This window comes from Kordiimonas sp. UBA4487, assembly GCF_002389025.1.
Lineage (GTDB): Bacteria > Pseudomonadota > Alphaproteobacteria > Sphingomonadales > Kordiimonadaceae > Kordiimonas > Kordiimonas lacus.
Map to the genome: position 1 here is coordinate 572862 of NZ_DGNR01000011.1, position 113549 is coordinate 686410.

Annotated in this window: 113 protein-coding genes and 1 tRNA gene (1 of these 114 only partly in view); 79 read left to right on the forward strand and 35 right to left on the reverse strand. The window is 55.5% G+C overall.

Annotated features, from left to right (window positions below):
• The 5 genes from B3Z17_RS08250 to B3Z17_RS08270 all read left to right on the forward strand — a co-directional run.
• A protein-coding gene (locus tag B3Z17_RS08250) for an SO2930 family diheme c-type cytochrome (RefSeq protein ID WP_414672766.1) crosses the window boundary here: on the forward strand, positions 1-243 show its 3' end. The gene continues 843 nt to the left of window position 1, outside the view; 243 of the gene's 1086 nt are visible here — the last part of the coding sequence; its start codon lies off the left edge, out of view; its stop codon occupies positions 241-243.
• Positions 244-434: 191 nt separating this feature from the next.
• Positions 435-3197, forward strand: coding sequence for a TonB-dependent receptor (locus B3Z17_RS08255; protein WP_286829369.1), 2763 nt, complete (start codon positions 435-437; stop codon positions 3195-3197).
• A 132-nt stretch (positions 3198-3329) separates the two neighbouring features.
• Positions 3330-4124: a 4-hydroxy-tetrahydrodipicolinate reductase gene (gene dapB / locus B3Z17_RS08260; RefSeq protein ID WP_068308755.1), complete on the forward strand. Its 795-nt coding sequence runs from the start codon at positions 3330-3332 to the stop codon at positions 4122-4124.
• Positions 4125-4145: 21 nt separating this feature from the next.
• A complete protein-coding gene (locus B3Z17_RS08265) occupies positions 4146-4559 on the forward strand; it encodes a DUF350 domain-containing protein (protein WP_068308757.1) in 414 nt (137 codons plus the stop codon).
• 12 nt (positions 4560-4571) lie between these two features.
• Positions 4572-5399, forward strand: a complete 828-nt coding sequence (locus tag B3Z17_RS08270) for a S1 family peptidase (RefSeq protein WP_286829370.1) — start codon at positions 4572-4574, stop codon at positions 5397-5399.
• Here B3Z17_RS08270 and B3Z17_RS08275 read toward each other — a convergent pair whose 3' ends face one another.
• Both B3Z17_RS08275 and B3Z17_RS08280 read right to left on the reverse strand, forming a co-directional pair.
• The gene (locus B3Z17_RS08275) at positions 5400-5909 is read right to left on the reverse strand and encodes a DUF2244 domain-containing protein (RefSeq protein WP_286829371.1); all 510 of its coding nucleotides are present in this window, start codon (positions 5907-5909) and stop codon (positions 5400-5402) included.
• Between the two features lie 39 nt (positions 5910-5948).
• Positions 5949-7169: a UbiH/UbiF/VisC/COQ6 family ubiquinone biosynthesis hydroxylase gene (locus tag B3Z17_RS08280; protein ID WP_286829372.1), complete on the reverse strand. Its 1221-nt coding sequence runs from the start codon at positions 7167-7169 to the stop codon at positions 5949-5951.
• 239 nt (positions 7170-7408) lie between these two features.
• Here B3Z17_RS08280 and B3Z17_RS08285 point away from each other — a divergent pair, with 239 nt between their 5' ends.
• The 5 genes from B3Z17_RS08285 (at position 7409) to B3Z17_RS08305 (ending at position 13012) form a co-directional block, all read left to right on the forward strand.
• Positions 7409-9838: an FtsK/SpoIIIE family DNA translocase gene (locus B3Z17_RS08285; RefSeq protein ID WP_286829373.1), complete on the forward strand. Its 2430-nt coding sequence runs from the start codon at positions 7409-7411 to the stop codon at positions 9836-9838.
• 8 nt (positions 9839-9846) lie between these two features.
• Entirely contained in the window at positions 9847-10527 is a 681-nt protein-coding gene (locus B3Z17_RS08290; protein ID WP_286829374.1) for a LolA family protein, read from the forward strand.
• A gap of 228 nt (positions 10528-10755) precedes the next feature.
• Complete coding sequence (locus B3Z17_RS08295; protein WP_286829375.1) at positions 10756-11343, forward strand: hypothetical protein; 588 nt, start codon at positions 10756-10758, stop codon at positions 11341-11343.
• Between the two features lie 29 nt (positions 11344-11372).
• Complete coding sequence (xth, locus tag B3Z17_RS08300; RefSeq protein ID WP_286829376.1) at positions 11373-12155, forward strand: exodeoxyribonuclease III; 783 nt, start codon at positions 11373-11375, stop codon at positions 12153-12155.
• A gap of 14 nt (positions 12156-12169) precedes the next feature.
• The gene (locus B3Z17_RS08305) at positions 12170-13012 is read left to right on the forward strand and encodes a GNAT family N-acetyltransferase (protein ID WP_286829377.1); all 843 of its coding nucleotides are present in this window, start codon (positions 12170-12172) and stop codon (positions 13010-13012) included.
• Here the strand turns inward: B3Z17_RS08305 and B3Z17_RS08310 are convergent.
• Positions 13009-13704 (reverse strand): response regulator transcription factor, encoded by a 696-nt coding sequence (locus B3Z17_RS08310; RefSeq protein WP_068308772.1) that lies wholly within the window; start codon positions 13702-13704, stop codon positions 13009-13011. The two genes, B3Z17_RS08305 and B3Z17_RS08310, sit on opposite strands and share 4 nt — an antisense overlap.
• A gap of 165 nt (positions 13705-13869) precedes the next feature.
• Between B3Z17_RS08310 and ribA the strand changes: the two genes are divergently transcribed.
• Entirely contained in the window at positions 13870-14964 is a 1095-nt protein-coding gene (gene ribA / locus B3Z17_RS08315; protein ID WP_286829378.1) for a GTP cyclohydrolase II, read from the forward strand.
• A complete protein-coding gene (locus tag B3Z17_RS08320) occupies positions 14964-15491 on the forward strand; it encodes a L,D-transpeptidase family protein (RefSeq protein WP_286829379.1) in 528 nt (175 codons plus the stop codon). Before ribA ends, B3Z17_RS08320 begins: the two co-directional genes overlap by 1 nt.
• Here B3Z17_RS08320 and B3Z17_RS08325 read toward each other — a convergent pair.
• A complete protein-coding gene (locus B3Z17_RS08325; RefSeq protein WP_286829380.1) occupies positions 15488-16159 on the reverse strand; it encodes a YggS family pyridoxal phosphate-dependent enzyme in 672 nt (223 codons plus the stop codon). The genes B3Z17_RS08320 and B3Z17_RS08325 overlap by 4 nt on opposite strands.
• Positions 16160-16215: 56 nt before the next feature.
• Between B3Z17_RS08325 and B3Z17_RS08330 the strand changes: the two genes are divergently transcribed.
• Positions 16216-16815, forward strand: a complete 600-nt coding sequence (locus B3Z17_RS08330) for a thiamine phosphate synthase (protein WP_286829381.1) — start codon at positions 16216-16218, stop codon at positions 16813-16815.
• A gap of 6 nt (positions 16816-16821) precedes the next feature.
• Here the strand turns inward: B3Z17_RS08330 and B3Z17_RS08335 are convergent, their stop codons facing one another.
• A complete protein-coding gene (locus B3Z17_RS08335) occupies positions 16822-17703 on the reverse strand; it encodes a hypothetical protein (RefSeq protein WP_139167387.1) in 882 nt (293 codons plus the stop codon).
• On the opposite strand from B3Z17_RS08335, the gene B3Z17_RS08340 reads away from it, so the two are divergent.
• From B3Z17_RS08340 to B3Z17_RS08365, 6 genes are all read left to right on the forward strand, one after another.
• Positions 17687-17899: a hypothetical protein gene (locus B3Z17_RS08340; RefSeq protein ID WP_139167386.1), complete on the forward strand. Its 213-nt coding sequence runs from the start codon at positions 17687-17689 to the stop codon at positions 17897-17899. The two genes, B3Z17_RS08335 and B3Z17_RS08340, sit on opposite strands and share 17 nt — an antisense overlap.
• A 46-nt stretch (positions 17900-17945) precedes the next feature.
• Entirely contained in the window at positions 17946-18377 is a 432-nt protein-coding gene (locus tag B3Z17_RS08345; RefSeq protein ID WP_068308784.1) for a DUF3576 domain-containing protein, read from the forward strand.
• Between the two features lie 124 nt (positions 18378-18501).
• Positions 18502-21066 carry a leucine--tRNA ligase gene (gene leuS, locus B3Z17_RS08350; protein ID WP_286829382.1) on the forward strand — a complete coding sequence of 855 codons (2565 nt, stop codon included), beginning with the start codon at positions 18502-18504 and terminating at the stop codon, positions 21064-21066.
• Entirely contained in the window at positions 21066-21563 is a 498-nt protein-coding gene (gene lptE / locus B3Z17_RS08355) for an LPS assembly lipoprotein LptE (protein ID WP_286829383.1), read from the forward strand. The genes leuS and lptE overlap by 1 nt, the downstream gene beginning before the upstream one ends.
• Complete coding sequence (gene holA, locus B3Z17_RS08360) at positions 21560-22579, forward strand: DNA polymerase III subunit delta (protein ID WP_286829384.1); 1020 nt, start codon at positions 21560-21562, stop codon at positions 22577-22579. The genes lptE and holA overlap by 4 nt, the downstream gene beginning before the upstream one ends.
• 2 nt (positions 22580-22581) lie before the next feature.
• Positions 22582-23151: a GDSL-type esterase/lipase family protein gene (locus tag B3Z17_RS08365; RefSeq protein ID WP_286829385.1), complete on the forward strand. Its 570-nt coding sequence runs from the start codon at positions 22582-22584 to the stop codon at positions 23149-23151.
• Positions 23152-23161: 10 nt separating this feature from the next.
• Here B3Z17_RS08365 and B3Z17_RS08370 read toward each other — a convergent pair whose 3' ends face one another.
• Positions 23162-23428: a DUF5676 family membrane protein gene (locus B3Z17_RS08370; RefSeq protein WP_286829386.1), complete on the reverse strand. Its 267-nt coding sequence runs from the start codon at positions 23426-23428 to the stop codon at positions 23162-23164.
• An 86-nt stretch (positions 23429-23514) separates the two neighbouring features.
• Positions 23515-24489: a GlxA family transcriptional regulator gene (locus B3Z17_RS08375; RefSeq protein ID WP_286829387.1), complete on the reverse strand. Its 975-nt coding sequence runs from the start codon at positions 24487-24489 to the stop codon at positions 23515-23517.
• Between the two features lie 107 nt (positions 24490-24596).
• On the opposite strand from B3Z17_RS08375, the gene B3Z17_RS08380 reads away from it, so the two are divergent.
• A complete protein-coding gene (locus B3Z17_RS08380; RefSeq protein WP_286829388.1) occupies positions 24597-25274 on the forward strand; it encodes a DJ-1/PfpI family protein in 678 nt (225 codons plus the stop codon).
• A gap of 69 nt (positions 25275-25343) precedes the next feature.
• Here B3Z17_RS08380 and secB read toward each other — a convergent pair whose 3' ends face one another.
• Positions 25344-25910 (reverse strand): protein-export chaperone SecB, encoded by a 567-nt coding sequence (gene secB, locus B3Z17_RS08385; protein WP_286829389.1) that lies wholly within the window; start codon positions 25908-25910, stop codon positions 25344-25346.
• Between the two features lie 128 nt (positions 25911-26038).
• Positions 26039-26515 (reverse strand): FxsA family protein, encoded by a 477-nt coding sequence (locus tag B3Z17_RS08390; RefSeq protein WP_286829390.1) that lies wholly within the window; start codon positions 26513-26515, stop codon positions 26039-26041.
• Between the two features lie 110 nt (positions 26516-26625).
• Here B3Z17_RS08390 and B3Z17_RS08395 point away from each other — a divergent pair, with 110 nt between their 5' ends.
• The 4 genes from B3Z17_RS08395 to B3Z17_RS08410 are packed head-to-tail and all read left to right on the forward strand — an operon-like array spanning position 26626 to position 29448.
• The gene (locus B3Z17_RS08395; RefSeq protein ID WP_286829391.1) at positions 26626-27282 is read left to right on the forward strand and encodes a Tim44/TimA family putative adaptor protein; all 657 of its coding nucleotides are present in this window, start codon (positions 26626-26628) and stop codon (positions 27280-27282) included.
• Positions 27283-27285: 3 nt separating this feature from the next.
• Positions 27286-28488, forward strand: a complete 1203-nt coding sequence (locus B3Z17_RS08400; RefSeq protein ID WP_286829392.1) for a murein transglycosylase A — start codon at positions 27286-27288, stop codon at positions 28486-28488.
• A 4-nt stretch (positions 28489-28492) separates the two neighbouring features.
• Positions 28493-29086 carry a Smr/MutS family protein gene (locus B3Z17_RS08405; RefSeq protein WP_286829393.1) on the forward strand — a complete coding sequence of 198 codons (594 nt, stop codon included), beginning with the start codon at positions 28493-28495 and terminating at the stop codon, positions 29084-29086.
• A complete protein-coding gene (locus tag B3Z17_RS08410) occupies positions 29083-29448 on the forward strand; it encodes a helix-turn-helix domain-containing protein (protein WP_286829394.1) in 366 nt (121 codons plus the stop codon). Before B3Z17_RS08405 ends, B3Z17_RS08410 begins: the two co-directional genes overlap by 4 nt.
• Before the next feature lie 33 nt (positions 29449-29481).
• Here the strand turns inward: B3Z17_RS08410 and B3Z17_RS08415 are convergent, their stop codons facing one another.
• Positions 29482-30666, reverse strand: coding sequence for a helix-turn-helix domain-containing protein (locus B3Z17_RS08415; protein ID WP_286829395.1), 1185 nt, complete (start codon positions 30664-30666; stop codon positions 29482-29484).
• 158 nt (positions 30667-30824) lie between these two features.
• Here B3Z17_RS08415 and B3Z17_RS08420 point away from each other — a divergent pair, with 158 nt between their 5' ends.
• The 4 genes from B3Z17_RS08420 (at position 30825) to B3Z17_RS08435 (ending at position 33792) form a co-directional block, all read left to right on the forward strand.
• The gene (locus B3Z17_RS08420; protein ID WP_286829396.1) at positions 30825-31487 is read left to right on the forward strand and encodes a DUF2306 domain-containing protein; all 663 of its coding nucleotides are present in this window, start codon (positions 30825-30827) and stop codon (positions 31485-31487) included.
• Positions 31488-31550: 63 nt separating this feature from the next.
• The gene (locus B3Z17_RS08425) at positions 31551-33086 is read left to right on the forward strand and encodes a YifB family Mg chelatase-like AAA ATPase (RefSeq protein ID WP_286829397.1); all 1536 of its coding nucleotides are present in this window, start codon (positions 31551-31553) and stop codon (positions 33084-33086) included.
• Positions 33087-33100: 14 nt separating this feature from the next.
• On the forward strand, positions 33101-33430 hold the full coding sequence (locus tag B3Z17_RS08430; protein WP_286829398.1) for a VOC family protein: 330 nt from the start codon (positions 33101-33103) through the stop codon (positions 33428-33430).
• Positions 33430-33792: a hypothetical protein gene (locus B3Z17_RS08435; RefSeq protein ID WP_286829399.1), complete on the forward strand. Its 363-nt coding sequence runs from the start codon at positions 33430-33432 to the stop codon at positions 33790-33792. Before B3Z17_RS08430 ends, B3Z17_RS08435 begins: the two co-directional genes overlap by 1 nt.
• Here the strand turns inward: B3Z17_RS08435 and B3Z17_RS08440 are convergent.
• Positions 33789-34913, reverse strand: a complete 1125-nt coding sequence (locus B3Z17_RS08440) for a M23 family metallopeptidase (RefSeq protein WP_286829400.1) — start codon at positions 34911-34913, stop codon at positions 33789-33791. The genes B3Z17_RS08435 and B3Z17_RS08440 overlap by 4 nt on opposite strands.
• A gap of 136 nt (positions 34914-35049) precedes the next feature.
• Here B3Z17_RS08440 and B3Z17_RS08445 point away from each other — a divergent pair, with 136 nt between their 5' ends.
• From B3Z17_RS08445 to B3Z17_RS08455, 3 genes are all read left to right on the forward strand, one after another.
• Entirely contained in the window at positions 35050-35814 is a 765-nt protein-coding gene (locus B3Z17_RS08445) for a sulfite exporter TauE/SafE family protein (protein ID WP_286829401.1), read from the forward strand.
• Between the two features lies 1 nt (position 35815).
• Positions 35816-36871, forward strand: a complete 1056-nt coding sequence (locus B3Z17_RS08450; protein ID WP_286829402.1) for a helix-turn-helix domain-containing protein — start codon at positions 35816-35818, stop codon at positions 36869-36871.
• A gap of 88 nt (positions 36872-36959) precedes the next feature.
• The gene (locus tag B3Z17_RS08455; protein WP_286829403.1) at positions 36960-37430 is read left to right on the forward strand and encodes a nuclear transport factor 2 family protein; all 471 of its coding nucleotides are present in this window, start codon (positions 36960-36962) and stop codon (positions 37428-37430) included.
• A gap of 31 nt (positions 37431-37461) precedes the next feature.
• Here the strand turns inward: B3Z17_RS08455 and B3Z17_RS08460 are convergent, their stop codons facing one another.
• Genes B3Z17_RS08460 through hisB form a run of 6 tightly spaced genes read right to left on the reverse strand, consistent with a single transcriptional unit; the run spans position 37462 to position 40873 of the window.
• The gene (locus B3Z17_RS08460; RefSeq protein WP_286829404.1) at positions 37462-37788 is read right to left on the reverse strand and encodes a phosphoribosyl-ATP diphosphatase; all 327 of its coding nucleotides are present in this window, start codon (positions 37786-37788) and stop codon (positions 37462-37464) included.
• Positions 37788-38552: an imidazole glycerol phosphate synthase subunit HisF gene (gene hisF / locus B3Z17_RS08465; protein ID WP_286829405.1), complete on the reverse strand. Its 765-nt coding sequence runs from the start codon at positions 38550-38552 to the stop codon at positions 37788-37790. The genes B3Z17_RS08460 and hisF overlap by 1 nt, the downstream gene beginning before the upstream one ends.
• Complete coding sequence (hisA, locus tag B3Z17_RS08470; RefSeq protein WP_349680312.1) at positions 38552-39277, reverse strand: 1-(5-phosphoribosyl)-5-[(5-phosphoribosylamino)methylideneamino]imidazole-4-carboxamide isomerase; 726 nt, start codon at positions 39275-39277, stop codon at positions 38552-38554. Before hisA ends, hisF begins: the two co-directional genes overlap by 1 nt.
• Positions 39277-39933 carry an imidazole glycerol phosphate synthase subunit HisH gene (gene hisH / locus B3Z17_RS08475; RefSeq protein WP_286829407.1) on the reverse strand — a complete coding sequence of 219 codons (657 nt, stop codon included), beginning with the start codon at positions 39931-39933 and terminating at the stop codon, positions 39277-39279. The genes hisA and hisH (B3Z17_RS08475) overlap by 1 nt, the downstream gene beginning before the upstream one ends.
• Positions 39930-40253 carry a DUF6966 domain-containing protein gene (locus B3Z17_RS08480; RefSeq protein WP_286829408.1) on the reverse strand — a complete coding sequence of 108 codons (324 nt, stop codon included), beginning with the start codon at positions 40251-40253 and terminating at the stop codon, positions 39930-39932. Before B3Z17_RS08480 ends, hisH (B3Z17_RS08475) begins: the two co-directional genes overlap by 4 nt.
• A 20-nt stretch (positions 40254-40273) precedes the next feature.
• Complete coding sequence (gene hisB, locus B3Z17_RS08485; RefSeq protein ID WP_286829409.1) at positions 40274-40873, reverse strand: imidazoleglycerol-phosphate dehydratase HisB; 600 nt, start codon at positions 40871-40873, stop codon at positions 40274-40276.
• Positions 40874-41086: 213 nt separating this feature from the next.
• Between hisB and B3Z17_RS08490 the strand changes: the two genes are divergently transcribed.
• The 7 genes from B3Z17_RS08490 to B3Z17_RS08520 all read left to right on the forward strand — a co-directional run bounded on the left by B3Z17_RS08490 (position 41087) and on the right by B3Z17_RS08520 (position 48688).
• Positions 41087-42478: a hypothetical protein gene (locus B3Z17_RS08490; RefSeq protein ID WP_286829410.1), complete on the forward strand. Its 1392-nt coding sequence runs from the start codon at positions 41087-41089 to the stop codon at positions 42476-42478.
• Positions 42479-42553: 75 nt separating this feature from the next.
• Positions 42554-43144, forward strand: a complete 591-nt coding sequence (gene hslV, locus B3Z17_RS08495) for an ATP-dependent protease subunit HslV (RefSeq protein WP_286829411.1) — start codon at positions 42554-42556, stop codon at positions 43142-43144.
• A 14-nt stretch (positions 43145-43158) separates the two neighbouring features.
• Positions 43159-44469 carry an ATP-dependent protease ATPase subunit HslU gene (gene hslU, locus B3Z17_RS08500; protein ID WP_286829412.1) on the forward strand — a complete coding sequence of 437 codons (1311 nt, stop codon included), beginning with the start codon at positions 43159-43161 and terminating at the stop codon, positions 44467-44469.
• A gap of 125 nt (positions 44470-44594) precedes the next feature.
• Positions 44595-44963, forward strand: a complete 369-nt coding sequence (locus B3Z17_RS08505; protein ID WP_286829413.1) for a histidine triad nucleotide-binding protein — start codon at positions 44595-44597, stop codon at positions 44961-44963.
• A gap of 3 nt (positions 44964-44966) precedes the next feature.
• Positions 44967-46454 carry an acyl-CoA synthetase gene (locus B3Z17_RS08510; protein ID WP_286829414.1) on the forward strand — a complete coding sequence of 496 codons (1488 nt, stop codon included), beginning with the start codon at positions 44967-44969 and terminating at the stop codon, positions 46452-46454.
• Positions 46455-46530: 76 nt separating this feature from the next.
• A complete protein-coding gene (locus tag B3Z17_RS08515; RefSeq protein WP_286829415.1) occupies positions 46531-47925 on the forward strand; it encodes an NfeD family protein in 1395 nt (464 codons plus the stop codon).
• The gene (locus B3Z17_RS08520) at positions 47918-48688 is read left to right on the forward strand and encodes a slipin family protein (RefSeq protein WP_286829416.1); all 771 of its coding nucleotides are present in this window, start codon (positions 47918-47920) and stop codon (positions 48686-48688) included. Before B3Z17_RS08515 ends, B3Z17_RS08520 begins: the two co-directional genes overlap by 8 nt.
• Positions 48689-48690: 2 nt before the next feature.
• Here B3Z17_RS08520 and B3Z17_RS08525 read toward each other — a convergent pair whose 3' ends face one another.
• The 4 genes from B3Z17_RS08525 to B3Z17_RS08540 form a co-directional block, all read right to left on the reverse strand.
• Positions 48691-48882, reverse strand: coding sequence for a Trm112 family protein (locus B3Z17_RS08525; RefSeq protein WP_286829417.1), 192 nt, complete (start codon positions 48880-48882; stop codon positions 48691-48693).
• Between the two features lie 19 nt (positions 48883-48901).
• The gene (locus B3Z17_RS08530) at positions 48902-49579 is read right to left on the reverse strand and encodes an LON peptidase substrate-binding domain-containing protein (protein ID WP_286829418.1); all 678 of its coding nucleotides are present in this window, start codon (positions 49577-49579) and stop codon (positions 48902-48904) included.
• Positions 49580-49589: 10 nt separating this feature from the next.
• Positions 49590-50540: a thioredoxin gene (gene trxA / locus B3Z17_RS08535; RefSeq protein ID WP_414672767.1), complete on the reverse strand. Its 951-nt coding sequence runs from the start codon at positions 50538-50540 to the stop codon at positions 49590-49592.
• A gap of 84 nt (positions 50541-50624) precedes the next feature.
• On the reverse strand, positions 50625-51167 hold the full coding sequence (locus tag B3Z17_RS08540) for a prolyl-tRNA synthetase associated domain-containing protein (RefSeq protein ID WP_286829420.1): 543 nt from the start codon (positions 51165-51167) through the stop codon (positions 50625-50627).
• A 195-nt stretch (positions 51168-51362) separates the two neighbouring features.
• On the opposite strand from B3Z17_RS08540, the gene B3Z17_RS08545 reads away from it, so the two are divergent.
• Positions 51363-51437, forward strand: a tRNA-Gly gene (locus B3Z17_RS08545).
• A 505-nt stretch (positions 51438-51942) separates the two neighbouring features.
• Here the strand turns inward: B3Z17_RS08545 and B3Z17_RS19615 are convergent.
• The gene (locus B3Z17_RS19615; protein WP_414672768.1) at positions 51943-52266 is read right to left on the reverse strand and encodes an FAD-dependent oxidoreductase; all 324 of its coding nucleotides are present in this window, start codon (positions 52264-52266) and stop codon (positions 51943-51945) included.
• Positions 52267-52401: 135 nt separating this feature from the next.
• Entirely contained in the window at positions 52402-52623 is a 222-nt protein-coding gene (locus B3Z17_RS19620; RefSeq protein WP_333697955.1) for an FAD-dependent oxidoreductase, read from the reverse strand.
• A gap of 188 nt (positions 52624-52811) precedes the next feature.
• Between B3Z17_RS19620 and B3Z17_RS08555 the strand changes: the two genes are divergently transcribed.
• From B3Z17_RS08555 to B3Z17_RS08675, 25 genes are all read left to right on the forward strand, one after another.
• Entirely contained in the window at positions 52812-54113 is a 1302-nt protein-coding gene (locus B3Z17_RS08555) for an O-antigen ligase family protein (RefSeq protein ID WP_286829421.1), read from the forward strand.
• A 432-nt stretch (positions 54114-54545) separates the two neighbouring features.
• Positions 54546-55547, forward strand: coding sequence for an NAD-dependent 4,6-dehydratase LegB (locus tag B3Z17_RS08560; protein WP_286829422.1), 1002 nt, complete (start codon positions 54546-54548; stop codon positions 55545-55547).
• A 7-nt stretch (positions 55548-55554) separates the two neighbouring features.
• Positions 55555-56739 (forward strand): LegC family aminotransferase, encoded by a 1185-nt coding sequence (locus tag B3Z17_RS08565; protein ID WP_286829423.1) that lies wholly within the window; start codon positions 55555-55557, stop codon positions 56737-56739.
• Positions 56736-57368 carry an acetyltransferase gene (locus tag B3Z17_RS08570; RefSeq protein ID WP_286829424.1) on the forward strand — a complete coding sequence of 211 codons (633 nt, stop codon included), beginning with the start codon at positions 56736-56738 and terminating at the stop codon, positions 57366-57368. The genes B3Z17_RS08565 and B3Z17_RS08570 overlap by 4 nt, the downstream gene beginning before the upstream one ends.
• Positions 57365-58378: an N-acetylneuraminate synthase gene (gene neuB, locus B3Z17_RS08575; RefSeq protein ID WP_286829425.1), complete on the forward strand. Its 1014-nt coding sequence runs from the start codon at positions 57365-57367 to the stop codon at positions 58376-58378. Before B3Z17_RS08570 ends, neuB begins: the two co-directional genes overlap by 4 nt.
• Entirely contained in the window at positions 58375-59544 is a 1170-nt protein-coding gene (neuC, locus tag B3Z17_RS08580) for a UDP-N-acetylglucosamine 2-epimerase (RefSeq protein WP_286829426.1), read from the forward strand. Before neuB ends, neuC begins: the two co-directional genes overlap by 4 nt.
• Before the next feature lie 53 nt (positions 59545-59597).
• Positions 59598-60671 (forward strand): nucleotidyltransferase family protein, encoded by a 1074-nt coding sequence (locus B3Z17_RS08585; RefSeq protein ID WP_349680299.1) that lies wholly within the window; start codon positions 59598-59600, stop codon positions 60669-60671.
• 4 nt (positions 60672-60675) lie between these two features.
• The gene (locus tag B3Z17_RS08590; protein ID WP_286829428.1) at positions 60676-61806 is read left to right on the forward strand and encodes an N-acetyl sugar amidotransferase; all 1131 of its coding nucleotides are present in this window, start codon (positions 60676-60678) and stop codon (positions 61804-61806) included.
• 2 nt (positions 61807-61808) lie between these two features.
• A complete protein-coding gene (gene hisH / locus B3Z17_RS08595; RefSeq protein ID WP_286829429.1) occupies positions 61809-62426 on the forward strand; it encodes an imidazole glycerol phosphate synthase subunit HisH in 618 nt (205 codons plus the stop codon).
• 4 nt (positions 62427-62430) lie between these two features.
• Positions 62431-63243, forward strand: coding sequence for an imidazole glycerol phosphate synthase cyclase subunit (locus B3Z17_RS08600; protein WP_286829430.1), 813 nt, complete (start codon positions 62431-62433; stop codon positions 63241-63243).
• Positions 63243-64253, forward strand: coding sequence for a Gfo/Idh/MocA family protein (locus tag B3Z17_RS08605; protein ID WP_286829431.1), 1011 nt, complete (start codon positions 63243-63245; stop codon positions 64251-64253). The genes B3Z17_RS08600 and B3Z17_RS08605 overlap by 1 nt, the downstream gene beginning before the upstream one ends.
• A complete protein-coding gene (locus tag B3Z17_RS08610; protein ID WP_286829432.1) occupies positions 64250-64954 on the forward strand; it encodes a cytidylyltransferase domain-containing protein in 705 nt (234 codons plus the stop codon). The genes B3Z17_RS08605 and B3Z17_RS08610 overlap by 4 nt, the downstream gene beginning before the upstream one ends.
• Positions 64951-65751, forward strand: a complete 801-nt coding sequence (locus B3Z17_RS08615) for an SDR family oxidoreductase (protein ID WP_286829433.1) — start codon at positions 64951-64953, stop codon at positions 65749-65751. Before B3Z17_RS08610 ends, B3Z17_RS08615 begins: the two co-directional genes overlap by 4 nt.
• Positions 65745-66743, forward strand: coding sequence for a hypothetical protein (locus B3Z17_RS08620; protein ID WP_286829434.1), 999 nt, complete (start codon positions 65745-65747; stop codon positions 66741-66743). Before B3Z17_RS08615 ends, B3Z17_RS08620 begins: the two co-directional genes overlap by 7 nt.
• Before the next feature lie 38 nt (positions 66744-66781).
• Complete coding sequence (asnB, locus tag B3Z17_RS08625) at positions 66782-68314, forward strand: asparagine synthase (glutamine-hydrolyzing) (protein WP_286829435.1); 1533 nt, start codon at positions 66782-66784, stop codon at positions 68312-68314.
• Position 68315: 1 nt separating this feature from the next.
• Positions 68316-68732, forward strand: coding sequence for an adenylyltransferase/cytidyltransferase family protein (locus B3Z17_RS08630; RefSeq protein ID WP_286829436.1), 417 nt, complete (start codon positions 68316-68318; stop codon positions 68730-68732).
• A gap of 93 nt (positions 68733-68825) precedes the next feature.
• Positions 68826-70058: a hypothetical protein gene (locus B3Z17_RS08635; protein ID WP_286829437.1), complete on the forward strand. Its 1233-nt coding sequence runs from the start codon at positions 68826-68828 to the stop codon at positions 70056-70058.
• Positions 70046-71812 carry an asparagine synthase (glutamine-hydrolyzing) gene (gene asnB / locus B3Z17_RS08640; protein WP_286829438.1) on the forward strand — a complete coding sequence of 589 codons (1767 nt, stop codon included), beginning with the start codon at positions 70046-70048 and terminating at the stop codon, positions 71810-71812. Before B3Z17_RS08635 ends, asnB (B3Z17_RS08640) begins: the two co-directional genes overlap by 13 nt.
• Positions 71800-72990 carry a hypothetical protein gene (locus B3Z17_RS08645; protein ID WP_286829439.1) on the forward strand — a complete coding sequence of 397 codons (1191 nt, stop codon included), beginning with the start codon at positions 71800-71802 and terminating at the stop codon, positions 72988-72990. The genes asnB (B3Z17_RS08640) and B3Z17_RS08645 overlap by 13 nt, the downstream gene beginning before the upstream one ends.
• Positions 72990-74219: a glycosyltransferase family 4 protein gene (locus B3Z17_RS08650; protein ID WP_286829440.1), complete on the forward strand. Its 1230-nt coding sequence runs from the start codon at positions 72990-72992 to the stop codon at positions 74217-74219. Before B3Z17_RS08645 ends, B3Z17_RS08650 begins: the two co-directional genes overlap by 1 nt.
• Before the next feature lie 5 nt (positions 74220-74224).
• Positions 74225-75673 (forward strand): O-antigen polysaccharide polymerase Wzy, encoded by a 1449-nt coding sequence (wzy, locus tag B3Z17_RS08655; protein ID WP_286829590.1) that lies wholly within the window; start codon positions 74225-74227, stop codon positions 75671-75673.
• 42 nt (positions 75674-75715) lie between these two features.
• Positions 75716-76837 carry a Gfo/Idh/MocA family protein gene (locus B3Z17_RS08660; RefSeq protein WP_286829441.1) on the forward strand — a complete coding sequence of 374 codons (1122 nt, stop codon included), beginning with the start codon at positions 75716-75718 and terminating at the stop codon, positions 76835-76837.
• A gap of 2 nt (positions 76838-76839) precedes the next feature.
• Entirely contained in the window at positions 76840-78978 is a 2139-nt protein-coding gene (locus B3Z17_RS08665) for a bi-domain-containing oxidoreductase (protein ID WP_286829442.1), read from the forward strand.
• A 93-nt stretch (positions 78979-79071) separates the two neighbouring features.
• Positions 79072-80646: a heparinase II/III family protein gene (locus B3Z17_RS08670; protein ID WP_286829443.1), complete on the forward strand. Its 1575-nt coding sequence runs from the start codon at positions 79072-79074 to the stop codon at positions 80644-80646.
• The gene (locus B3Z17_RS08675; RefSeq protein ID WP_286829444.1) at positions 80643-81866 is read left to right on the forward strand and encodes a glycosyltransferase family 4 protein; all 1224 of its coding nucleotides are present in this window, start codon (positions 80643-80645) and stop codon (positions 81864-81866) included. The genes B3Z17_RS08670 and B3Z17_RS08675 overlap by 4 nt, the downstream gene beginning before the upstream one ends.
• A 528-nt stretch (positions 81867-82394) precedes the next feature.
• On the opposite strand, the gene B3Z17_RS08680 is transcribed toward B3Z17_RS08675, so the two are convergent.
• The gene (locus B3Z17_RS08680) at positions 82395-83081 is read right to left on the reverse strand and encodes a hypothetical protein (RefSeq protein ID WP_286829445.1); all 687 of its coding nucleotides are present in this window, start codon (positions 83079-83081) and stop codon (positions 82395-82397) included.
• A 179-nt stretch (positions 83082-83260) separates the two neighbouring features.
• Between B3Z17_RS08680 and wecB the strand changes: the two genes are divergently transcribed.
• The 3 genes from wecB (at position 83261) to B3Z17_RS08695 (ending at position 86763) form a co-directional block, all read left to right on the forward strand.
• On the forward strand, positions 83261-84382 hold the full coding sequence (gene wecB, locus B3Z17_RS08685) for a non-hydrolyzing UDP-N-acetylglucosamine 2-epimerase (RefSeq protein WP_286829446.1): 1122 nt from the start codon (positions 83261-83263) through the stop codon (positions 84380-84382).
• The gene (gene wecC / locus B3Z17_RS08690; RefSeq protein WP_286829447.1) at positions 84369-85613 is read left to right on the forward strand and encodes a UDP-N-acetyl-D-mannosamine dehydrogenase; all 1245 of its coding nucleotides are present in this window, start codon (positions 84369-84371) and stop codon (positions 85611-85613) included. The genes wecB and wecC overlap by 14 nt, the downstream gene beginning before the upstream one ends.
• 115 nt (positions 85614-85728) lie before the next feature.
• Positions 85729-86763 (forward strand): glycosyltransferase family 4 protein, encoded by a 1035-nt coding sequence (locus B3Z17_RS08695; RefSeq protein ID WP_286829448.1) that lies wholly within the window; start codon positions 85729-85731, stop codon positions 86761-86763.
• A 177-nt stretch (positions 86764-86940) separates the two neighbouring features.
• On the opposite strand, the gene B3Z17_RS08700 is transcribed toward B3Z17_RS08695, so the two are convergent.
• Positions 86941-87174 carry a hypothetical protein gene (locus B3Z17_RS08700; RefSeq protein ID WP_286829449.1) on the reverse strand — a complete coding sequence of 78 codons (234 nt, stop codon included), beginning with the start codon at positions 87172-87174 and terminating at the stop codon, positions 86941-86943.
• Between the two features lie 304 nt (positions 87175-87478).
• On the reverse strand, positions 87479-89281 hold the full coding sequence (locus B3Z17_RS08705; RefSeq protein WP_286829450.1) for an AMP-dependent synthetase/ligase: 1803 nt from the start codon (positions 89279-89281) through the stop codon (positions 87479-87481).
• Positions 89282-89544: 263 nt separating this feature from the next.
• Here B3Z17_RS08705 and B3Z17_RS08710 point away from each other — a divergent pair, with 263 nt between their 5' ends.
• Together B3Z17_RS08710 and B3Z17_RS08715 are read left to right on the forward strand one after the other, a co-directional pair.
• The gene (locus B3Z17_RS08710) at positions 89545-90666 is read left to right on the forward strand and encodes a hypothetical protein (protein WP_286829451.1); all 1122 of its coding nucleotides are present in this window, start codon (positions 89545-89547) and stop codon (positions 90664-90666) included.
• 45 nt (positions 90667-90711) lie between these two features.
• A complete protein-coding gene (locus B3Z17_RS08715) occupies positions 90712-95523 on the forward strand; it encodes an NAD-glutamate dehydrogenase (RefSeq protein ID WP_286829452.1) in 4812 nt (1603 codons plus the stop codon).
• A 138-nt stretch (positions 95524-95661) separates the two neighbouring features.
• Here the strand turns inward: B3Z17_RS08715 and B3Z17_RS08720 are convergent, their stop codons facing one another.
• Together B3Z17_RS08720 and B3Z17_RS08725 are read right to left on the reverse strand one after the other, a co-directional pair.
• Positions 95662-96489 (reverse strand): pirin family protein, encoded by an 828-nt coding sequence (locus tag B3Z17_RS08720; RefSeq protein WP_286829453.1) that lies wholly within the window; start codon positions 96487-96489, stop codon positions 95662-95664.
• Between the two features lie 21 nt (positions 96490-96510).
• Positions 96511-97488 (reverse strand): glutathione S-transferase family protein, encoded by a 978-nt coding sequence (locus tag B3Z17_RS08725; RefSeq protein ID WP_286829454.1) that lies wholly within the window; start codon positions 97486-97488, stop codon positions 96511-96513.
• A 224-nt stretch (positions 97489-97712) separates the two neighbouring features.
• Between B3Z17_RS08725 and B3Z17_RS08730 the strand changes: the two genes are divergently transcribed.
• Positions 97713-98375: a substrate-binding periplasmic protein gene (locus tag B3Z17_RS08730; RefSeq protein ID WP_286829455.1), complete on the forward strand. Its 663-nt coding sequence runs from the start codon at positions 97713-97715 to the stop codon at positions 98373-98375.
• Here B3Z17_RS08730 and B3Z17_RS08735 read toward each other — a convergent pair.
• The 3 genes from B3Z17_RS08735 to B3Z17_RS08745 form a co-directional block, all read right to left on the reverse strand.
• A complete protein-coding gene (locus B3Z17_RS08735; RefSeq protein WP_286829456.1) occupies positions 98372-99277 on the reverse strand; it encodes a LysR family transcriptional regulator in 906 nt (301 codons plus the stop codon). The genes B3Z17_RS08730 and B3Z17_RS08735 overlap by 4 nt on opposite strands.
• Before the next feature lie 116 nt (positions 99278-99393).
• Complete coding sequence (locus B3Z17_RS08740; protein ID WP_286829457.1) at positions 99394-100209, reverse strand: helix-turn-helix domain-containing protein; 816 nt, start codon at positions 100207-100209, stop codon at positions 99394-99396.
• Between the two features lie 110 nt (positions 100210-100319).
• Positions 100320-101249, reverse strand: coding sequence for a LysR substrate-binding domain-containing protein (locus B3Z17_RS08745; RefSeq protein WP_286829458.1), 930 nt, complete (start codon positions 101247-101249; stop codon positions 100320-100322).
• A 158-nt stretch (positions 101250-101407) separates the two neighbouring features.
• On the opposite strand from B3Z17_RS08745, the gene B3Z17_RS08750 reads away from it, so the two are divergent.
• Entirely contained in the window at positions 101408-101947 is a 540-nt protein-coding gene (locus tag B3Z17_RS08750) for a VOC family protein (RefSeq protein ID WP_286829459.1), read from the forward strand.
• Positions 101948-101967: 20 nt separating this feature from the next.
• Positions 101968-102750 carry an SDR family NAD(P)-dependent oxidoreductase gene (locus B3Z17_RS08755; RefSeq protein ID WP_286829460.1) on the forward strand — a complete coding sequence of 261 codons (783 nt, stop codon included), beginning with the start codon at positions 101968-101970 and terminating at the stop codon, positions 102748-102750.
• Between the two features lie 59 nt (positions 102751-102809).
• Here the strand turns inward: B3Z17_RS08755 and infC are convergent, their stop codons facing one another.
• Entirely contained in the window at positions 102810-103298 is a 489-nt protein-coding gene (infC, locus tag B3Z17_RS08760) for a translation initiation factor IF-3 (protein WP_286829461.1), read from the reverse strand.
• A 176-nt stretch (positions 103299-103474) separates the two neighbouring features.
• The gene (gene thrS, locus B3Z17_RS08765) at positions 103475-105466 is read right to left on the reverse strand and encodes a threonine--tRNA ligase (protein WP_286829462.1); all 1992 of its coding nucleotides are present in this window, start codon (positions 105464-105466) and stop codon (positions 103475-103477) included.
• 159 nt (positions 105467-105625) lie between these two features.
• Here thrS and B3Z17_RS08770 point away from each other — a divergent pair, with 159 nt between their 5' ends.
• The 5 genes from B3Z17_RS08770 (at position 105626) to B3Z17_RS08790 (ending at position 110895) form a co-directional block, all read left to right on the forward strand.
• Entirely contained in the window at positions 105626-106384 is a 759-nt protein-coding gene (locus tag B3Z17_RS08770) for an alpha/beta fold hydrolase (RefSeq protein ID WP_286829463.1), read from the forward strand.
• A gap of 15 nt (positions 106385-106399) precedes the next feature.
• The gene (locus B3Z17_RS08775) at positions 106400-107287 is read left to right on the forward strand and encodes a LysR family transcriptional regulator (RefSeq protein ID WP_286829464.1); all 888 of its coding nucleotides are present in this window, start codon (positions 106400-106402) and stop codon (positions 107285-107287) included.
• A gap of 95 nt (positions 107288-107382) precedes the next feature.
• Positions 107383-108615, forward strand: coding sequence for an MFS transporter (locus tag B3Z17_RS08780; protein ID WP_286829465.1), 1233 nt, complete (start codon positions 107383-107385; stop codon positions 108613-108615).
• Between the two features lie 149 nt (positions 108616-108764).
• On the forward strand, positions 108765-109397 hold the full coding sequence (gene nth, locus B3Z17_RS08785; RefSeq protein ID WP_349680314.1) for an endonuclease III: 633 nt from the start codon (positions 108765-108767) through the stop codon (positions 109395-109397).
• Between the two features lie 28 nt (positions 109398-109425).
• The gene (locus B3Z17_RS08790; protein WP_286829467.1) at positions 109426-110895 is read left to right on the forward strand and encodes a M20/M25/M40 family metallo-hydrolase; all 1470 of its coding nucleotides are present in this window, start codon (positions 109426-109428) and stop codon (positions 110893-110895) included.
• Between the two features lie 388 nt (positions 110896-111283).
• On the opposite strand, the gene B3Z17_RS08795 is transcribed toward B3Z17_RS08790, so the two are convergent.
• On the reverse strand, positions 111284-111742 hold the full coding sequence (locus B3Z17_RS08795) for a GNAT family N-acetyltransferase (protein WP_286829468.1): 459 nt from the start codon (positions 111740-111742) through the stop codon (positions 111284-111286).
• Positions 111743-111779: 37 nt separating this feature from the next.
• Here B3Z17_RS08795 and B3Z17_RS08800 point away from each other — a divergent pair, with 37 nt between their 5' ends.
• Complete coding sequence (locus tag B3Z17_RS08800; RefSeq protein ID WP_286829469.1) at positions 111780-112187, forward strand: HIT domain-containing protein; 408 nt, start codon at positions 111780-111782, stop codon at positions 112185-112187.
• On the opposite strand, the gene B3Z17_RS08805 is transcribed toward B3Z17_RS08800, so the two are convergent.
• Entirely contained in the window at positions 112180-112980 is an 801-nt protein-coding gene (locus B3Z17_RS08805; RefSeq protein WP_286829470.1) for a class I SAM-dependent methyltransferase, read from the reverse strand. The genes B3Z17_RS08800 and B3Z17_RS08805 overlap by 8 nt on opposite strands.
• A gap of 148 nt (positions 112981-113128) precedes the next feature.
• On the opposite strand from B3Z17_RS08805, the gene B3Z17_RS08810 reads away from it, so the two are divergent.
• On the forward strand, positions 113129-113494 hold the full coding sequence (locus B3Z17_RS08810; protein ID WP_286829471.1) for a hypothetical protein: 366 nt from the start codon (positions 113129-113131) through the stop codon (positions 113492-113494).
• Positions 113495-113549 lie beyond the last annotated feature (55 nt).

Sequence of the window (113549 nt, forward strand, 5' to 3'; positions counted from 1 at the left end):
CTGTTCCTGACCTGGTGGGAGCAGAACAAGACAGCATGGGGCTATCTGAAGCGCCCGGTGGCGGCAGGCCGCGGGTCGGGCGGCTTCATGTTTGATATCGATCCCGGCAAGCCGGACCAATCGATCCTGATCCACCGCCTTAAATCAACCGATCCGGGCGTGATGATGCCTGAGGTCGGGCGGACAACCGTTCACACTGAAGGGGTGGAGCTTCTGAGGGAGTGGATAAAAACTATTGAGTAACAACGACATGTGTATCGGAGTAGAGAAGCTTGCTATGCTGGATTGCATGGCAGGCTGTTTGTGTTGTGGGATCGGCCTCAGGGAGATGGGAGGCGGTTTCATGAAAGCGGTCAGGCACCCATGCCAGTAACCTTGATAGGAGGTTAGCGGTGCCGGATCAGGTCAGTTAGAGAAATAAGGGGGGGAAGCCCATGTCTACGACCAAACTGTCAAGCGCCCTGATGTCGGGCGTCAGTATTGCCGCGTGTTTAAGTCTCGCGCCGGCGGTAAGTGCCCAGGATACTTCTGATAATACGCTGACACTCGAGGAAATTACCGTAACCGCGCAAAAGCGTGAGCAATCGGCCCAGGATGTGCCGATTGCGCTGAATGCCTTTTCCGGCAATTTCCTGGAGACGGTCGCGGCGGAAGACCTCCGCGATATCACGGCCTATACACCAGGCCTTGAAGTCTCAGGTGTAACCCAGCCACGCTTCAAGATTCGCGGTATTGAAACCAGTGATTTTGGCGTGGGCACCGACCCGGCTGTGGGCGTGTTCGTGGACGGGGTCTATGCATCCCGTTCGGGCGCCGGCATTGTGTTTTTCTCTGACCTTGAGCGGGTTGAGGTGCTGAAGGGCCCGCAGGGTACTCTTTTTGGCCGCAACACGGCGGCCGGCGCAATTTCCATCATCACCAACAAACCGGACATGGATGAGTTTTCCGCACGCGTGAACCTGCGCTATGGCCGCTTTGACAAGCAGCGGATTGACGCCATGATCAATGCGCCGCTCACGGACACGGTAGCCATGCGCGCCAACTTCCTGGTCAATGACCAGGACGGCTACGCCACTGATGCGCTGACGGGGGACGATTATGGTCGCGAACACAATGTCACCGGCCGGGTGCAGGTGCGGTGGGAACCAAGCGACCGCACGGCGCTTAATCTGGCGTTCGAGTTTGACCACACCAAGCAGGATGAAGACCAGCCTGTGGTGGGCGTCTCTGACGGCAGCCTGGATTTCGCACCGGGGGCAGAAACCCTCAATGACATGCCGGGCCATGTGGATTTCCTGCATGCGGTGCTGGGACCATCATTTGGCGGCCTGACGCGTGAGCAGTTCGGTGCCTTGCCGATTGCCGCGCTGACAGGCGGTGTGCCTTTGCAGGCCTTCTATGCCAACTTCACGCCAGCGGGCTATGTGCCTGCGTCAAGCGGGGACTGGTCCGTGTTCCGGGACGGTAACTCCATCGGCGGGGCTGACCCTTATGGGCCATTCTCATCGGACGTGAGGAACGGGGAAGAGAACCGTGACCTGGACGGTGTGACGCTGACCATCACCCATGATTTCGACTGGGCGACGCTGACGTCCATTTCCGCCTTCAAGCGCTTCACCTCCAACAACCTGGAGGAAGAAGACGGCACGGCGGACCCGGATTTCTATTTCGACAGTAACAACATCGAAGAGAATGAGCATATCTATCAGGAACTGCGGCTGAACGGCCAAAGCGGTGATCTGACCTGGACTATCGGCGGTAGCTATTATTGGGAAAACGCCAAGCAGAACACGGTGGTAAATGCCACCATGAATTCGATCGACACCGCGCTTTATAACCTCGGCGCCACGCCGGGCATCCTGGTGGCGAACGGCTTCAACCCGCTGGACGGCATCAATGGCTGTGAAAGCCTGTTCCTCGATACCATGAACTCGTTTGTTGGCCTGACAACCGTGCCGCTGGGCTGTATGGACCCGTCGGCCGTGGGCACGCCGCTTGAGGGCCTGTCGCTTGAGGATGTATCCAATATGGCGCTCCAGAGCTTCGATGGTCGCCTATGGACCGAGCATATGTACGGTGAAGGCACCTTCAAGGCGTTCGCCGCTTTTGCTGATGCCACCTATGCCGTGACCGACCGGCTGAACCTGACGGCGGGTATCCGTTACACCCACGACAAGAAAAGCTGGCTGTGGCGCACAGACCCGCGGGAGATTGAGGGATCTGACCTTCTTGAAATCCCGGGTGTCGGCAACCTGGCGGACATTCACCAAGCGATCCTGCAGGCGGTTGTCGGCGGGTCTGGCGACATTGTCTACAACCTGCCGATCTGCGCGGACGCCAGCACCCAGGTGTGTGAGGGTCGTGATTTTGAACGCAGCCAAAGCTGGAACAATGTCAGCCCCCGGGTGGCGGTGGATTACCGCGTCTCGGATGATGCCATGGTCTATGCCTCCTACGCGCGGGGCTACAAGGCGGGCGGCTTCAACAGCCAGGAAGTCAACAGCGAGTTCGATAACGAAAGCGTCTGGAACGTTGAAGTGGGCCTGAAGTCCCAGTGGTTCGATGACCGGGTGCGGTTCAACGCCTCTGTGTGGAAATATAAATATAACGACAAGCAGGCGATTCGCCTGGCGTCGTTCGAAAGCGGGTCTGTGCCACGCTATGTCACGGAAACGTCCGACACCGAAGGCAAGGGTGTGGATATTGAACTCTTGTGGGCGCCTGCGCCAGGCCTCCGCTTGTTCGCCAACGGCGGCTATCAGGATGTCACCTGCACCGAAAACTGCGGCATATCAGAGGTGGGCGAGCCCACCGGCGCACCAAAAGCGCGTGTTTCCTTCGGCGGTGACTATAGCTTTGGCCTCGGCGGCGATAACGGCTCCATCAACCTGCACCTGGACCACAGCTACACCAGCAAGGAACGGCTGAACGGCCAGTGCCTGTCTGAAGGCACATGCGGCACCATCGTGTGGGGCAACGGCAGCTGGGAGACCGGCAAGGCCCGGAATCTTACCAATGTGCGTATGGGCTGGACCAATGCGGATGAGGATCTGAGCATCTCGCTCTTTGTCACCAACCTGTTCGCCAACCGCTATCTTGGCGGTGCAACGGGCGTGACGGCGGAGACATTCGGCACGCCGATTTCCGAACGCGAGACGCCAAGCCTGTGGGGCATTGACCTGACAAAACGCTTCTAAGTCGTTGGCGGGCAGTGCTTTCTAAGCGCTTGCGCAAGAAAAAATAGAGATGGCCGGGTTCTGCCCGGCCTTTTCTTTTTCCCCGCCGACTGGTAGCAATTGATCAGGTTTCCAATTTTGGGGAAGACGCAGATGGCGGAAAATATTCAGATCGGGATTTTGGGCTGTATGGGCCGCATGGGGCAGGCGCTGACGGAAGAATTCCTGAAAACCGCAGGCATTACCATTGCCGCGGGGTCCGAAATTGCGTCCCATCCGGATATTGGTAAGCTCATTCCCGGCACAAATGTCCATCTTGCGGACACGGCCGAACATGTTTTCCATGAAGCCGATGTGGTGATCGATTTCACCCCGCCTGGCCAGACAGCCACCCACGCCGCGCTCGCGCGCTCGACGGAAACCGCGCTGGTTGTGGGCACCACCGGCATGACGGCAGCCGACCACGCGGCGCTCGACCGCGCGGCAGAGGCTGTGCCGATCATGCAGGCGGGCAATTATTCGCTGGGGGTCAACCTGATGATGGCGCTGGTGCGTGACGCCGCAAAGCGCCTGGGCACCGACTGGGACATCGAAGTGGTTGAAATGCATCACAGGCATAAGGTGGACGCGCCAAGTGGCACCGCCCTGATGCTCGGTGAAGCGGCGGCGGAAGGCCGCGGCCACCCGCTTGACGATTTGCGCACCAAGGCGCGCGAAGGCATCACCGGCGAGCGGAAGGAAGGCACCATTGGCTTCTCCGCAGTGCGCGGCGGCGCCGTGATTGGCGAACATGATGTTGTCTTTGCAAGCGATAGCGAGCGCCTGACCATCAGTCACCGGGCCGAAAACCGCGGTCTCTTTGCTGCGGGCGCCGTGAAAGCGGCGCTTTGGCTTGCAGGCAAGGGCGCAGGCCGCTATTCAATGACGGACGTGCTTGACCTCAAGTAGCGTCAATTAGGGGGAGATATCATGGAAGAAGCGCTGGTTTCACTCTGGAACGGCCTGCCGTTCTTCGTCATTCATTCGGCTACCAGCCTTGTGATGCTGCTTATCGGCATCTTCATCTATACCCGCATCACGCCCCATGATGAGCTGAAGCTGATCCGCGAAGGCAATGTGGCGGCGGCCACCACGCTCGGCGGTGCCATTGTCGGCCTGTCGCTGCCGGTGGCCTTCTCGATGGCGTCATCAATGAATGTCTGGGACATTGTGGTGTGGGGCGTGATTGCCCTCCTGTTCCAGCTCGCGGCTTTCCGCCTGGTGGACCTGTTCCTCAAGGGCCTGTCGCACCGGATTGAGAATGGCGAAATGGGCCCGGCGATCCTTCTGGTCTCATTCAAGCTGGCGACAGCCGCGATCAATTCGGCAGCCATTTCGGGCTAGGGGGGCGCCGGCATGCGCCGCACGGTCGAATTTCTTTTCTATATCATTGCGATCCTCTATTTCATCGCCCGCTACGCGGACGTGGATCTGGAGGACAAGAACCCACGCCGCCCGGTGCCGGGCGATCAGCCGCCTGCGGTCCTGACACCTGATGACGCGCCCTTGCCGCGTGCCGAGCTTGGCGATGTGGTCGTTGCGCTGGACCCACAGGCAAAAAACAGTGTGGGCACGGCCTTTGCGGTCGACAGCCGGGGTACGTTCGTGACCGCCCGCCATGTGGTGGATGGCTGCAAGCAGGTGTATCTGGTGGTTGGCCCGCGCCAGCTGGAGCCGGTCCTGTCCGCCGTTAGTGACACGCACCGTGATTTCGCCGTGCTGCGCGCCCGCGCGCTCAGGGCCCAGCCGTTTGCGCTGACGGACACAAGCCCGGGTCGCGGCACCAACGGTTTTATGATGGGGTTCCCGCAGGGCAAACCGGCGGACGTGCGCGCCACGGTCTTTGGCCGCACCTTCATGCGCTCGGAAGGGCGCTACAATGCCCGCGAAGCCGTGATCGCCTGGGTGGAGCGCGAGCGCAGACCGCTGTTTGACGGGTCGCTTGGCGGCATCTCCGGTGGGCCTGTCTTTGATGAACAGGGTTATGTGGTTGGCACCGTTGTCGCGGGCGCCCCGCGCCGGGGCCGGGTCTATACCACCCACCCACAGGTGTTTAGGAACGCCGGGCTGATCAGTGATGAGGGCAAGACCATCCCGGGCCTGCGCGCGCAGGATTTCGACAAATCCGGCAACGCCCTAAGGGCCTCCCGCTCCATCGCGCAGGTCTACTGCAAGGTGGAGTGATTACCCTTTTAACCGGGCTAACTCTGGCATCAGCGCGGCCCTCAGTTTGCGGCGGTCGGTGGGGGTCAGGAACGTGCCGAACACCAGGGTTTCACCGTGGGACGCGAGTGATAGCTGGTTGCGGTCTTCGTCGATGGTCTTGAGGTCCAGCTTCACCCAGTAAGGGTCAAAGCGCCAGCTTTCTACCCGCCCGCCCGGATGCACGCGGGTCAGGATCAGGTCTTTCTCCGATAGCTGCAGTGTCTCGTAAAGTCGTGCCGAACGATAACTGAAATGAAACGCCAGCCAGATGGCCAGAAGGTCGACCCCGAGGAAAATCACAACGGGCCAGGCGCCCACCATGATGAACCGCAGGCCCGCGAGCAGGCACACAGCGATCAGGAACCAGAACAGGCGGCGGAACTGGTGGGGCTTCAGGGACCGGTGCGGGTACAGCGTGGCATCAAACAACAGTTGGGTGCCATCACCCATGCACGCAGCCGTCTCGCCCGCACCTCCGCGCGCGATCATGTCATTGCTTCCCGTTTTCATGGGACCACTATAACAGGCCTAGAGGCGTTCGCCCCGTAACAGTTTCGGGAGGTCGCCGACTGTTCCCCGGGCATGCTGCATGAAGAAATTCTTCAGCGGCACCACTTGGTCCACCGCCGCCATGCCTACATCGCGCACCAGCTTGATGGGCGCAATATCGTTTGAAAACAGGCGGTTGAAGCCGTCCGTGATGGCGTAAACGCTGGCGTTATCTGTGGTGCGCCAGCGGCCATAATTTTCAAGCACGCTCAGTGCCCCGATATCCAGGCCCACACGCCGGGCGTCCACCAGCGTTTCAATCAGCGCCGCCACATCTTTCAGCCCCAGGTTCAGCCCCTGGCCGGAAATGGGGTGAATACCGTGCGCGGCGTCGCCGATCAGCGCCAGCCGGTCGGCCACATAGTCCTGCCCATACTGAAGCGTCAGCGGATAGGCCCAACGCCCGCCAATCACCTTAACCTCGCCGAGGAAATCGCCAATCCGGCGCCGGACCTCGCTTTCAAATGCGCGGTCACTAAGCCCCATGATGGTCTCGGTGAGGTGGCTTTTTTCGGTCCACACAAGCGACGAGCGGTTACCGCACAGCGGCAGGATCGCGAACGGCCCGCTTGGTAAGAAGCGTTCATGTGCGATACCGCAGTGGCTGAACTCGTGCTCAACCGAGCACACAATGCCGTGCTGCTTATAGTCAATCACCGAAACCGGGATGCCCGCGTGTTGGCGCACCAGGCTGCCGCGCCCGTCCGCGCCGATGATCAGGTCGGACTTGATCACGGTGCCGGAGGTCAGCGTGGTGGTGACGCCCTCTTTGGTGCGGTCGATTTCGGCGACGCGTTCGGGCGCCAGCAGTGTCACGCCCTTGATTTCCTTCAGGTGCTCAAAAAGCGCGATGCGGGTATGGCGGTTCTCGACCATATGGCCCAAGGGCCCATCACCCAGCGTTTCATGGTCGAAATGGAGCGACAGGAGCGATGGCCCGTCGGACACGCGGATCTCCAGGATCGGCTGGGCATAGGGTTCCATATGCTTCCAGATGCCAAGGGCTTCGAAAAGCTGGCAGGAGGCGAAGGCCAGTGCGCTCGCCCGGCCGTCATATCCGGCTGCCGTCAGGTCACCCTGGGGCGCCATATCCACCACGGCAACCTCGAAGCCGTGTTCGGCAAGGCCGATGGCCGCGGTCATGCCCGCAAGGCCGCCGCCGATGATGGTGATATCCGTTTCCAACTTTTTATCGCTCATAGTGCCTGTCCACTCACGGCAAAATCTCTCCCTTTCATGTAGGCCTCATTGGCCCCCCGTGTCCAGTGGCATGGTGCCGCAGTTGGGGTGCCGGGCAGCAGAAAGTGGCTGCCCATAAAATGCCGCACTTGTCCTCGAGCATTGATAAAGAGTAAAGTGACCGCGAACAGGACGAGAACATAGCCGCTGCGCGCCCAAGGGAGACAGGCGCGACGGGCGGTTCGGGGAGCAATTGTTACGTGTCGGCACGCAAGAAAACCGCAGCAACCAAACCAGTGAAACAGAAAAACGGCAGCGCGCCGCTGTTGCCGCCTGCCTTTGTGACTTTCATGAAAAGCACCGGCTGGCGCACGCTTGGTGTGATCCTGATGCTCATGGCCCTGGGCACCTATGTGGCGCTCTTCTCCTATAATCCGGCGGACCCGACCATCAATAATGTCGCGAGCGGCGCCACAAGCAACCTTTTGGGGCCCATTGGTGCCAACGTGGCGGATGTGTTGATGCAGACGCTGGCGATGGTGGCTTTCCTGTTGCCGGTTCCCCTCTTTCTGTGGGGCTTGAAGATCGCACGGCTCAAGTGGCTACCGCATTTCTGGATCAACCTGATCATGGTGCCCGTGAGCCTGATCCTCCTGGCGATTGCCGTCAGCGTGGTCTCGCCCGCGCCAGATTATGTCATCCAGCCGGGCTATGGCGGGGCCCTTGGCCAGCGGCTTTACCTGATGGTGATTGAGCTGTTCGCCAGCTTTGTGATCCCCGCCTGGGCATACGGTACGGCTTTCGCCGTGTTGGGCGTTCCGGCCTTTTTCTATAGCTTCGCCCTGAATAAGGACGAATGGCGCACGATCCTGCAGACCATCCGGTATGCGCTGATGACCATCCTGTCGTGGATTGTCTGGGGCCTGAGGATGATCGGCCACGGTATCATGGTGACGTTCCATGCGCTGTTCCGGCGCGACAAGGGCGAGGGCGGCGACCGGGTAGAGCCTGAGATGACGCGGCCTGAACGCAAGACGGTGGAAAAGCCAGAGCCCAAGGCCCCGGTAACGCCCGCCGCACCCAAGCGCGTGAAGGCACCGGCCAAGCCGAAGCGCGGCACGCGGGAAGTCAAGGAAGCCCAGAAAACCCTGGATTTTGGCGACGCCAACGGTTTCCTGTTGCCGCCGCTCCAATTGCTGGCACCGCCACCGCCGCCTGAGAAGGTCGGCCGTATCAGCGCCGAAGCGCTGGAGCAGAACGCCCGCATGCTGGAAAGCGTGCTGGACGACTTTGGCGTGCAGGGCGAAATCAAGGACGTTCGCCCCGGCCCTGTGGTCACCCTTTATGAGCTTGAGCCCGCGCGCGGCGTGAAATCCGCCCGGGTGATCGGCCTTGCTGACGACATCGCGCGGTCCATGAGCGCCATCTCCGCCCGTGTGGCGGTGGTGCCGGGCCGCAATGCCATTGGTATCGAGCTGCCGAACAGCGACCGCCAGACCGTCTTCCTGCGCGAGTTGCTGGCCAGTCGCGACTATGAAGCCACCAAGGCCCGCCTGCCGGTGGCGCTGGGGAAAGACATTGGCGGAGCGCCCGTGGTGGCCGATCTCGCGTCGATGCCGCATCTCTTGGTCGCGGGGACCACCGGTTCTGGTAAGTCCGTCGGCATCAACACCATGATCCTGTCGCTTCTCTATCGCCACAGCCCCGAGACGCTGCGCTTCATCATGGTTGACCCCAAGATGCTCGAGCTTTCTATCTATGACGGCATCCCGCATCTGCTCACGCCGGTTGTGACGGAACCCAAGAAGGCCGTTGTGGCACTGAAGTGGGCAGTACGCGAGATGGAAGAACGCTACCGCAATATGTCCAAATTGGGTGTGCGGAACCTGGCGGCTTTCAACAAGCGGGTTGAAGAGGCCAAAAAGAACGGCGAGCGCTTGACGCGCGAAGTTCAGACCGGCTTCGACAAGGAAACCGGCCAACCGATCATGGAAGAGCAGGAGTTCGACTTCCAGCCCCTGCCGTTCCTGGTGATCGTGATCGACGAGATGGCGGACCTGATGCTGGTGGCGGGCAAGGATGTGGAAGCCACCGTCCAGCGCCTGGCACAGATGGCGCGGGCTGCCGGCATCCACGTGGTGATGGCCACCCAGCGTCCGTCGGTGGACGTGATCACAGGTACCATCAAGGCGAACTTCCCGACGCGGATCAGCTTCCAGGTCACCTCCAAGATTGACAGCCGCACCATCCTGGGCGAGCAGGGCGCCGAACAGCTTCTGGGCATGGGCGATATGCTCTTCATGGCCGGGGGTGGCCGTATCACCCGTGTGCATGGTGCTTTTGTGTCTGATAATGAAGTGGAAGATGTGACAACCCACCTCAGGAAACAGGGCGCGCCGGATTATCTGTCTGAGGTGACGGAAGAACCTGAAGAAGGTTTCGACAGCCCGTTCATCCCCGGTCCATCTGGTTCGAGCGATGATGCCAACAACAGCCTCTATGATCAGGCGGTGGCGGTTGTGATCCGTGACAAGCGGGCGTCCACAAGCTATGTGCAGCGACGCCTCAAGATCGGCTACAACAAGGCCGCGTCGCTGATCGAGGAAATGGAAGAACAGGGCGTGATCAGTGCGCCGAACCATAAGGGCCAGCGCGAAGTGCTGGTGCCTGACCGGGAAGAAGAATTTTAGGAAGCGATATGCGGTCCCTACCCTTGTTTGGAGTTTATCTGGCCTTGTTGGCCCCGGCTGCTGTGGCCCAGGACACGGCCTTGCCGCCCCTTGAAGAGCAGACGGTCGAGGAAAACCAGAGCCTGAAGGCGCTCCGGCAGGTGCAGGACTATATGGACGGTGTCGAGACGCTCGAGGCCGAGTTTCGCCAGCACGCGCCGAACGGCAATATCGCCACCGGCCGCCTGTATCTCGAGCGCCCGGGCTATGTGCGCTTCGACTATACGGACGAAACGCCCTTCCTGATTGTGGCCGACGGCAAAACCCTGAATTTCGTTGATTATGAGATTGGCCAGGTGACCAAATGGCCGCTCAAGAAAACGCCCCTGCGTGCGCTTCTTGGCGGCTCAGTGGATCTTGCCAGCCTGCAGGCGCACATTGAGATGGGCCGCCCAGGCTTTGAAGACCTGATCCTTTTGTCTGCGCGCGATCCGGAAAACCCGGAGCAGGGCGAAATCACCCTGAACTTCATGCCGGACGACGGCATGCCCACAGGCCTCCGGCTTCTGGGCTGGCAGGTGGTGGACGCCAAGGGCGAAATCACCCAGCTGACGCTGACCGACCAAAAGGTGAATACAGCACTCGATGATGCGCTCTGGACGTTTGAAGACCCACGTGGCCTGACCAAACGTCGCCGCACCCGCCGTTAATTTTTTCGTCATTCGCCGGCTTGACCGGCGAATCCGTATATTTGGGCAAGCAGAAAAATTGTATGTGGACTCGCCGATCCTGTCGGCGAGTGACGATAACGAAAACCACGTCCGTTTGTGGCTTGCGAAATCACAAAACTTGCCTAAATGAGGGAAGCTTTGGCTTAGCGCTTGCGCTGACCCCGCGCAGCAGCTAGGGCTTGATCTGATCTGCGTTAAGGTGATGTGATGGATACCCAAGAAGACGATATTGACGAGGTTTTTGACGATCTGCCAAGCCTGAAGTCTGTGGCGCCCTTTGTGGCGTTGGCGGCAAACGTGCGCTGGTTCCGGACACTGGGTGAAGACCCCGATCGGGAAACGGTCGAGATCGCCCGCGCCTACGCTGAAGCGCTTGGTTTCCCCGACGCTGAACCCGGTTTCCTGGCGGACTGGGAAGAAGCCGCCGACGCAGCTGAGAACACCGAAGTCAACAGCCCGGCCTGGGAAGCGGAAGAACAGCTGCGCGCCGCCCTCACGGACGACGTGCTGGCATTCCTTGACGAGCAGACGCTTGAGATGGTCATGACGCATGTCACTGGCGCTGTTTCCGAAGCCATTGAGGAAAGCGCCACAGATGCCGCGCGGGACCTGCGGATTTTTGATGAGGAATTTGTACGCGCCACATCGGGTGCTGCCGTGCAGGCAACCTATCAGGCGGCGCTCGCGGCCATGACAGGCGCGGACGAGGACCATCCGTTTGCGCTCAGGTTCCAGCTGTTCGAGAAAGGCCGCTGGCCCATCGGCATCATCGGCAACAGTTTTCTGATTTTCTAGAACAAAAAAGACAGGTGAGGGAGCAGCACATGCGGCTGATTACATGGAACATCAACTCGGTGCGGGCGCGCCTTGATATTGTTGCACAGCTGGTGCGGGACTATCAGCCCGATGTGCTGTGTCTGCAGGAAACCAAGGTGCAGGACCATATGTTCCCAACCGGCTTTTTCGAGGAACTCGGCCTGCCCCACCTGGCGATCCATGGCCAGAAAAGCCACCATGGTGTCGCGACGGCTTCGAAGGCTGCGATCGATGAGCATTTCAAGATCGACTGGTGCGAAAAGGGTGACGCCCGCCATATTGCCGTCAAGCTGGATGGCATGCCGACGATCCATAATTTCTATGTGCCCGCAGGCGGGGATGAACCCGACCCGGTGATCAACGACAAGTTCGCCCACAAACTCAAGTTCCTGGATGAGATGACCAGCTGGTCGGCTGATCTTGACGGTGACCATATCCTGGTAGGGGACCTCAATATCGCGCCCTATGAGGACGATGTCTGGGACCACAAAAAGCTTTTGAAGGTCGTATCGCACACGCCGGTGGAGGTTGAGGCCATGCTGAAGCTGATCGAAGCGCATGGCTGGCAGGACATCATGCGCGATTTCGTGCCGAAGGATCAGAAGCTCTATAGCTGGTGGTCCTACCGGGCGCGCGACTGGTCGGCGGCGGACAAGGGCCGACGGCTAGACCACGTCTGGACCAGTCCAAGCCTGAAAGGCAAGGCGGTCCATATGGAAGTGATACGGGATGCGCGCGGTTGGGTAAAGCCATCCGACCACGCGCCGGTGCTGGTTGATTTCAACTTCTAACCCTGGAGCCCGTCATGGCGGACTATAAAATCGAGACCATGACGGCATCAGACGTGCGCACGGCGGTGAACTGGGCGGGGCGTGAGGGCTGGAACCCTGGCCTTCATGACGCCGAAACCTTCTTTGCGGCTGACCCGGCCGGCTTTTTCAAGGGGACTCTCGGCGGCGAGATTGTCGCCACCGGCAGCGCCGTGATCTATGACGATCATTATGCCTTCTGCGGGCTTTATATCGTCGCACCCGAACATCGCGGCAAGGGCTATGGCCTTGCGCTCACCAAAACGCGGCTGGCCCACTGTGGCGACAGGAACGTGGGTATCGACGGGGTTTTGGAGAATGTCCGCATTTATGAACGCATCGGCTATAAGCCCTTCTATGAAAACTGTCGGTTTGAGGGCGAAGCGAAAGCCGAAGCCCATGACGCGGGCGCGGTGCACGCAATCACAGCCGCTGACTTTGACGCCATCCGCGCCTACGACCGCCAGTGTTTCCCGGCGCACCGGGATGCCTTCCTGAAGGCCTGGCTGGGGCAGGGCGATGCACGGGCTGTCTGCTTCAAGGAGGACGGCGTGGTGAAGGGCTTTGCCGTTCGGCGCAAGTGTCTTGAAGGCCACAAGGTGGGGCCACTGTTTGCGGACGACGCCCATGTGGCGGAAACATTGTTTGGTGCCCTGCAGGCGGATATTGAAGGCGAAAAGATCATCCTCGATACGCCTGAATATAACCTGGAGGCAATCCGGCTGGCCACATTGCACGGCATGAAAAAGGTGTTCGCCACCGCGCGCATGTACCAAAAAGGCCTGCCCGACATTCGAACAGGCCAGATATTCGGCATCACCACATTCGAGCTGGGCTAGGCCGTAAAGCCCTGCAGGCTGTAGCCGCCGGGTTCGGTGACGAGAAGGCGCGCCATGCCGGGCTCGTTCTCGATCTTTTGCCGCAGGCGGTACACGTGGGTCTCAAGCGTGTGGGTGGTGACACCTGAATTATAGCCCCAAACCTCTGCCAGCAGCTCCTCGCGGCCCACGGCGTTGCCGCCGGCGCGGTAGAGATACTTGAGGATGGAGGTTTCCTTTTCCGTCAGGCGCACCTTCTTGCCACTGTCTTTCTCTTCCAGAATCTTGCCGGAAGGCCGGAAGTGATAGGGGCCGATATCGAAGGTGGCGTCTTCGCTTTGCTCATACTGGCGGAAGTGGGCGCGGATGCGCGCGAGCAGCACCGTAAAGCTGAAAGGTTTGGTGACATAATCGTTCGCGCCGGCATCAAGGCCGAGGACCGTATCGGCGTCCGACACATTGCCCGTCAGCATGATGATCGGCACGGAAACACCGGACTTGCGGATGCGCTTGCATAGTTCGCGGCCATCCATATCCGGCAGGCCGACATCAAGGATAATCATGTCCACCTGGTTTTCCTTGAGGAAATCCAGCGTCTCGCAGGCGGCGCCTTTCTCAACTGTCGTGAACTCGTCACACAGGGCCAGTTGGTCCGCGAGACCTTCCCGCAGATCTACATCATCGTCTACAAGCAGCAGTTTGCGAGTGGGCATTCCAATTATCCTCCGGCGCGTAAAATTATTTGCCATAGTATGCAATAACCAGCCCTATATAAGAAGTGGAAACAGATTGTACCATCACGCCCGGTCACATTTGTTTGATCGTTGCGCGAGGCTGTGACAAAAAGCGGCTGCTGACTTTTGGAGATTTCCCGCTATATGAAGGGCATGAACATTTCTGACCAATCCCTTCTGCGCCTGGAACGCGCGGCAGACGAGCTTCGGCGTGGCCAGCCCGTTGTCGTGACGGCGGGCGACCGTGCGCTTCTTGTGCTGCCGCTGGAGCTTGCCACCACGCCTGCGCTGGAGCGTTTTGATACCATGGTGACGGACAGCTTTGTGATGCTGACCAACAACCGCGCGCTGAGCCTGAAGGTGGCGGGTGAGGACTGGGCGGCCGTGCGGCTTGAGCGGCCAGAGTGGATGACAGCCGAGGACATGGTTGCGCTCGCGGACCCGACGCTTGACCTGGCGTCGCCGCTCAAAGGTCCCTACAGCCGGATCAATCACCCGTCTACCGCGCTCGATGAAGCGGCGATCAAGATGGTCAAATGGGCGCGGCTGTTGCCGGCTGTATTGGCGGCGGAAGTAGAGGGCGCGAAGGCTTTCCCAGACCAGATGGCAGTGGACGCGGACGCGGTTCTGAACGCGGATTTCGCCCAGGCGGCGGCGCTCAGGCAGGTGGCGTCGGCGCGCGTGCCGCTCGCGGGCGCAGAAAATACCCGGCTGGTTTCGTTCCGGCCCACGGCTGGCGGCATCGAGCATATCGCCATCATCATCGGCGAGCCGAACCGGCATGACCCGGTGTTGATGCGTATCCACAGCGAATGCTTCACGGGTGACCTCCTCGGGTCCCTCAAGTGTGACTGCGGCGAGCAGCTCAGGGGCGCCATCAAGGCGATCGAGGAAGCAGGTGGCGGTGTGCTTCTGTATCTGGCGCAGGAAGGCCGCGGCATCGGCTTGATCTCGAAACTCAAGGCCTATGCACTGCAGGACCAGGGCTATGACACGGTCGATGCCAACACCCGCCTCGGCTTCGACGTCGATGAACGTGTGTTCGCACCAGCAGCAGAGATGCTGAAGCAGCTTGGATTTGGGGCGGTGCGCCTGATGACCAACAACCCGGACAAAGTGGCGGGGCTGGAGCGCTTCGGGGTTAAAGTCGCTGAGCGCGTGGCGCACAAATTCCCCACCAACCCGCACAATGAACAGTATCTGGCCACCAAGAAGGCCAAGACCGGGCATATCCTCTAATGACGGTCTGGACCGTGACACCGGACGCGGACGACAGCCGCCGCGGCAGGCTGACGGGCCCCATGTTCGATGCGAAATGCGCACTCGGCAAGCATGGTGTGATTGCCATGGACCGCGGCCGGGAAGGCGACGGCAAAACACCTGCCGGTACCTATCCGTTCAGGAAAGTCTTCTACCGACCTGACCGTGAGGAACCGCCGGTCACGGACCTGCCCATGGAAGCGCTGACACCCACCCATGGCTGGTGCGATGACGGGACGAGCCCGCACTATAACCAGTTGGTGCGCCTGCCGTTCGGGCCCTCACACGAGAAGATGTGGCGCGACGACGCGCTCTATGACCTTGTGGTGGTGCTCGGGCACAATGACGACCCGGTGGTCAAGGGTATGGGCAGCGCCATCTTCCTGCATGTGGCACGCGAGGGCTTCAAGCCCACGCTTGGTTGCGTGGCGCTTGAAAAGGATGCCCTCCGCCGCTTCCTCAGGCAGGTAAAGCCGGACGATAAGATCAAGATCGAACTGGGTTAGCCGTAATCCCGGGCGCCGAAAATGGCGGTGCCGACGCGGATGTCTGTTGCGCCCATGGCGCTAGCCAGCGCGTAGTCGCCGCTCATGCCCATGGATAGCCGCGTAAGCCCATGTTTTTTCGCGAATTTCTTGAGAAGGCCGAAGTGCAAGGTTGGGTCATCATTCGCGGGCGGAATACACATCAGGCCCACCACATTGTGCCCTAAAGTGCGACAGTCTGCGAGAAGGTCTTCAAGGTCTTCGGCCAGCACGCCGCCTTTCTGCTCCTCGCGCCCGGTGTTGACCTGCAGATAGATGGGCAGCTTGCGGCCCTGCTTGTCCATCTCAGCCGCCAGGGCTTTCGCGAGTTTGGGGCGGTCGACCGACTGGATCACGTCAAACAGCGCCACGGCGTTCGACGCCTTGTTGGTCTGCAGGCCGCCGATCAGGTGCAGCTCCACATCCGGATACTCGGGCTTCAGCTCGCCCCAGCGTTCTTCGGCTTCCTGCACCCGATTCTCACCAAACACCCTGTGGCCGGCTTCAAGTGCCGCGCGCACGCGCTCTATCGGCTGCACCTTCGAGACCGCCACCAGCTTTGGTTGGTTTTCCGCGACACCCACGTGCTTGCACATGCGGGTGATCTCTTTCTTGACCGTGTCGATATTGGCTTTGATATCCGGCATCATTCTCAGGCGTCCTTTAGGCTTGTTGGTGCCCCGTTCCTATGGGATAGCTTACCCCTATGGTCAAGAGCGAGATAACATTAAGGGCTGAATGCGCCGCTGCCAAGATGATGACGGCATTGGGTGGCGCCCTGCCGATTTTCATCACCCACGCTGGCCGGGCACCCGACCCGGTTGCTGTGGCGCGCGGCCTGCCCCAAGGCGCCGTGGTGATCGTGCGCGACTATGACCATGCCGACCGTCCGGGCCTTGCGCGCACGCTGAGGAACGCAACAAAGGCGCGCGGACAGCTGCTGCTGGTCGCGGGCGACGCGGCCCTCGCGCGGGCGGTGGGGGCAGACGGTGTCCATTTGCCCGAACACCAGCTGGTGCGCCCACCGGTGCTGAACGGTTTTTCGCTGGTGACCGCCGCATGCCACAGCCGCGCGGCCATGACGCGGGCGGTAGCCATCGGGGTCGATATTGTGCTGGTGTCGCCGGTGTTTGAAACGCAGAGCCATGTAGGTGTGCCCGCCCTTGGCCTGCACCGGTTTGCCCGGCTGATCGCAGGCGTGCCCTTGCCGGTCGCGGCACTTGGGGGTGTGAATAGCGAGACGGCCAAAAAACTAAGGCCGCTTGGGATAGCGGCCTTTGCAGCAATCGATGGGTTTATTGGATAGAGCTGGCTAGAAGCGCAAGCGTCCACCCAGGAAGATCATCTGGGATTTTTCACCTGCTTCCGGGTCCACCATCAGGCGGCTGCCATAATCATAGTAGCGCACCCCGCCGGTAAGCCCCAGCGAGTCTGTCAGTCGGTAGCTGGCACCCAGTTCCACGGAAATGATGTTACGGGCTTCGTTCTCGATGCCGTAAAGGTCTGCGCCTTCGCGGTATTCGCTCATCGACAGGCGAGCCGACCAGCTGGGCGCCTGATAAGAGAAGCCGACATCAAAGCCGGACATGTCGGCGTCGAACAGGCTGGTCTGGCGCATCAGCGTCGCATCCAGGCCAAAGCCGGAATAGCCGAGCGACAGGCCAACGTTATATTGGCGTTCTGCCAGATCGCTGCTGTTGAAGGCGTTTGCGGCTGGCAAACCCTGCATGGACAGGCGGTAGGCGCTCTTGAGCGCAATCTCGAAACCGCGGTCTGTGGGGTCGTTCTTGTCAGCGCCGAAGGTTACACCCAAGCGGCCACCTGTACCGAACAGATCCTGGCCGTAGGAGCCGCGCACGGAGCCATCTGGCGCCAGCAGCGATGAAAAATCGGGCCGGTCAGCCATGCTGCCGATCGCCGAGCCACTCGCAGACGGGCCAGCTTCGCGAAGGTAGAAGAAGCCGTTATCCTTGGATTCGGTCGTCTCCCTCAGGCTCAGCTCGAGGTCCTTGATCGTATCGCCCTTGTCTGTCTTCTGCACATCGCGCAGCTTGGCCATCTGTTCGGCAATGAAGAGATCAAGGCTCTGAAGGAAACCGGTCGATTCAAAACGCGTTTTTTCATCCGCCAGCGTTGCTGTGGATGAGGCTGAAATCATCAGCGCCGTGAGGCCATATTTGATCGCGTTTTTCATGGTCATCGCCAACTCGTACACGGTACTACGCACCAATGGTATTGAATCCTTCGTTAACTTAGCAAGGGTCAGAGGCAAAAATAGGGAAGCCTGTGTCCTGCTTGCCACTATTTTGACGCTTTTCGGACTGGTCAGCGCCTCTTCTGACCGCTATAACCCGCTGGAGGCTGAAAAAAGTTTGCCAGCAGCTGGATAGTGTCAAGGCGAACAGGCCAGGAAAAAACGAATCCACGGGGTGTAGTATGCAAAATTTTGCCCGTACCATGATGGTACTGACGGTCAGTCTCTCACTGGGCGCTTGTTCGATGTTCGGCGGCGGCGACAAAGGTGAGGACACGGGCCCACGGACCACGGCTATCGGCGTCAACGGGTATCTGTGGCAGGCGGCGCTTGATACGCTGTCCTTCATGCCGTTCGATCAGGTTGAGCCGTCGGGCGGTGTTATCACAACCCATTGGCATTCCACAGCGGATGCCCCCGATGAGCGGGTCAAGCTGACGGTGCGCTTCATGTCGCAGCAGCTGCGCTCTGACGGCGTGAAGGTGTTTGTGGTGCGTCAGGAACGCAAGGACGGTACCTGGCTGACGGTACCGGTGCAGGCATCGACGGCGCTTCAGCTCGAAGAGGCGATCCTTGAGCGTGCCCGCCAGATGCGCGTTGCAGCGGCAAACTAAGCCGCGCATTCCAAGCGGTGCCCTTGGGCACCAAAGCAACCAGTTCTAGCCGGGCGCAAGCCCGGCTGTTTCAGTATAATAGAGGCAGGGCGAGAGCCTGGCCGGCAGTACAGAGATAGAGATCATGTCGCGCTACAACGCAAAAGCCACTGAAACCAAGTGGCAAAAAGTGTGGACCGAGTCCCAGACCTTCAAGACGGATACCGCGTCTGACAAGCCGAAATATTATGTGCTTGAGATGTTCCCTTATCCGTCTGGCCGGGTGCATGTGGGCCACGTGCGTAACTATACCATGGGCGATGTGGTGGCGCGTTACCGCCGCGCCCAGGGTTATGAAGTGCTGCACCCGATGGGGTGGGACGCTTTCGGCATGCCGGCGGAAAACGCGGCGATGGAGCGCAAGGTCCATCCTGCTGACTGGACTTACGACAATATCGCCAACATGCGCGAACAGTTGAAGCATATCGGCCTTGCCATTGATTGGGACCGCGAGATCGCCACCTGCGACGCGGCCTATTACGGCAAAGAACAGCAGATCTTCATCGATTTCTATAATGCTGGCCTGGTGTACCGAAAGGAAAGCTGGGTGAACTGGGACCCGGTCGATAACACAGTGCTCGCGAACGAGCAGGTGATTGACGGCAAGGGCTGGCGCTCCGGCGCACCGGTTGAGCGCCGCAAGCTTTCCCAGTGGTTCCTCAAGATCACCGATTTTGCCGACGACCTTCTTGAGGGCCTGAAGGGTCTCGAGCGCTGGCCGGACAAGGTGCGCCTGATGCAGGAAAACTGGATCGGCCGGTCTGAGGGCCTGAAATTCGATTTCGAGATTGCCCAGACGAATGAGAAGCTGCCGGTTTATACCACGCGGCCAGACACACTGTTTGGTGCCAGCTTCTGCGCGATTGCGGCCGACCATCCGCTGGCGGCCAAGCTGGCGGAAGACAATGCCGAGCTGAAAGCCTTCTGTGAAGAATGCCGCAAAACCGGCACCACCGAAGAAGCCATTGAGAAAGCCGACAAGAAAGGCTATGACACGGGCCTGACGGTCAAACACCCGTGTGACCCGACATGGGAACTGCCGATCTATGTGGCTAACTTTGTGCTGATGGATTACGGCACCGGCGCCATCTTCGCCTGCCCGTCAGGCGACCAGCGTGATCTGGACTTCGCCCGCAAGTACGACCTGCCCGTAGTGCCTGTGGTGCTGCCGGAAGGCGAAGACGCGGCGTCGTTCGAGATCGGCACCGAGGCCTATACCGGCGCGGGCAAGATGATCAACAGCCGCTTCCTGGACGGCATGGCCGCCGATGAAGCCAAGGCCCATATGATCGATCTCGCGGAAAAGGAAGGCTGGGGTGAACGCACCGTCAACTTCCGCCTGCGTGACTGGGGCGTGTCGCGCCAGCGCTATTGGGGCACGCCGATCCCGTTCGTGCACTGTGATGATTGCGGTGTGGTGCCTGTGCCAAGCGACCAGCTACCTGTTGAGCTGCCGGAGGATGTTTCCTTCGATAAGCCGGGCAACCCGCTGGAGCATCACCCGACGTGGAAACACACCGATTGCCCAAGCTGCGGCAGACCAGCTCGGCGCGAGACGGATACCATGGACACGTTCGTGGATTCGTCCTGGTATTTCCTGCGCTTCTGCACACCGGACTCCGACGCGCCGTTCGACAGCGATGTGGTCAACGAGTGGCTGCCGGTGAACCAATATATCGGCGGTGTGGAACACGCGATCCTGCATCTGCTGTATGCCCGCTTTTTCACCCGTGCGCTCAAGCATGTGGGTCGCACCACTATTGAAGAGCCGTTCGAGGGCCTCTTTACCCAAGGCATGGTGAACCATGTGACCTACAAGGACAGTGACGACGAGTGGGTGTTCCCCGAACTTGTCCGTTCCCGCGAAGACGGTTCCATGTTCCGTACCGATAACGGCCTTGAAGTTACCGAAGGCCGGGTTGAGAAAATGTCCAAGTCGAAGAAGAATGTGGTCGATCCCGACGACATCATCGACCAGTATGGCGCCGATACGGCCCGTTGGTTCGTGCTTTCCGACAGCCCCCCAGAGCGGGACCTGTTGTGGACTGAAGCCGGCATCGAGGGCGCCTGGCGTTTTGCCCAGCGCGTCTACCGCCTGGTGATGACCCCACCATCCGATTTCGCGGATCTGGGCGCGGCGATCCCCGACAGCCTGTCCGACAGCGCGCTGGCGCTCAGGAAAGCCACGCACAAGACGATCGAGGGCGTGACGGCAGACATTGAAAACCTGCATTTCAACAAGGCCGTTGCGCGGCTTTATGAATTCGCCAATGCGGTTGGCGGCAAATGCCTGGGCGACGGCGCACCGGAAGTGCTCCGCGAAGCGCTTGAGACGCTTGTGCTGCTGGTGGGCCCGATGATGCCGCACCTGGCGGAAGAGCTGTGGCAGGCGCTGGGCCACAAGACGCTGGTGTCCGAAACCGCCTGGCCACAAGCCATCAAGGCGCTGACGGTCGATGACACGGTCAAGATGGCGGTGCAGGTGAACGGCAAGGTGCGCGACACCATCGAGGTGGCCAAGGATATGCCCAAGCCGGACGTGGAAGCGCTGGCGCTCGGCCTTGATAACGTCAAGAAATACACCGACGGCAACACCATCCGCAAAGTGATTGTGGTGCCCGGCCGTATTGTCAACATCGTGGCCAACTGATGCGCGGCGCCCTTGTCATAACCCTGGCCCTGCTGCTGAGCGCCTGCGGTTTCCGCCCGCTTTATGAAGCTGGTGGCTCCTCGCGCGCGATGCAACAACACCTGGCAGGGGTTGAGGTTGCGCCGATTGCGGACCGGCTTGGTCAGGTGATGCGCAACCGTCTGTTGGACCGGCTGAACACCGGCGGCACGGCAGACTACCGCCTGACCGTGACGCTGGAGCAAAGCACGCAGGGGTACGGTATCCGGCCTGACGCCGCCGCGACCCAGGAACAGCTGACGCTTGTCGCCCACGTGGCTTTTATCCGGCTGAACGGGGAAGAGATTGTCTTTACCGAAGACATGCGGGCCCGCACCTCCTATGACCTGGTGCTGTCTGATTTCGCGACAGTGACCCAGCGGGAAGACAGCGCGCGCCGCCTGGCGCTTGAGCTGGCGGAACGCATTCACCGGCGGCTGGCACTTTATTTCACCAAAGCGGAGACCGACGTCCCGTGAAGGTAAAACCCCGCGACATACCCGCGATCCTCAAGTCCCTGGACCCCAAGGTCCGTGCGGTCTTGGTGTTTGGCCGGGATGACGGGCTGGTACGCGAACGCGCCGAGACAATCGGCAAACAGGTGGCCAAAGACCTGTCAGATCCGTTCCAGGTAGCGCGGCCAAGCCTTGCGGACATCAAGGAACACCCATCGCTTCTTCTCGATGAAATCTCTGCCATCTCCATGATGGGTGGCAGGCGTCTTGTGCGCCTTGAAGGTGCCGGGAACGAGAGTACGGAAGCGGTGAAGCTGGTGCTTGGGGCGGAGCAGGGTGACGGCCTCCTGGTCATCACCGGCGGGGACCTGAAGCCCACGTCGTCGCTTCGGAAAACCATGGAAGCAGCCAAGAATGGCCTCGCCATCGCCTGCTATGAAGACAGCACGCAGGACCTGATGGGCCTTGTGCAGAATGTCCTGTCTGATGCGGGCCTCAGTGCCACCCAGGACGCCGTGGCCTATCTGGTGGAAAACCTGGGCGGGGACCGCAGGGTTTCGCGCGGGGAACTGGAAAAGCTGGTGCTCTACAAGGGCACTGAAGGCGGGCAGGTGACGCTCGCGGATGCCAAGGCCTGCGTGGGCGATACGTCAGCCATGGGCCTGAACCAGATTGCTGAAGCCGTGACGGCAGGCAACCTCAAAAGTCTCGACCGCCTGATCGAACGCGCCTGGACAGAGGGCCACAGCGCCATCCCGATCCTGAGGCACCTGCAGATGCGCCTGATGCGCTTCCATGTGGCGCGGGGCATGATGGACCAGGGCATGAATGCCAGCGAGGCGGTGAACAAGCTTCGCCCGCCTGTGTTCTTCGGCGAGCGCGACCGTTTCATGGGCGAACTCCAGCGCTGGTCATCGCGCAAGATCGAGATGGCGCTTGAAATCCTGCTGGAGGCGGAGCTGGACTGCAAAACCACCGGCAACCCATCTGATGTGATCTGCGCCCGTGCGCTGCTGCGGCTCACCAAAGCGGCGAGATAGTCATGAAAATTGGATTTTTCGGCGATAGCTTCACCCATGGCGTGGGGGACCCAACCGGCAAGGGCTGGGTTGGGCGGCTCTGTGATGCCACCGGGCTGGACTATGAAAAATTCGGTGTGCCGGGAGATACCAGCGAAGGCGTGATGAACCGCTGGCAGGCTCAGGCCGAAGGCTTTGGCTTTGACCGGCTGGTGTTCATGATCGGCTCAAACGATGCGCTCCTCAATGAGCACCGCCGGGTGACCATCAATGAAGTCAACCGGTTGAAGAACGCCAAAGCCATCATGATGGCGGCGCGCGCGGTGGCGCCGACGCTTTTTGTCAGCGCCCTGCCTGTTGTGGACGATGCGCCCGCCAGTGGCCGTATTGGCGATATGGCCCGTCAGATGGGCATGATCGCCCGCATCAACAAGGTGGCTTACCTGGATATCTTCGCCGATGTGGCGGCGTCTGATGTCTGGCGCACTGAGGCCATGGCAAACGATGGCGCCCATCCGGGCGAGGGCGGTTACCAGCTTGTGGCCGACCTGATCGCAGGCCACACAGTGTGGCAGGACTTCATCGAGGGCTGACCTCCACCCGCTAATGGGTATCCGCGGTGAAGCGGTTATAGAAATAGCCGATCAGCCAGCCGGTGATCCAGCAAGATACGACCCAGGCCACCAGCCCGATAGCGAAGCCGAATCCGGTCAGCATCCAGCCGCGCCCCACCATGTCGATATGAACCATATGGCCGGTCATCGACATCATCATGCCCGGCAACGCGAACACCAGAAAACTGCATAAAAGCCACAGGACGGCGGCAGTTGCCGCGGCCGCGTTGGCAAGACCCATTGTATTGAGTTTCATGGTTCTGCTCCTTTCATGAACCCTGAAAAGGTACTCAGAACAATCTTGAGTATAGCACCAGACATCTTATCCGCGCGATGCGCAAATCAGCGCACCCCATGGAGTTTCCTGTAGGCGGTGGGTGAGAGCCCAAAGGTGCGCTCGAACGCCTGGATAAGGCGAACGGGCGTGCCGAAGCCGCTCTCGCCCGCGACAGCTTTGAGTGGCAGGTCGGGGCTTTCAAGCAGGGCCCGCGCAGCCTCAAGGCGCAGTTTTTCAAGGTAGCGCGCCGGCGTGTCGCCCGTCTCGAGCACGAACTTGCGGTGGAAGCTGCGTTCGCTCATGCCCGCCTGTTCGGCGGCGTCCGTTACCGTGATGGCATCCTTCATGTTGGCCTGCATCCATTCAAGGGTACGGCTGAAGGCGCCGGTGGCTTTGCTCTGGCCCTTGAGGAGGCTGCTGAACTGGGCCTGGCTACCCGGGCGGTGGGCGTAAACCACCAGCCGCCGGGCGATGCGCATGGCGACGCTGCGCCCGAGGTCCCGCTCCACCAGCGCGAGGGCCATGTCGATGCCGGCGGTGACACCGGCGGATGTCCACAACAGCCCATCTTCGACATAGAGGGCATCAGCGTCCACGCGCGTGTCAGGGTACAGTCGCGCGAGCGCGCCTGTCGCCTTCCAGTGGGTGGCCACGCACCGCCCGTCCGTCAGGCCCGCTGCCGCGAGCAGAAAGGTGCCGGTACACACAGACCCGACACGCCGCGTGGTGGTGGCGGCTTCCTGTATCCATTTCAGCGTTGGTTCTTTCGCCACGGCGCGGCGCACGTCGGCGCCGTTTCCACCTACGACAAGAAGCGTGTCGATGCCGCGTGGGCTGACGCTGACAAGCGGCGTGGCCTGCAGGCTGAGCCCGCAACTCGACCGCACCATATCACCGTCAAGGCTTGCGAGTGTCAGGTCATAGGCGGGAGCGGGCAGTTCCTCGTTGGCGCTGGCGAACACCTGGTATGGGCCGGTGATGTCCAGCACCTGCGCGCCATTGTAGGCGATAAAAACGATCTTTCTGCGGGGTTGGGTCATGTCCGGCTTTCTGAAGGTTGGCAGAAATATATAATAATTTGTCATATCCGCCATCGCGTTTCAAGGGCAAGCTTGTTGCACCCGATCACGACAGTGGAGAAAACAACATGTCCTTCAATATTGGTTTCCTGATTTTCCCGAACCTGACCCAGCTGGATTTCACCGGCCCCTATGAGGTGCTGGCCCGCGTGCCGGGTGCGAGCCTTCATGTGGCCGCCAAAACGCTTGAGCCCGTCACATCAGACAGCGGCCTCCGTATCCTGCCGACCGTCACCCTTGCGGAATGCCCGCAGCTTGATGTCATTGTGGTGCCCGGTGGGCCCAGTGTGGACGACTGGTACGGGGATGCGGAAATCATGGAATTCCTGCGCACACAGGGTGCAAAGGCGAAATATATCACGTCCGTCTGCACCGGGTCGTTGATCCTGGGGGCAGCAGGATTGCTGGATGGCTATAATGCCACAACCCATTGGTCAGCCATGGATAACCTCGCGTCCTTCGGCGCCATCCCTGCGGAAGGCCGGGTGGTACGGGACCGCAACCGCTTTACGGGCGGCGGTGTGACTGCAGGGATCGATTTCGCGCTCAGTGTGGCTGCGGAACTGGCGGGCGAGCAGGTGGCGAAAGCTATCCAGCTGGGGCTCGAGTATAATCCCGCGCCACCCTTCAAGGGCGGGCACCCCAGTGTGGCAGAGCCTGAACTGGTGGAGGCCGTGACGGCCCTGATGGCAGACCGGCTTGACCGCAGGCGGCAGGCGGCCGGGCGACACGCGCTGGCAAGCTAGGCCCCAAAAGGAAACCGGCTGTCAGGTTGCCCCAACAGCCGGCCGCATTTCGGAAATTTTCCTAGCCGATTAATTAAGGTTAATCGGGGTCGGTTCTTCGCCGCCGTCAGCCGCGTCAGCAGCCTGGGCTTGTTGCGCTTCCTGCGCCGCTTGGGCACGGAAAAGCGCTTCGAAGTTGATTGGCTCCAGAAGGAGCGGCGGGAACCCGCCATCCCGGCTTGCGTCAGCAATGATGCGGCGCGCAAACGGGAACATCATGGAAGGTGCCTGGATCAGAAGGAACGGCTTCAGCGCTTCTTCAGGCACGTTACGAATGCCGTAGAGGGAGCCGTAAGCAAGCTCAACCACGAAAGCAACCTGGTCGCCACCACCTTCAGCAGGGGCCGTTGCTTTTGCAGAGATCTTCAGCTCTACCTCATAGACTTCGTCATTCATTTTACGAACGCCGACATTCACATTGACGTCGATGGCAGGCTTCTGGCCAGCCAGCGCCTGCAGGCTTGCAGGGGCGTTCGGGTTTTCAAAAGAAAGATCTTTTACATACTGCGCAATAACGCCAGCCTGTGGGCCTTCTGCACCTTCTGGTGCTGGGCCGCCAACGGGTGCCTGGTCATTGCCGAATTCATTTTCTGCCATTTTTTCACTCTTTTAATTGGTGCCAGCCCCCCAAAACCAACAGGGTCGGCAAATCTGGGGCAAACGGCTAGCATGGATTGATCGATTGAACAATATGCAAATGCGCCAAAAATGGCGGATTTCCTAATTTATCGGTTGTCCGGGTCGTCCTTTTCCTTAAGGCGCGCCCGATCTGGGTCTTCGTCGGTGTCCTGTTCCCAATATTCACCCTCAATGATGATGGTCTCGCTTGGTCGGGACTGACCGCGGTGAACCACAAACTGGGCCAACCCAAGCTTGCCGAGCATGAGGCGCACCGGCGGGATCAGAAGAAGCGCGCCGGCAAAGTCGGTCATGAAGCCCGGTATGAACAGGAAGACACCGGCAATGGCCAGAAAGAAACCATGCACAAGGCTGGCGCCCAGGGGGTTACCGTCTTTTGAGGCGGCCTGCATGTCCTGGAACACCCGCATGCCCTGCCGCTTTACCAGCGAAAGTCCCACGGCGGCCGTCAGGATACATAACCCGACAGTCTGAAGCGCGCCGATCTCTTCACCGATGTCGATCAGAATGGTCAGTTCGACCACCGGCAGAGCCAAAATTAACAAAAATATGATTAAGGGCATTTCTTGTTCTTTCTAACGATTACCCTTATCTATAAAGGAAGGGTTGGCGCCCGGGTCAATAGTCGGACCGAAAATCGGCGCATAAAAACGAATAAAGAGACAGTATAACCATGGAATTAGTAATTCTGGCGATGATTGCGGCCTTTATCTTCCTTCGATTGCGGTCGGAGCTTGGGAAAAAGACGGGCAACGAGCCGCTGCCGCCGGCGGCAGGACGTATGCAAGGCCCGTCAGAGGCGCTGGGCGATGATGAGGCTGGTGATCGCCCGGATGTGATCATGGGCAACGACAATGTCGTCGACCTGGAGCAGAACCCGGCGCTGAGGAAAGCCTTTCAGGATATCCGTCATGCCGATCGCTCGTTCGATGTGAACACTTTCATCACCGGCGCCAAGGCGGCCTATGAGATGATCCTCGAAGCCTTCTGGAAAGGTGACAAGGAAACCCTCAGGGAATTCCTGGACGATTCTGTCTATGACCAGTTCGCGGGTGCGGTGGATAAGCGCGAGGAGGACGGCCTTGTTGTCCAGAACCGAATTCTGGACGTGACCGAGATTGATATCATCGGCGCGCAGCTGGTGGGCCGCACCGCAGAGCTGACGGTTCATTTCCGTGCAGAGCTGATTGCTGTCACCAAGGACAAGGACGGTAATGTGGTGGAAGGCGATGTGTCGGACGCCGTTGAAGTGAACGACAAATGGACCTTCGCGCGCGATACCAAATCCCGTACCCCCATGTGGACCCTTGTGGCAACACGGGCGGGCTAAGGGATGGGCCGCGCGCTCGTCACGACCCTCGGGCTATTGCTCCTGATTGCGCTGCCGATGACGGCAGCGTTTTTCCTTCTGTCACGCAAGCCCGACGGGCTGGTGTTCCGGCCCGTGCCGTTTGCGGAATTGCCGGGCTGGGCGGAGGATGATCTGGCTCGCACTCTGCCGGCGCTTTATAAAAGCTGTGACCGCATCCTCGGTTTCCCTGAAAACCGCCGTATCCCTGGCGCCCGCATCGGTGGCCGCGCCCGCGACTGGGAAGCGGCCTGCCAGGATATCCTGCTGGCCAATGATGACATCTCCCTCAGGAAGGTGCTTGAGGCTCATTTCCAGCCCCTGGAAGTTTCCGTCGGCGGCAACCCGAATGGGGTGTTTACCGGCTACTATGAAACCATGTTGCATGGCAGCGAGGTAAAGACCGCGCGCTATAAAGTGCCGCTTCATGTGCGCCCCCCTGAACTGGTGAGCGTGGACCTGGGCACTTTCCGGGCTGACCTGAAGGGCCGACGCATCGCGGGTGAGGTGAAGAACGGGCGCCTGGTGCCCTTTGCTGACCGTGCGGCAATTGCAGGCGGCGCGCTCGACGGGCGGGACCTTGAACTGCTGTGGGTCGATGACCCGGTTGACGCCTTCTTCCTGCATATCCAGGGATCGGGCCGGGTGAAGATGCCGGACGGGTCCCTGCGCATGATCGGTTATGCCGACCAGAATGGGCATCCCTATTATGCCATTGGCCGGACGCTGATTGAAGACGGTGAAGTGGCCAGGGAAGACATGTCCATGCAGGCGATCCGTGCCTGGCTTGCGGACAACCCGGACCGCATGGACGCCTTGATGAACAAGAATGCTTCCTACATTTTCTTCCGCGACCTGGGCGAAAGCGATGGGCCGTTTGGATCTGCTGGCGTGTCGCTGACAGCCCGCCGGTCGCTGGCGGTGGACCGGCGCCACCTGCCGCTTCATGCGCCTGTCTGGCTGGCGACAAGTCACCCCAACCCGCGCGGGCCGATGGCTGAACCCATTGACTTCAACCACCTGATGGTGGCGCAGGACACGGGCGGCGCCATCAATGGCGAAATTCGTGGCGATGTGTTCTGGGGCTTTGGCGAAGAGGCGGAGCTGATCGCGGGCCCCATGAATAATCCTGGCCGCTACTGGCTGTTGCTGCCGAAAGCCCTGGCGGCAGAAGCGGTCGGGGAATGACACCATGGCCAAGAAACCCAAGTTGAGCGAACGCGATGAAGCCATCTGGCAGAAGGTGGCGGAAAGCGTGACCCCCTTGGGCGACAGGCCCGATGCCCCGCCCATCCCGCCACGCCGCATGGTGCGCGACCTGCGCGACGGCCGGCCGCTACCAGACGAATGGCATGCGCGCCCCAGCCCCACTCCCGACGCGCGGATCGACCGCAAGACCCGCCGCCAGATCACCACTGGCCGACAGGAAGTGGACCGGTCCATTGACCTGCACGGCATGACCCAGGACCAGGCTTTCAGGGTATTGAAATCAACGGTTGAAGGGGCGGTCCGGCGCGGTGACAAGACGCTTCTGGTGGTCACTGGCAAGGGCGGCAAGCGCTTTTCCCAGCTGGATGCCACGCCTGCGGCTTACCGCACGCGTGATGAGTTCGAGCAGTTCGGCGGCGTGCTGCGCCGCATGGTGCCGCTGTGGCTCAATGGGCCTGAGCTGAAGCCTTTCATCCAGTCATACGGCCCGGCGGCGCAGGAACATGGGGGCGAGGGGGCCATGTATGTGATCCTGAGAAGACGCGTGCCTGGCAGCCGCAAAGGGGGCCTGTCATGACGCCGTTTGGAGAACGCCTGCGCGCGCTGCGGAAAAAGAAGGGCATCAACCAGGCCGAAATGGCGGCGGCGCTGGATGTCTCGCCCGCCTATCTGTCGGCGCTTGAACACGGCAAGCGCGGGGCGCCCAGCTGGGCTTTCATCCAGAAAGTCATCCAGTATTTTGGCCTGATCTGGGATGAGGCCGAACAGCTTCAGGAACTGGCGCACCTGTCGAAACCCAAGGTCACCATCGACACCGCAGGCATGGACGAACGCGCCACGCTGGCAGCCAACATTCTGGCACGCCGCATTGGTCGCCTGAACGACCGGGAGCTGGACCAGCTTCTGGCATTCCTGTCTGACCAGCCCAGAGGCGGGTAAATCAGAGGCGGGTGATAAAACCACTCTGTGACGTCAGGATTGGCTGTTACGGAAGGCACTCGGGGTCTGGCCAGCATGCTGCTTGAAGGCCTTGTTGAAGGACGACCGGGCGTTAAATCCAACCGCCAGGGAAATATCCAGAAGTGTTTCCTCCCCTTTCGCGACCATTGGTTTCGCGGCTTTGATGCGCCAGCTGTTCACATAATCAAAGAAAGTCGCCCCCAGCGTTTCATTCAGGGTTTGCGACACATTGTTGGCAGATGCGCCGATATGGCGCGCCAGATGCTGCAGTGACAGGCTGCTATCGAGATACAGCTGGTCGCGTTCCATTGCGGTCTTGATTTTCGAGGCAATTCGTTCGGCTTTGTCTGTGGTCAGCGCAGACCGCCGATACTTTCCGCCGTTGTGCTTCGGCGGTATATCTTCTGCGGCTTCCGCCCCCTCCTGATAGCGGCCTTCAAAGCCAGGCTTCTGGCGCAGCCCCCACAGGCTCATGCACCAAACAAGGACCAGAGACAGGCCGGCGGACGCCTCTTTCCCCATCAGACGCTGATCAAACACATTGTCCCAAACCGTAGCCATGAAGGTGACCAGCCAAAGACCGGCGACAAGTATAAGGATGCCACCCAGCCAGGTCAGCTCCCTGTCGTCATTGTTGGCGAACAGGTCTTTCAGGCGTTTCCTGTAGTGCAGCAGGGCGCGTGCGGTTTGCGCCACATAGAAGGTCATCTGCAGAAGCCACAGGAAGACCAGCCCAAACAGATAAATCATGACATAGCCGGGAAACAGGACCTGACCGCTTTCGGTCAGGAACAGAGAGTCGTCTGCCTGGCCGAAGAAGGCTGTGTCGCGCAGGCTCACGGGTAGCACCAGAATGAGCACGGTGGCCACTATCCCCAGCCCCACCGGCAACAGGTGCCAGGCTTCCTTTCGGGTGAAATGCCAGGGCGTTTCCGCGGTCAGGCCCTTCACGTAGAACCACAGGCTTGGGCCAAGCAGCAGGTAGGCTGGCGGCATTGCGGCAACAAGGGTTGCGCGCATGTCCAGCAGATGGACCGCAGCAACGGGCATGGCGGCAACCATCCCGTTCGTCAAAAGAAACACTGTCAGTGGCAGGGCTGCCGACAGGTTTCTGCCACGGCTCAGCAGCAAGGTCAGGCTCAGGCCGACCTGCCCCAAAGTGGCCATGACGATTGCAAGGATGGCGGTGTCTTTCATATGGGTCTCAAGTCCCGACGTTCAGCCTGAAAATATCCCTTCCGGTGTCCGTGCCTGCAGGATCGGGCGACAGAAGCCCCTCTCTTGTGCCCCAATGGACGGTACAAAATCAATCAGTGTCGACCAAAGACATGAAAAGCGAGGAGGATGAATTGAGCATGATACCTGTTGTTTGGGTTCATATAATTTTTGGCACCGTTGCTGTTCTGGCGGGGGGTATGGCCCTTGTCGTGCGCAAAGGCGGGCCGTTGCACCGCAAGGCGGGGGCAGTCTATTTCTGGTCCATGCTGATCATGGCGACGGCCGGTGCTGTTCTCAGCCTGGTGAAACCCCAGATGATCACACTGCTCGCAGCGGCGTTCACGATCTATCTGGTTATGACCTCCCGCGCCGCATTCAGAACACGGGATCACAGCCAATATGGTTGGGCCATGATTGTGGCGCTTGCTGTTGCCGTTGCCGGGATTGGTTGGGGCCTTGAAGCACAATATGGCGGAACCGGCCTCAAGCATGGCTATGCGGCGGAGAATTATTTCTTCTTCGGTGTGCTGGGGCTGATCTCATTGGGTCTCGACGCAAACGCCTTCTTCCGCAAGAGCCTGACTTACAAGCACAGAGTGGCGCGCCATCTGTGGCGCATGTGCTTTTCCTACTTTATTGCTGCGGGCTCGCTCTTTACCGGACCGGGCGCAACCGCCTTCCCGGAAGTCGTGCGTGCGTCCGGCATTCTGGACCTGCCGGAACCCTTGATCCTGCTTTTCATGCTCTTCTGGCTGGCCCGAACCCTGATCGTCCGACGCAAGAAGGTGGTGCAGGCCTGAGGACTGGACAACGTTCTCTTTTTGTTCCATATTGTGCAATCCTGAAAAGCATGGGGAGGCTTTATGGTTGCATCTGTTCAGACCGTGTCGTTCCAGGGCGTGGAAGCGCGGCCTGTAGAAGTGCAAGTGCAAATTTCTGGCGGCCTCCCCACCTTCACCATTGTTGGCCTGCCCGACAAGGCAGTCTCGGAAGCGCGGGAGCGGGTCCGTGCGGCCTTGTCCGCCCTTGGCCTGTCGCTGCCGCCCGAACGCATCACGGTGAACCTGTCGCCCGCCGACCTGCCCAAGGAAGGCTCGCACTATGACCTGCCCATCGCGCTCGGTATCCTGTCGGCGATGGGCGTGGTGCCCACTGATGCTCTTGAGAATATGGTGGTGATGGGGGAACTGGGGCTGGACGGCAGCATTCGCGCGGTTGCCGGCGCCCTGCCGGCGGCCATTCACGCGGCATCGACGGACAGGGGATTTGTTTGTCCTGCCGCCGTGGGGGCCGAAGCCGCCTGGGCGGGCGCGCTGGATGTGGTGGCGCCTGATAGCCTGCTGGCTTTCATCAATCACGTGAAGGGCCGGCAGGTCCTTTGTACGCCCGAAGTCCAGCTTAGCTCGGATACCGCGCCCCTGCCCGACCTCAAGGATATCAAGGGCCAGGAGACCGCTAAGCGCGCACTCGAAATCGCGGCCGCTGGCGGGCACAATATGCTGATGCTGGGGCCGCCTGGGTCAGGCAAAAGCATGCTGGCGTCGCGCATGCCGTCCATCCTGCCGGTCATGACGGCGTCGGAAGCACTTGAGACCAGCATGATCCTGTCGGTCGCCGGGCAATTGTCGGGCGGGACAATTTCCAAAACCCGGCCCTTTCGCGCGCCCCATCATGGTGCCAGCCAGCCGGCACTGATCGGCGGCGGTCAGAAGGCCAGCCCGGGGGAGGTGTCATTGGCCCATGGCGGCGTCCTGTTCCTGGATGAACTGCCTGAATTTTCCCGCGCTACGCTAGAAGCTCTCAGGCAGCCACTTGAAACCGGCCGGGTGGAGATCGCCCGGGCTCAGGCGCATGTTACCTACCCGGCCCGGTTCCAATTGATCGCTGCCATGAACCCCTGTCGCTGTGGCTATCTCGGCGATGAGGCGCTGGCGTGCGGCCGTGCGCCCAAATGCGCGCTCGATTATCAGGGCAAGATATCAGGCCCCCTCTATGACCGCATCGACCTCCATGTAGATGTGCCAGCCGTTTCGGCGTCTGACCTGGGCTTGCCTGCGGAGGGAGAAAGTTCTGCCACCGTTGCGGCCCGAGTGCAGGCTGCACGGGACTGCCAGCAAGCGCGGTTCGACGCGCTTGGGGCACCGCCGGGTGTTCGCTTGAATGTTCAGGCCGATGGCGAGCTGTTGGAAAAGATCGCGGCGCCGGACGAGGCCGGGCGCAAGCTTCTGGAACGCGCGGTGGACCGGATGCGCCTCTCGGCCCGCGGGTATCACAGAGTGCTTCGGGTGGCGCGCACGCTCGCAGATCTTTCAGGGGCCGATACAGTTACCAGCTCACATATTGCCGAAGCGCTCAGTTTCCGGCGGGTGCATCCGGCAGCCATGCATATGGTGGCCTGACAGGAGGAAACAGAATGGATCTTGGACAATTTTCAACCAGCCTTGCCGTTAAGGACCTGAAGGCTTCAAAGGCTTTTTATGAAGCCCTGGGCTTCAGCGTGGAATGCGGCGCGGAAGAGGAGAAATGGCTGTTCATGGCTTGTGGTGACACGCGCATTGGCCTGTTCGAAGGTATGTTTGAGGACAATATTCTGACCTTTAATCCCCCAGATGCCCGTGCCGTCGAGACAGCGCTGAAAGAGGCCGGCATCAAGCTTGATATGGAAGCCAAAGCCGGGGCTGGTCCCTGCACCGTGATGCTGTGCGACCCGGACGGCAACCGGATCATGCTGGATCAGATTTGATGCAGCGGCGTCTTCTATATGTCGCGGGCATTCTCGCGATGGGGGCCTTGCTGGCGGCGGCCATCTTTGGGTCGGTTGGCCATCTGGCTGACCCCTATGCCGCGCGTGGTGCCTTGTTGGGCACCTTTCTGACCATGCGCTACCAGCACTATGTGTGTCGGGCTTTGTTGACATGGCATGTGGCGGTTGCCAGCATCCTGTGCGGAGTGTTTGCTGCCGGCCTGGGCCGCGCCGTGTGGCATGGCCCGATCATAGATTTTGCTACCGAACTTGGCGAGGTGTTGGCCGCGACCCTGTTGGTCACGGCCCTGATGACGGCAAGTTTCTACTGCCTTACCTTGCGGCAGGGGCGCATGGCCTAGGGTATGACCTCGATCTCGATCGTCTGGTCATAGTCATCCCAAGGGCCGCGGTCCACATGGATTTCGCCCTTCCAGATGCCAGGCTTGAAACCGCCATCCGGTTTCTCAATACCCATATAGCCCACGTAAATCTGGTGGTTCTTTTCCAGAATAATCTCTTCATCAAGCCTGACATTGCCGTCGGGGTCTGTGAGGGTGAAATGCCACTTGTCACTGCGGTGGGGGTGGAACCCACGGCCTACCAGCAGCATTGCCGGGCTGTCAGACGCCATGGTGCGCTGGCTTGGCTGCCACATGTTGGCGAGGTCCTTTGGCTCGGTGCTGAACTGTGCGGGCAGTGGAATGAAGTTCTGGTAGGATAGCTTTTCCTGCCAAAGAGTTTGGCCGTCTGCATCGCAGTGTGTCTCAAGTTTGCCGCCATCGAAGGGGTCGACCACGTCCTTGTTGAGGCGCGTGGTGAAATGCAGGTGCGGAAATTCGGTCAGCCCCGACATGCCAACCTGGCCAAGAATATCTCCGGCCTCAACTCTGTCGCCCCGCTTGACCGCGAGACTGCCTTCTTTCAGGTGGCAATATTGCGTTTGCCAGCCGTTGCCGTGATCCAGCACGATCCCGTTGCCGCATTCCTTGCCGTCCACACCGTCCTTACCGGTTTCCCGGACAGAAACATCGTCCACACCGTCGCGCAGCCGGAGCACTTCGCCTGATGCCGCAGCAACCACCGAGACGCCGGCTTCCATGCGCGACAGGTCACTGAGCGCGATGTCAGTACCCTTGTGCCCGTTCTGTGTGCTGGCCCCACATGTATAGTCTGCGGCGGTGTCACCGGCTTCGCGGTCCACATAGCGGGCGATCCAGCAATCTTCACCAAGCGTGCAGGCCAGCGGAAAGGCCAGCGAGAAACTGCGTTCCGCATCCATGATTGCCTGCGCTTCCTGAATGCTCATGCTGGCGTCACTGTCGCCGGTCATGGCCTTGCCGTCTTCCACTGGTACAATTTGTGTTTCGTCGCGGGTCACAATCTTGAGCACCAGTGTACCGATGATCAGGGAGAAAATGACACCGGCAACCAGCCCAGGATGGTTGTACAGGGTTCTCAATTTGTTCAACAAATCCCGCATGACGCGCGACGCTCCTCTTCAGGCATTAGAGTTCGGGCATACCAAACATCACCCGGCGCGCAATCACAAGGGGAAATCCCGTCGCACCGGTGATTTTCGCTTTTCGAATGCGCCGATTTTGGGCAGAGTGCGCGCCATGACAATCATACCCGAAGCCCTGAGCCTTTTTGACGCCGCCCTTTTGGTGGGGGTCAGCTTCTTCACATCGTTCCTGTCGGCCTCCATGGGCCTGGGTGGCGGGGTGGCGCTGTTGGCCGTCATGGCGCAGGTCATGCCCGTGACCGCGCTGGTGCCGGTGCACGGTGTCGTGCAGCTTGGGTCAAACGCCGGGCGGGTCTTTCTGATGCGCGACCATATCGTGTGGCGGATCGTGCTGTATTTCCTTGCCGGCAGCCTTTTGGGCGGCCTTGCCGGGGGGCAGATTGTGGTGGCTTTGCCGTCGGAGACGCTCCAGTTGGTGCTCGGGCTTTTCGTGCTCTATTCCCTGTGGGGGCCCATGCCGAAACCGTCCGCGGACCATCGGGGCATGGGGGTTGTGGGCGCAAGCGGCGCGCTGTCGACATTACTCACCATGTTCGTGGGTGCCACCGGACCATTTGTCGCCGTGGTGGTGAAGATGTTCTCATTGTCCCGCCTCGCCCATGTGGGCACTTTTTCAGCCTGCATGGTCGGCCAGCATCTGGTGAAGATTGTGGTGTTCGGCGTGCTCGGGTTCGCCTTCGGCGCCTATCTGCCGCTGATGGCTGCCATGGTCGCGACCGGGTTTCTGGGCACATGGGTCGGGCGGCATTTTCTGGTCAAGTCCACAGACGAACGCTTTGGCCGCTGGCTTAACATCATCCTGACGCTTCTGGCTGCCCGCCTGTTGTGGAAGGCAGCCGAGGGGCTGGCAGGGGGGTAGCATGATGGTGACACTTTCCGCTGCCAGTATTGTCGCCTTGGTGGAAGCCATCGTGGCATTCTTGCTGACGGGGCTTCTGCTTTCTTCGTCGCACAAACCTGCCCGTTGGTTTGCAGGATTTTCTTTCGTCTTTGGCGCCAGTTTTCTTTTGCAGATTTTTTTTGAGCAGGTGCCGGGCGCGCGCGTCCGCGGGCTGCTACTATGGTTCTCATGGTTGTGGCTTCTGGCAATGCCGTGCCTCTACCAATACGCAGGCCTGGCGATGGCGTGGAAACACCGTGCCGGGTGGATGCACTTTGTGCTCGCGCCGGTCATGGCCCTGGTGCTCGGTGTGTCGATCGCATACGGGGAGATGGCGCTCGCCTTCTCAGTTGCCCGTTGGGTCCTTGTCTTGCAGGTCTTTGGCTATGGCATTCACATCCTCATGGCGACCAGACGGTACCGCGATGCCCTTCGCGAAGATCATTCAAACCTGCACGGCATCGACCTTGCCTGGTTGGAACGCTTGTTGGTTCTGTTGATGATGCTCGTTGGCTTTGATATGGCGCTTTTCCCTCTTCTCGGGATTTTCGGGGTGCCCCACGCCACGGTTCAGTTCTACTTCAATTTCCTGTCGTCCCTCTATCTTTTGTGGCTTGCGCGCGAGGCGGCGCGGCAACATTTCGTGGCCTGGACATCGGCGACGAAGCCAGCGGCTGAGCCTCGGGGCGTGGACGATGACAGCATCCGCGCACTCGCGGCCGACCTTGACGCCAGGATGAAAGAGGCTCGCTGGTACCGGGAGCCTGAGCTGACGCTTGGCCAACTGGCAGCGCACATGGGTATGAGTCGGCACCTTCTATCGGAAGTACTCAACAAGGGTGTTGGGCGCAGTTTCTATGACTATGTCAATGAGCTGAGGGTTGCCGCCGCCAGCGATATCCTGCTGCAGTCGGAGAAATCCATCATTGATGCTGCCTTTGATGCCGGGTTCAACAACAAGGCATCCTTCAACAGGGCCTTCAAGGCGCAATTGGGCATGACGCCCAGCCAATACCGGCGGGAAAAAAAGCACTGAAAACGTAAATGTTGATCGAAAGATACGACGGACCGGCAGCAACTCCTTATCTCGAAGGCTCCAACCATCTCTAATGTGGAGCAATAAAGTGAAGACAGCGTTTTTCGGGATCGTCGCTGCGATCCTTGTATCATTTTCAGCGTCAGCTGAAGGCCTTATCGAGAAGGCAGAAAAATTCGTGGATGCCCTGGAACAGGAAGATCTGAAGACGGTTGAGCCGATGATGGCGGAGGCCTTCATCTTCGAGGACCCCACCTGGGGGGCGGCCCATGAGGGCAAGGCCAATGTGCTGAAGATTTACCAGAACTATACAGGTGGCGCGCGTAACCTTCAAAAAATCAAGACCCAAGCCTATGAAAGCGCAGGCACGGTGGTGTTTGTGTATGTCTATTACGCGGAAATGAACCTTGCGGGTCGCGGCAAGGAGCCTCGGTATCACCCGGTGATGGGCTATGGAGGCCGTATTATCCAGTTTGACAAGGCTGGTCTTGTCAAACGCCATATCGATTTCGCTGACTATGCGTCGGTAGCCAAAATTGCGGCAAGCCTGAAGGAATAGGCCCAAATGTCAGCGCAGGCGAGGACTGGGATCAGTCCTCGCGGCTGGCTTTTTCTTCTATCCCGGACAGGCCCTCGCGGCGCGCGAGTTCGAGCGCCACATCCGCCAGCGTATACCCACGGGATTTCAAGAGCACCATCAGGTGGAACATCAGGTCCGCACTTTCGGTGATGATGCCGATATCGTCGTCCATCGCAACGGCCATGGCGGTCTCGACCGCTTCCTCGCCCACTTTCTGGGCTATCTTGCAGGAGCCCTTCTTGTAGAGCTTGGCGACATAACTGGTGTCAGGGTCAGCCGTCTTGCGGGCCTCCAGCGTCTCTTCAAGTTTGAGAAGCATTTCAAGCGCGTCACTCATCAAATCGTCTCCCTTACCGGAATGCCAGCTGCCGCCATATGGGCCTTGGCCTCAGCGATTGTATAGTCGCCGAAGTGGAAAATCGAGGCCGCGAGTACGGCGGACGCGTGGCCGTCACGGATGCCTTCCACCATATGGTCCAGATTGCCGACGCCGCCAGACGCGATCACCGGCACTTGCACAGCGTCAGAGACCGCGCGCGTCAGCTCAATATTGAAGCCTTCGCGCGTGCCGTCCCGGTCCATGCTGGTGAGCAGGATTTCCCCCGCCCCGAGACTGGCGACCTGCTTGGCATACTCGACTGCGTCGATGCCGGTTGCCGTGCGGCCGCCGTGGGTGAAGACCTCCCACTTGCCGGGAGCGACAGCCTTGGCATCCACGGCCACCACAATGCACTGGGAGCCGAATTTTTCCGCAAGCTCTTTGACGATCTGCGGGTTGTTCACAGCCGCTGTCATCAGCGAGACCTTGTCCGCGCCGGCCAGCAGCAGTTGCCGGACATCGTCTTCCGTGCGCACCCCGCCGCCTACCGTCAGCGGCATGAAGCAGGCCTCCGCCGTGCGCCGGACGACATCCAGCAGGATACCGCGGTCCTCGTGGCTGGCGGTGATATCCAGGAACGTCAGCTCGTCTGCGCCTGCGGCATCGTAAACCCGCGCCTGCTCGACCGGGTCACCGGCGTCGACAAGATCGACGAAATTGACGCCTTTGACCACACGCCCGTCCTTGACGTCCAGGCAGGGGATAATCCGCGCTTTCAGCATCACACGTCCCCTTTCGCGACGCGAAGGGCCTCTTTGAGGTCAAGCCGGCCGTCATAGATGGCGCGGCCGGTTACAACCCCTTCAAGGTTCCCAACAGCCGCCACGCGGTGGATGTCGTCAATGTCCTTCACGCCGCCAGACGCGATCACCGGGATGGAGACAGCCTTGGCGAGATCGGAGGACGCGTCAGCGTTGACGCCGGTCAGCGTGCCGTCACGGTCGATATCCGTATGGATGATGGCGGCGACGCCAGCGTCCTCGAATTTGAGCGCCAGTTCGGTGACTTCAAGCTCAGATGCTTCGGCCCAGCCTTCAACAGCCACCATGCCGCCCTTGGCGTCGATGCCGACGGCCACCTTGCCGGGGAACAGTTTACAGGCTTCCTTTACCAGGCCCGGGTTTTTGACGGCGAGCGTGCCGAGGATCAGGCGCGAAATGCCGGCGTCCAGCCAGCGTTCCATGGTGGCAATGTCGCGGATGCCGCCGCCGAGCTGCACGGGCACGTCAACAGATGCAAGGATCGCATCCACAGCTGCTGCGTTCACGGGCTCGCCGGCGAACGCGCCATTGAGGTCCACCAGATGCAGCCAGGTGCAGCCTGCGTCCACAAATTCCCTGGCCTGCGCCGCCGGATTGTCGGAAAAGACAGTTGCGGCCTCCATGTCGCCCTTGAAGAGGCGTACGCAGTTGCCGTCCTTGAGGTCAATCGCTGGATAAACGGTAATCATGGTTGCCACTCCAAAAAGCTGCTGATCAGTTTCAGGCCCACCGCCTGGCTTTTTTCCGGGTGGAACTGGGTGCCGATAATATTGTCCCGGCCAACAATGGCCGTCACACGCCCGCCGTGGGTGGTGTAGCCCAGCAGCGCATCGTCGCGCTCGAGCGCCATATGGTAGCTATGGACAAAATAGGCGTGATCGCCCGCGTCCAAGGCGCTGGCAACGGGGTGTGCGCGGCCCGTGTCCGTCAGCTCCACCACATTCCAGCCCATGTGCGGGATCTTGAGCGATGGGTCGCCGGGCGTCATCTTTTCGACATTGCCGTCGATCCAGCCCATGCCCTTGTGGATGCCGTGCTCATGGCCCTCTTTTGCCAGAAGGTGCATGCCCACACAGATGCCCATGAAGGGGCGCCCGCCATGGTGGACGCGCTCATTGATCGCCTCGCGCATGCCGGTCACGGCCAGGAGGCCTTTACGGCAGTCGCCAAAGGCGCCGACGCCCGGCAGCACAATCCGGTCGGCCTTGGCGACCATATCCGGGTCGCTGGTGACGATGATTTTGCGTGCAAGGCCGCTGTCAGCGGCCGCGCGCACGAAGGCTTTCTCCGCGGAACGGAGATTGCCCGAGCCATAATCGATGATGGCAACGGTTTCGGTCATCTATTGATTCCTTCATCTCGCAGATGACGATCCAACTTGATGAACAGGGAAGACTTCAAGTTAGCCAATTCGGCGTTCACAGCATCCATTTCTTTGTCTGAAACGGCATGCCCATTGACAGGATGGATCACAAGGTCATTTAGAGATCCCATGCCGCCAAACCAAGACCGCATTTCCTCTGAAGCAGCGGTATGGTGGCCGTCATCAAGGAACTGTTTGGCCTTGTTCACCTTGGATGCCCAGAAGGCAGCCTTTACCCGGTTCAACAAATCACTCAGTCGGCCCAAATCTGATAACAGATCCTGCACTAGGACAGTCATTTGCGATTTATCCCTGGTTGTTAGAGGCTGCCGCCCAGCGTACCCTTGGTGGACGGGACGGCATCGGCTTTCCTTGGGTCAGTCTCTGTCGCCGTGCGCAGGGCGCGGGCAACGGCTTTGAAACAGCTCTCGATAATATGGTGGCTGTTGGTGCCGTAGAGATTTTCCACATGCAGCGTCATGCCCGCACCAAAGGCGAAGGCGCGGAAGAACTCTTCAAAAAGCTCCGTGTCCATGTCGCCGATCTTTTCGCGCGGGAAATCCACGTTCCACACCAGGAACGGGCGGCCGGAAATATCCATGGCAGCGCGCGTAAGCGTCTCATCCATCGGGATATAGGCGTTGGCATAGCGGGTGATGCCCGTCATGTCGCCAAGCGCGCGCTTGATCGCGGTGCCGATCACGATGCCGCAGTCTTCCGTGGTGTGGTGGCCGTCAATGTGCAGGTCGCCCTTGGCCCTGAGCGTCAGGTCCATCAGGGAATGTCGGCTGAGCTGCTCGAGCATATGATCAAGGAAACCAATGCCGGTATGGACGTCGTACACACCGGTACCGTCCAAGTTCAGCTCGACGGAGATTTCCGTCTCTTTGGTTTTCCGTTCATATGTCGCGGTGCGCATGCGTCACTCCTGATTAAGCGCTAAAGGTGTCAAAAAAGACCCCAAAATCATTGATAGCCCTGCTATTAAGCATATTCTGGCTTTATGGCGAACAATTTCTTTTGAAACAAAAGACAATATTGAGTGACTTTGATGGGGGAAAAGATGGTCAGGACAATCTGGTTTTTGGTAGCCGTGTGTGTTTTTTCTTCAGCTGTACAGGCGCAGGGTCTGGTGAGAAGTGCCGAAGACCCGGCTTTGCAGGCTTGCCTGCCGAGCATTTTTGACAGTCGGGAAAAATTCAGCAAGGCACAAGCACTGGAGGTGTTTGGCGCCTGCCAGGATGTTTTGGACGCTCAACGCGCCAATGTATCGGACGAGGAACTGTTCTATATCTATGTGGAACAGGCCAAGCTGGCTTTCTATGGCCAGAATTATGACCAGATGGCAGCCATGATTGATGCCGCAAAGCAGGCTGTGCCACCTATATCGGGTAGCCAGGGCGTTCGGGAACATGCTGTCCTCGAAGTTCTCCAGATATTGCAGATGAAAATCCGCGGCGAAGATGACGCTGCGTATCAGGCGGCGCGGTACTTTTCCGATGAACATCCAGACATGTATCAGGCTCATCGTCTTTACATGAATATGGCCTACCTGGTGGATGATTTCGAGAGTGCCCTTATCGCTTCCCGCCGTTCGCTTCGCTTGCGCCCGTCAGCCAGTGAGTTTCTCTCCATGTCCATGTTGCATGCCAGCAATGAGCGGTTGGAGGAAGCCAATGCAGCCTTGGTCGCAGCCCTTGAGATTGCGGACAAGAACCACCTGCGCACAACGGCTTTCCTTGAATATGTGCGCCTGCAGGTGCGGCTGGGAAATTTTGATCAGGCCCTGATGGTGCTGGATATGACGGAAGAGGACAAAACCGGTGATCAGCGCCAGTTCCTGCTCAACAAGGCTTTTGCAGACAATCCAGTGATAACGTCGCACCGGGTGTATCCGCTTCGCAGGTTCGACAATGTCAAGGAAGCGGCAAAACTTCGGGCGATTATTGAGCTTAAGAAGGGCGACAGAAAAGCCGCGGTCGCCTTGGTTGAGGACATGTACCTTCTGTGTCGGGACAGGCTGTGCCTTGAACTTGAGCTAGCCGTAGCAGAGGAAAAAGATCGGGCAGACGAAGCTGACAGGCTGCGCCAGAAAATCGACCGAACGGTTTTCAGTGTTTCGCGGCGTTTCGGTGAATGGGAAAAGAACCTGCTTGCACAGCTCGCCTCGCCTCCACGTGAACGGTACGCTGGCGCGGGAAAAAGCCTGAAGCCGGATTTTGAAACCAAGCAAAAAAAGAACGGCGTCTACCGAATTGAACTGGAAGAAAAAAATCCCCAAAGCCGAAACAGGCTGGAGGCTGCGCTTTTGAGTTATGCAAAAAAGGCGATGGCCAAAAAAGGTTATGCGGCCTTCAATCTTTTGGATTTGACCGAGCGCTACAGATTCAGGAACAAGGGGGGCGACAAGATGTTCATCGCCCATGATTGGGTCCTTGAACTGGTTCCTGTCAAATCTCGGGAAGCTGTACCGGAAGGACAACGCTGGCGCCTGATTTCAACAAGTGAACCGGTTGCTGGATAAGGGCCTCCTTGTATAGGCGCCTTCCAGACCATATATCCAAGCCGAACCAGATAATAAAAAAGGACATCGTCCCACATGACACAGTTCAACAGTGAACTCCCCACATGGCACGCCACGACCATCTGCTCAGTCCGCAAGGACGGCAAGGTGGTGATCGCAGGCGACGGCCAGGTATCCGTTGGCGATACGGTGATGAAAGCGAACGCGCGCAAGGTGCGCCACCTGGCGGGCGGCAAGGTGATTGCCGGGTTCGCGGGTGCGACCGCGGACGCCTTCACCCTGTTCGAGCGGCTTGAGGCCAAGCTTGAGCGCCACCCCGGCCATCTGGCCCGCGCGTGTGTTGAGCTCGCGAAAGACTGGCGCACGGATAAATACCTCCGCCAGCTACAGGCCATGATGATTGTGGTGGATGAGGCAACATCGTTGGTGGTTACCGGTAACGGTGACGTGCTGGAGCCTGAGCACGGCGTGGTGGCCATCGGGTCCGGCGGCAATTATGCGCTGGCGGCAGCCCGCGCGCTCTATGATCAGCCGCTGTCGGCTGAAGAGGTTGCCCGCAAGGCCATGAAAATCGCCGCCGATATCTGCGTCTATACCAACGAGAATGTTGTTGTTGAAGCGATGGACGCCGCCCAATCGGCCGACCCCAAGGCTGAAAAAGAATAGTCAGGAGTACCCCTATGACCAGTTTTTCCCCGCGCGAGATTGTCTCGGAGCTCGACCGCTACATCATCGGCCAGAAGGATGCCAAGCGCGCTGTCGCTGTGGCGCTTCGGAATCGCTGGCGTCGCCAGCAGCTTGATGGCCAGATGCGCGACGAGGTGCTGCCCAAAAACATCCTGATGGTCGGGCCAACGGGTGTCGGTAAAACCGAAATCTCGCGTCGGCTCGCCAAGCTTGCCGAAGCGCCCTTCATCAAGGTTGAGGCTACCAAATTCACGGAAGTCGGCTATGTGGGCCGCGATGTCGAACAGATTATCCGGGACCTGATCGAGAACGCGATCCTGATGATGCGCGAAAAGAAGCGCAAGGAAGTCAAGGCCAAGGCTGAAGTGCAGGCCGAAGAGCGCGTGCTGGACGGCCTTGTGGGCCCCGGCGCGTCTGAGGCCACGCGCCAGAAGTTCCGCAAGATGCTGCGGGAAGGCGAACTGGCCGACAAGGAAGTCGAGCTTGAGGTCGAGGACACTTCAAGTCCGTTCCCGCAGATGGACATTCCCGGCATGCCGGGCGCCAGCGTGGGCATGCTCAATCTGGGCGACATGTTCGGCAAGGCCATGGGCGGCCGCAAGGTCAAGAAGCGCCTGAAGGTCAAGGATGCCTATGACGTGCTGATCGGGGAAGAGGCCGACAAGCTGGTGGATGACGAAAGCATCACGCGCGAGGCGATCCATCTGGTGGAAAACCACGGCATTGTGTTCCTGGATGAAGTGGACAAGATCTGTGCCCGCCAGGACGCGCGTGGCGGGGACGTCAGCCGCGAAGGCGTGCAGCGCGATCTGCTGCCGCTGATTGAGGGCACGACCGTGTCCACCAAACATGGTGCGATCAAGACCGACCATATTCTGTTTATCGCATCGGGTGCCTTCCATCTGGCCAAGCCATCAGACCTGTTGCCCGAACTGCAGGGTCGCCTTCCGATCCGGGTGGAACTGAGTGCCCTTACCGAGGAAGATTTCATCCGAATTCTCAAAGAACCTGACTACAGCCTGATCCGCCAATATACAGCGCTGATGGGCACGGAGGAGGTCACGCTGACCTTCACCGAAGACGGGATCAACGAGATCGCAGGTATCTCCGCCCACTTCAATGAGACGGTTGAAAACATCGGCGCCCGGCGCCTGCATACGGTGCTTGAAAAAGTGCTGGAGGAGATCAGCTTCGACGCGTCGGACAAGTCGGGCAGCGAGATCACCGTCGATGAAGCCTTCGTGCGCAAGCATATGGGCGAGCTTTTGGAAACCGACAACGATCTGTCGAAGTTCATTCTATAGCGTCTGCTGGAACCAAGAATGTCAAACCCGGCCACGCGCAACTGTGGGCCGGGTTTTTCTTTGGCCTTGAAGGCGGTAGCGCACGGGCTATAGTGACGGCAAAGACAAGATGAACGGAGCGTCCCATGGCCTACGACACCAACAATATTTTCGCGAAAATCCTGCGCGGCGAAATCCCGTGCAACAAGGTGTATGAGGACGAGTTCGCCCTGGCGTTCCATGACATCAACCCGCAGGCGCCGGTGCATGTGCTGGTGATCCCCAAGGGGGAGTATGTCTCCATGGCAGACTTTTCAGCTGAAGCACCAGCTGACCTGATGGTGGGATTCTTCCGCGCCGTTGGCAAGGTGGCGGATGAGCTCGGGCTGGTTGAGCCCGGCTACCGCATGCTGGCGAACGCAGGCGAGAACGCGCACCAGGAAGTGCCGCACCTGCATATCCACCTCTTTGGCGGCAAGCCTTTGGGCCCCATGCTTGACCGCAGCTTCGGCTAAGCCGTGACAGACCTGTCGATCATCGCGCGCGCTAAAGGTTTCGCGTCCCGCACCGCCTTTTTCGGGCCAGAGGGCGACGTAAGCTACGCTGACCTGCTCATGCGCTCTGCGGCAGTGGCGGCGGGGCTGCTTGCGGGCAAAGCCGACCTTGAGGAAGAGCGTATTGCTTTCCTGCTGCCCACCGGGGCTGATTATGCCGCCGCCCAGTGGGGCATCTGGCGCGCGGGCGGCATTGCCGTACCGATCAACGGCGGTGCGACGGTGCCGGAGATCGAGCATGTGCTGACCTGCGCGGGCGTGGCCCGGGTGGTCGTGGCTGCAGACAGGCTGGCAGTTCTTGGTGATCTACCGGAGCGCTTGGCGCTTGAAGTGCTTGATTTTGACGCTCTCGAAGGCGATGGGCCCCTGCCCGAGCTTAAACCCAGCCGCCGTGCCATGATCCTGTTCACCAGTGGCACCACCAACAAGCCCAAGGGCGTGGTGTCGACCCACGCGTCGATCGAGGCCCAAGTGACGGCGCTCGTGGAAGCCTGGCAGTGGCAGGCGGATGACCGCATTCCCCTTTTCCTGCCCATGCATCACCTGCACGGCATTTTGAATATTCTCTGCTGCGGCCTGTGGTCCGGCGCAGCGATTGAGCCGTTCGACAAGTTTGACGCTAACGCCATATGCGATCGGGTGGCGGAAGGTGCCTATACGCTCTTCATGGCGGTGCCGACGATCTATGTGAAACTGCTGAAGTGGCTCAGCGCGCCAGAGAATGTCAGCAAACGTGATGGCGTCATCAAAGGCTTTAACACCATGCGCCTGATGGTGTCAGGCTCCGCCGCGCTGCCCGCGTCCATTCACCAAGAATGGTCTGACCTGACAGGCCAGGTGCTGCTGGAGCGCTACGGCATGACCGAAATCGGCATGGCGCTTTCGAACCCCTACAGTGGCGAGCGCCGCCCTGGCATGGTGGGGCTCGCGATGCCGCGCACGGACGTGCAACTGGTGGATGATGCGGGCAAGGTCGTCTCGGGCGAAGGCGCGGTGGGCGAGATCTGGGTCAAGGGCCCGGCGGTGTTCAATGAATATTGGGATAACCCAAAGGCGACGGCGGAAAGCTTCGAAGGCGACTGGTTCAAAACCGGCGATATCGCCACGATGGAAAATGGTTACTACCGCATCATGGGGCGTTCGTCGGTCGATATCATCAAGTCGGGCGGCTATAAGCTGTCGGCGCTTGAAATCGAAGCCGCCCTTCTGGAACACCCGGATATCGCGGAATGCGCCGTCGTGGGGCTTGAAGACGCCGAATGGGGCGAAACGGTCGCTGTCGCCGTCGGCCTGAACGGGGGCGCGACCCTCACGCTCGAAGACCTGCAGGGCTGGGCTTCGGCCCGGCTGTCGGCCTACAAATTGCCGCGCGCCCTGTTGGTTGTGGATGCGCTGCCGAGGAACGCCATGGGCAAAGTCACCAAGCCGGCGGTGAAAGCGCTCTTTCCGTAAGCAGCATCGCTGGCCTGCACTGGCCTGCACTGGGCAAAACCTCGGGAATGTGTTTTACTCGGGATAGAGGTATCCCATGCATGCTGTTGGTCACATGTGTACCAGCGTATCCCTGAAGCTGACGCCCTGGCGTCGGATTGCCTGCCTTTTGCTTGGCCTTTTCTTCCTGTCCCTACCGCTTCGCGCCGGTGACGCCCTGGTTATTGAAATCGATGGCCCCATTGGCCCGGCCATGGCCGACCATGTCCAGCGCGGCATGGAAGAGGCCGCCAAGCGCGACGCAGATGTAATCATTATCCGGATTGATACGCCCGGCGGGCTGGTGTCTTCCACCCGCGAGATCATCAAAACCATCCTGGCATCAGACAGGCCGGTTGTTGGATATGTGGCGCCGTCTGGCGCGCGTGCCGCCAGCGCCGGGGCCTACATCCTGCTGGCGTGTCATGTGGCGGTGATGGCGCCGGGCACAAACGTTGGGTCCGCGACACCGGTGATGATGGGCGGTGCGCCCGGCAGTCCGCCTGCGGGTGACGGGACTGAGGGGGCCGAAGACCATCCGGACATGATGGACAAGGTGTTGAATGACGCGCGCGCCTATATGCGCTCACTCGCCGAAATGCGCGGGCGCCCGGCAGGGCCAGCGGAGAAGTTTGTCAGCGAGGCGGACAACCTGACCGCCAGCGAAGCCCTTGAACGCGGTGTGATCGATCTGGTTGCCACCGACATGCGCGACATGATGAGGAAGATCGACGGCCGTGAAATCAAGGTGGCAGAGGCGCCCCTGGTTCTGGCGACCGATCATTTGACCGTCGAGACGCTGGAGCGCACCTGGCGCGAGGAGTTTCTGGCCTTCATCACCAACCCGAACATTGCTTACCTCCTTCTGATGGTGGGCATTTACGGCCTGATCATCGAATTTTCCAACCCCGGTCTGGCAGCCCCCGGTATTGCGGGCGGTGTGTGCCTGATCATCGGGCTTTATGCCCTGCAGCTGCTGCCGGTGAACTATGCCGGGCTGGCGCTGATGGCGCTTGGGCTGGCGTTAATGGTGGCGGAAGCCTTCGTCCCCACCTTCGGGGCGCTCGGGATCGGTGGTGTCGCCAGTTTTGTGATCGGGTCGATCATGCTGATCGACAGCGACCTGCCCGAATTTCGCCTGTCACCTGTGTTGATCGGCACAGTGTCGCTTTTGACAGCCGGCCTGTTCCTGTTTGTGTTGACCTTTGCCGTCCGGGCCTGGCGCCGACCGGCGGTGAGCGGCAACGACGCGCTGGTGGGCGAAATGGCTGAGGTGCTGTCCTGGCGCGGCGGCACAGGCACTGTCCGTGCCCACGGCGAGGTCTGGAGCGCCCGCGGGCCTGAAAATGCCGCGCCCGGCGACAAACTGACCGTGCACGCCATCAAGGGGCTGACACTCGACCTCAGTAGTCCAAATCCATCACAGGCCAAGGAGGCAGATTCCGATGACTGACATACTTTATTCCGGCTATATCGTGGCTATCTTCGGCCTATTTGTCCTGATGTCTGCGTTCCGCATCCTGCGCGAATATGAGCGTGGGGTGATTTTCCTGCTGGGGCGCTTCTGGAAGGTCAAGGGGCCGGGCCTTATCCTGGTCATTCCCGTGATCCAGAAAATGGTGCGGGTGGACCTGCGCACCATTGTGATGGACGTGCCCGAACAGGACGTGATCTCGAAGGACAATGTCTCGGTGAGGGTGAATGCGGTGGTTTATTACCGGGTTGTGGACGCCAGGCGGGCCATTATCGAGGTCGAGGATTTCGAATTCGCTACCAGTCAGTTGGCGCAGACGACTTTACGGTCCGTTCTGGGGCAGCATGAGTTGGATGAGATGCTGGCCGAACGTGACCGGCTCAATGACGATATCCGCACCATATTGGACCAACAGACTGACGCCTGGGGTATCAAGGTGGCCAATGTGGAGCTGAAGCATGTCGACCTGGACCCATCGATGATTCGCGCGATTGCCAAGGAAGCAGAGGCCGAACGGATCAGGCGTGCCAAGGTGATTTCAGCCCAAGGTGAAGCACAAGCGGCTGGTAAAATCCTGGAGGCGGCCAAAGTGCTCCATCAAGCGCCAGAAGCGATGCAGATCAGATACCTTTCGGCCCTGCACGATATCGCGTCGGACAAGACGACTACCGTGGTTTTCCCTATGCCGATCGACCTGATGAAATCCATTGGGGACAAGCTGACAGGCAAGGACGAAAGCTAGGCTCAGTCCTCAAGCTGCCGTGCTTCGTCCGACAAAAGGATGGGGATGCCGTCGCGGATCGGGAATGCCAGCCCGGCCTTGCGGCTGATCAGTTCCTGCGCGGCCTCGTCATACTCCAGCGTCGCGTGGGTGACGGGGCAGACAAGCAGTTCAAGAAGTTTGGGGTCTGTGGTGCTGCGGGATGCTTTGGTCATGATGGTGCCTCAAAACACGTCAGTGGGAACGGTGGTCAGGAGAATTTGGATTTGCGCCACCATGGCTGTCGGCTGACGCCATTTCAAGCAGGTTCTGCAGCAGCTGTGACCGGTCCGGCACAGAGGCGGCTTCCAGAAGCGCCTGCTTTTCCTGCACCGCCAACGGCACGATCATCGACAGGGTATTCACAAGGATATCATCGGGTGCTGAGGCGATGGCGTCAAAATCGGCATCCAGGCCCTTGGTGTCCAGATAGCCCTTCAGCGCGCCCAGAAGCGGGTCCCGTTTCACGCTGCCTTCACCCCCCGTGCCGCCCCAGGGGTCTGCCTTAAAGGGCTCCCAATTGGCGCGCACCTGGCGGTAGGGTGTAGTGACGCCCAGTTCCTCTGCCACCTCGAAACGGGACAGGCCCTTGAGGCGGATCAGGATGCGGCCGTCGTCGGTTTCCTGCACATCTGCAATACTGCCGACACAGCCGACGCCGTAGAGTTCAGGTACGGTTACCTGGGCGTTGCCTTTGGGCTGGATCATGCCGATGAGGTTATGACCCTCGATTGCGGCGCGCACCATGCGCAGGTAGCGCGGCTCGAAAATATTCAGGGGCAGGCTGCTGCCCGGCAGCAGGATAGCGCCGGGCAAGGGGAACACAGGGATCACGGACGGCAAGGCTTCAAATGTTTTGCTCTCACGCGTCACGATGGGCTCCCTAGCTGAACAAGACCGAAGACAAGCGCCGACGATACTTCAGGGTGAAAGGATCGGTGGGGCCGGCTGCGTCAAACAGCTTCAGCAGCTGCAAGCGCGCGGCATCCTCGTTCCATTCGCGGTCCCGCATGATGATGCCCAGAAGGGCTTCGGCTGCCGCGTCCATCTGGCCGCGGGCCTGATGCGCCAGCGCCAGGTCATAACGCGCCTGATAGTCTTGCGGGTTGGCCTCGACCTTGGCTTCAAGTTCAGCCACATCGCCCGCATTTTCGGCCTGGGCGGCAAGCTCAAGCGCGGTTTTTACCCGCGCGGCGCGTTCGGCCACCTTCGGGTCTTTCATGGCTTCGTCGTCCAGTGCCTCCAGAAGCGACTGGGCCTGGTCCGCTTGTCCCAGCCTATGGGAAGCGTCTGCCATACCCACGAGCGCCCGGGCGTTGGTCTGGTCATGCTGCAGCACCTGCTGGTAGATCTGCGCCGCCTGCATGGCCTCACCTTCATCCAGCGCCCCATCGGCGTGGTCCAGCGCTTCCGCGAGCGGGTCACCGCCGCCATTGCCGCCACCTGCCATATCCAGCAGTCGGTCAATGAAGGTCTTGAGCTGCGATGGTGGTACCGCACCCTGGAAGCCGTCCACAGGCTGGCCCTGCCAGAAGGCAAGCACTGTCGGCAGGCTTTGGACCTGCAGCTGGGCGCACAGGGTCTGGTTCTGGTCGGCATTGACCTTCACCAGCGACACAGCGCCGCCAGCGGCTTTCACGGCGGCTTCGAGCGCAGGCATCAGCTGCTTACAGGGGCCGCACCAGTCCGCCCAGAAATCGACGATGACCGGCTTCTCCTGAGATGCCATGATGACATCGTCGCGGAAGGTCTCGATGGTGCCGTCTTTGATAGACACCTGATTGCCGGCCTGTGCGGCATCGCCGCCTGCCATAAACTGATCCATAATCAACACTCTTGGAATTGGGTGATTTCTAATTGTTCCGTCCCGACCATAAGCGGTTCATCGCGCCTTTGCCAGACCGGAAATGGGGAATTTCTATGACGCTTGGATGGGCGGCGCCTGATCCAGGTCCACCGTCACGGGCTCATAGCCACAGGCGCGGATGAAGCGCACCAGGTCATCCGGCGCAATGGCGGTGGTCGCGGCGTTATGGAGCGGATGATAATAAAGCGGGGCCTTGGCCATCATGGCGGCATCGAGCGCGACCAGTAGGGGTGGCTCTTCGCCCGACTTGACTTGGGCGTTGATCAGCGAAAAAGGCGTTACCGAGCCCGGGATGACACCTAGCATGGCCATCAGGCTGTCGGGACTGCCGAACGACAGCCGGCCCATGCCCAGGGCGGCGGACAGCGCTTTCAGGTCCACCCGCCGGTTCTCGTCGACCATCACCAGCGCCCGGCGCTTTTTCTTGTCGCGCACGAACAGGCTTTTGCAGTGGCCGCCGCCCTGAGGCATGTGGGCGCGCTCAGTCTGGGCCTCTTCAACGGTAAAGACCGGCGCATGGCGGTAAGTCTCGGTTTTGATGCCGAGCGAGTCCAAAAAGGCAAACAGATCCTCTTCCTGAAGGGGCGATTCCATGGTTTGTTCCTGTACCAGCGTTGAATTTCGCCCGATATATCGCATAATTTTCCATATTAATCATGGGCTTAATAGGATTTTTCAAAAAATTTAAAAAAGGTGTTGCAAAGGACATGCTCATGGCTATTATCCCGCCACGCAGACGGCATTGCCGCCTGTTACCCCGCCGACCTGACCGGTCGGATACGCGATTGAGCGGGCGTAGCTCAGGGGTAGAGCACAACCTTGCCAAGGTTGGGGTCGTGAGTTCGAATCTCATCGCCCGCTCCATCTTCTCTCTGAAAATTCAGTGAGTTACAAGAAGCCACCGATCCGGTGGCTTTTTTGTTTGATCGTTGGTCTGCAAATTGGCTATTTGCCACTCATTGTGGCCACGGCTTGGGCTGGTGATAGGGCTGAAATTAGGCCAGGGGATTCGACACCAAACAGGTTTAAGGTGCCGTCCACGCCCTGATCAGCGGGTCCGGAAATGACGAAATCTCCCGCAGGGGCGCCTGGGCCAGATATCTTAGTGCGCACACCCCCAAAACCTGGGACTAGGCGAGCCTTTTCCACATCCGGCCAATAGCGGCATATGACCTGGTTGAAGGCTTCAAGCTTGTGCTGGCTGACTTCGAAATTCGGCTTTTTCTCTCCACTCCACATCCGGTCCGAAACGGGCCCGATATGCCAGATTTAGGGTTGGGTGGATGCCAAGGCCGCCGGGCTCTGGCACAGGGTAAATAAGGTGACTGAACGGCATTATGTCTTGGTAGGCAAAATAACTTCCCTTTGCCTAGTTGGGTGTTGGAACGGACCGCGCAGGTGTGCCGCAGATGGAATTCGCGATGTGGCGGGCATTCAGACCGCCGCAGTTGATAACAGTTCTGGCGGCAACCGAGAGGGAGCCTTCGCCTCCAGTATCCATTGTTATTAAACCATTTTCTGCTCTACCGCTAAGCGCAGGTGAGCGGTAAGCAACGATCCCACCAAGAGCCTCTAATTCCCTAATCATGGTTATCATAAAGGTGTGGCTGCCGATAATTCCTGTGGAGGGGCTAAGAATGCCTGCTACTGCTTTGATATCAGGTTCCAGATCCTTGATTCGTTCAATAGACAAAAGTCTTAGGTCATCAACGCTAGCGCCTTTAGCATGATGCACAAGCTGTTCTAGGATCGGGTGCTGTTATTCATTTGTCGCAACATTCAGCTTGCCGCACTGCTGAAAAGGAATGTGGCGGCTTTTGCAGTAGCTTTAGAGAGCTTGACTAATTCTTATACAATAAAAAGCTTTCAAGAAGTTCTTTGGGTAGTAGACACCAGCTTGGATCACTTCGCTGTTGCGAGAAAATGTTTGTGCACCGAAAGTTGCCTCTGCATCTAGAAGAATCAATTCTCGGCCTTGCTCAGCTAGCTGTCTTGCAGCGGCAATCCCGACCATCCTCGCACCGATCACAGTGCTATCTACCTGTTCCATGCGATACCTTGCGGTCTTGCCCATTGATTATTAATTCTCCGGAAACCTTTACTAACTCGGTTCAGATGAAGATGTGGTCAATGCATTATACAGTTCGATCGGGAATGTTTGATTGAATTAGTTTAGTAACACCACTAATGCTCTAGGATTGACTCAACTCCAACAAGCTAACTCAGGGGAGCAGCCTTGTGTGGAAAATTTATTTCCTGATATTTCTTAGCCCTCTTCCATTTGCTAGCACCCCTCCATTTTGGCGATATTTTTGGGTAGCATATATTGGCTTTTTTGCTGCCCTCAGTGTATTGCAGTCGCGAAGGGGAGTTTTCAGTCGGATTCCAAAAAGTTTTTACTTCCCTTTGTTTGGGGTAGTATTGGTTTTACTGGGAGGAGGACTCCAAGTTTTTTTTGCTCTCACGGTTTCTGAGAGTCAAACCATCATGACAAGTACGTTAATACTATCGCATTTGTTATGGTTCTTGCTAGTTTTGAATGCCTTTGAGAAACCCAATAAGGTTTTGGACTTTATTCTGGTCGTTGCACTAATAATAACCTGCTACAGCGTATATGGTTTGATAGTATTCTTATCCGGGGATAACTCAATATTATGGTTCGAAAAGTGGGCTTCAATAGGTGCCCTGACATCGACTTTTGTAAATAGAAACAGTTTTGCTGCGTTTGCAGGCATCGGATTGCAGTGCATCATAGCATACTCGTTTTGGTTCATGTCAAAAAAGCTCTCGCGAACTGACACAGGTGGCCACAGATTCGTGACGATATTAGCCACTAATTATTCTAGGGTTACTGCGTTGATGCTGAGTGGGATCATTCTATTGACCGCCCTACTTTTAACTGGCTCCAGGGGGGGGGGATCAACAACCCTACTTTCGTGTTTAGCAATGGTTGGTGGGTTGGTGTTTCTAGTTCGGGATAAAAAAGCTAGACGCAGGAAGAGCTTCTTCGTTGTAAGCCTTTTCATATGCATAGCAGCAACAATAAGTATCAGTGGTGACAATTTTTTTAAGCGAATTGATAGCCTGGATACGGGCGACATGCGATTCAAGATATATAAAGGGTCTCTAGAGGCTATACAGGATAGGCCATACTTAGGGTTCGGATTGGGAACCTTTGCAGATGCCTTTGCTCAGTATAGGAGTCCAGATGTTTTTCCGGGTCCTGTGCCTGTGTCCGTTTTGAGGGCGCATAGTGATGTTATAGAATTGGCTGTGACAGCAGGTGTCCCTATTGCGACTATCGCTCTTATTGCTTACATGTACGCCATCGTTTACTTCTTTAAAAGTGCGCTTCAGGGTCAAAGGTACAGCGTTTTTTTGTTGCTAATCGGCGCGTTATTTCTCCAGCTAGGGTTGCATTCTATCATTGATTTTCCGTTTCAGGTGCCTAGTGTGTCTTATCTATTTACAGGCCTTTTAGCAGCTGGTGTATATTTAGTGCATGAGCAAATCGATCATAGCGCAAATGGTGGAATGTGATCTTTTGGGGGCTAAGCAAATTCTATCTTCTCTGAATTTGTATTCAGTGTCCTTTTTCTTGTGTGGATGGCTAATACCAGCTTCAGTTTCGCTGTAAAATTCTCTTGGGAGGCTCGACCAAGGGCGGCAGGATTTTAATGCTGGGAAAAATGAAGTATTTGGTGCCGCCTTTTGGGAACAAATCTCAATTTTTTCAGTTCCAATTTAATCACAATAGAAAATATTCGAGATGTTTCGTTGTTGTGAGTAGGGCTTAGCTATACTTTTAGAGCTATTGGGGTTAAAGGGTTATTCAAGTGGCATAAATGGCAATCGAGTTTGCAGAAGCTTATTTCAATAAAGGATAAAGCTTATCAAATGAACCTTGGATTGATTTGGCCCAAAAACCCTATAGTAAGTTGTTCTAAGCTTTGTCAATTTTGATGTGGTGGTATGAAGAAGAAAATACTGGTAACTGGCGCCGACGGATTCATAGGATCCCACCTTGTGGAAACATTGGTGCGTGATGGCTATGATGTTCGCGCTTTCACTTATTATAACTCTTTCAACTCATGGGGCTGGCTCGATAGTGTAGCGAGCGATGTGGCAGGGCATTTTGAAGTCATCTCAGGCGATATTCGTGACCCACATGGGGTTGACGGTGCTGTTGAGGGTTGTGACAAGATTCTGCATTTGGCTGCTCTAATTGCTATACCTTTTAGTTATCAGGCACCAGATGCTTATGTGCAAACCAACGTCACTGGTACATTAAATGTATTACAGGCAGCTAGACGCTATGGCATCACACACACCGTGTGCACCTCCACCTCAGAAACTTATGGCACGGCGCAATTTGTACCCATTACTGAAGAGCATCCGGTCAATGCACAGTCACCTTATGCTGCATCTAAGGTCGGAGCTGACCAGATGGCACTTGCATTTCAGCGGTCGTTTAATATGCCGGTGTCGGTTCTCCGGCCCTTTAACACCTATGGTCCACGGCAATCTGCACGTGCTGTAATTCCTACTATCATTGGTCAGATTGCCAGCGGATCGCGTACAATCAAACTTGGCGCACTACACCCGACTCGTGACTTTACATTCGTCCGTGACACGGCGCGAGGCTTTGTACAGGCGATGAATAGTGCCAATAGCATTGGCGAAGTCACGAATATCGGTAGCAATTTCGAAATTTCAATAGGCGATACCGTATCCATGATAGCGGAGGCTATGGGGGTTGAAGTGGAAGTGATAGAGGACGCCGACAGAATTCGTCCGGCCGCAAGCGAAGTCGAGCGGCTTTATGCGTGTACGAAAAAGGCCCAGAGCTTAATCGATTGGTCGCCAGACTTTAGTGGCCATGACGGCTTTATTCGTGGACTTGCTGAGACAGCCGCTTGGTTTCAGGACCCGGCCAACCTAGCTTGCTATAAAACCGACCGATACAATATCTGAGACCATCATGACCGACCATGCCGCCCTCGCTGGCGAAATTAAGGACAGGTTGAAGCGGTTCCTTGGGTTTCCTGAAGGAGTTGTTCCCTTGCATGAACCTGAATTCCTGGGTGAAGAAGAAGCCTTGGTGACAGATTGTATCCGGTCTGGCTGGGTGTCATCAGTCGGTCAATATGTGGATCGTTTCGAAGGGGAGATTGCTAAAGCCTGCGGTGCTCGCTATGGCGTCGCCGTTGTCAATGGTACAGCGGCTCTCGAAGTGGCGCTAAGGACTATTGGGGTTGCTAAAGGCGATGAGGTGTTGATGCCCAGCCTGACCTTTATCGCTACGGCCAATGCGGCAAGCCATTTAGGCGCTGTCCCCCATTTTGTGGACATTGAGGAACAGACTCTAGGCATCTGCCCTATAGCCTTGCGGCGCCACATTGAAGAGATTGGAAAACTAGCGAATGGACACTTATACAACAGGCACACCAACCGACGGATCACCGCAATCGTAGCGATGCATGTTTTTGGCCACCCGGTGAACATGAACGGTGTGAATGCTGTCGCGGAAGACTTTGGTCTGCAGGTCATAGAAGACGCTGCTGAAGCTCTTGGCAGCTTCTATGATGGCCGGGCCTGTGGCAGTCTGTCGTCGATTGGCGCGCTTAGCTTTAACGGCAATAAGATTTTGACTACCGGAGGCGGCGGTGCGATTGTCACCAATGATGAACGCCTTGCCCGATTTGCGAAACACCTGACAACAACAGCTAAGCAGCCCCACCCTTGGGCCTTTATGCATGACCATATCGGCTATAACTATCGCATGCCAAATCTCAATGCTGCTCTAGGCGTGGCACAGTTGGCCCAGCTTGAGGCGCGGCTAGAAAAAAAACGCCGTTTGGCGCAGGCCTATATCGAAGCTTTTTCCGGCCACCCTGATCTAAAGGTTTTTGTAGAGCCCAAAGGAGCCAAATCTAACTATTGGCTTAATACCTTTGTTTTGGCCCCACATGTGTCAGCGGCGCGAGATGTCGTACTTAAAATACTAAATGATGCAGACCTAATGGCTCGGCCTGTGTGGGAACCAATGCATACGTTGCCAGTTTATGCTGATGCTCCGCGCTCCGCCCTGCCTATAACCGAGGATCTAGCTGCTCGGATAATCAATGTGCCATCATCAGCGCACCTAGCGGGAACTTTGATATGACTCGTTTGATACTCATCGGTGGTGGCGGCCATTGCAAGGCCGCCATTGACGTGATCGAAAAAGAGGGGTGTTACAGTATCGCCGGTATTATCGAAAGGCCCGCTACTGATTATGATAACGTTCTTGGTTATCCCGTGATCGGTACGGACGACGATTTAGCTGGCTTAGTTTCCGCGCATTCGTTTGCCTTTGTCACAATAGGTCAGATCAAATCTCCGGAGCCAAGGTGTCGAGCATTCGAGCGTGTGGCACGGGCCGGGGCCATATTGCCCGTTATCGTTTCGCCAAACGCTTATGTGTCGCATCATTCTAGTTTGGGTGAGGGCACTCTGGTTATGCACGGTGCAATAGTGAATGCTGCTGCAACAGTAGGGCTTAACTGTATCCTCAATAGTCAGAGCTTGGTCGAGCATGATGCCAAGATCGGCAACCACTGTCATATTGCAACCGGGGCCCGCGTTAACGGTGATGTAATAGTGGAAGAGGGCTGCTTTATCGGATCCGGCGCCATATTGAAAAACGGCGTCACTATTGGTGCTGGCAGTATTATTGGGGCGGGGTGCGTAATCCGCAATGACATTCCGCCCTCGTCCCTCATTAGGCAAACAACCGAAAGAGCTGTTCAATGAGCGATAGAAACCATGTGCTGGTGATCGCTGAAGCCGGTGTCAATCATAACGGCGACATTGAGCATGCAAAACGGCTTGTGAATGTTGCCGCTGATGCAGGAGCTGACTTGGTGAAATTCCAAACCTTCACAGCTGAAAAAATTGCCTCTCGCGCTGCCCAAAAAGCGATTTATCAGGCTCGCAATGACGGTGAATCGGACAGCCAGTTGGACATGTTGAAGCGGTTAGAATTGAGCGAGTCTGATCACCGCGAGCTTATCGCTTATTGTGCAAGTGTTGGTATTGGCTTCTTTTCGACGGGCTTCGATCTTCAAAGCCTTGACTATCTCAATGGGTTAGGACTGGAACTGTTCAAGATACCATCTGGTGAAATTACCAACTTGCCCTACTTGCGCAGGGTAGCGAGCTTTAAGCGGGATGTGATTATGTCCACTGGTATGGCATCCATGGGCGATATAGAGGCTGCGATTGAGGCTCTGGAAGCAGGAGGAACATCGCGAGACAAGATAACCTTGTTGCATTGCACTACAGAATACCCAGCGCCGTTCAGTGAAGTAAATCTCCTCGCTATGCGAACCATCGGCCAAGCCTTCGGTGTAGCTTTTGGCTATTCTGATCATACCGAAGGCATCGAGGTTGCTATCGCAGCCACAGCTTTGGGCGCAACGGTGATAGAAAAGCATTTTACTTTGGATCGTAAATTGCCCGGCCCCGATCATGCGGCAAGTCTCGAGCCCTCTGAGCTAGCTACGATGATAAGAGGTGTTCGCCGTATTGAAGAGGCTCTGGGAACTGCAACGAAACGGCCGACTTGTTCGGAAGTCCTGAACAAGCCCATTGCTCGCAAATCCATAGTTGCTGCAAAGCGCATCAAAAAGGGTGAGGTGTTTTCGGACCACAATTTGACGACCAAGCGACCGGGCACGGGGATGTCACCCATGCGTTGGGACGAAGTGGTGGGCCAACCAGCGCCGCGCGATTTTTCCGAAGACGAGGAAATAGCCCTATGAAACGTGTTTGCGTTATAACAGGTTCTCGTGCCGATTATGGTCTCTTGCGATGGGTCATTGAAGGATTGCATAAGTCCGATGCATGTGAGCTTCAGATAATCGCAACGGGCATGCAATTATCCCCAGAATTTGGTTCGACGTGGCAAGTAATAGAGTCCGATGGTTATCAAATCGACTGGAAAGTCGAAATGTTGCTAAGCTCTGACACAGCAACAGCAATCACCAAGTCAATGGGGTTGGCTCTGATGGGGTTCGCCGACGCATATGCACAACTCAAACCCGACTTGATTGTGGTTTTGGGGGACAGGTTCGAAATTCTCTCTGCTGCAAGTGCAGCAATGATTGCAAGAATACCAATTGCTCACCTGCATGGTGGTGAAATCACGGAAGGTGCTTTCGATGATCCCATTCGGCATGCCATAACCAAGATGGCGCATCTGCATTTTGCTGCGGCAGAGCCTTATCGTCAGCGTATCATCCAAATGGGTGAGCAGCCCGCCTGTGTTTGGAATGTGGGAGGGTTTGGTATTGACAGCATTGTCAGATTGGACCGTATGGATCGAGCGGAACTTGAAGCATCGCTTGGCTTTTCGCTTGGAGGTCGGAATCTAATGGTTACCTTCCATCCTGAAACCGCAACAGGTGAGAGCGCGCGGACGCAAATGTCCGAATTGCTGGCGGCTCTTGAGGATACAGATGCTCATCTGATTTTCACTATGCCTAATGCCGACACCGAAGGTCGCATTTTGTTTTCTATGATCGAAGACTTTGTAGCAACCCACCCCGAGCGGGCTTGCGCCCACGTTTCGCTTGGGCAGCGACGGTATTTGTCTGCCTTAGCACAAGTAGATGGCGTTGTGGGCAATTCTTCGAGCGGTATAATTGAGGCTCCTGCCTTTGGTAAAGGGACAGTCAATATAGGCGCTCGTCAGGATGGGCGCCTTCGTGCAGCAAGTGTAATTGATTGCAGAGCCAACCGGAAGGCAATCTACAATGCCATCTCTCGACTGTATAGCCCTGATTTTCAGTCCGTTATCAAGGGGGCCGTTAATCCATATGGAGACGGCGGGGCCTCAGCAAGAACGGTGCAAGTGATTGAAGATTGGGCACCGAGCCCTGGACCGAAAGGGTTTGTGGACCTGCCGTCTTCAGGTGCAGAGTTATGAGGGAATACTAAAATGTTTCAATTTTCTCGTTCCACTAATATGGATACCCCAAAATGGTAGACTTGGAAAATCGTTGGCGCAGAGCAATCCTGCCTGTTGACGCAACCTTGGCCGAAACCATCCGGAACCTAAATGAGGTCGCGGTCCAACTGGTTCTGTGTGTACGTGAAGATGGGCGTCTTTTTGGGTCAGTAACGGACGGGGATCTTCGCCGAGGCTTGCTAAGGGGGCTGTCGATGGAAGACTCGGTCCGAGAAATAGCCAATAGATCACCCCTTGTTGTACCTGAAGGAACGGACCGAAAGTTGGTGCGCTCGTTGATGTCTGCAAACAAAGTGCATCAGATTCCTGTTGTAGATGACAATGGTTGCCCCATTGGTCTACACTTATGGGAGGAGCTTGACACTCCGCCGGAACGTGAAAACGTCATGGTAGTTATGGCGGGTGGCAAAGGCACCCGACTAAGACCCTATACAGAAAACTGCCCTAAACCGATGTTGCGAGTGGCAGGAAAACCTATACTACAGCATATCGTCGAACGAGCCCAGAGTCAGGGGTTTGTGCGCTTCGTTTTCTCGCTAAATTATTTGGGTGGGATGATTCGTGATCATTTTGGTGACGGGTCGAGCTTGGGCGTTGAAATAAGCTATTTGACAGAAGAGCAACCCCTTGGCACGGCTGGTGCGTTGTCTCTACTGGACCCAAGGCCGGAACACCCCTTTATTGTCACTAATGGCGACGTCCTTACAGATATAGACTACGGGCAAATGATTGACTTTCGTACCCGCCATGATGCAGATGCCGTAATGGCGGTTCGTGTTTTCGAGTGGACAAACCCATTCGGTGTGGTGCGAATGAAAGGTGTTGATATTACGGGCTTTGACGAAAAACCAATTTCGCGCAGTCACATTAATGCTGGTATCTATGCCTTTTCGCCACAGACTCTAGGGCATCTGGAACGCTATTCGCATTGTGATATGCCCACCCTATTTGATAAGCTGCGAGCCGCTAGCCTTCGGACCGTTGCTTATCCAATGCACGAACCTTGGTTGGATGTAGGACGCCCGGACGACCTTGAGCGCGCCAACCAAGAACTCTCAAGAAACCTGGAAAAAACTCAAGAGTAACAGCATGACAAATACTTCAACCAATCAGGTGCACTGGTGTAGCAACTGCCTGGCGATGTCCACGCGCCCACGCATCTGCTTCGATGAACGCGGACGGTGCAACGCCTGCCAGTGGATGGAAAAGAAAGAAACATTGGACTGGGTGGCACGTGAGAAAGAGCTCAAGGCGCTTCTTGACAAGCACCGGCGCAATGATGGTGAGTTCGATGTGCTGGTGCCTGTAAGCGGCGGCAAGGATGGCTCCTATGTCAGTTACAACTTGAAGCATAAATATGGCATGAATCCACTTTGCGTAACGGTTACGCCCCCCCTTCCATTAGAGCTCGGCGAAACCAATCTGCGCAATTTTGTGGAATCTGGCTATAATCATATGAGCGTTAACGTTGCCCATGAGGCGGTAAGAATCCTGAATCGGAGGGGCCTTGTGGAAATGGGTTTTCCATATTTTGGCTGGCTCACGGCCATGCAGGCTGCCCCAGTGCGTTTGGCTGCTCGACTTGGTATCGGTTTGATCTTCTATGGCGAAGACGGCGAGGTTGAGTATGGTGGCACCACCGAGACGGATAAAAACCCGATATATGATGTTGCCTACATGAAGAAGATCTATCTGGAGGGTGGCTACGAGAAGATCATAGAGAAGTCGGCTGATATTTTACCTTCAGAATTGAATTTTTTTAGGTTCCCGACGGAAGAAGAGTTAGAGCGTACACCGATTGAAATTACTCATTGGTCTTATTTTGAGAACTGGGATCCATACCGCAACTACTTGGTTGCTAAGGAGCATTGCGGCCTTCAAGAGGCGGATGGGTCCAACGCTGGTACGTTTACTAATTTTGCTCAGAACGACCAGGCTCTCTATGCCCTTCATACCTATCTAATGTTTTTAAAATTTGGTTTTGGTCGAGCCAATCAAGACGCCTCGATTGAAATCCGTCGTGGCGCGATGGATCGTTCTCAGGCTGTGAACCTAGTACGCCTTTATGATGGACACTATCCTGAAGAATACATCGAAACTTACCTGCAGTACTATGAGATGACAGCAGAGGAATTTGACGCGGTGTTGGACCGCTGGGCCAATAAAGAATTGTTTGAAAAAGTGGATGGTCGCTGGCGCCCCCTCTTTAAGGTGGTTTGATTATGGGGGCAGTGCACCTAATCGTTGATTATGGCATGGGCAACCTTCACTCGGTTCTTGGTGCCTTGCGCTATCTCGGAGTTGAGCCGATTGTAAGTGGAGACCCCGCGGATGTGGCTAAAGCAGACAGCTTGATATTGCCAGGTGTTGGTTCATTCTATAAAGCGATGGCCAAGCTAGAGGAAACGGGGCTGGCAGACGCGCTGCGGGAAGTTGTGCTAGTCAAGAACCGTAAGATACTCGGTATATGTCTCGGCCAGCAACTGATGGCTGGATATAGCGTAGAGGACGGTGGCCGATCAGGGCTTGGTTTCTTTAGTGGTAGTGTGACCCGATTACCTCGAAAGGCAGGTCTTAAAGTCCCTCATGTGGGCTTCAATAAGGTGCGCTTCGAACAAGACAGTAGGTTGTTCTCTGGGTTTGGCCGGCCGGTAGATTTCTACTTTGTTCATTCCTTCAGGTTAAATGTTGAAAACCGGCCAGGAAGCACTGCCCTATGCAACTACGGCGAAGATTTTGTAGCAGCGTATGAGTATGAAAATATCTTTTGTACACAGTTCCATCCGGAAAAGAGCCAGACTAACGGTCTGAGGCTTCTATCCAATTTCTTGGCAGAGTAATCAAATGCTGAAGAAGCGCATCATTTTCACACTACTTTTTGACAAGGGACAATTCATGCTAAGTCGGAACTTCCGGCTTCAGAAAGTTGGAAACTTGGATTGGTTGCAGCGAAACTATAATTTTGCTGATGTCGCCTTTTTCATTGATGAGCTGATTGTTTTGGATGTTAGCCGTGGTGAACGAGATAGATCAGCCTTCTGCAGGGCGTTGGCTCAAATCTCTGAGGGGTGCTTTGCTCCAATAGCAGCGGGAGGCGGCATAGACAGCGTTGACTATGCGAAAGCACTTTTAAGAGCCGGAGCTGACAAAGTCGTTGTCAATACCGCCCTTGTGGAACAACCTGAACTTGTCCAGGAAATTGCTCGTGAATTTGGTCAACAATGCGTGGTTGGGTCGGTTGATTTGAAACGGAACCCTGGCGGATATAATGTCTATATTCGCGACGGTAGTGAGAAGCTTGATGTTCCCGTTAGCGAGGTGCTCGGTTGGCATGCTCGTGGTAACGTTGGAGAAATCTATCTTAATTCCATTGATCGAGATGGTACGGGTCAGGGGTATGATTTCGACACATTGAGTTTGCTTCCGGAAGGCTGGAATCTTCCGGTGATTCTGGCGGGAGGCGTTGGTAATGCAAAGCATTTTGCCGAGGGGCTGATGCACGATAATGTCGATGCTGTGGCAACAGCTCACTTATTCAATTTTGTTGGGGATGGGCTTAAGAAGGCGCGTAATGCACTGCTGGACAGTGGCGCCCAATTAGCGACCTGGGATGATATCATTAGTGTTAACTTGCGACGTCATTTGGAGAGCGCTTAATGATCGATCGCCTTTTGATTGCGGGGCTGGGTAGTATTGGTAGGCGTCATCTCAGATTGTTACGTGAAGCTCTGCCGTGTGCGGACATCCGTGTATTGCGCCACTCAGTTCGCTTTGATGATACCCCTCACGCCAATGGGTGCTTTAGTCGGCTTGAGGATGCGGTAAACTTTTGCCCTCAGCTTGCAGTTATCTCGAATCCAGCCCCATTTCATTTGGAAACAGCCAAGGCTTTGGCGTTAGCTGGCGCGCATCTTTTGGTCGAAAAGCCACTTTCGGATAGCGCTGAAAATGTTTCTGAACTGCTAGAGTTGTGTTCCGAACGGGGCTTGGTTCTCCAAGTGGGCTACAACTTGCGCTTCCTTTCTACCTTGCAGCGCTTTCGAGCCGAGTTGCAAGGTGGCTCCATTGGAGAGATCTATTCTGTTCAGCACACTATGGGTCAGCACCTGCCAGATTGGAGGCCTGAAACAGACTATAGGCAGAGTGTTTCTGCGCAAGCAATGCTCGGCGGTGGCGTGCTCTTGGAGCTCAGCCACGAGTTGGACATGCTACGTTGGGTTTTTGGCGAAATTTCCTGGATAGCTGGGTGGTTGGGCCGTTTGGGAAAGCTGGAAATCGATGTCGAAGATAGCGCTATGTTGCAGCTGGGGTTTAGGGGCGGTGCTGTTGCGCAGGTGGTCATGGATTTCTTGCGCCGAGACACTACGCGGGTCTGTACCGCTATCGGTTCGGATGGTAGCCTTCGCTGGGATGCAATAACAGGTAGTTTGAAACGTTTTTCCCCCGCAAATGGGGAGTGGCGGGATATCTTGGCTGTCAAGGTTAATAGAGATGACAGTTACCGTGCTCAGATAGGAGCGTTGTTGGGGGCCATAGAAACAGGTGTGCCAGATGAAGCTGCAGCAAATGGAGCTGACGGTCTTGCCGTTATGACACTCGTTGACGCTGCACGAAATTCCGCGGCTAAGGGTGGCCGCCGTATGAATATTGGGGGATCTATACAATGAGCCTGACCGCCTTTGTTTTTGCTCGGGGAGGTTCAAAGGGACTTCCCGGCAAGAATATAAAACCGCTGGCAGGAATACCTTTGATTGGTTGGGCAATTCAGCAAGCGCTAGCCGTGCCAGAAATCAGCCGCGTTGTAGTGTCAACTGATACACCCGAAATTGCAGATATCGCCCGAGATCATGGCGCGGAAGTTCCTTTTATTCGTCCAGATGAACTTGCTAGCGATACAGCTTCGGAGTGGGACGCTTGGCGGCATGCACTAAAGTTTCTGAAAGAACAAGAGGGAGTGCTACCTGATCCCTTTATTTCTGTGCCCGCCACCTCACCTTTGCGTCGACCGGAGGATATTGCTTCTTGCATTGACCTTTTCGCTGAAGGACAGTCGGATATAGTAGTTGCCGTGACTGAAGCACACCGCAATCCATGGTTTAACATGGTCCGCTCGCGTGCTGATGGTACGTTAGTTCCTGTTAACGCGCGAGCGACAAACTTCGACCGCCGCCAAGATGCCCCAGTTGTAATGGATATGACTACCATAGCATATGTGGCTAATCCTAGATACATATTGTCAGAAAGAAACGTTTTCGATGGACGTGTTAGGGGGGTAGTTGTTCCCGTAGAGCGTTCAATTGATATTGATACAAATCATGATTTTGAGATTGCAGATTTTTTAATGAAAAAAAGACAGGGCTCATTGTGACTGAAATAGCCGGACTTATGTCCCTTAAAAATCGAACCGCCGTTATCACGGGTGGCGCAGGAAACCTAGGGCAGACTTTAGCCGAGACTCTTGCTGAATTAGGGGCCAATCTTGTGCTCGTCGACCTTTCGGGAAGTAGCATAGAAGATTTGGCGGCTAATTTATCTGCTCGTTTTGATGTGACGGTATCTTCAGAGATATGTGATCTTGAGTGCGAAGAGCAAAGAAAAGGCCTGGCTGAGCGTGTAACCCTCGGGGGTGACGTAGATATATTGATTAACAATGCAGCTTTCGTCGGGACATCGGATTTATCTGGATGGTCTGAAACGTTTGAGAAGCAAAGCCTAGAGTCTTGGCGGAGGGCTTTGGAAGTGAATTTAACTGCGGCATTCCACTTAAGCCAGCTATTTTCTCCATCCTTAACAAACAGTGTAGGTGGAAGCATTATAAACATTGGTTCTATCTATGGTGAATTAGCTCCAGATTGGTCGCTATATGAGGGTTTGAACATGCACAACCCAGCAGCATATGGAGCGTCAAAGGCAGGGCTGCTTCAATTTACACGTTGGTTGTCGACGGCATTAGCTCCAAAAGTTAGGGTCAACGCAATATCTCCTGGCGGAATACAAAGGGGGCAACATCCTGATTTCATAAAACGTTATTCAAGTAAAACACCTTTAGGGCGAATGGCTGAGGAAGGAGATTTGAGGGGGCCGATAGCGTTTCTGGCTTCTGACATGTCGGCTTATATGACTGGTCAGGTGTTGAATGTAGATGGAGGGTGGGGCGTATGGTAGCGAGTGTAAATCTGACAGGAAAGAGTGACACTAGCTTGGAGCTGGTGCGTGAAAACAGGCTTTGCAAGGAGATTGTGTTTGCAGATGGAATTGGGAGTTCAGGAAAGGGAATGTTGTCCCACATTTTGGGATCGTTAACCAGAATTGAGAAGCAGTCAAATCATACACCTTTCGACTACATCGCATATATTCACTGGCTTGGCAAAATTTCAGATGACGCAGCAATTACCTATTTAAGAACTGAAGCAGATCAACAGCTGTATCACATAATGATGAGTAGAGATGTAAATTTTCGCCCAAAAGACAGCACGGGAGTTATGCAAAATGCGAATAGGTGGCGATACTTTGCAAGATTGTTTATGAGAGAAGGTGATGCGGTACTTGACCGAATTTATAGAGATAGGCCGATCTTGAATGAGGCTCCGCATGACGCTTTAAGAAACGCAAAACTTTTCTTTGACGCTTTTGGTGAGGAACTCAGTTTTATATACATTATAAGAGACCCTTACGAGTTGATTTTAGACTGGCAAAGGAGGGGGTTTGGCGAGCGGATTGGAACAGACCCAAGAGAATTTCAATTTTCGGTAAATATTGGCGAAACCATTGTACCAATGTTTATGATGAACTACGAAGGTTTCGACTATGAAAAAATGACGGCGTTGGAACGGCTGACGCTAATGATACATTTTTGCGTACAGACCAATTTTGAGGGGTATCTAAACTGTTCAAAACACCAGCAGTCGAAAATTAAAATCCTTACATTCGATCAACTGTGTACAGATACAGAAAATATGGTCGAAGAAGTGGGCACGTTTCTGGGTGTGGAGAAAACAAAGGCCACTAGGAGAATACTAAAACAGGAGAGGCTTCCGAGAGTGAGGCCGAAGCGTGATCACTTTAGATCAAAAGTTGTTGACCAACTAGATGACAGGCTCTCCACTTTCATCGAGGACTTGGATAATTTATACCAACAATTTAAAGCACTTAGCTGACGCCATTCAGATAATTTCTTTAGAGGAAGCTTGTAGATATGTGTGGCATTTTGGCTGTGTTCTCCAATACAAACCACTACTTTTCAGAAGCAAAGTTGGATGTGCATTTGCGTGCACAGACTTGGCGAGGTCCAGACTATACGGGGGTTTGGGTCGACAGCCAACGAAGAGCATTGCTTGGGCACAATCGTCTTACCATATTGGACGCCTCATCTGGCGCTAATATGCCAATGAGTTCTGCTTGTGGCAGATATGCTTTAGTTTACAATGGAGAGATTTATAATCACGAACAACTGAGGGTTCGTTTTAACCTTGTGTGTAAGACGCGCTCTGATAGCGAGACGCTATTAGAACTGTATGTGAAACTTGGCACTGAATGCTTATCATACCTAGAAGGTATGTTTGCGTTTGTAATTTATGACAAGATAGAAAATCGCTTTTTTGCGGCTAGAGATCAGCTCGGAATCAAGCCTCTTTTTTATTCAGCCGCCAATGGTCAGACAACCTTTGGTTCCGAGCCAGCGGTATTGAGAGATATTGTAGGGGGTGGGGTCTCTGACATAGCAATAGCAGAGTGGAAGGCTTTTCGGCGGCCGCTGGCAGGCCGGACTTTTTTTGACCGAGTTTCGGAGTTAAAGCCCGGGCATTATTACGATTCTAAAAGAGGCGAACATCCATATTGGATGCCAACAGAGGAAGATGTTGGTGGGGATTACGAGGAATTCAAAGAGGAGCTGGTAAGATCGGTTACTTCGCACTTAATCAACGATTTCCAAACTGTGTCCTTGTTGAGTGGTGGATTGGACAGTGCCGTTATTCTAGGGCTTTCGGATATTGAAAAGAGTTACACCGTAGGTCTTGAGGGCAACAATGAGTTTGAAGGGGCAACAGACTCAGCCGGTGTTTTGGGGGTGGATTTGGTTAAGGTGCAAATCACGCAGGATGAGCTAGAGGCGTCCTGGGCAGAGCTTCTGTCTTCCCGGCGGGAGCCATTGAGTGTACCGAATGAGGGGCTGATATATACTGTCTGTAAGTCAATGAACGCCGAAGAGAAAGTAGTGTTAACGGGGGAAGGTGCTGACGAGCTACTATTTGGTTACGATCGAATATTTAGGTGGGGAAGCGGGCTTCAAAGTTTATCAGTTGCAGAATTTGTCAATCGATACACATATTCGAGCTATGATGCATTGAGTTTAGATACCCTAGATTATCTAGCTGATTGTATGAGAGACAAGAAACCTATCGAGTTCCTGGAAGACTTCTTCATTGGTGTACATTTGCCAGGGCTGCTTAGGAGGATGGATGGAGCCTCTATGTGTGCATCAAAGGAAGCTAGGGTCCCTTTTGTTACCACCAAGCTCTTTAATATGCTTTATCGAGAGCCTATAGAGAAAAGGCATATTGATGGGCTTCCGAAGTCCTATTTAAGGCGCTTAGCAAAAGAGTTGGGTCTTGAGGGTGCACTAAGCCGTGCAAAAGTTGGTTTCTCTGCCACAGTTGGACAGGTAAGTAAGGCTGACGAATATACAAGATTTCAAAATTTTTGCCTCGATAATCTGGGCTGGAGATAAAATGGTAATTGGTTATACAACAGGAGTGTTCGATCTTCTTCATGTAGGGCACCTAAACCTATTGCGAAATGCCAAATCAATGTGCGATCGACTCATTGTTGGTGTAACTGTGGACGAATTGGTTAGTTACAAAAACAAAAAGTCTGTTATTCCTTTTGTTGAGAGAATAGAGCTTGTAAGAAACATCAAGTATACTGATTTGGCGGTGCCGCAATCTACAATGGACAAGATGGATGCGTACCATAGGTATCGGTTTGATGTGATGTTTGTTGGGGATGATTGGTATAAAACTGATAAGTGGAAAGAGTATGAAAAACAGTTCGATGAGATTGGTGTAAAAATAATATACTTTCCATATACAGGCGGAACATCTTCAACGCTTATCAATGAAACACTCAAAAACCTTAGGGCGGACTAGTAGTTCGGGCATAATTATTTTTGCCTAAATGCCTTTAATCCGCATTCAGCTCAACTAAACAAACCTCTGGCTTGGCAAGGCTTGCCCAATCATATGTCCCATAGTGAACTCTTCAAGCGAAGCCTAGAGGCTGAGTATCAGATCACAGATTATAATGCCTGCCATTATAAGGGCTGTGATAATGTAGGCTGGTTCCCGCACAGTTATTTGTTGCCAAAACGGTTTCTGAAGATACTAGGAATTTTTTCTTGGCTGATGCCGCTGTTGATCCCCTTTTGGGCTTTATTGGTTCTGCCCATTTTTTTGGTTAAGGATTGCGTCGGATTGGTTTGGCAAAAGAGAGTTATTCGGCAACCCAATAACAGTTCAGGACTACTCTCTAGATTCTTTTTAGGGGCATCGACAACAGAAACATTGCAGTCTGTTTCTCGAGTAGAAACTTTGCCTAAAACATATCTATACCTTCCATGGCGACAGTTTCCGGATGATTTGCCCAAGAGTATGAGGCCCCTTTCATTGATTGATATTATCACAATGAGAGATCTGTATCGGGCGGTGTGGGTGGCTTGGTTGGAAGTGATAAAGCTTGCCATGCGGCCTAGTTCGTGGGGCCTAGTTCTTTATGCTTACACTAGCTTTAGGTGGTTTGTTGTACTTTTCGCCCTTCTAGAAAAAAAACCAAAAGAAGTCTGGATATCTAATCATTACGATCGATGGGCTATTCTCTTAGATGGCATCGATTTAGACAAAAAAGTTATGGTGCAGCATGGTGATTTGGTCATGAAAAGTGCCATAAAAAACTCTTTCGTTATTTTTGGGCCAGAACCTAAGCTTAAAAGCGACTGGAATTTATTGTATTTCACGAAAGGCGCTTCGAGGCAGTTTGAGGCACATATTTTTGATAAACCATTGAAATCGAAACAGAAATTTTCTTTACAGATTGATCAAAATCCGCAGTGTTTTTTGACGCCGTCGGTTTTGGTTGTGGGTTGTCCAGCATTGAGAAAAGTGCAGGAAGAGGAAATTGAGAAACTGTACGAAAAGTTTGGAAAGAAGTTAACCATAATCTATCGTCCGCACCCTCGAAAAATCATGTTTGATTCAGCTGTTTTAAAGCGATGCGGTGTCATACTCGAAACTAAAAGTGTGCCCAAAACAACTGCAATAGTTTCCTACTACTCAACTTTCAATCAGGTGTTGCAAGAAGTATCAGACTGCCCGATTTTTGTCTTTGACTACAGGGACCTCCGACAGGTTTCGAAGGTGCGTGAAGAGCTTTATGATCTTCTGAGCGACGGTTTGCGTGGTCTCGAATGTGCGGAATAGCTGGAATTGTTGAGCCTATCAAAACCGATGGCTTGGTTGCTCGGTGGAACAGTGCGTCTGAGCGCCTGAGTAATCGCGGCCCAGACAACGCGAGCTACATTATTAGAGAGCTTGGCTCATTACGGTGTCTGCTTGGCCATCGTCGCCTACAAATTGTCGACATCACTTCCAAATCAGATCAACCCATGTCTATGGGTGATTTAGATATGGTGTTTAACGGTGAAGTATACAATTTTCGACCGCTAAGGCGGCTGTTGTCGGATAGCGGGTTGGGTCTGCATTCAGAAGGTGATGCTGAAGTTGTTTTGGCATCATACTGGCAAAAAGGGGAGGGTTGTTTTCGGGATTTTGATGGAATGTGGGCTGTCGCATTCCTAGACCGAAAGTCTAAGAAACTAGTGCTCAGCCGAGATTATTTTGGCGAGAAGCCCTTATACTATTATTTCGACGGTGAAATATTCGTTTTTGCATCCGACATAATAGCGCTGCAGAAAATGAGCGGCCGAGAATTGCCGTTGAACCAAGTCTATTTTCATCATTTTGTTAGAAATGGATATGCACCACCGAATTGTTGCGTGTTTGAAGGGGTTCAAAGGTTAGAGCCTGGCCAAATACTAGAATTTAACTTGAAGTCAAAAGAAATAACTTTGCGTGACACCAATCCAATATTTAAGAAAGGTGTAGCTGAGCGTAGCTCAAGGTTTTCAATTGAAAAATTTGAAGAGCTTTTTATCACATCACTAAATGATCGATTAATGGCTGATGTGCCTCTGGGGCTTATGCTTTCTGGTGGTATCGATAGTAGTTATGTTGCAGCAGTTGCAAAACAAGAATTGGCTTGTCGGCTAGATTGCTACACAGTTCGGTACGGTCACGGCAGCGATGAAGAAACATCTAGGGCTGCGCAGGTGGCAGAAACCTTAGGTCTTCCTCATACAATGATTGACGTTGAGCAGCGCCAACTAGAATCGCTTCTGGATGACTCTGTACCCTCAATGGATGAGCCGATATCTGACGTGGCTTTTCCGTTATTGTTACGCTTGATCGGTGCGGTACCTTCAAAAATAAGGGTGTTGTTAAATGGGGACGGTGCCGACGAATTGTTTTTATCCTATGTTAACTATAGGAAGTATTTGAACCGACTGGATAATAACCCAACCAAAGTTGGCTATTTTGCTATGGAGGTTTCTGACGTTTTGAAGCATCTTCCTGAAAATTTTCGACGTGTCTGGCGAAAAGCTTTGGCAAACATACCCATGTCGTCCACCCAAATGCTTGAAGGCGATCTGCTGCTTCAGCATGGTGGCTGGCAAATTAAAAGAATATTGGAAGACAATCCACTAGGTGATCCGTTGTCTGTTTTGTACAAACAAGCCATCCTGAACAATTTATCGGACTATTTAAATACCAAATCGGATAGAGCTTCTATGTGGAACTCAAGAGAGTTCCGAACGCCATTTTTGAACAAGTCTCTCTTTCAGTACGTGCTGGATTGCAACTCTTCCGAATTGCCACGGGGCGAAAAAAAAATTCTAACAAAGCGCTTGAATGATAGGTTGGGCAAGGACCTGTATTTCTCAAAAAGAGGGATGTTTTCAAGGGGTGAGCTGGCGTTCGCTAACATCAATATTTCTGAACAATGGGCGACTAAGCTCCCCAAATGGCGGTCTCCTCAAGAGCGATACCGAATACTAGTATTGACTAAGTGGCTGGAATTCCACCAATCAGAGGATTGCGTGACGTGGCAGCACTGAAGGGAAATTTATTTTACAATTTGATTAATCAGCTGCAACTGATTGTTTTTCCCATATTCCTAAATATCTATTTAGTAAGAATTCTCAACCTTGAGGATTTAGGAAAGTGGTATTTGGTTAATTCGGCTGCGGCTCTTATTCAATTGCTTATTACAGCACCCCACTTTTTTTTAGTTAAGCATATTAGTGCAGGTAAAAATAATATAGGGCAAATTACTAGTTCTGGGATTTTTACTTATCTGTTTTTGCTTTTCGGCGCGACGCCATTTTATGTTGCATACATTATAGCGGCAGCCCCGGGAACCGAAGTTGTTGCGATGATGGTTTTTGCGCACTTGATGTTTAGTGCCTTGTCTTGCGAGTTCTATTTCCAGGCTACTCTGAAGCAAAAGTTTCTTATGATCAGGCGGGGAGTGTCTCGAGGGGTACTACTGATATTGTTACTAATTTTTGTAAAAGAGCCTAGCGATTTTATTCTTTTTCTAATTCTTACAATTGGTATTTATATACTTGATCACTTGGTCGGACTTTGGGTGGTAGCAAGAGAGGTTTCTTTGGTGAGGCCCCCAAAAAAAGTGCTTTTTTCCACCATATTGTCAATCCGAGAGATGTTACCATTAAACGCCACACATAATACTTTACCACATATAGTTTTGCTCATATCTCCCGTCTTCTTTGATTTTGATTTGGTCGCAATAGTATCAATTCTTGTTAGAATAACCAACATGGCTACAACGGTAGTTACTTCAAGTGTTAATGTGATTTTCCCGTTCCTCTTGTCTAAACAAGGTGATAGTTTGCTTCGTCTGCGTTTGGGTTACCTAACAAGTATCGTGGCTGTTGGGCTTGGGGGAGCGTGTTTTTTGTTGAATGAGACTATTGCAGTTCTTTTCCTCAATCGTGAATTAAGTGACGAGCAGGTTCTGGGCTTTGGGTTGCTGTGCCTATATATTCTTATCCATTCAGTATATAACTATATCTCTTTTAACTTTTTTGTGGCCGCGTTGCGAACTATCCGCGTTACCCAGTGTAACATCTTGATATTATTCGTCTTCTTTGTGTCCGTAAATCTAGTGCCAATAAATATTGTTTCCTTTTTGGGATTGATGTCCGCTTCTGCCGGAATGGGGCTTTTAGCCTTGGTGTTTTTCACTAGAGATCTTCAGGAGCGATTGTAGTGATTTTATATGTCTCTGATACACTTGGATCAAAAAGGAATGGTGGAGTGTCCTTGTCGGGGGTTGATTTTGCCCAAATGCTCCGTCTTCATTATGAAGACGTTACCGTTCTTGCTTCTGATAAATTTCCTAGATCTGCCGCTTCTGCTTCCAGCTACGGTGGCATGTCAATTAAGGCAATCAATGCTAGCTGGCGACTATCAAAAAGATATCAACTCCGTCCGACTCTCAGAAGTGTTGCGCGCTTTTTGCTGGTAAAAATGAAAAACATTGGGGCAAAGAGACGATTGCCCTTGGCAGATTTCTATAGTGATGAAACGCCAAACTTTTTGTTTGTGAATTCTTGGTCATCTTTGTACCCATCTCCTGAAATCGTCGATGATGATCGATTTAAAAAAATATGTGTTGTTAGAGGGAATCCGGAGTCTTTTGTATGGCAAAGTGTCTCAGAGGATAAAGAGGCTCAAGTAAAAAATGCTGCCGAGTATCTTCATCAGTTTGATGCTTTGATCTTTGTTTCCAGCGTTGGCCTAGAAAGATGGCGCTCTTATCTCAAAGAAGGCGTGCATTGTTATTATCTACCCAATTCGATAGATGAGGATGTCGTCGGAAAGCTCTTGGTCAAGAATAGCCAAGACCTTAGGGCTTCGCTTGGTTTTGCCCCTGGAGAAGCTCATTTTGTAGCTGTGGGATCGGTTCAGACACGCAAAGGCCAGGATATGCTAGTCGATGCTGCGCTTAAATTGCGGGCCCTCGGTTACACACAATTTAAAATCCATATTGTTGGCGTGGTTTCTGAGTTGTGGGGGGGGCGAGAAATTTTGAATCGCATTAAGGCATCAAGTGTAGCTCAGCATTTTTGTTTCTACGGACACCGAAATGATGCGTTGGCATTTATGCGGGCAGCAGACATTTGCCTTTTCCCTAGCCGAGCTGAGGCATTCCCTAGAACCGTGGCAGAGTATATGGCTCTAGAAAAGCCAATTGTCTCCACAGACGTGTCTGGCGTCCCGGAGATGATTCAAGATGGAGAAAATGGACTTCTATGCGCTGCTGATAATGGGGAATCTATGGGTGAAAAGGTTGCATTGCTTCTGGAAGATACCGCGAGGGCAAGAAAATTCGCTAAGCGAGCAAGAGAAGCTTATGCAGAGAATTTTTCCAAGGATGCTCAAGCCTACCGGGCAATAAAACTATTTCGCCAATTGGATGCCGATCTTAAAACGTGAAAAGTATGATGGTTTTCGATTGGAGCACTCGTAACAAAAAAAGCGCAGAAGGGCAAAGGAGGCCCTTTGGCCATTTACTGAATATATCGATATATTGCTGCGTGGTTGTAGGCATTCTTCTTTATCAATCGTCAAACGTCAGTGTCACAGTAGCTGCATCATATTCCTGTATATCGGCATTAGTTTGTACAACGATTGCTTTCGCCAACAAAGATGGCGGCCGATCGTGGCTGTTCTGGTTCACGTTTATTTATTTCGTCTTCTTTCAGTTGGGCACGGTTATTGCTGCAGTGTTGCTAGTCTATGATGACACGCTTCTGAATTATGCAACAAATTTTTCAAACTATCTCTCCACAGATTCAATTGCAAAATCTTATATCGCGTCGGGTCTGTGTATTGCGCTGATCTGGACTCTTAGTGCGTTGTTTTATCGGAAAAGAGTTGGGGCGGTAACAAATCTTGGGTTCGACCTTAACCTCTATAAGGTTGCCTATTTTTTACTGGTTTTCACTTTTCCCCCGGTGCTAGTGGATCTTGTGGATCAATTTAGGCTTGTTTCTTCATATGGTTACTCCTTTTTTTACACGTCCTCCTTTCAAGACCGTGAGTCAATCGTGCCTGCGATGGGTATTATTAGGACACTAAACACTCTCGGTTTTTATATGTTTTTTGCCGCAATGCCTGACCGGCGAAGGTTTTCCTGGGGGGCCGGCTTTTTTCTTTTGGTTGCTGTGTTGGATTCTATGAAAGGGGCGAGGTCTGCATTGATTGTACCTCTCTGCTTTATTACATGGCACGCAATAACCTATTATGGACTGAAAGTTAGAATTGGGCGCGGCGCTGTACTCTTGTCATTAGCGCTGGGTTTCTTGATTTTTATGTCAATTGCCCGATCTGACTCTGGGTCTGACACCTTCATGCTGACACGATTCTTTACGATTGGTTTGAGTAAGGCACAATATACTTTGGCGGTAGTTTTAGAGAACTATAATCACATTGAAGTTAAAAGCATTTTTGCACTAGAGCCAGTCATATTCCCCATCAAGTATATGCTTTACGGGGGAGATCTTGTGGGTCAATCAGAGTCAACAGCCATACTCCGGCAAGACTTGAATCATACTTTTTCTAGTCAACTTAACTTTGGAGCATATCTTTCGGGAGCAGGCATTGGGTCAAACTTTGTTGCTGAAGCATTGCAGTTTGGACCAGTTTATATGCCAGTGTTTTTGACAATCTGGTGGGTGTCAATAAGGTTCTTTTTCAAGTATAGCAAAAATTATAGGACCATCTTTTTTATCCAGCCTATAGTTTTTATACACCTGATATCATCACCGCGCGCGTCAATTTTCCCGAGTACTTGGCCAATAATTAAATTGTTGTCTCTCTTCCTGGTCGTGAAGGTGATCATCTGGTTTCTATCGAAATTGCCTAAGCATAATAGGCTTTTTGGCTAGCGGCCTCTCGGCCTTCTGGGGTTGTATTTTAAGGAAGATGCTTTGCTTGAAAGAGTAAAAAAAATTTTACGCTTTATTTCCCTTTATGGGATCGGGCGTACCTTATTCAAGGTTGCTGGACATATGCGGTGGAATATGCCCCTTGTTTGGAAGCGAGGAACGTCGGATGTCGTGATCATTGGCTGTGGCCAATATGGCTTTGCAACAATTGGCTATTACTTGACGAGGGCTTTCGGGCGTAGGGTGTCTCATTGTTATGACATTGATAAAGCCAAGTCGACATCACTGGCCCGCATGCTTGGGGTGCCAAATGTGGTGACATCGCCGAATGAAGCGTTTCTCGACCGAAAAGTCAAATATGTATATATTGCTTCAAATCACGCTTCTCATACGGATTATGCAATAACAGCTCTTTCTCACGGAAAGATGGTATATGTCGAAAAGCCGGTGGCTGTTTCATTTCAACAACTCGTGGCAATAAATGAAGCCGCATCAAGTAAACAAGACAAAATATTTGTCGGATACAACAGGCCTTGGTCAAAAGCCATCCAATGTTTAAAGGCTAGGATGCACCCATATTCAGGGGCAATTTCTCTCAATTGTTTTGTCTCGGGACACAAGATTGACAAGGACCACTGGTACAGAAATCCGGAAGAAGGTACCCGAATATGCGGCAATGCCGGGCACTGGATAGATCTTTTTGTTCATATGGTTTCGTGGCGTGGTGAATTCCCTAATTGCGTGGAGCTGAATTTGGTTTCCGCTTCGGCTGCTGAGCCGGATGATAATTTTATCCTGTCTATTACCACCGATATAGGTGACATTTTCTCACTCATGCTGACAGCTCGGACAGAGCCCTTTGAGGGGATTAACGAGACAGTAAACATCCAATGGGGCGATGTGATTGCAAAAATTGATGACTTTCGCCAAATGCAAGTCTGGCACGGCGCTCAAAAATCAAAGCATCGCTACTGGCCGAAGGATGTGGGGCACAGGTTGAGCATATTGCAGCCATTTAATTCGGAACATTGTCGTAATTGGTCTGAAGTGCTCATCTCAACAATCTTGGTGCTGCATACGACAGAGCTGGTGTGTAGTGGCAAGTCATCAATGTCTGTCGATTTAGCGCACGAAGTAGCGAAGATAAATTCTGGGATAAAATAGATATGAAACAAGTTCTGCAATCTCTCAAGGATGGGTCAACATTGCTGGCAGATGTGCCGGTTCCTAAGATAAGAAAGAACCACTTATTGATCCGCACTACAACCACGGCTATTTCTTCGGGCACAGAACGGATGTTGGTTAAATTTGGCAAGTCTGGGTGGATATCAAAAGCGCGTCAACAACCAGAAAAAGTAAAACAGGTTCTGGAAAAGGCGAGAACCGACGGCCTTGTGGCAACGTTAGACGCTGTCAGAAGCAAACTGGATCAGCCGTTGGAGCTCGGGTATTGTAATGTTGGTTATGTAGAATGCGTAGGCGATGGTGTCACAGGCTTTGGTCTTGGAGATCGTGTAGTTTCTAACGGCAGCCATGCAGAGTATGTTTTGGTACCCAAAAACCTGTGTGCCAAGATTCCGGAATCTATATCATCGGATGCTGCGAGTTTCACCATTTTGGGCGCTATTGGACTGCAAGGCATTCGACTGCTTGAGCCAAAGCTCGGAGAATGTGTAGTGGTCTTTGGCCTCGGTGTTATTGGCTTGTTGACCGTCCAAATGCTCATCGCTCAGGGATGTCGCGTCGTTGCTGTAGATTTTGACAGTGACCGCTTGATGTTGGCGGAGCAGTTTGGCGCAAAAGCAGTTGTTGCGACGTCGGAGAAAAACATTCTGGATGCAGTCCAATCAGCTTCCAGAGGCTATGGAGCAGATGGCGCTATTATCACTGCTTCAACAGAGAGCGATCAACCTATCCGAATGGCGGCTCACGTCTCTCGAAAGCGAGGCCGAATAGTTTTGGTAGGGGTTGCGGGACTACACCTTAACCGAGCTGACTTTTATGAAAAAGAGCTATCGTTCCAAGTGAGTTGTTCTTATGGGCCTGGACGCTATGATGCCAGTTATGAGGAAAATGGGAACGATTATCCCATTGGATACGTGAGGTGGACTGAACAACGGAACTTTGAAGCGGTTCTTGATATGATGGCCGCAGGAGCCATAGATGTTTCTCAACTGATTTCGCATCGATATAAAATTGATGATGTTGCGTCGGCGATGGATTTGCTTAACTCGACGCATAAGTCGCTGGGAATCTTACTCGATTTTCCTGACGGTGGTGAGGAGCGGGCAACTGCAAAGGTCAAGCTGCGTTGCGAAGATCAGGGGTTTGACGGCCGCAGGCGAGCAAGTGGTAATGCGGTGGTCGCTTTTTTGGGAGCTGGAAATTACGCCGGCAGAGTGCTTATGCCGGCCTTTAGCAAAGCAGGAGCCGTTCTTAACACAGTCGTAAGCGCAGGCGGAGTCAGTGCTGTGCATTTCGGGAAAAAATTTGGCTTCCAAGAGGCGGCGACTGATGCTGATACCGCTATCAAGGATCCCAAGGTTGACACAGTGGTGATTGGTACGCGCCATGACTTACATGCAAGGCAGGTTTTATTGGCGCTTCAAGCAGGAAAACACGTTTTTTGCGAAAAGCCGTTGTGCTTAACGCTTGATGAGCTGAAGCTGCTAGAATCAGAGATTCGCTCAAGGCCCCAGCAGCTTGTTATGGTGGGCTTTAACCGGCGTTTTTCGCCGCAGGTTGCAAAAATCAAACAGTTGCTCGATTCGATCGAGGGGCCCAAAAGTTTTATTATCACTGTTAATGCGGGTGAAATCCCCGGAGACCACTGGGTGCAAAGTAGATCCATCGGGGGGCGCAGAATAATTGGAGAGGGGTGTCATTTTATCGACCTTTTAAGGCACTTGGCAGGAGCGCCAATCAGGGAATGGCATGCGGTCGCTTTAGGTGGATGTGCAGCCAGAGAAACAGAAGATGACAAAGTTATTATCACTCTAAAATTTAAGGATGGTTCTATAGGGGTAATAAACTACTTCGCAAACGGGCATAAAGCATTAGAGAAAGAACGCTTGGAAGTGTTTGCGGGTGGGCGAGTCTTTATGCTCAAGAACTTTATCCAGCTAAAAGCATATGGCTGCAAGGGTTTTGGTGGCAGCCGGCTTTGGAAGCAAAACAAAGGTAATAGCGAGTGTGTCAGTCACTTTGTTCAGGCCATTCGTGAAAAGGGCGAGGCTCCGATAGCAGTGGAGGAGATACTTGAGGTAAGCAGGGTCTCTATAGAAATCGCGGATAGCCTAGTTTGAGATTGGTGAACCTCCTTCATGTTTAATATCTCCAGTGCCCGATCAATTGTCGACAAGGCATTTCTGTACTTGCGAACAATCCGACACCTAAAGATGTCTCAGATTATTATGAGGCTGTATTATACCCTCTATCAGGCTAAGCCTAAATTGGTGGGCGCCTATGAACTTAGGCAAAGGCATGCCTCTTGGCAGCCATCTATATGTCGCCCAGCCAGCTTGCTCTCGCCCGATAAATTTCTCTTATTGAATGAAGAGGGTAGTATAGCCGAACATGGTTGGGATGGCCCTGAACATTCAAAGCTGTGGCGTTATAATCAGCACTACTTTGATGATTTAAATGCTGTTGGCGCAGAAAATAGGCGTTCTTGGCATGATGGGCTAATCAATGATTGGATCTTGAATAACGAACCAGGTGTGGGTTCTGGCTGGGAGCCGTATCCAACGTCTTTGCGAATTGTAAACTGGGTTAAAGCCTCCCTTAATGGATTGGAATTGTCAGCAGAGGCCCATGCCAGCCTCTTCATGCAGTCATGCTGGCTTTATCGAAGGGTAGAGTGGCACTTATTGGCTAACCATGTACTTGTAAATGCGAAAGCACTCGTTTTTGCAGGCTGCTATTTTCAAGGGGCTGAGGCAGATAGGATCTTGGTAAAGGGACTGAAAATTCTAAGAAAAGAGTTACCTCGGCAGATCTTGTCAGATGGAGGGCATTTTGAACTGAGTCCAATGTACCACGCACTGGCATTGGAAGACGTGCTGGATCTGATCAACCTTATGCGTGCATATCCGACTTGCCATTCTAAGCGAGCTTTAAGCTCTATGGAGGAGATTGTGTTGCGGATGATTAGTTGGTTGGAGTCTATGAGCCATCCCGACGGAGGAATAGCATTTTTTAACGATGCGGCGTTTGGTGTAGCGCCCACTACTGAAGAGTTAGTCAATTATGCTCGAGAGTTGGGCTTTTCGCAGGCTGAAGATAGTAGCCCTATGATCCATAATGCTGCTTCTGGTTATGTTAGGTTGGCTAACGCTTCAGCTGTTTTAATCGCAGACATAGCGCAAGTTGGCCCAGCATATCAGCCAGGACACGCCCATGCTGATACGTTGTCATTCGAGCTATCGGTATTCAGTGAGAGACTAGTCGTTAACTCAGGTACCTCAGAGTATGGTGCTGGGAAAGAAAGGATTCGACAAAGGGGCACAAAGGCGCACTCCACCGTTTCAATGCTAGATAAGGATTCATCTGAAGTTTGGAGCGGGTTTCGTGTTGCGCGAAGAGCGCGTGCACAACTAATTGGAAAAAGTCAGTCGATCGAAACTCTCTCAATCTCGGCCTCGCACGATGGGTATTCTCGCCTGAGAAAAGGTTTATTACATACTCGAACGTGGTCATTGGCTACGAGTAAGGTGATAATATCTGATGAGGTGGGTATCGAAGATGGTGCCATGGCAGCATATCATATACACCCTCACATAGAGATTAAGCAGTTAACCCCTTCTTCCGGTTTATTTGTACTTGCTAACGGGACTGCCCTTGAGTGGTTCAGTAGTTGTGAGGCAGAGCTTGTCCAAGGTACTTGGCATCCTGAGTTTAACGCAAGCGTACCCAATAAGTGCCTAGTTTTACCACTGCTCAATGGCCAGTGTTGGCTGGAAATTCGGTGGTGAATTACAAAATGCATATTCTATTTCTAACAGATAATTTTCCTCCAGAGGTCAATGCTCCCGCGAGTCGTACCTTTGAGCATGCGAAAGAATGGGTTCGTCTTGGTTGCTCTGTTACAGTTATCACTTGTGCGCCTAATTTTCCGAAAGGCGAAGTATACAGCGGATACAAAAATAAACTATGGCAGGAGGAGAAGCTTGAAGGAATTCGGGTCATTCGCGTGTGGACTTACATGGCACGCAACGAGGGCTTCTTAAAGCGGACCCTCGACTATATCAGCTTTATGATCTCTGGATTTTGCGCTTCCCTTTTTGTGCGAAAAGTAGATGTCGTTGTGGGTACTTCTCCACAGTTCTTTACTGCCTGTTCAGCCTGGCTCTCTGCGCTGTTGAAACGGCGCCCATTTGTATTTGAACTCCGGGATATTTGGCCAGAGTCAATTCGAGCTGTAGGGGCAGTGAAAAACGCAAGAGTCATAGATCTTCTAGAGAAGGTTGAACTCTTTTTGTACAGGCGAGCTAGTGCGGTGATCGCGGTTACAAAATCGTTCAAGGAAAACTTGGTAGCTAGGGGAATTCCGGCTGAAAAGATTCACATCGTGACAAATGGCGTAGATACTAGCCGGTTTGTTTCGAGAGAAAAAGATGCTTTGCTTGTAAAACGATTGGGTCTAGAGGGGAAGTTTGTAGCAGGATATATAGGGACACATGGAATGGCCCATGCTCTAGAAACGTTATTAGATGCTGCTCAAATATTTGAAGATTATGGAGTGTCTGAGGTTGTATTTCTGTTCTTAGGAGATGGGGCAAAAAAAGAGGATTTAATAGAGTTAGGTAGTAAACTAAAAAACGTAATATTTCTAGACAGTGTTCCTAAAGAAGAAGTAGTTAGTTATTGGTCATTATTAGATGTTTCCATCACGCACTTGAGACGTAGCGAGCTCTTTAGGGCAGTAATTCCTTCTAAGATATTTGAGTGCATGGCTATGGGCATCCCTATAGTGCATGGGGTAGAGGGAGAATCTGCCGTTATCGTTGAAGAGAATGAGGTAGGTGTAACTTTTGAACCGGAGAATGCTAGCGCTTTATATATGGCGCTAATGAAAATCAAAGATGACCCAAAATATAGAGAGACTCTTTCTCTTAACGGGAAGAATTGTGCAAAGCATTTTGACCGAAGCAATTTATCAATCAAGATGCTCAGTGTACTAAAAAGGTTATGAAAAACACCCTATTAGTATGTGGTGAACACAGCTCCGTTAATCAGATCGTTTCCCAAAGCCGTGTCATTTATTTGGTCATGCTGCATCCCTTCTTCGACTAGGAAATAGCGCAAACGATCAAATGAACCATGCCGAAGCTTGGCACTGTCGTCGCGGCAGATTAGCCTGGGCCTGGTAGAAAATTTGACCTGAGCTCCACAGTTCTCCCAATTATTCGTAGAGTCCATTTTTGCAGTTTTGACCGGCTATTTGGTTACTTGCGCCCCTTATGGGGGTATGCACCCAAGGTTTTGTATTATTATTTTTGCAGCCTCCGACTGCTTCAAGATGCTGATGATCTGGCTGTCCGAATAACGTGATGTCTTCATGTAAAATCTCCTGCGTTCTGGTTACGAGAAAACTCTACTTTTGAAGCCCTCTATTATTGGGGTATTACCTCTGTTCTTCCGTGAAACGGCTTTTTCTCATCAGTCTGTCTCCTTGCGTTTAAATGAAGGAATTTAAAGGGCGCAGGTCAAAGTTTAAAGGTCACTGCTTGGGCTTAAGGTAGGTAGACATTGCGCTGTTTGGTTCGGTTAAGAATGCCATCCAATCAAAAAGTTTATGCGCGTGGGCATATTGCCATAATTGGCCTCTGTTCCAGTGATAGGATAGTACGAGTTGCTCTTTTAGAAGAGCAATTTCCTCTTGGGACAAACTATCAAACAGCAAGATCCCGACATGAACCCTTTGGAAGAGTATGAATGGTTCAAACTTCGCCGTTTCTATTGATTTTCGCCAAGCTTCAACGGCACCGTCTTGGTGCCCATTGCCTAGAACAACTCTTGCTGAAGCAAGTTTCAGCCAAAGATAAGAGTTCAGTGGGGAGAGTGTTAGGCCATTGTTTGCTGCAGTTTCGGCTAAGCGGGCATATCTTCTGCGATTTTCAAGCTCGTTGGCTAATCCAGAGAGTGCTAAATAGGCTGTTCCTAGATCGGAATATGCTTTAGGTGTTGAATAGAATTGTATGGCCCTTAAGCGGGATTTCACCAACAAATCTAAATCGTCGGCGGTGACACTTTTCCCGCGAGACAATTGATCAGAGACATTGGTGCCAGCCACCAGCATTAGCTCGTGTAGGACTCGAGATAAGCCTGCCAACAACATGAGGGTGCTGATTGTGACAAGCAATAGCTTGGTATACCTATAGCCCCCGATTGAGTTGAATATTGACATTGTTCTCTCATTTCCGAGCTTATTCGAAACACTATCCCTGGTGCGGGTGGCCCCAACAATCGTATTACACAGTTTGAGGTAGTGCAGTGAAAAAACGATTGTACCAGTATGTGATTGGTATAAAAGTCTATTCATTCGAGATAAAAAACATTCCCCATAAAATTTGAGGCTAGATTCAGGTGAAGATATTACAGGTTTTTGGTACACGGCCTGAAGCGATAAAAATGGCTCCGCTTGTGCGAACTCTTGAAGCCGAGCACGATATAGATAACCGAGTCTGCATTACAGGCCAGCACCGGGGCATGCTTGATCAAGTGTTAGACTTTTTTCAGATCGGCGTAGACCATGACCTGAATGTAATGCAAACAGCTCAAAGCTTGTCAGAAGTTACAGCGCGGGTGCTCACGGGGGTCACTAAGGTGCTCAGCAATGAAAAGCCTGATCTCGTTTTGGTGCATGGCGATACAAATACAACATTGTCAGCAACGTTAGCAGCATATTATCAGCAAATTCCGGTAGGGCACGTTGAGGCAGGCCTTAGAACTCACAATCTCTATTCGCCTTGGCCAGAAGAGGCCAATAGACTTGTTGCGGACGGACTAAGCGCACTTTGCTTTGCCCCTACTATTGGTGCAAAAAAAAACTTGTTGAAGGAGAACATCTCTGAGGACAGAGTTTTTGTTACTGGCAATACAGTTGTGGATTCATTGTTTATGGCGAGAGACCAGATTCAGGGTAGTCAGAGCCTTAAGGATGAATTCCAAAGGAGATTTGGGTTCCTTGATGCCTCGAAAAAATTAATTTTGGTAACCGGCCATCGCCGAGAGAGTTTTGGTTTGGGCTTTCAAAACATTTGCGAGGCTATCAAGCAAATCGCAGAACGTTCCGATGTCGAGATATTATACCCGGTTCACCTGAATCCCAATGTGAAGGGACCTGTTCATGAAAAGCTTTCAGGTCTTGGAAATGTGCATCTGATAACGCCTCAAGGCTATCCCAGCTTCATCTATCTGATGAACCGTTCTCACCTCATCCTTACAGACTCCGGGGGCGTGCAAGAAGAGGCGCCCTCACTTGGCAAGCCCGTTCTGGTGATGCGCGAGACGACCGAACGACCGGAAGCCGTTGAGGCCGGGACGGTCAGGCTAGTGGGAACCGTCGCCGACAAGATTGTTGGAGAGGTTGAGAGGCTGCTTGACGATCCATCCCATTATGGGGCAATGGCAGAAGCACACAACCCCTATGGCGACGGCACTGCCGCACAGCAAATTCTGGAGGCAATCAGGCGTGTATACCTATAAGTCAATCTGCATCGTAGGGCTTGGCTATATCGGCCTGCCGACAGCGGCGGTTTTCGCAAAGGCCGGACTCCAGGTGACTGGTGTCGATGTGAACCCGAAAGCCGTGGACAGTATCAACAAGGGCAAGGCCCATATTGTTGAGGTTGATCTCGACGGGTTGCTGCAAGGGGTGGTCTCGGCCGGACAGCTAAAGGCCCAGACAGTTCCCGAGAAAGCGGATGCCTTCATCATTGCTGTACCGACTCCCTTTACCGACATGCTTACGCCTGATCTCAGTTATATCGAAGCAGCGACGCGCTCGATCGCCCCCTATATTGAGGCAGGTAACCTGATTGTTCTTGAATCGACGGTGCCACCCGGGGCAACCGACCAGATGGTTGCCTGGCTCGAAGAAGAGCGGCCGGATCTCAAGGGCGGGTGCGGCGCCAAATACTTTGCGGCCCACTGTCCTGAGCGGGTTCTGCCGGGCCGTGTGCTGATCGAGCTTGTGCAAAATGATCGGATCATCGGCGGCATTACTAACGAATGTGCCTTGCGAGCCGAGGCGCTCTATGATGTTTTTGTCAAAGGGGAATGCTTTCTGACGAACGCACGGACGGCTGAGATGGCGAAACTGTCCGAAAATGCTTTTCGTGACGTCAACATTGCCTTCGCGAACGAACTGTCGCTGATCTCCGACAGGCTGGACATTGACGTATGGGAACTGATCCGCCTTGCGAACAGGCACCCTCGGGTGAATATTCTGCAGCCGGGACCGGGCGTTGGTGGCCACTGTATCGCGGTGGACCCTTGGTTCATTGTCGACAGCGCACCAGAAGAGGCTCGCCTGATCCGGGCAGCGCGGGAAGTGAATGACAGCAAACCGGAGCATGTGATCGCGAAGGTGAAAAAGGCGGCCTCGAAGTTCAAGGCCCCAACCGTGGCCTGCTTCGGCCTCGCTTTCAAAGCGGATATCGATGACCTGCGTACCAGCCCGGCGCTGATGATCACTGAACGGCTTGCGAGCGAACTAGATTGCCGCATTCTGGCGGTTGAACCCAACATCGAGGAGCTTCCAACCAAGCTTGCTGGGCTCAAGGTGGTGCACGCGGAGTTGATGGAGGCGATCGAGGAGGCAGATATCCTTGTGCTGCTGGTGGATCACAAGCCTTTCAAGCGTATTTCCAGTGGAAAACTGTTCGAGAAGATTGTCATCGATACGCGTGGCATTTGGATGTCTGCCGATAATTGACGTCGACAAAAGATGGTCAGAAAACTCTCATTTCATCCAAAAAGCGATGTCTTGTTCTAGATATTTTCTTTCGAGCCATTTAGAATGCGCCTGAATACTTTAGGGGCAAAATTAAATGTATGAACTTATTCTCGGGCTCGGGCTACTGGCAGTCGTTTTGGTTGGCTTCAAAGCCAAATTGGTCGGTGTTGCCCTGGGCCTGTTGGATGATCCGGCAGCAGAAGCGCATAAAGCCCATACCCACGCCGTGCCGCAAGTGGGCTCCGTTCTGCTGTTTGCAGGTTTGGTTGCTCTTACAGTTGCTTCATATGTGAGCGGAAGAAACACCGAATTTATTCCCATTGTTTTCTGTGCCTCCTTTATTGGCGTCATTGGAATATTGGATGACAGATTGAAGCTCAGTTGGGGTATCCGCTTGATAACCCTTTGGCTCCCTGTGCTTCTTCTCATCGTAATTATGCCAGAACTGCTCGTCGACAAGCTTCACTGGTCCTGGGGACAGGTGACCGACCTGGGCTTTGTTGGTGGTGTGGCATTTACGGCCCTTTGTCTTGTTGGGTTGGTGATTGCACTGAATATGATGGACGGGTTTAACGGGGGCATCCTGTCACAAGGTTTGGTCTGGTCAACTCTATTTGCCGTTATGGCTCCATCCACCCAGTCTGGTGGCTTCCTGTATCTTACCGTAGTATTGTTGATTATTCTTTGCTTCAATATGCCCAGCAAATTGTTCATGGGGGATGGCGGGGCTTATGCCTTGGCTTTGCTGATGGGGGCCAGCGCTATTATGATGTATGGTTCCGAGACAACATCGCCGGTTTATGCCGATACCATCGTTGTCTGGCTTGCCTTACCTGTTTTTGACTGTCTTCGTGTGATCTCAAGGCGTAAAATGCGTGGGCTCAGCCCGTTCTTGCCCCAGCGAGACCATCTGCATCATTTGTTGATGGCATCTATCCATAAGCATGCGGGGCTGGTGTTCAGCTTTTTCTACACGTTCGTCGCCGGACTTGCTGCTTTATGGGTGCCAGAGTTCAGCTGGTTGATTGTTTTGGGTCAACTGGCCGTGCTCGGGATTACGGTATTCTGGGCATCACGAGCACGTCCGTCAGAGCCAGAGGATACAAAGGTATCGATGGCAGCGGAATAGCCCAGGTGAGAGAGTCCTATGGCTGGGTAGCTAGATATTTCGCCGCTTCGCTTTCGGGTTCGCTGAGGCCCCCCTATTCCTGCAATTTGCTGCGCCACAGATAACTGCGCAGTCGTCCCCGGTGCCAATGATAGGCCATTCTTAATTGGTCTCGCAGCGTCGCGACGTCCTCTTCGGTCAATTCTGCATATAGGATAATACCAAGGTGAATGCGCTGTAGCAAAAGAAAGGAATCAAACCTGGCCGTTGCAATTGAGGTTCGCCAAGCTTCCAGAGCGTCATGATATTTTCCGGGCCCAGCATTACGTTTGCAGAGGCTAAACGAATCCAGACAAAACTGTTCAGCGGAGCCAAGTCGAGGCTTTTCCTGGAAGCAGCAATGGCCATTTGGGCATACTTGTCTTGTTGCACATCATCTGTTGCCCGGCTTGCGCGGACTAGATTAGGAATAGTCTAGGTTCGTGTATACCGCAGGGAGCTTCACGAATTCGAGTGCATCAAGTCGAGACTGTTCGAGAAGGGTCAATTCTTGGCCTGAGACTTGGTCTCCAGCATTTATGCGCTCCAAGACAGGGGTCCCAGATACCAACGCAAGTTCGTGCGTGAACCGGGGTACCCCAACGACAAGAAACGTCAGGCTGGATACCAGTATAATGCCAGGAATCAGATACCGGCCTAATTTTTCTTTAATGCCAGGCAAACGTGTCTCCGGAAGTCAATGATACAGCCCTTCAAGCGTGTCCCGGTAAACATCGCTTACGATATGGCGTCTCAGCTTCAGTGTTGGTGTCATCTGTTCATTCTCGATTGTAAAGGCTTCGCTGGCAATCGCAAACTTGCGTACCTTCTCAAGATTCGACAGCCGGTGGTTCACGCGGGTAACGGCAGTATCTACTGCTTTCCGCAGGTCCTTGTCGTGCTTGAGCGCCTCAAGGTCGCCTTCCTTGCCGTTCTCCTTCGCCCAGTCCCTGAGCCACTCGGCGTCCGGTACGATCAGGCCCACCAGGTGCGGCTTGCGGTCGCCATACACCATCGCCTGGGCGATCTCGTCCTCGAGGGCGAGCATGCCTTCGATGCGCTGTGGGGAAACATTGTCGCCCCCCGCATTGACGATAATATCCTTCTTGCGGTCGGTGATTTCCAGGTGCCCGTCTTCATCGAACTGGCCGACGTCACCGGTGTGTAACCAGCCGTCTACAACGGTTTTGGCCGTTGCCTTGTCGTCATGCCAATAGCCCTTCATCACCAACTCGCCGCGCACCAGGATTTCACCATCTTCGGCGATTTTGACCTCGGTGTTGGCCAACAGTGTGCCCACCGTGTGAATTTTTGGTGCTGAAGGAGGATTGACAGAAATGATCGGCCCGCTTTCTGTCTGGCCGTAACCCTGCAACAGCGGCAGCCCGAGGCTCATGAAAAAGGCGCCCACGTCAGGCGCGAGCGGCGCGCCGCCTGAAACCAGCGCCTTCAGTCGCCCGCCAAACTGCTTCTTCACCTTCCGACGCACCGTCAGGTCGAGGAATTTATTCTCAAGCTTTTCCCTGAAACTGAGCGGTTCTTCACCCTTGAAGGCCTTGGTCCCGAGCTCGATCGCCCGGTTGAAAAGTGCTGCCTTCCGGCCACCGCCCTTGAGGATGGCGCGGCTGATGCGCGTGCGCAGCATCTCGAAAAGCCGCGGCACCACCACCATTACGGTGGGGCTGGCTTCCGCCATGTTGGCTGCCAGCTTGTCGAGGTTTTCGGCGTACCAGATTTCGGCACCGATGGTGAGCGGCCAGCATTGGCCGGCCGTGTGCTCGTAAGCGTGGCTGAGCGGCAGGAACGACAGGAAGGCGTTATTCTTGAGGCCCAGTTCATGAAAGACAATCGCAGCCGCCTCACTATTGTGCAGGATAGACCCGTGGTGGATCATCACGCCCTTGGGCGCGCCGCCGGTGCCGCTGGTATAGATCAGGCAGGCAATATCGTGGCGCGACACGCTCTGTGCCAGGCCGCGGTATTTGGCGACGTCCGGCGTCTGTCGGTCCACAAGCGCGGCCCAGTGATGCACATTCACATTCACCGCCTGCTCAAGCTTCACCTCCTCGATGGTGATACAGTGCTCCAGCTCGTCCGACTGGTGCGCGGCCTTGAGGAAGGTGCGGGCGAGCGCCTTGGTCGAAACGACAGCCGCCTTGGCGCCTGAGTTTTCCAGAATATGCAGATGGTCGCGCGAGGTAAAAGTAGTATAGGCAGGCACACTGATAGCCCCAAGCGCCATGACGGCGAAGTCGGCTATCAGCCACTCGGGCCGGTTTTCGGACACGATCACCACCCTGTCGCCGGCGCGTACGCCAAGCTCTTCGAGCGCCGCTGCCAGCTGGCTCACTTTCTGGGCGACCTGGCCCCATGTCTGGGTTTGCCACTTGCCGTCCTTCTTGGCGTGCAAAAGCGGCTTTTTCTCAAGCGCGGTCGCTTGATCGAAAAACATTGCTGTCAGGCTTTGCCACTTTTTGATTGGGCATTCTTGTGCCGACATGGTGCGAGTCCCCCTTCTTTGTCCCCCCACAGGTTGCTATTTGTCGCGCAAAAAATTTGATCCCGCAAGTCAGAACGGCTGTTATCTGGTGTCAAAACAGTAGTGACAGCGCTGGCATCGGGGGTGTTAACGAATAATCTACGAAAAAGTCGTCTAATGGGATTGTTCCCCCTTGCCAGCACCGGTTTTGGGTGCCATTAGGGAGGGAACGGGCCGCGGCATCAGGCAGGCGGTTTACCCTACGGCATAGCGAATTGTTGGCCATGAACGGCACACGAAACGACATATCCGATCAAGAACCCAGCGAAGCTGGTGTCCAAGACGACTTTCATCACGACAATGAAGCCGACGGTGAAGAACGACGCCTGCATCTGCGTGCGTTCGACTATTGGCACGAGCTGAAGGGCGAGCGCGAATTCCCGCTTTTCACATCGCTGACGCCGGAAGGGCTTGCGCCGTTCCGCAACAACAGCCTGCTTCTTGAATTCACCGATGGCGGCGCGACCGTGCGCTACATCGGCAACAATGTTGGCCTCTTGCTGGAGGAACCGATTCTCAAGGGCACCAACCTGAATGCCTTCCCGCAGTCGGCATTTGCCAGCGCGCTGCTCGCGCAGTTCGAGACGGACGAAGGCCGTACCCGCGCTGCCGAGTTTGAATTTATCGAAGACCTCCTTGATTGCCGTGGGATCATGCTGCCCTTCAGTCATTCGGGCGATGTGGCGCATTTCGCCATGGTGGTGGTCAACTTCCGGCGCCGCGAAGGCATTGAGCACGGCGAAACCTATGACATGAGCGAAGCTGTGGGTGCGTGCGAGCGCGCGGCCCAGGGCGTTGCTCACCTGGACGGTGGTAGCCGGTCGAGCCTTTATGAAGCTCTGGCTGCAGCCCTGAAGCTCTATGAAGAGGGCCAGGCACACCCGGAAGCCTATGCAGCCCTTCTGCGCGATGCGGGGCTGAAAGCTCAGAAGCGCGCGCCCTATACGCCAGCGCTCAAAATCACGTTCGGCAAAGAGTATGACAAGACCCGGCTGACCGAATATGCCTCCGCGCTGGCGTACGCTGTGCGTCAGGGCGAAACGTCAGAGACAGTCGCCTCGTTCCTTGAAAATGAGCCCGGCGGCATCAAGGGCTGTGTGCGGCGGGAACGTTCGGCCAGGCGCGGCCAGGTGGGCAGCGCCGCTGAGCGCAGGCAAGCCGAGGCGGCTGCGCTGGTGAGTAACGTTCGAGGGGTATCGCTCGATAGCCTTACGTCAGATAAAGAATTCAGTCTCGTGATAGCACGTCCAAAAGAAGGCGGCGGTCTTGAGGCGGTGGGCCTGGCGGATGTCGGGCAAAATACGGTGGACGCCATCATCAGGCGCTTTGCCGACAAAATAAAATAATGACCATGAAACCAGGCCCGGAAGGGTTGTGAAGGGACCAGTATAGTGACCACGGATGAGCAACGCGCACAAGTCATGGCGGAAATTGGCCGGTTGGCCATGGAAGCGATGCCCGGCGAATCCTTTGAAGAGTTCGATAAATTTCTAACAGGCTTTTACGCCCAGGGCCCTGATGACCTGATGAGCGCCGAGCCAGAGACCCTTTTCGCCATCGCCCACAGCATGTGGGAAATGGCTGAGAAACGTCCGGCAGAAGCGCCGCTGATCAAGGTTCTGAATCCGCGCGGCAAGAAGGGCTCCTGGTCCAGCCGCCACACGGTGCTGCAGATCGTCAATGACGATATGCCTTTCCTGGTGGATTCGATCACCGGCTGCCTGGCGGTCACCCTTCACTACCGCATCCATATGATGCACCACCCGATCCTGCAGGTTGCGCGCGATAAAAAAGGTGTGCGGGTCAACTCAGGCGAAGACGCCTCAAACGAATCCTATATGTTCATCGAAATCGATGCCCAGTCTGACAAGGTCGTGCTGCAGGAAATCGAGGACACGCTGCGGGCAACGCTTGCGGATGTGCGCGCCGCCGTCATGGATTGGCGCGCCATGCTGGCCAAAATCGATGAAACGGTTGCCAGCCTGACGGTGAACCCGCCGCCAATTGAGCAGGAAGAGGTTGAAGAAACCATCCGCCTGCTTCGCTGGCTGGGCGCCGACCATTTCACCTTCCTGGGCTTCCGCGAATATCGCTTCGATGGCGACCCGGCGACGTTCGATTTCAACCGGGTTGATGGCTCCGGCCTTGGTATCCTGCGCGATCCTGCGCGCAATGTGCTGCGCGACAAAGAGGGGCTGACGCCCATGTCGCCTGAAATCCGGCACTTCCTGACACATCCGCAGCCGCTCATCATCACCAAGGCAAATGTGAAGTCGACTGTGCACCGCCAGTCCCACATGGACTATATCGGCGTGAAGATTTTTGACGGCGAAGGCAAGGCGATTGGCGAGCGCCGCTTTGTTGGCCTGTTCACATCGCTTTCCTATAGCCAGTTCACAACAGACGTGCCGATTGTGCGCAAGAAGGTGACCAGCATTCTTGAGCGGTCCAAGTTCGCGCAGCGGTCCTATGCGGGCAAGGCGCTGGCGCACATTCTGGAAACCTTCCCCCGGGATGAGCTGTTCCAGGTGGGCGAAGACTGGTTGTTTGAAACTGCAATGGGTATCCTGCAGCTGACGGAACGCCCGCGCCCGCGTGCGTTCGTGCGCCCCGACCGGTTCGAGCGCTTTGTGTCGGCCATGGTGTTCGTGCAGCGTGAAAACTATCATTCCGGCCTTCGGACTGCGGTCGCGGATATCCTGTGCAAGGCCTATAACGGTGAAGTGTCGGTTTATTATGCGAACCTGTCGGAAGAGGCGCTGGCGCGCTGGCACTTCATTATCCGGACCCGTCCGGGTGAGGTGCTGAACCCGTCCGAAGACGAAATCAACAAGGCGATCGCCGAAGCCGCCCAGGGCTGGTCTGATCGCCTGCACGCCGAACTTGTCACCCGTAACGGCGAAGAGGTCGGCAACAAGCTGCATCACGAATACAAGAATCGCTTTACCGTTGCCTATGTGGAAGGTTTTACGCCGGCCCAGGCCGCCTATGACGTGCAGAAACTTGAAGACGTGCGCGGCAAGGACGATGTGCGGGTCGATTTCTACCGCCACCTTGATGACGGCGATAACCACTATCGGCTAAAAATCTACCATGGCAGCCAGCTGATCGCGCTGTCGAACTGCATGCCTGTTCTGGAAAACATGGGCTTCAAGGTGCTGTCCGAGCATTCCTATGAAGTGTCCGGCAGCGTCACCAGCTACATCCACGATTTCGCGCTCGATCGCCCCGAAGGCAGCCCGTTCCAGCTGGCGCGGCTGAAGCCGCTGGTGGAAGACCTGTTCATCAAGGTCTGGTACGGCACGATTGAGGATGACGGCTTTAACGAGCTGGTGCTGACCGCCGGCATGCGCTGGGACGAGATTGTAATCCTGCGGGCATACGGCAAGTATCTGCGCCAGCTGGGCATGGGCTATACACCGGAATATATCGCCGACACCATGGTCGCGAACGCTACAGTTTCGGCACAGCTGGTGGCGCTTTTCAAAGTGCAATTCGACCCGGCTTACGAGGCCGCCGACCGCGATACCATGAGCCAGAATATCGTCACTGATATCCGCAGCATGCTCGAAGAAGTGACGAGCCTGGATGCCGACCGTATCCTGCGCGCTTACGGCAACGTGGTGCGGGCGACGCTTCGGACCAACTTCTACCAGGAAGGCGTGGTGGACCGTCAGGACGAGCGGGCACTGGCCTTCAAGATCCGGTCGCGCGAAGTCAATGAAATGCCGCTGCCCAAGCCTTATGCTGAAATCTGGGTCTATTCGCCGCAGGTGGAAGGCGTGCACCTGCGCGGTGGCCCTGTGGCCCGCGGTGGCCTACGCTGGTCCGACCGACGCGAGGATTTCCGCACGGAAGTGCTGGGCCTTGTGAAAGCGCAGCAGGTGAAGAATGCCGTGATCGTGCCGCAAGGCGCGAAAGGTGGCTTCTTCCCCAAACAGCTGCCGCCAATGAGCGACCGCGAAGCCTTCATGGCTGAGGGCGTAGCATCATACCGGTCATTCATTTCCAGCCTTCTGTCGATTACCGACAACCTGAAGGGTGCCAAGGTGAAGCCGCCAAAAAGTGTTGTCCGCCGCGATGCTGATGACCCCTATCTGGTGGTGGCAGCGGACAAAGGTACCGCGACCTTCTCTGATATCTCCAATGGGATTTCCGAAGGCCAGGGCTTCTGGCTGGGGGACGCGTTCGCATCCGGCGGCTCGAACGGTTATGACCACAAGAAAATGGGCATCACGGCCAAGGGTGCCTGGGAAAGCGTGAAACGCCATTTCCGTGAACTGGGTATCAACACGCAGAAAGATGAGTTTACGGTTATTGGTGTGGGCGATATGGCGGGCGACGTGTTCGGCAACGGCATGCTGCTGTCGAAAACCATCCGCCTGAAGGCAGCCTTCAACCATATGCATATCTTCCTGGACCCGAACCCGGGAGACTCGAAAACCAACTGGAAAGAACGCAAACGCCTGTTTGACCTGCCACGCTCCAGCTGGGCGGATTATGACGCCAAGCTGATCTCCAAGGGCGGCGGGATTTTTGAGCGTTCCTCCAAGTCGATTTCCCTATCGCCAGAGGTCAAGGAATGGCTGGGTGTTGAAGCTGATGCCATGACCCCGACCGACCTGATCAACCGCATCATGAAGGCGGAAGCCGACCTGCTGTGGTTTGGCGGTATCGGAACCTACGTGCGGGCCACCACCGAAAACAATGCTCAGGTGGGTGACCGTGCGAATGACGGGCTCCGTGTCACATCCGATGAGCTGAAGGTCCGGGTAATTGGCGAAGGCGGTAACCTGGGCATGACCCAGAAAGCCCGGATCGAGTTTGGTCACAAGGGCGGTCGCCTGAACACCGACTTTATCGACAACTCCGCCGGGGTGGATTGTTCGGACAAAGAGGTGAACATCAAGATCCTCCTGGCCGACGCGATCGCGCGCGGCAACCTGACCCGCGAGGAGCGCGACGACCTTCTGGTGTCCATGACGGATGAAGTGTCAGATATTGTTCTCTCGGACAACTATCTGCAGACACAGGCGATTTCGCTTGCGGAAGTGAACAGCCGCAAGGCACGGGAATATCACCTGGGCCTGATCCGAACGCTTGAGCGTGACGGCGGCCTGGACCGTGAGATTGAAGTGCTGCCATCTGACGAGGGCTTCTCTGAGCTGGCAGCGAATGACCGAGGCCTGTCGCGGCCCGAGATTTCAACGCTGATGGCGTACGCCAAGATGTCGCTCTTTGACATTCTGGTGAAATCCAAGCTCTTGGATGACCCGGTACTGCAGCCAGAGCTGGAGTGGGGATTCCCTACTGTCTTGCGTGAGCGCTTCGCGACCGAGCTGAAGGAGCACCGCCTGCGCCGCGAGATCATCGCGACCGTTCTGGCGAACGAGGTGGTCAACTGGGCGGGTCTGACCTTTGTTTACGAGGTGAAGGAAGAAACCGGCCTGGGCGTCGAGGATATCGTGGCGGCCTTCGTGATCGTGCGTGAAATCTTCGGCCTGAAGGACCAGTGGGAAGCCATCAACGAGCTGGACTATAAGGTCACGGCTGGTACCCAGTATGACATGCACCAGTCGGTATCAGACAGCCTGAAGACCCAGGTGATGTGGGTGCTGCGGAACATGCCGCGGCCGTTCAATATTTCCGAAATGGTTGAGGCCTTCGCTGACCCGGTCAAGGACCTGTTTGCGATCAATCAGTCGATCCTGTCCGAACCGGCACAGGAAGCCTTTGTCTATCGCCGCGACGCGCTGAAGGCCATGAAGGTGGGCCATGAACTGGCAACTTTTGTTTCCGGCTTTGAAGTGCTCGTGTCCGGCCCTGACATTATCCAGGTGGCCAAGAAAGCCAAGAAGCCTGTGGATTATGTGGCGGCTGTGCACTTTGCGCTCGGTGACGAGCTTGGCTTTGACTGGCTCAGGCAACGGGCTGACCGCATTGCCCATGAAGATCACTGGGACCTCCTGTCGATCCGGTCCGAGCTTGAGGACCTGTCAGACCAGCAGCGTGATCTGGTCAGCACCGTGTGTATGGGTGCGGGCGACATGACAGCCAAGCAGGCCACCAAGGCCTGGGCCAAGGACCAGCAGACGCGGATCATCCGTGCCAAGCGCCTGATGGAAGACCTGAGCTCGTCGGGCGGCCTGACGGTTGCAAAGCTGAGCTTCGCGACCCGTCACCTGCGCTCAATTCTGCGCTAGAGACGGGCTTCAAAAATCCAGGAAAAAAGAGGGGCTGCTGGAGATACCGGCGGCCCCTCAGGCTTAAGCGAAGAAACCAGCAGCCAGTGCCCGGGGGCATTGGAGGAGGAGTTGCCGGCTTGCTGAGGGAAAATACGGTCAGCTTGCGCTCAGGAACGTGCCTTTGTTCCAGTCGTCCAGCGTGGCCATGATCTCGTCCCTGGTGTTCATCACGAACGGGCCATAGCGCGCCACGGGCTCACCGATCGGGGCGCCTGCGATCAGCAGGAAACGGGCGCCGGGTCGGCCCCTTACGGTCACGCTGTCGCCGTCTGTCAGCACCGCGAGGGTGCGGGTTGGGAAAGCCTGCCCTTCAACGGACAGCCCGCCCTGAATGCCGTAAATGAAAGCCGTATGGCCCTCAGGGATCGGCAGCGTTGCTTCCTCAGCCGTCAGCGTGATGTCACCGTAGAAGGGCTGGACCGCGATATCGCGCACGGCACCTTCATGGCCATCAAGCTCGCCCGCGACCAGGTGGGCGGTGTAGCCGTCGCCCATTACGGTCGGGATCTCGTCCTTTGAGACATCCTGATAGCGCGGCGGGATCATTTTCTTCGCGCCGGGCAGGTTCACCCATAGCTGGAAGCCGTGCACGTCCTCGCCCGAGGCCACAGGCATTTCCGAATGCACGATGCCGCGCCCGGCGGTCATCCACTGGGCGTCGCCTGGGCCGATGATGCCCCGGTTCCCGGATGTATCGCCGTGTTCCATGCGGCCGGACAGCATATAGGTGACCGTCTCGAAACCGCGGTGCGGATGCTGGGGAAACCCGGCACCGTCCGCGTCCTGCGGCAGCACCATTTCGTCCAGCAACAGGAAGGGGTCCAGGTTCATCATGCCCCGCCGGCCGATGCTGCGGTGCACCGTCACGCCCTGGCCTTCGGGCATGGCCACGGCCTCAAACAATGTCTTGATCTTGCGTTTCATGGTGTGCCTCCTTCGCCCTGCCTACAGCCAGTCGCGGCCGTGGGGCGCCATCAGGTCAATATCCGGGCCCTTGGGGATGATGCCGGTCGGGTTGATGGTCTTGTGGCTGGCATAATAGTGGGTCTTGATATGGTCCATATGAACGGTCTCGCGCACCCCGGGCATCTGATAAATCTCCCGCACGTAGGCTGACAGTTCCGGGTATTCCCTCAGCGTGCGGATGTTGCATTTGAAATGCCCCACATAGACCGGGTCGAACCGCACCAGTGTGGTGAACAGGCGGATATCGGCTTCCGTGAACTGGTCGCCCGCCAGATAGCGGTTGTCCGCCAGGTGGCCTTCAAGCCAGTCCAGCGTTTCAAACAGCGGCAGCACGGCTTCCTCATAGGCTTCCTGTGTGGTGGCAAAACCGGCCTTGTAAACGCCGTTGTTGACCGTGTCGTAGATGCGGTCATTGATCGGGTCGATCTCGGCGCGCAACGGTTCCGGGTAATAGTCGCCCGCCCTGGCGCCCAGGTCGTCGAATGCAGTCGAGAGCATGCGGATGATATCCGCACTTTCGTTCGAGACGATGGTTTCGCGCTTCTTGTCCCACAGGACCGGCACGGTCACCCGGCCGCTATAGTCCGCGTCCGCGCGGGTATAGACCTGGTGCATGAAGTCAGCGCCAAAAAGCGCGTCGCCGGTGCTGCCGTCGCTTTCATCAAACGTCCAGCCGTTTTCCAGCATGGTCATGCCCACAACGGAAACGCTGATCATGTCTTCAAGGCCCTTTAGCGCGCGAACGATCAGGGTCCGGTGCGCCCAGGGGCAGGCATAGGATACATAGAGGTGATAGCGCCCGGCCTCGGCTTCAAAGCCGCCCTCGCCGGTTGGCCCGGCGCTGCCGTCTGCGGTGACCCAGTTCCTGAACTGGCTTTCGCTGCGCTTGAATTTGCCGCCGGTGGATTTGGTATCATACCACTTGTCGTGCCATTCGCCGTCGATCAGAAGTCCCATCGTCTATCTCCTTTGGTGTTGAGACTAAGATAGGGACGAAGGCGCGTCGCTTGTAGGGGGCTTTGTCCCAAGCCCGCGTTGCATAATTTCGAACGCCCCGGATGTCGAACCCCTTAAGGTCGAATCCTGCGCTTTAACCATGTTCAAACCTTTGGTTGCTAGGCTGAAGTCCCGCGATCAAGCAATAGGGGTTCCATCTGGTGGTCGGTTTCCTCAGAAATCTGATGTTGCTCCTGACATCTCTGGTTCTCTGGAGCCCAAAGGCGCTGACGGCTGACGATGCCTGCCTGCGCATGGGTGTCATCTTGCAGCTGGAAACGCTAGAGCTTGTGACGGGGGCGGCGAAGCGGATATTCGACCGTGCCGACCTGTGCCTTGAACTGGTTGAGATTCCTGTCAGGCGCGCCGAGCAGATGATCCTGCATGGTGATCTGGACGGTGAGATGCTGCGAACCGGGCTGTGGGTCCAGCAGCATGCTGATGACATTGTTGCGTTGCCGACTCCCTTCTTCATCGACCAGATGTATGCCTTGAGCTTGAAAAGCCAGCAGCTGGATATTCAGACATTGGCAGACCTGAAGCCCTACAGAGTGGCTATTCTTGGCGGGCACCGATGGGCGGAACAACGGATTGCCGAGTTGGGCATCGACCCGGTCAAAACCACGTCGGCAGTCCGCTATATGGAGCTGTTGCGTGTGGGCCGGGTGGACGCAGGGCTTCTTGAGAAAAGCCTCCTGAACCTGATTCCCGACCGGACGGATATCGCGTTGCACCCGTTGGAGCCATTACCTTATTATACCGTCCTGAGGCGCGAGCATAAAAGCCTGGTGCCCCGTCTGGATGCAGCCCTTCGCTGGGTGCAGGAAAACCCGTTGCCGAAGAATTAGTCCACCTGGCATCCTTCATCACCGGCGAACCAGTCAGCCATGAAGTCGATAAACAGCCGCACCTTCAGGGGCAACAGGCGGCGCTCAGGATAAAGGGCATAAAGGTAGGACTTTGGCCGCGGGATGTCGGGGAACAGCAGCTTCACCTGACCGTCCCTGATGGCATCCTCCAGGAAAAAGTCCGGCAGGGTGGCGATCGCAACGCCTTCAACCGCGGCAGCCAGTTGCACCTGTCCTGAATTTGACGTCACCTGGCCCGTTACCCGGACCGCGCGGGCGTCTGCGCCTTCACCAAACCGCCACTGTTTGGCGGCTTCCACGTTCGAATAAAAGACACAGTTATGGTCTTTGAGGTCCTCGGGCTTTTTCGGCGTGCCATGCGCCTTCAGATAGGCCGGGCTGGCCACCACATGATGGCGGATATCGCATATCTTGCGGGCAATCAGGCTGGTGTCGTTAAGCTCCGGCGCGATCCTGAGCCCCAGGTCAAACCCGCCGCCGATGATATCCACCCGCTCGTCCGTGAGGTTCAGCTCCAGCTTTAGCCCCTTGTGTTGGTGCGCGAACTGCATCAGGGGTTTTGCGAGCTTGATATCGGCAAAACTGCGTGGTGCTGTGAGCCGGAGCGTACCCACCAGGTTTTCGCTCGTGTGCTTGACCGCCTGGGCGGCGTCTTCCACGTCATCGAGGATACGGATGCCGCGCTCATAAAACAAAGCACCTTCGTCCGTGGGTGTGACACCTTTGGTGTTGCGTGCCAAAAGCTTGACCCCAAGCCCATCCTCAAGCGACTGGATGCGCCGGCTGGCCACAGATTTGGTGATATGCAGCGCCTTGGCGGCGGCTGTCAGGTTGCCGGCCTCAACAGCGCGGCAGAAGGTGCGGATGGCGGAAAAGTCCATGGTGCTCTCGTCTTGATTGAGGGAACATGTTTGGCCGGATCGTGCCGTAATGTTGCGAATTTCACAACAAAAAACCGGCCCCGAAAGGCCGGTTGTCTGTGATGCCTTGACGTCTCTTATCGCCAGCGGCGAGCAATATAGAAGCAGGCCAGCCCGCCAAAGAGAAACATGGTGCCAAGCCCATAATGCCAACTAATGGCCGACGGGTGGCTGTGTTCGCGGGTGTTGTAGAAAGTGTATTTGCGAAAGCCTCCATCTACCTTCTGGATGAAGGTGTCACCGCGGAAAGTATCAATCTCCTGGAAGTCATAGTCGATCCTGTCTGTGAGTGTCTTATTCTCGCTGTCTGGTCCTCCGACGGCCAGAAACTCATAGATCATCGGCGACTCACCATCTTTGATCACACCTTCTGACCGGTACATATAGCTGGTGGCAAGGTTGCTGGGAACGGACACGGCAAGCCCGAGCATGCCCGCACCCACCATGATCATGACAAGGCCGGCGATCAGCCAGCCGCGCATCAGCCGGGCTTCGCCCTTCTGACGCGCGAGCAAGGTGGCCCGCACTTCCCTGATTTCCCTCAGCTTATCGAGTTCCGCCGAAAACACTGACCGGCACAGCTCTTCCACCTTGATGCCGTATGCTGTCATCAGCCGGGTGAAGATATCTTCCGATGGATAGCTTTTGCCTGTCTCCAGTTTCGACAGGTAAGACTGTTCAATTTCGGCCCTCGCTGCGGCCTCGGGCTGGGTCAAGCCAAGCTCTTCCCGTTTCTGTCGTAAATAATCGCCAAACTTCATGTTGGTCTCCTTTTCGGCGGTCTCTTTTGCACCGTTCCCTGCGAAAAGGCGCTTGGCCGTACGCCCGGTACGCCCTGCGCCCCATTTCTTGGTCCCGGCACAAGATAGTTCCGCCGAGTGGTGCCAGTGCATTCAATGCCACCCTGTAGTTTGTTGAAAACACGACACATTCTTTGGAAGTCATGATGGGAATACTAGTTGAATATGCGGGAATATTGCCAGCTTTCACATGAATAGCTGGGTCATGAACCGGAATTTTCAGGTTCGGGCGTTTTCTGACCCTCTTCCTTCAGCCAGCCGACGAACATCTTGAGGGTGGGCTTTGGCGTTGGGCTGGTGGGCCATGCAACAAAATAGGAAACTTTGCGCCTGAGGAAGCCGAAGGGCGCGACAAGGGTGCCATCCCTGATGTCCTGTGCCACATAGCTGTAGGGTGCGATGGCGGCACCAAGCCCAGCTTTGGCGGCTTCGATGGTAAGAAACATGTGATCCAGCTCTGCCGTGGCGGGATTTGCTGCTTCCCTGACATCAGCCTCTTCATACCATTCGTGCCAGATATCAGGCTCTCGCCGGAGCGTCAGGTGGCGGATGCCGGCAAAGGGAGGGGCCTCGCCCTTCGAAAGGGTGGACGCCAGGGCCGGTGTCAGAACCGGGCCGCTGTGATTGGCCATGAAGCCCGTCTGGATCATCTGATCTTCATTCGGCAGAGGATAAACGCTGATAAAAGCATCGATGTCCGCCCGGTTGCTGTGGGTTGTCAGCTCGGTATGAACCACAACTTCCACTGACCGGTGACGGGCTTCGAAAAGCGGTAGCCGACCAAGGAGCCAGCACAGGTGAAAAGAGGGAGAGCAGGAAATCACGAGCCTGTCGTTGTCGCGTCCGGCGACAAGATCGTGCGTGGCTTTTCCAATCATATCGAAGGCGAGGCCGATTTCCCTGGCGTAGGCCTCCCCTTCGCTGGTGAGGGCCAGGCGTCCGGCCTTGCGGGCAAACAGCAAGCGGTCGAGCGTGCTTTCAAGCTGGCTCAATTGTCGGCTGACGGCACCTGGTGTGACGCCCAGGGCCGCAGCGGCGGCAGAGACCGTGCCTGTCCGGCAGATAGCGTCAAAGGCGCGGAGCCCATTGAGGTTTGGCAGGTTATCCCGTGCGTCGGGGGTGTTTTCAGGCATGGTGTGCTATTCCATCCAGCAGCCATGACAAGGCCACAAGCTTTGAGTTTTTCTCAATGATATTTGAAAAGTTACCAGTTTTTTTGCGGCGTGGGAACGTTTAGCTTTTCCAAAATAAGGCGGATAAAGGGCCCGTCACGACACAAAGGATGGAAACTATGACCTTAAAAGCGATTATCGGTGACTACCGTGCTTTCTTTGCGCGTCAGATGGCAGACTTGGGAAAGGCTGGTTTTGTACTGGACCCTATGCCGGTCAGTCATCTTGCCTTTCGGACCAGAACTTACGCGGAATATCTTGCGGCTCGTGAGGCACTTGAAGCACACGCCATTGCCAATGTGGAAAATGTCTGGAGGGGCAGGCCGATCTCGAAAATCCTTTTGGAGGAACCCCTGGAGCTCGACGACCAGCACGAGGTGCGCCTGATTGAGCTAATTCCTCCGGTACATCTGGCAGACTATCCCATGGGGCTTGAGCATGTCGGACTTGTGGTCGGCGAAACGTTTGACGATTTTTGCCACGAGCATGAAGACAGGTTTGCTGAATTTCAGGACCAGGGACCTTATTGCCAGCCCCATCTGGTAACATTTGAAAGTGGCTGCACGGTTAAATTCTATCGCCATAGCCTGATGGATGTGGTTATCAAGGAAGGTCGTCGCTTTGACGATTTCCATCATGCCCCATGGGACGGGGACTGAACATAAGGGGAGACAAGCCAGTGCCAGCCAACCTTTCACAGCTTTACGATCTGTCTGGCAAAGATGCCTTGGTAACTGGTGGTGCGCGCGGCATTGGCGCTGTGATTGCACAGCGTCTGGCTGATGCTGGTGCGCGGGTCCAAGTGCATTACCGCAGTTCAGCCACGGAGGCCGAGGCGGTTGTGGCTATGATAGAAGCAAGTGGGGGCACGGCGTGCGCAGTAAGGGCGGACCTTACACGCGAAGCGGATGTTGAAGCGCTGTTTGAAGGCCTCAAGGCAGAAGGGGTGGCGCCCGACATTCTGGTCAATAACGCGGGCATCTATCCGAACGCAAGCGTTATGGAAATGCGTCAGGATGATTGGCAGGCCATGTTTGACGCTAATGTCACGTCGACGGTGCTATGCACAAGGGCGGCCGCAAAGGGCATGAAGGACACGGGCCGGGGCGGCGCCATTATCAATATCGCGTCCATTTCCGGTTCGATCCCCGGGCCGGAACACAGCCACTATAACAGTGCCAAGGCCGCAGTTATCATGTTTACCCGGTCGGCAGCGCAGGAGCTGGGGCGATTTGGCATTCGCGTCAACAGCGTCTCGCCGGGCCTTGTTTGGCGGGACACGCTTGAGACCGATTGGCCTCAAGGTCTGGCGGCCTGGTGTGGAAAAGCGCCGCTTGGGCGGGTGGTTATGCCACAAGACGTGGCGCATGCCTGCCTGTTTCTAGCAAGTGACGCAGCCTCAATCATTTCCGGACAGGATCTGCTGCTGGATGGCGGCATGAGCGCCGCGGCAATCTACTGACCAATAAAAAACCGCCCCGAATGAGGGCGGTTTTCTGAATTCTTGAGCAGGAAGCCTGCTTACTTGGGCGAGATAACCATGATCATCTGACGACCTTCCATTTTAGGCCGTGCCTCGATCTTGGCTTCTTCTTCCATCTCGGCGGCGACCTTCTTGAGGACTTCCATCCCCAGCTCCTGGTGCGCCATTTCACGACCACGGAAACGGATGGTTACCTTCACCTTGTCGCCTTTGGCGATAAACTGGTGAATTTTCTTCATCTTGGTTTCATAGTCGTGGACGTCGATGCCCGGACGCATCTTGATCTCTTTGACTTCCTGGGTCTTCTGGTTCTTCCGTGCAGCGTTGGCTTTCTTCTGCTGCTCGTACTTGAACTTGCCGTAGTCGAGAACCTTACATACGGGGGGTTCCGCATTCGGCGAGATTTCCACGAGATCTAGCCCGCTGTCGCGTGCAATATCCATCGCCTGCGCTGTTGAAACAACACCGTGGTTTTCACCCTCTGCTCCGATCAATCGTACTTCGCGTACCCGGATCTGATCGTTCACGCGCGGCCCTTCCTGTTTGGGTGGGGTCGCAAATTGCCCTCTACGTATGGTCAGTTCTCCTATATTTCGTTAGACCGTTCAAAATGTTGGCGAGTAGCCCAGCTACCCGCCAATGGATGTACTATAACTGTTCTTTCAGGTCCTGCAAAGCCTTGAAACGCTTGGGATTTGCTTTCTTATGCCTTGCCTGACGGCATTTCTGCCTCAGTCTTGAGCGCTGCGACCACATCAACCAGCGGTGAAACCGTCTGGTCATTGGAGCCAAGGCGCCGCACGCTGACGGTTTTTTGTTCCGCTTCGCGCCCGCCAACCACAAGGATGGCAGGCACTTTGGCGTGGCTGTGCTCCCGGACCTTATAGTTGATTTTCTCGTTCCTGAGGTCCAGCTTGGCGCGCAAACCGGCGGCCTCAAGTGAGGCAAACACTTCCTTCGCATAGTCGTCGGCGTCAGATGTAATCGGCGTCACAACAGCCTGCGTTGGTGCCAGCCACAGCGGCATGCGGCCGGCATAATGCTCGATCATGATGCCGATGAAACGCTCCAGCGTGCCCAGAATCGCCCGGTGCAGCATCACAGGCCGGTGCTTGTTGCCGTCTTCGCCAACGAAGCTTGCGTCCAGGCGCTCGGGCAGCACGAAATCAAGCTGCAGCGTGCCGCACTGCCAGGTCCGGCCAATGGCGTCACTGAGGTGGAACTCAAGTTTCGGGCCATAGAAAGCGCCTTCGCCCGGTGCGAAATCATACTCAAGCCCGGTTTCCTTGAGCGCATTTTCCAGCGCGGCTTCAGCCTTGTCCCAGGTTTCGTCCTCGCCGGCGCGTGTCTCGGGGCGCGTGGCCAGCAGAACCTTGAATTCAGGGAAGCCAAGATCGCGGTACACGGATGCCAGCAGGTCACAGAAAGCCACGCTTTCGGATGTGATCTGGTCTTCACGGCAGAAAATGTGCGCGTCATCCTGCGTCATCTGGCGCACGCGCATCAGGCCGTGCAGCGCACCGTGCGCTTCGTTCCGGTGGCAGCAGCCAAATTCGGCGAAGCGGATCGGCAGATCGCGGTAGCTCTTGATGCCCTGCTTGAACACCTGCACGTGGGCTGGGCAGTTCATCGGCTTCAGCGCCATCAGCTTGGCGTCGGAAGACACGATCGGCGCGTCTTCTTCTGTCGATGGGATCTCATCCGGCACCACAAACATATTCTCGCGGAACTTGGACCAGTGGCCCGACTGTTCCCAGAACTTGCTGTCCAGCAGCTGCGGCGTTTTGATTTCCTGGTATCCGGCGCCCTGAAGGCGGCTGCGGATATATTTCTCCATCTGCAGCCAGATGGTGTAGCCCTGCGGGTGCCAGAAAACGCTGCCCTGTGCTTCTTCCTGCAGGTGGAACAGGTCCATCTCGCGCCCCAGCTTGCGGTGGTCGCGTTTCTCGGCTTCTTCAAGCCGGTGCAGGTAGGCTTTCAGCTCTTTCTTGTCAGTCCAGCAGGTACCGTAGATGCGCGTCAGCATGGCGTTCTTGCTGTCGCCGCGCCAGTAAGCGCCCGCAACTTTCATCAGCTTGAAGGCGTCGCCCAGCTTGCCGGTGGACGGCAGGTGCGGGCCACGGCACAGGTCAAGCCACTCGCCCTGGCGGTAAACGGTGATCGGTTCACCTTCCGGCAGGTCGGAAATGATCTCGGCCTTATAATGCTCGCCAATCTTCTTGAAGTAAGCGATGGCGTCATCCCGGTCCCACACTTCACGGGTGATGTCTTCATTGCGCTGCACGATTTCATGCATGCGCTTCTCGATCACCGCGAGGTCGTCTTCGGTGAAGGGCTTGTCGCGCGCGAAATCATAGAAGAAGCCGTCCTGGATGTTCGGGCCGATAGTAACCTGTGTACCGGGGAACAGTTCCTGCACGGCTTCGGCCATCACGTGCGCGCAGTCGTGGCGCAGGATGTCGAGCGCGTCTTCCGTGTCGCGCTTGGTCACGATGGAAACGTCAGCGTCTTCCTCGATTTCGCGGGTCAGGTCCCACATCTCGCCATTCACTTTGATGGCAAGCGCAGCCTTCAGGAGACCCGGGCCGATGTCAGCCGCGAGTGTGGTGCCGGTCACCGGGCCATCAAACGTGCGCACGCTGCCGTCTGGCAGGCGCAGGTTGACCGGGTTTTGGACACTCACATTCTCGTTCATCGGTTTGGTTTCCTTGGTGTAAAAAAATAGTCGAACGGCGAGTTAACTACGGTCCGCACGGAAGTCAAGCAAAGCCTAGGTTTTTGTGTGCTTGAGCGCGAAAAAGAGGCCTGCTAGGGTCACCCAAACGTCACAGCGTATCCAGTGGGGGAAAATCCAATGACGCAGCCGTCTTTCCTGAAAACCGATCATGGCACCAAAATAGCCTACCATAAGAGCGCCGGTTATGGCCCCGGCGTTGTGTTCCTGGGCGGCTTCATGAGCGACATGGAAGGCGGCAAGGCGCTGGAGCTCGAGGCCTATTGCCGCCGGGTGGGGCGCGCGTTTGTGCGCTTCGACTATTTCGGCCACGGCCAGTCATCGGGTGCGTTCGCTGACGGTACCATTGGCCTGTGGCTCAAGGACGCGCTGGCGGTTATCGACTGGCTCACCGAAGGGCCGCAAATCCTCGTGGGCAGCTCCATGGGCGGTTGGGTTTCCCTGCTGGCGGCCAAGGCGCGGCCGGGGCGGGTGAAGGGCCTTGTGGGCATCGCCGCCGCGCCTGATTTCACCGTCTGGCACTGGGACGCCATGAGCGCCGAGGACCAGCAGACCATCATAGAGGAAGGCAGGCTTGAGGTTTATTCCGACTATGGGCCGGACCCCTATGTGTTTACCAAGGAGCTGTTCGATGACGGCTGGCAGAACCGCATCAACAACGGCCCGATCCATCTGGATATCCCCGTGCGGCTCATTCAGGGCACGGCTGACGCGGACGTGCCGTGGCAGACGGCCCTCAAGATCGCCGACAATATCACCGGGGAGGACACGGAAGTGATCCTGGTGCCGGGCGGCGACCACCGGCTGTCGCGCGACGTCGACCTGAAGCGGCTTGTGCGTGTAACGGACAGCTTGATTGCCGAGGTGGCGGGCAGGTAACTTGGGAGCACGCGGGTGACCATCAAGATCAATGAGCTGACGGCTTTCCTGACAGTTGCCCGGACCCTTTCGGTTCAGGCGGCAGCACAGGAACTCAGGCTCACGCAGCCCGCCGTTACCAAGCTTGTCCAGCGGCTCGAGCAGCAACTGGGCGCCCAGCTTTTTGATCGTACATCGAAGCCGATCAGCCTGACGGACGCGGGGCTGAAGGCGGTTGCCCGCGCACAAGGCATCGTGCGCGATGTGGCGCGCATGGAGGCGGATTTCCTTAGCCTCTCGCAGCCCCAACAGGTGCGAATTGGCATTACCTATTCTATGATCAGCCTGTTTTCGGGCGTGCTGGTTTCCGAGATCAAGGCGACCTTCCCCAATATTCAGCTACATTTCACCTGCGACTGGACGGAAAATCTGTTGCTGGCACTCGGGGCCGGGCAGCTTGATTTTGTCATCGGGGTCGAACAGTCGGCCAAATCGACAGAGGGCCTCATGGAACACACGATTGTCGCAGAGGAACGGATCGATGTGTTCGCGAGCCAAAGCCTCGCAGATGGCGGTACACAGTCGCTCGCCGAGTTGAATGAACTTGGCTGGGTGTTGACGCCGGGGCGGTGCGACTTCCGTCGCGCGCTGGCCGAGGCGCTAAAACGTGAGGGGCAGGAGCTCAATGTGGTGGCGGAGACATACGACACACATCTGCAGTTGATGTTCCTAGCGCAAGGGCTGGCCTATGGTCTGTACCCGACGCGCATGGTACGCCAGCTGCCGGCGGCGCGCATGCTGAAGGCCATCCCTGATACGGGCTATCACTGTGTGGTGAATATCGCGCTCTATCACGCCCCCGATCTTGGAGAGCTTGCGGACATCAGGGATACGATCCTCGGCTATTTCAGCCTGCAGACCTAAATATTCCATTTGGGAATGTTTGGTTAAATATTATGAATTTGAAGAATTTATAATTGCTGCCTATCTGTTGATCAAACAATAGACAGGACAGCAAGATGCAATCCTCTGATACATCGATGCACAGGCATCCACTCAATCTACTATTTCTCGTGATCCTCGCGGGATCGGTCGTTTCCCTGATCGGCTTCGGCGGGCGCACGATTTTCGGGCTGTTCCTCGAACCCATTACCCAGAGTTACGAGTGGGAACGCACGGTCTTCGCCCTTGCGCTGGCATTGCAGAACCTGTTCTGGGGCCTGTCCCAGCCGTTCGCAGGTGCGCTTGCAGACCGGTTCGGGCCGGTGAAAGTGCTCGCTTATGGGGGTGTACTTTATGCTGTCGGTGTCGCGGCAATGAGCGTGACGACCAGTCCCGTTCTTTTCGGGCTGTCTGCGGGTGTGATTGTTGGGCTTGGCATGGCAGGGTGCAGCTTCACCATCGTGATCGCGGCTGTGAACAAGCTGGTCGCGGAAGAGCACCGCTCGCTCGCCTCCGGCCTCATCACCGCGGCAGGGTCCTTGGGGCAGTTTCTGTTTGCGCCCGCGGGCCAAAGCCTTCTTGCGGCCTATAGCTGGCAATCGGTGTTGCTGCTGCTCGCGCTTGTTATCCTGATTGTGCCTGCGGTGACGATCGCGGGACTTGGCCGGGCGCAGGCCTCCACGCCGTCGTTGGCGAGCGCTGATTTTTCCTTCCGTGACACCGCGAAAAGCGCTTTCTCCTTCTCCGGCTATCGCTATCTCAATCTTGGCTTCTTCGTTTGCGGCTTCCATATCGGCGTGATGATGACGCACTTGCCCGCTGCGCTTGCCGACCGGGGCGCGACGCCTGAGACAGCGGCCTGGGGACTCGCGCTCATCGGCCTCTCCAACATTGTAGGCGCTTCCTTCTTCGGCTGGCTTGGTGGCAAGTTCAGCAAACGCATCCTCCTCAGCCTCATCTATGGCGGGCGGGGCCTGTTGATCCTCGCTTTCATCAGCCTGCCCCTGAGCCCCAACCTGATTTACGGATTCGCCATCGGTATGGGATTCCTGTGGCTGTCGACCGTGCCACTGACGGCGGGGCTGGTGTCCGTGATGTTCGGGCCGGCCACCATGGCGACGCTTTTTGGCATCGTCTTCTTCAGCCACCAGGTGGGCGCGGCCGTGGGCGCGTGGCTAGGCGGTTATTTCTATGCCGCGACGGGGTCCTACGATTTCGTCTGGGTGCTCAGCATTGGCCTCAGTTTCCTTGCCATGGTCTGCCATCTCCCGATCCCAGAGAGGCGCCTTCTGGCCCAGTCAGCCGCTTGACTTCGGCCAGTAACGTGTCCGGAAAGGGCTGCCCTTCGGGGCGGCCCTTTTTGTGTCTCACGCTGGCGTGCCTTGATCGCCCCCGTACGCTGGGCTAAGACGGAAGCGGACCAGGGAAAGGGAGCATCATGGCCGGGAAATACAGCAAGCTGAACCGCCAGCAGATTTTCGACTTTTTCGCGCGCCTCGCGGAAGACAACCCGAACCCCGAGGGCGAGCTTGAATATGTCAACGACTTCACGCTTCTGGTTGCCGTGGTGCTGTCCGCCCAAGCGACAGACGTGGGCGTCAACAAGGCCACGCGCAGCCTGTGGCCGGTGGCGGACACGCCGGAAAAGATGCTGGCGCTCGGCGTTGACGGCCTGAAGGAGCATATCAAGACCATCGGGCTCTATAACTCGAAGGCCGAAAATGTCATCAAGCTGTGCCGTGATCTGATTGACAAACACGGCGGCAAGGTGCCCCAGACGCGGGAAGAACTGGTGGCGCTGGCGGGCGTCGGGCGCAAGACCGCCAATGTGGTGCTGAACATCGCCTTCGGCCAACCGACCTGCGCCGTGGACACCCATATTTTCCGCGTCTCGAACCGCACCGGCCTCGCGCCCGGCAAGAATGTGGACAAGGTTGAAGACGCGCTGATGAAGGTGATCCCCGATCCCTTCAAACTGCACGCCCACCACTGGTTGATCCTTCTTGGCCGCTATATCTGCAAGGCCAGGAAGCCCGAGTGCACCAAATGCAAGCTGACGGACATTTGTCGCTTTAAGGACAAAACGATCTAAGCTTACTCAAATCGTATAGGGGGAAATCATGCGCATTTTGGGATATCTGGTCGTGGGCCTTGTGGGGCTCATCATTTTCATGGTGGCCAACACGGTGGCGACGCTGCCGGCGGGGGAGGCGAAAAGCCTGAAGCCTGCCAGCTATGACGCCGCGGATGCCCGGCGCATGGCGGAAAATCTGGCAGGCGCCGTGCGGTTCCAGACCATTTCCCACAGCCTTGACCGCGCGCCGGACCATAAAGCCTTCAAGGGCTTTCATGATTATCTGGTGACCACTTACCCGAACGCCCACGCGGTGCTGGAGCGAGAAGTCGTCTCAGACTATTCGCTGATGTACCGCTGGCCCGCTACGACCGACACGGGCAAAAAACCCATTGCGCTGGCGGCCCACATCGATGTGGTGCCGGTGCCGGAAACCGGGCTTGCCGATTGGCCACAGCCGCCGTTTGCAGGCGTGATCGACGATAACGGCATCCTGTGGGGCCGCGGCACGCTGGATGACAAGGGCATGCTGATCGCCATCATGGAAGCTTTGGAAAAGCTTGCGCGCGCGGGTTTCACGCCTGACCGCGATATCTATTTCCTGTTCGGCCATGACGAGGAACTGGGCGGCGACAAAGGCGCCGCCGTGATGGCCGGGATACTCAAGGATCGCGGTGTGCAGCTCGCGTGGCTGATGGATGAAGGCTCTGCCATCCCGGACGGCATCATCCCCGGGGTCAAAAGCCCTGTGGCGCTGATCTCATTGGGCGAGAAGGGCTCTGTGACGCTCCGTTTCTCCGCCACCGATGATGGCGGGCATTCTTCCGCGCCCAAGGATTATACCGCCGCGAGCCTCGCCGCCAAGGCCGGTGTTTTGGTTACGGAAAACCAGTATCCGCTGGTGCTGGATGAGCATCTGGAATCTTTCCTGAAGGCGGTGGCGCCAGAGCAACCGTTCCTCAACCGCTTCATGATCGCCAACCTCTGGGCCACCCGCGGTGTGATGGCGGGGGAGCTGGCGAAAAGCCCGACGGTGGCGGCCTTCATGCACACTACCACGGCCTTCACCATGATGAAATCGGGCACCAAAACCAACATCCTGCCGCAGTACGCTGAGGCGGTGGTGAATTACCGCATTCACCCGCGCGACACAGTTGAGGGCGTCGTGGCCCGCGCGACTGAGCTGATCGGCGATGACCGGGTGACGGTTTTAAAGATGGGCGACGGCCGCGAAGCCACCAGCATGTCTGACCCATCGGGCGAAGGCTATCAGGCCATCGTGGCGGCGGTGAAGGCAGAGTTCGGTGATATCCCCATCGCCCCAACGCTGACGGTACAGGGCACTGACGCACGCCACTATGGTGGTGTGGCAGATGGTGTGTACCGCTTCATGCCGCTCGTGGTGGGCAAGGACACGCTCAAGCAGATCCACGGCACCGCCGAGCATATCTCCATCGAGGCGCTCGCCCGGCAGGTGAGCTTCTTCGAGACGTTGATTAGAGGAACGGCGGAATAGAACAGTTGCTGCAAACTAGCTAATGGTGTTTATATTTCCGAGGGAGGTAGTTGCCCCGTTGATTTAGTAGCTTAATTAGCATTTCGAAGGTTTCGAACGCTTATGAGGCTTAACTGTAATTGTTTTAGGACCAGGCTTCTTGCCGGAACGCACTGTCCGAGTAACTTTCTTACAGGCCATGTAAATCACCCCTTTCTTTTGCTGTAGCAATTTGTGGGTTGGCAACTCCTCCTTTCATTCCACAAAAAAAGCATTTTAGGGCAACCACCTACTCTATATGGTAGCTGTTCTTGGTCCATGCACCAATATGCAGTGCTTAAGGCCTTGTTTTCAATCGTTAAAATATCGTTAATGTTCGCTTTATGTTCCGGCGAATCGGGTTCGCTTCTTAGTGCGGCCTTGGGCACTCCATGATCACCAGCCGTTCGCCGGGAACGGTGTTCAGGTCCTCGCCCACTTCCGTAAAGCCCAGCTTGCCGTACACATGCCGGGCGCGGTCGTTCCTCTCGTAGACATCCAGCCACACCACTTCGGCCTTGTGATTGGCGAAGAAATAATCAAGCACTGCCTGCATGAAGGCCTTGCCGATACCGTCGCCCCGGCGGGCGACGATGATGCGCCGCCATTCCACGCGCCCAGGAGCATTATCCATCAGGATGGCATAGCCCAACTGGTGGCCTTCGATATCCAACGCGATGAAATAATGATAGGCAGGGTCTTTGAGGTTCGCATGATGCGTGGCCTCGTCCCAGGAATGCACGAAGGTGTTGGCCGGGTCCATCTCCAGCGAGCGGATGAAAAAAATATCATCTTCTGTGGCTTTGCGAATATGATGAAAACGGTACATGGCCATGTCCCCCATAACCCGAGTTTGAGGATCAAGTATGACAGACTTCACCCTGCACCCGCAACTGGCAAAGGACACAGTGTTTGTGACCAAGCTGACACTCTGCCGGGTGCTGCTGATGACAGACGCCACCTACCCCTGGCTTGTGCTGGTGCCTGAGCTCGGCGATATTCGCGAATTGCATCAGCTCGTGGGCGAAGACCAGCAGGCCCTGATGCAGGAAATCACCTTTGTCGCAGCAAAGCTGGAGGCGCTCATGGGGGCTGACAAGATGAATGTTGCGGCGCTTGGCAACATGGTGCCGCAGCTGCATATCCATGTGATTGCGCGGTTCGAGAGCGACCCGGCCTGGCCCGGCCCCGTATGGGGCGCGGTGCCCGCCAGGGCTTATACAGAGGAAGCGCTGGAAGCCCAGGTAGAAAAACTGCGCGCCTGCCTTACCTGACAGCGGTAAAGACGATCGCTTCGAGCGGTGTGCTGCCACTTTCCCCGAACGCGGTTTGAAGCGCGCGTTCGATCGCATTGACAACAGCGTCCGGGTCACCGCCGCGGTCCAGAATTTCCTCCCGGATCGGGTTACCGAACACCAGCGCTTTGGCGAACGCGCTAATATCCCGGATCGGCGACTGGTGGCGCAGGCGGGCATGCGACACACCGCTGAACCCGGCGTCGCGCACGGTTGCCTCAATCGCCGCCACATCATGATAGCCGAAGGGCACCTGATAGAATGTGGGCGGATCAGTGTCGAAGAACTGGGCGACGGTGTTGTGGGTCAGCTCCGCAAACGGGTTGTTGGCCCAGCTGTCCCAGACATTGAAGATATAGCGTCCGCCGGGCTTCAACACCCGGCGCGCTTCCATGAGCGACTGCAGTTTGTCTGGGAAGAACATGATGCCGAACTGGCAGACAAGCATGTCGAACATACTGTCACCGAAAGGCAGGTCCTGCGCGTTCGCGGGCTGGAAACTGATGCCGTCTTCGCTTTTGAGCTTGTCCTGCGCCACGCCGAGCATGGGCGGATTGAGGTCTGTGGCGGTTATTGCCGCGCCAGCCGACAGGGCACGGCGCAACGCCTGTGTCACAATGCCGGTGCCGGCTGCCAGTTCCAAGACGCTCCCGGGCCCATGGGCTGCCGCGCGGGCGCTGATGTCGTCGGCATAATGGTGAAACAGGACGGGCCCAAGCCCCTGATCGTAGAAGGTGGGCACGCTGCCCACAAAATTGGCGCTGGTTGACATGAAACCTCCCGTCCCAAAACACAGGGATAGCACATTTGAGGACAGCGGGACACAACAGGTGCTCTAGCCTAAATAAACTATAGGAGGTTATGCGCCCCTATAAGGTGTATATTGCCCCATCTTCAATGCTAGACGCTAGGAGGGGACCATGCGCCAGACTGTTTCGACACTCGCGGCCGCAGCGCTGATTTTTGCGACATCAGGATGTGGCAATGACAGCCAGACCAAGGAACAAAAGGAAGAACCAACACTGCCTTCGAAAGAATGCAACGAATTCACGACAGGCACTGTCAGCCTCACCATTGCAGGCAACCCGAACGACAGCTTCCGTATCATCATGAAATGCGGCAATCAGGTCGTGACCCAATGTACCGCGACGGTGCCCGCAGGTGGCAATGCCGCCAGCTGCACCAATCAGGGCCCTGCACCGAACGGTGGCAGGATGACCTGCCCTGTTGGACCAGGCAACGGCAATACGCCTGCTGCCCGTGTGGTCACCAGCGGTTGCGGTTGATCGCTTTCATGAAAAAGGCCGGAGCATACGCCCCGGCCTTTCGTGTCATTGCTTA

Bases quoted from the DNA above. Each gene is read 5' to 3' on its own strand.
- asnB (WP_286829435.1), top strand. From the start codon at position 66,782: ATGTGTGGCATTTTGGCTGTGTTCTCCAATACAAACCACTACTTTTCA.
- wzy (WP_286829590.1), top strand. From the start codon at position 74,225: ATGATGGTTTTCGATTGGAGCACTCGTAACAAAAAAAGCGCAGAAGGG.
- B3Z17_RS08565 (WP_286829423.1), top strand. From the start codon at position 55,555: ATGACCGACCATGCCGCCCTCGCTGGCGAAATTAAGGACAGGTTGAAG.
- B3Z17_RS08800 (WP_286829469.1), top strand. From the start codon at position 111,780: ATGACAGACTTCACCCTGCACCCGCAACTGGCAAAGGACACAGTGTTT.
- B3Z17_RS08415 (WP_286829395.1), bottom strand. From the start codon at position 30,666: ATGAAAGACACCGCCATCCTTGCAATCGTCATGGCCACTTTGGGGCAG.
- B3Z17_RS19620 (WP_333697955.1), bottom strand. From the start codon at position 52,623: ATGGAACAGGTAGATAGCACTGTGATCGGTGCGAGGATGGTCGGGATT.
- B3Z17_RS08480 (WP_286829408.1), bottom strand. From the start codon at position 40,253: ATGACTGTCCTAGTGCAGGATCTGTTATCAGATTTGGGCCGACTGAGT.
- B3Z17_RS08380 (WP_286829388.1), top strand. From the start codon at position 24,597: ATGTCCTTCAATATTGGTTTCCTGATTTTCCCGAACCTGACCCAGCTG.
- B3Z17_RS08795 (WP_286829468.1), bottom strand. From the start codon at position 111,742: ATGTACCGTTTTCATCATATTCGCAAAGCCACAGAAGATGATATTTTT.
- neuB (WP_286829425.1), top strand. From the start codon at position 57,365: ATGAGCGATAGAAACCATGTGCTGGTGATCGCTGAAGCCGGTGTCAAT.
- xth (WP_286829376.1), top strand. From the start codon at position 11,373: ATGCGGCTGATTACATGGAACATCAACTCGGTGCGGGCGCGCCTTGAT.
- B3Z17_RS08405 (WP_286829393.1), top strand. From the start codon at position 28,493: ATGGCCAAGAAACCCAAGTTGAGCGAACGCGATGAAGCCATCTGGCAG.
- leuS (WP_286829382.1), top strand. From the start codon at position 18,502: ATGTCGCGCTACAACGCAAAAGCCACTGAAACCAAGTGGCAAAAAGTG.
- B3Z17_RS08275 (WP_286829371.1), bottom strand. From the start codon at position 5,909: ATGATCGCGCGCGGAGGTGCGGGCGAGACGGCTGCGTGCATGGGTGAT.
- B3Z17_RS08750 (WP_286829459.1), top strand. From the start codon at position 101,408: ATGACCTTAAAAGCGATTATCGGTGACTACCGTGCTTTCTTTGCGCGT.
- B3Z17_RS08330 (WP_286829381.1), top strand. From the start codon at position 16,216: ATGGTCAAGAGCGAGATAACATTAAGGGCTGAATGCGCCGCTGCCAAG.
- B3Z17_RS08725 (WP_286829454.1), bottom strand. From the start codon at position 97,488: ATGGGACTTCTGATCGACGGCGAATGGCACGACAAGTGGTATGATACC.
- hslU (WP_286829412.1), top strand. From the start codon at position 43,159: ATGACCAGTTTTTCCCCGCGCGAGATTGTCTCGGAGCTCGACCGCTAC.
- B3Z17_RS08505 (WP_286829413.1), top strand. From the start codon at position 44,595: ATGGCCTACGACACCAACAATATTTTCGCGAAAATCCTGCGCGGCGAA.
- B3Z17_RS08570 (WP_286829424.1), top strand. From the start codon at position 56,736: ATGACTCGTTTGATACTCATCGGTGGTGGCGGCCATTGCAAGGCCGCC.
- B3Z17_RS08560 (WP_286829422.1), top strand. From the start codon at position 54,546: ATGAAGAAGAAAATACTGGTAACTGGCGCCGACGGATTCATAGGATCC.
- B3Z17_RS08780 (WP_286829465.1), top strand. From the start codon at position 107,383: ATGCAATCCTCTGATACATCGATGCACAGGCATCCACTCAATCTACTA.
- B3Z17_RS08720 (WP_286829453.1), bottom strand. From the start codon at position 96,489: ATGAAACGCAAGATCAAGACATTGTTTGAGGCCGTGGCCATGCCCGAA.
- secB (WP_286829389.1), bottom strand. From the start codon at position 25,910: ATGGCAGAAAATGAATTCGGCAATGACCAGGCACCCGTTGGCGGCCCA.
- B3Z17_RS08280 (WP_286829372.1), bottom strand. From the start codon at position 7,169: ATGAGCGATAAAAAGTTGGAAACGGATATCACCATCATCGGCGGCGGC.
- B3Z17_RS08695 (WP_286829448.1), top strand. From the start codon at position 85,729: ATGTATGAACTTATTCTCGGGCTCGGGCTACTGGCAGTCGTTTTGGTT.
- B3Z17_RS08395 (WP_286829391.1), top strand. From the start codon at position 26,626: ATGGAATTAGTAATTCTGGCGATGATTGCGGCCTTTATCTTCCTTCGA.
- dapB (WP_068308755.1), top strand. From the start codon at position 3,330: ATGGCGGAAAATATTCAGATCGGGATTTTGGGCTGTATGGGCCGCATG.
- B3Z17_RS08790 (WP_286829467.1), top strand. From the start codon at position 109,426: ATGCGCATTTTGGGATATCTGGTCGTGGGCCTTGTGGGGCTCATCATT.
- B3Z17_RS08540 (WP_286829420.1), bottom strand. From the start codon at position 51,167: ATGGAATCGCCCCTTCAGGAAGAGGATCTGTTTGCCTTTTTGGACTCG.
- B3Z17_RS08445 (WP_286829401.1), top strand. From the start codon at position 35,050: ATGACAATCATACCCGAAGCCCTGAGCCTTTTTGACGCCGCCCTTTTG.
- B3Z17_RS08635 (WP_286829437.1), top strand. From the start codon at position 68,826: ATGTCCCATAGTGAACTCTTCAAGCGAAGCCTAGAGGCTGAGTATCAG.
- hslV (WP_286829411.1), top strand. From the start codon at position 42,554: ATGACACAGTTCAACAGTGAACTCCCCACATGGCACGCCACGACCATC.
- B3Z17_RS08460 (WP_286829404.1), bottom strand. From the start codon at position 37,788: ATGAGTGACGCGCTTGAAATGCTTCTCAAACTTGAAGAGACGCTGGAG.
- B3Z17_RS08435 (WP_286829399.1), top strand. From the start codon at position 33,430: ATGCAGCGGCGTCTTCTATATGTCGCGGGCATTCTCGCGATGGGGGCC.
- hisF (WP_286829405.1), bottom strand. From the start codon at position 38,552: ATGCTGAAAGCGCGGATTATCCCCTGCCTGGACGTCAAGGACGGGCGT.
- hisH (WP_286829429.1), top strand. From the start codon at position 61,809: ATGGGGGCAGTGCACCTAATCGTTGATTATGGCATGGGCAACCTTCAC.
- B3Z17_RS08525 (WP_286829417.1), bottom strand. From the start codon at position 48,882: ATGACCAAAGCATCCCGCAGCACCACAGACCCCAAACTTCTTGAACTG.
- ribA (WP_286829378.1), top strand. From the start codon at position 13,870: ATGAAGGGCATGAACATTTCTGACCAATCCCTTCTGCGCCTGGAACGC.
- neuC (WP_286829426.1), top strand. From the start codon at position 58,375: ATGAAACGTGTTTGCGTTATAACAGGTTCTCGTGCCGATTATGGTCTC.
- B3Z17_RS08600 (WP_286829430.1), top strand. From the start codon at position 62,431: ATGCTGAAGAAGCGCATCATTTTCACACTACTTTTTGACAAGGGACAA.
- B3Z17_RS08630 (WP_286829436.1), top strand. From the start codon at position 68,316: ATGGTAATTGGTTATACAACAGGAGTGTTCGATCTTCTTCATGTAGGG.
- B3Z17_RS08665 (WP_286829442.1), top strand. From the start codon at position 76,840: ATGAAACAAGTTCTGCAATCTCTCAAGGATGGGTCAACATTGCTGGCA.
- B3Z17_RS08740 (WP_286829457.1), bottom strand. From the start codon at position 100,209: ATGCACTGGCACCACTCGGCGGAACTATCTTGTGCCGGGACCAAGAAA.
- B3Z17_RS08705 (WP_286829450.1), bottom strand. From the start codon at position 89,281: ATGTCGGCACAAGAATGCCCAATCAAAAAGTGGCAAAGCCTGACAGCA.
- B3Z17_RS08770 (WP_286829463.1), top strand. From the start codon at position 105,626: ATGACGCAGCCGTCTTTCCTGAAAACCGATCATGGCACCAAAATAGCC.
- thrS (WP_286829462.1), bottom strand. From the start codon at position 105,466: ATGAACGAGAATGTGAGTGTCCAAAACCCGGTCAACCTGCGCCTGCCA.
- B3Z17_RS08810 (WP_286829471.1), top strand. From the start codon at position 113,129: ATGCGCCAGACTGTTTCGACACTCGCGGCCGCAGCGCTGATTTTTGCG.
- B3Z17_RS08450 (WP_286829402.1), top strand. From the start codon at position 35,816: ATGATGGTGACACTTTCCGCTGCCAGTATTGTCGCCTTGGTGGAAGCC.
- B3Z17_RS08730 (WP_286829455.1), top strand. From the start codon at position 97,713: ATGTTGCTCCTGACATCTCTGGTTCTCTGGAGCCCAAAGGCGCTGACG.
- B3Z17_RS08400 (WP_286829392.1), top strand. From the start codon at position 27,286: ATGGGCCGCGCGCTCGTCACGACCCTCGGGCTATTGCTCCTGATTGCG.
- B3Z17_RS08365 (WP_286829385.1), top strand. From the start codon at position 22,582: ATGAAAATTGGATTTTTCGGCGATAGCTTCACCCATGGCGTGGGGGAC.
- B3Z17_RS08310 (WP_068308772.1), bottom strand. From the start codon at position 13,704: ATGCCCACTCGCAAACTGCTGCTTGTAGACGATGATGTAGATCTGCGG.
- B3Z17_RS08430 (WP_286829398.1), top strand. From the start codon at position 33,101: ATGGATCTTGGACAATTTTCAACCAGCCTTGCCGTTAAGGACCTGAAG.
- B3Z17_RS08735 (WP_286829456.1), bottom strand. From the start codon at position 99,277: ATGGACTTTTCCGCCATCCGCACCTTCTGCCGCGCTGTTGAGGCCGGC.
- B3Z17_RS08710 (WP_286829451.1), top strand. From the start codon at position 89,545: ATGAACGGCACACGAAACGACATATCCGATCAAGAACCCAGCGAAGCT.
- B3Z17_RS08420 (WP_286829396.1), top strand. From the start codon at position 30,825: ATGATACCTGTTGTTTGGGTTCATATAATTTTTGGCACCGTTGCTGTT.
- asnB (WP_286829438.1), top strand. From the start codon at position 70,046: ATGTGCGGAATAGCTGGAATTGTTGAGCCTATCAAAACCGATGGCTTG.
- B3Z17_RS08515 (WP_286829415.1), top strand. From the start codon at position 46,531: ATGCATGCTGTTGGTCACATGTGTACCAGCGTATCCCTGAAGCTGACG.
- B3Z17_RS08440 (WP_286829400.1), bottom strand. From the start codon at position 34,913: ATGCGGGATTTGTTGAACAAATTGAGAACCCTGTACAACCATCCTGGG.
- B3Z17_RS08610 (WP_286829432.1), top strand. From the start codon at position 64,250: ATGAGCCTGACCGCCTTTGTTTTTGCTCGGGGAGGTTCAAAGGGACTT.
- B3Z17_RS08520 (WP_286829416.1), top strand. From the start codon at position 47,918: ATGACTGACATACTTTATTCCGGCTATATCGTGGCTATCTTCGGCCTA.
- B3Z17_RS08390 (WP_286829390.1), bottom strand. From the start codon at position 26,515: ATGCCCTTAATCATATTTTTGTTAATTTTGGCTCTGCCGGTGGTCGAA.
- B3Z17_RS08745 (WP_286829458.1), bottom strand. From the start codon at position 101,249: ATGCCTGAAAACACCCCCGACGCACGGGATAACCTGCCAAACCTCAAT.
- B3Z17_RS08320 (WP_286829379.1), top strand. From the start codon at position 14,964: ATGACGGTCTGGACCGTGACACCGGACGCGGACGACAGCCGCCGCGGC.
- B3Z17_RS08620 (WP_286829434.1), top strand. From the start codon at position 65,745: ATGGTAGCGAGTGTAAATCTGACAGGAAAGAGTGACACTAGCTTGGAG.
- B3Z17_RS08605 (WP_286829431.1), top strand. From the start codon at position 63,243: ATGATCGATCGCCTTTTGATTGCGGGGCTGGGTAGTATTGGTAGGCGT.
- B3Z17_RS08375 (WP_286829387.1), bottom strand. From the start codon at position 24,489: ATGACCCAACCCCGCAGAAAGATCGTTTTTATCGCCTACAATGGCGCG.
- B3Z17_RS08805 (WP_286829470.1), bottom strand. From the start codon at position 112,980: ATGTCAACCAGCGCCAATTTTGTGGGCAGCGTGCCCACCTTCTACGAT.
- B3Z17_RS08425 (WP_286829397.1), top strand. From the start codon at position 31,551: ATGGTTGCATCTGTTCAGACCGTGTCGTTCCAGGGCGTGGAAGCGCGG.
- hisB (WP_286829409.1), bottom strand. From the start codon at position 40,873: ATGCGCACCGCGACATATGAACGGAAAACCAAAGAGACGGAAATCTCC.
- B3Z17_RS08335 (WP_139167387.1), bottom strand. From the start codon at position 17,703: ATGAAAAACGCGATCAAATATGGCCTCACGGCGCTGATGATTTCAGCC.
- B3Z17_RS08680 (WP_286829445.1), bottom strand. From the start codon at position 83,081: ATGTCAATATTCAACTCAATCGGGGGCTATAGGTATACCAAGCTATTG.
- B3Z17_RS08290 (WP_286829374.1), top strand. From the start codon at position 9,847: ATGCGGTCCCTACCCTTGTTTGGAGTTTATCTGGCCTTGTTGGCCCCG.
- B3Z17_RS08295 (WP_286829375.1), top strand. From the start codon at position 10,756: ATGGATACCCAAGAAGACGATATTGACGAGGTTTTTGACGATCTGCCA.
- B3Z17_RS08370 (WP_286829386.1), bottom strand. From the start codon at position 23,428: ATGAAACTCAATACAATGGGTCTTGCCAACGCGGCCGCGGCAACTGCC.
- lptE (WP_286829383.1), top strand. From the start codon at position 21,066: ATGCGCGGCGCCCTTGTCATAACCCTGGCCCTGCTGCTGAGCGCCTGC.
- B3Z17_RS08325 (WP_286829380.1), bottom strand. From the start codon at position 16,159: ATGATGCCGGATATCAAAGCCAATATCGACACGGTCAAGAAAGAGATC.
- B3Z17_RS08305 (WP_286829377.1), top strand. From the start codon at position 12,170: ATGGCGGACTATAAAATCGAGACCATGACGGCATCAGACGTGCGCACG.
- B3Z17_RS08585 (WP_349680299.1), top strand. From the start codon at position 59,598: ATGGTAGACTTGGAAAATCGTTGGCGCAGAGCAATCCTGCCTGTTGAC.
- B3Z17_RS08345 (WP_068308784.1), top strand. From the start codon at position 17,946: ATGCAAAATTTTGCCCGTACCATGATGGTACTGACGGTCAGTCTCTCA.
- hisH (WP_286829407.1), bottom strand. From the start codon at position 39,933: ATGACCGAAACCGTTGCCATCATCGATTATGGCTCGGGCAATCTCCGT.
- B3Z17_RS08410 (WP_286829394.1), top strand. From the start codon at position 29,083: ATGACGCCGTTTGGAGAACGCCTGCGCGCGCTGCGGAAAAAGAAGGGC.
- B3Z17_RS08265 (WP_068308757.1), top strand. From the start codon at position 4,146: ATGGAAGAAGCGCTGGTTTCACTCTGGAACGGCCTGCCGTTCTTCGTC.
- B3Z17_RS08590 (WP_286829428.1), top strand. From the start codon at position 60,676: ATGACAAATACTTCAACCAATCAGGTGCACTGGTGTAGCAACTGCCTG.
- B3Z17_RS08255 (WP_286829369.1), top strand. From the start codon at position 435: ATGTCTACGACCAAACTGTCAAGCGCCCTGATGTCGGGCGTCAGTATT.
- B3Z17_RS08270 (WP_286829370.1), top strand. From the start codon at position 4,572: ATGCGCCGCACGGTCGAATTTCTTTTCTATATCATTGCGATCCTCTAT.
- B3Z17_RS08670 (WP_286829443.1), top strand. From the start codon at position 79,072: ATGTCTCAGATTATTATGAGGCTGTATTATACCCTCTATCAGGCTAAG.